The organism is Salinisphaera sp. LB1, assembly GCF_003177035.1.
In the GTDB taxonomy this organism is placed as follows: domain Bacteria; phylum Pseudomonadota; class Gammaproteobacteria; order Nevskiales; family Salinisphaeraceae; genus Salinisphaera.
This window is the reverse complement of sequence record NZ_CP029488.1, coordinates 2870383-2985725: the sequence shown is the minus strand read 5'-3', so window position 1 is coordinate 2985725 and position 115343 is coordinate 2870383. Positions and strand designations below refer to the sequence as shown.

Annotated in this window: 103 protein-coding genes and 3 pseudogenes (2 of these 106 only partly in view); 57 read left to right on the top strand and 49 right to left on the bottom strand. The window is 63.9% G+C overall.

Annotation, left to right across the window (positions count from 1 at the left end; all coding sequences use genetic code 11):
- A protein-coding gene (mutL, locus tag SALB1_RS13380) for a DNA mismatch repair endonuclease MutL (protein ID WP_109994317.1) crosses the window boundary here: on the bottom strand, positions 1-1216 show its 5' portion. The gene continues 617 nt to the left of window position 1, outside the view; only the first 1216 of its 1833 coding nucleotides appear in the window; it begins with the start codon at positions 1214-1216; its stop codon lies beyond the left edge, outside the window.
- A 265-nt stretch (positions 1217-1481) separates the two neighbouring features.
- Here mutL and SALB1_RS13375 point away from each other — a divergent pair, with 265 nt between their 5' ends.
- Entirely contained in the window at positions 1482-1934 is a 453-nt protein-coding gene (locus tag SALB1_RS13375; protein WP_109994316.1) for a Fur family transcriptional regulator, read from the top strand.
- Positions 1935-2040: 106 nt separating this feature from the next.
- Positions 2041-4269: a catalase/peroxidase HPI gene (katG, locus tag SALB1_RS13370; RefSeq protein ID WP_109994315.1), complete on the top strand. Its 2229-nt coding sequence runs from the start codon at positions 2041-2043 to the stop codon at positions 4267-4269.
- Between the two features lie 338 nt (positions 4270-4607).
- Here katG and SALB1_RS13365 read toward each other — a convergent pair whose 3' ends face one another.
- From SALB1_RS13365 to pcnB, 10 genes are all read right to left on the bottom strand, one after another.
- Positions 4608-5711, bottom strand: coding sequence for a hypothetical protein (locus SALB1_RS13365; RefSeq protein WP_109994314.1), 1104 nt, complete (start codon positions 5709-5711; stop codon positions 4608-4610).
- A gap of 3 nt (positions 5712-5714) precedes the next feature.
- Positions 5715-7199 (bottom strand): N-acetylmuramoyl-L-alanine amidase, encoded by a 1485-nt coding sequence (locus SALB1_RS13360; protein ID WP_109994313.1) that lies wholly within the window; start codon positions 7197-7199, stop codon positions 5715-5717.
- Positions 7200-7331: 132 nt separating this feature from the next.
- Positions 7332-7808: a tRNA (adenosine(37)-N6)-threonylcarbamoyltransferase complex ATPase subunit type 1 TsaE gene (tsaE, locus tag SALB1_RS13355; protein ID WP_109994312.1), complete on the bottom strand. Its 477-nt coding sequence runs from the start codon at positions 7806-7808 to the stop codon at positions 7332-7334.
- The gene (locus tag SALB1_RS13350) at positions 7805-9331 is read right to left on the bottom strand and encodes an NAD(P)H-hydrate dehydratase (RefSeq protein ID WP_109994311.1); all 1527 of its coding nucleotides are present in this window, start codon (positions 9329-9331) and stop codon (positions 7805-7807) included. The genes tsaE and SALB1_RS13350 overlap by 4 nt, the downstream gene beginning before the upstream one ends.
- A gap of 19 nt (positions 9332-9350) precedes the next feature.
- On the bottom strand, positions 9351-10967 hold the full coding sequence (gene pgi, locus SALB1_RS13345) for a glucose-6-phosphate isomerase (protein ID WP_109994310.1): 1617 nt from the start codon (positions 10965-10967) through the stop codon (positions 9351-9353).
- Between the two features lie 123 nt (positions 10968-11090).
- Positions 11091-11921, bottom strand: a complete 831-nt coding sequence (gene panC, locus SALB1_RS13340; RefSeq protein WP_109994309.1) for a pantoate--beta-alanine ligase — start codon at positions 11919-11921, stop codon at positions 11091-11093.
- 21 nt (positions 11922-11942) lie between these two features.
- Complete coding sequence (gene panB, locus SALB1_RS13335; RefSeq protein WP_109994308.1) at positions 11943-12779, bottom strand: 3-methyl-2-oxobutanoate hydroxymethyltransferase; 837 nt, start codon at positions 12777-12779, stop codon at positions 11943-11945.
- Between the two features lie 23 nt (positions 12780-12802).
- Positions 12803-13447, bottom strand: a complete 645-nt coding sequence (locus SALB1_RS13330; RefSeq protein WP_199678808.1) for a deoxynucleoside kinase — start codon at positions 13445-13447, stop codon at positions 12803-12805.
- Positions 13429-13938, bottom strand: a complete 510-nt coding sequence (folK, locus tag SALB1_RS13325; protein WP_109994307.1) for a 2-amino-4-hydroxy-6-hydroxymethyldihydropteridine diphosphokinase — start codon at positions 13936-13938, stop codon at positions 13429-13431. The genes SALB1_RS13330 and folK overlap by 19 nt, the downstream gene beginning before the upstream one ends.
- Positions 13935-15155, bottom strand: a complete 1221-nt coding sequence (gene pcnB / locus SALB1_RS13320; RefSeq protein ID WP_255414564.1) for a polynucleotide adenylyltransferase PcnB — start codon at positions 15153-15155, stop codon at positions 13935-13937. Before pcnB ends, folK begins: the two co-directional genes overlap by 4 nt.
- Before the next feature lie 359 nt (positions 15156-15514).
- On the opposite strand from pcnB, the gene SALB1_RS13315 reads away from it, so the two are divergent.
- Positions 15515-17014: an amidase gene (locus tag SALB1_RS13315; RefSeq protein WP_109994305.1), complete on the top strand. Its 1500-nt coding sequence runs from the start codon at positions 15515-15517 to the stop codon at positions 17012-17014.
- 9 nt (positions 17015-17023) lie between these two features.
- On the opposite strand, the gene lptG is transcribed toward SALB1_RS13315, so the two are convergent.
- Positions 17024-18091, bottom strand: a complete 1068-nt coding sequence (gene lptG / locus SALB1_RS13310; protein WP_109994304.1) for an LPS export ABC transporter permease LptG — start codon at positions 18089-18091, stop codon at positions 17024-17026.
- Complete coding sequence (gene lptF, locus SALB1_RS13305; RefSeq protein ID WP_109994303.1) at positions 18088-19179, bottom strand: LPS export ABC transporter permease LptF; 1092 nt, start codon at positions 19177-19179, stop codon at positions 18088-18090. Before lptF ends, lptG begins: the two co-directional genes overlap by 4 nt.
- Before the next feature lie 199 nt (positions 19180-19378).
- Between lptF and SALB1_RS13300 the strand changes: the two genes are divergently transcribed.
- The 8 genes from SALB1_RS13300 to SALB1_RS13265 all read left to right on the top strand — a co-directional run bounded on the left by SALB1_RS13300 (position 19379) and on the right by SALB1_RS13265 (position 29558).
- Positions 19379-20884 carry a leucyl aminopeptidase gene (locus SALB1_RS13300; protein WP_109994302.1) on the top strand — a complete coding sequence of 502 codons (1506 nt, stop codon included), beginning with the start codon at positions 19379-19381 and terminating at the stop codon, positions 20882-20884.
- 19 nt (positions 20885-20903) lie between these two features.
- A complete protein-coding gene (locus SALB1_RS13295; RefSeq protein WP_109994301.1) occupies positions 20904-21338 on the top strand; it encodes a DNA polymerase III subunit chi in 435 nt (144 codons plus the stop codon).
- Positions 21339-21445: 107 nt separating this feature from the next.
- Positions 21446-24388, top strand: a complete 2943-nt coding sequence (locus SALB1_RS13290) for a valine--tRNA ligase (protein ID WP_109995439.1) — start codon at positions 21446-21448, stop codon at positions 24386-24388.
- A gap of 112 nt (positions 24389-24500) precedes the next feature.
- Positions 24501-24995, top strand: a complete 495-nt coding sequence (locus SALB1_RS13285; RefSeq protein WP_109994300.1) for an FxsA family protein — start codon at positions 24501-24503, stop codon at positions 24993-24995.
- 124 nt (positions 24996-25119) lie between these two features.
- On the top strand, positions 25120-26028 hold the full coding sequence (locus SALB1_RS13280; RefSeq protein WP_370453258.1) for an AAA family ATPase: 909 nt from the start codon (positions 25120-25122) through the stop codon (positions 26026-26028).
- Between the two features lie 4 nt (positions 26029-26032).
- Positions 26033-26989 (top strand): DUF58 domain-containing protein, encoded by a 957-nt coding sequence (locus SALB1_RS13275; protein WP_158590739.1) that lies wholly within the window; start codon positions 26033-26035, stop codon positions 26987-26989.
- Positions 26989-28983: a DUF3488 and transglutaminase-like domain-containing protein gene (locus SALB1_RS13270; RefSeq protein WP_109994297.1), complete on the top strand. Its 1995-nt coding sequence runs from the start codon at positions 26989-26991 to the stop codon at positions 28981-28983. The genes SALB1_RS13275 and SALB1_RS13270 overlap by 1 nt, the downstream gene beginning before the upstream one ends.
- 20 nt (positions 28984-29003) lie before the next feature.
- Positions 29004-29558 carry an NUDIX domain-containing protein gene (locus SALB1_RS13265; RefSeq protein WP_109994296.1) on the top strand — a complete coding sequence of 185 codons (555 nt, stop codon included), beginning with the start codon at positions 29004-29006 and terminating at the stop codon, positions 29556-29558.
- 125 nt (positions 29559-29683) lie between these two features.
- Here SALB1_RS13265 and SALB1_RS13260 read toward each other — a convergent pair whose 3' ends face one another.
- The 3 genes from SALB1_RS13260 to SALB1_RS13250 all read right to left on the bottom strand — a co-directional run bounded on the left by SALB1_RS13260 (position 29684) and on the right by SALB1_RS13250 (position 33020).
- A complete protein-coding gene (locus tag SALB1_RS13260) occupies positions 29684-30667 on the bottom strand; it encodes an NADPH:quinone oxidoreductase family protein (RefSeq protein WP_109994295.1) in 984 nt (327 codons plus the stop codon).
- Positions 30668-30740: 73 nt separating this feature from the next.
- A complete protein-coding gene (locus SALB1_RS13255; RefSeq protein WP_109994294.1) occupies positions 30741-31907 on the bottom strand; it encodes an acyl-CoA dehydrogenase in 1167 nt (388 codons plus the stop codon).
- Positions 31908-32117: 210 nt separating this feature from the next.
- On the bottom strand, positions 32118-33020 hold the full coding sequence (locus SALB1_RS13250) for a LysR family transcriptional regulator (protein WP_109994293.1): 903 nt from the start codon (positions 33018-33020) through the stop codon (positions 32118-32120).
- Between the two features lie 134 nt (positions 33021-33154).
- Here SALB1_RS13250 and SALB1_RS13245 point away from each other — a divergent pair, with 134 nt between their 5' ends.
- Positions 33155-33496, top strand: coding sequence for a hypothetical protein (locus SALB1_RS13245; RefSeq protein WP_109994292.1), 342 nt, complete (start codon positions 33155-33157; stop codon positions 33494-33496).
- A gap of 291 nt (positions 33497-33787) precedes the next feature.
- Complete coding sequence (locus SALB1_RS13240; protein ID WP_109994291.1) at positions 33788-34378, top strand: acetate uptake transporter family protein; 591 nt, start codon at positions 33788-33790, stop codon at positions 34376-34378.
- Between the two features lie 186 nt (positions 34379-34564).
- Here SALB1_RS13240 and SALB1_RS13235 read toward each other — a convergent pair whose 3' ends face one another.
- The 9 genes from SALB1_RS13235 to SALB1_RS13195 all read right to left on the bottom strand — a co-directional run bounded on the left by SALB1_RS13235 (position 34565) and on the right by SALB1_RS13195 (position 45825).
- A complete protein-coding gene (locus SALB1_RS13235) occupies positions 34565-35728 on the bottom strand; it encodes an acyl-CoA dehydrogenase family protein (protein ID WP_109994290.1) in 1164 nt (387 codons plus the stop codon).
- Positions 35729-35748: 20 nt separating this feature from the next.
- Positions 35749-36930 (bottom strand): acyl-CoA dehydrogenase family protein, encoded by a 1182-nt coding sequence (locus SALB1_RS13230; RefSeq protein ID WP_109994289.1) that lies wholly within the window; start codon positions 36928-36930, stop codon positions 35749-35751.
- A gap of 22 nt (positions 36931-36952) precedes the next feature.
- Positions 36953-39040: a 3-hydroxyacyl-CoA dehydrogenase NAD-binding domain-containing protein gene (locus SALB1_RS13225; RefSeq protein ID WP_109994288.1), complete on the bottom strand. Its 2088-nt coding sequence runs from the start codon at positions 39038-39040 to the stop codon at positions 36953-36955.
- A 49-nt stretch (positions 39041-39089) separates the two neighbouring features.
- Complete coding sequence (locus SALB1_RS13220) at positions 39090-40745, bottom strand: long-chain-fatty-acid--CoA ligase (RefSeq protein WP_109995438.1); 1656 nt, start codon at positions 40743-40745, stop codon at positions 39090-39092.
- A 201-nt stretch (positions 40746-40946) separates the two neighbouring features.
- Positions 40947-41735: a 5'/3'-nucleotidase SurE gene (gene surE / locus SALB1_RS13215; RefSeq protein ID WP_109994287.1), complete on the bottom strand. Its 789-nt coding sequence runs from the start codon at positions 41733-41735 to the stop codon at positions 40947-40949.
- Between the two features lie 40 nt (positions 41736-41775).
- Complete coding sequence (locus SALB1_RS13210; RefSeq protein WP_109994286.1) at positions 41776-42858, bottom strand: phosphotransferase family protein; 1083 nt, start codon at positions 42856-42858, stop codon at positions 41776-41778.
- Between the two features lie 17 nt (positions 42859-42875).
- Positions 42876-43643 (bottom strand): SDR family NAD(P)-dependent oxidoreductase, encoded by a 768-nt coding sequence (locus SALB1_RS13205; protein WP_109994285.1) that lies wholly within the window; start codon positions 43641-43643, stop codon positions 42876-42878.
- A 30-nt stretch (positions 43644-43673) separates the two neighbouring features.
- Positions 43674-44888 (bottom strand): acyl-CoA dehydrogenase family protein, encoded by a 1215-nt coding sequence (locus tag SALB1_RS13200; RefSeq protein WP_109994284.1) that lies wholly within the window; start codon positions 44886-44888, stop codon positions 43674-43676.
- A 151-nt stretch (positions 44889-45039) separates the two neighbouring features.
- The gene (locus tag SALB1_RS13195) at positions 45040-45825 is read right to left on the bottom strand and encodes an IclR family transcriptional regulator (RefSeq protein ID WP_255414399.1); all 786 of its coding nucleotides are present in this window, start codon (positions 45823-45825) and stop codon (positions 45040-45042) included.
- A 560-nt stretch (positions 45826-46385) separates the two neighbouring features.
- Between SALB1_RS13195 and SALB1_RS13190 the strand changes: the two genes are divergently transcribed.
- The 7 genes from SALB1_RS13190 (at position 46386) to SALB1_RS13160 (ending at position 53827) form a co-directional block, all read left to right on the top strand.
- Positions 46386-48161 carry a DUF1302 domain-containing protein gene (locus tag SALB1_RS13190; RefSeq protein ID WP_109994282.1) on the top strand — a complete coding sequence of 592 codons (1776 nt, stop codon included), beginning with the start codon at positions 46386-46388 and terminating at the stop codon, positions 48159-48161.
- Positions 48162-48192: 31 nt separating this feature from the next.
- On the top strand, positions 48193-48858 hold the full coding sequence (locus SALB1_RS13185) for a hypothetical protein (RefSeq protein ID WP_199678804.1): 666 nt from the start codon (positions 48193-48195) through the stop codon (positions 48856-48858).
- A 91-nt stretch (positions 48859-48949) separates the two neighbouring features.
- Positions 48950-49738: an SDR family NAD(P)-dependent oxidoreductase gene (locus SALB1_RS13180; RefSeq protein WP_109995436.1), complete on the top strand. Its 789-nt coding sequence runs from the start codon at positions 48950-48952 to the stop codon at positions 49736-49738.
- 88 nt (positions 49739-49826) lie between these two features.
- Positions 49827-51449 (top strand): electron transfer flavoprotein-ubiquinone oxidoreductase, encoded by a 1623-nt coding sequence (locus SALB1_RS13175; RefSeq protein ID WP_199678803.1) that lies wholly within the window; start codon positions 49827-49829, stop codon positions 51447-51449.
- 16 nt (positions 51450-51465) lie between these two features.
- Entirely contained in the window at positions 51466-52212 is a 747-nt protein-coding gene (locus tag SALB1_RS13170; RefSeq protein ID WP_109994281.1) for an electron transfer flavoprotein subunit beta/FixA family protein, read from the top strand.
- Complete coding sequence (locus SALB1_RS13165) at positions 52209-53159, top strand: electron transfer flavoprotein subunit alpha/FixB family protein (protein WP_109994280.1); 951 nt, start codon at positions 52209-52211, stop codon at positions 53157-53159. The genes SALB1_RS13170 and SALB1_RS13165 overlap by 4 nt, the downstream gene beginning before the upstream one ends.
- A 209-nt stretch (positions 53160-53368) precedes the next feature.
- Complete coding sequence (locus SALB1_RS13160; protein ID WP_109994279.1) at positions 53369-53827, top strand: MaoC family dehydratase; 459 nt, start codon at positions 53369-53371, stop codon at positions 53825-53827.
- A gap of 250 nt (positions 53828-54077) precedes the next feature.
- Here SALB1_RS13160 and SALB1_RS13155 read toward each other — a convergent pair whose 3' ends face one another.
- Positions 54078-55034: a nitronate monooxygenase family protein gene (locus tag SALB1_RS13155; protein WP_109994278.1), complete on the bottom strand. Its 957-nt coding sequence runs from the start codon at positions 55032-55034 to the stop codon at positions 54078-54080.
- Positions 55035-55197: 163 nt separating this feature from the next.
- Between SALB1_RS13155 and SALB1_RS13150 the strand changes: the two genes are divergently transcribed.
- The gene (locus SALB1_RS13150; protein WP_109994277.1) at positions 55198-56400 is read left to right on the top strand and encodes an acetyl-CoA C-acyltransferase; all 1203 of its coding nucleotides are present in this window, start codon (positions 55198-55200) and stop codon (positions 56398-56400) included.
- An 87-nt stretch (positions 56401-56487) separates the two neighbouring features.
- On the opposite strand, the gene SALB1_RS13145 is transcribed toward SALB1_RS13150, so the two are convergent.
- The 8 genes from SALB1_RS13145 to ilvN form a co-directional block, all read right to left on the bottom strand.
- Entirely contained in the window at positions 56488-57762 is a 1275-nt protein-coding gene (locus SALB1_RS13145) for an MFS transporter (RefSeq protein WP_109994276.1), read from the bottom strand.
- Positions 57759-58229: a ribosomal protein S18-alanine N-acetyltransferase gene (gene rimI / locus SALB1_RS13140; protein WP_109994275.1), complete on the bottom strand. Its 471-nt coding sequence runs from the start codon at positions 58227-58229 to the stop codon at positions 57759-57761. The genes SALB1_RS13145 and rimI overlap by 4 nt, the downstream gene beginning before the upstream one ends.
- Positions 58226-59068 (bottom strand): uracil-DNA glycosylase, encoded by an 843-nt coding sequence (locus tag SALB1_RS13135; protein ID WP_199678802.1) that lies wholly within the window; start codon positions 59066-59068, stop codon positions 58226-58228. The genes rimI and SALB1_RS13135 overlap by 4 nt, the downstream gene beginning before the upstream one ends.
- Positions 59069-59125: 57 nt before the next feature.
- Positions 59126-60736, bottom strand: a complete 1611-nt coding sequence (locus tag SALB1_RS13130) for a hypothetical protein (protein WP_109994274.1) — start codon at positions 60734-60736, stop codon at positions 59126-59128.
- Between the two features lie 140 nt (positions 60737-60876).
- A complete protein-coding gene (gene pssA / locus SALB1_RS13125; protein ID WP_109994273.1) occupies positions 60877-61656 on the bottom strand; it encodes a CDP-diacylglycerol--serine O-phosphatidyltransferase in 780 nt (259 codons plus the stop codon).
- 57 nt (positions 61657-61713) lie between these two features.
- Positions 61714-62391 carry a hypothetical protein gene (locus tag SALB1_RS13120; RefSeq protein ID WP_109994272.1) on the bottom strand — a complete coding sequence of 226 codons (678 nt, stop codon included), beginning with the start codon at positions 62389-62391 and terminating at the stop codon, positions 61714-61716.
- Positions 62392-62433: 42 nt separating this feature from the next.
- Positions 62434-63450, bottom strand: coding sequence for a ketol-acid reductoisomerase (ilvC, locus tag SALB1_RS13115; protein ID WP_109994271.1), 1017 nt, complete (start codon positions 63448-63450; stop codon positions 62434-62436).
- A gap of 96 nt (positions 63451-63546) precedes the next feature.
- Positions 63547-64068, bottom strand: coding sequence for an acetolactate synthase small subunit (gene ilvN, locus SALB1_RS13110; protein WP_109995433.1), 522 nt, complete (start codon positions 64066-64068; stop codon positions 63547-63549).
- 146 nt (positions 64069-64214) lie between these two features.
- Here ilvN and ilvB point away from each other — a divergent pair, with 146 nt between their 5' ends.
- Positions 64215-66059 carry a biosynthetic-type acetolactate synthase large subunit gene (ilvB, locus tag SALB1_RS13105; RefSeq protein ID WP_109994270.1) on the top strand — a complete coding sequence of 615 codons (1845 nt, stop codon included), beginning with the start codon at positions 64215-64217 and terminating at the stop codon, positions 66057-66059.
- A gap of 313 nt (positions 66060-66372) precedes the next feature.
- Here the strand turns inward: ilvB and SALB1_RS13100 are convergent, their stop codons facing one another.
- Complete coding sequence (locus SALB1_RS13100) at positions 66373-67065, bottom strand: glutathione binding-like protein (RefSeq protein ID WP_109994269.1); 693 nt, start codon at positions 67063-67065, stop codon at positions 66373-66375.
- A 130-nt stretch (positions 67066-67195) separates the two neighbouring features.
- On the opposite strand from SALB1_RS13100, the gene SALB1_RS13095 reads away from it, so the two are divergent.
- Together SALB1_RS13095 and SALB1_RS13090 are read left to right on the top strand one after the other, a co-directional pair.
- Positions 67196-67834: an SDR family oxidoreductase gene (locus tag SALB1_RS13095; RefSeq protein ID WP_109994268.1), complete on the top strand. Its 639-nt coding sequence runs from the start codon at positions 67196-67198 to the stop codon at positions 67832-67834.
- Positions 67827-68510, top strand: coding sequence for a DNA-3-methyladenine glycosylase (locus tag SALB1_RS13090; RefSeq protein WP_255414398.1), 684 nt, complete (start codon positions 67827-67829; stop codon positions 68508-68510). The genes SALB1_RS13095 and SALB1_RS13090 overlap by 8 nt, the downstream gene beginning before the upstream one ends.
- Before the next feature lie 9 nt (positions 68511-68519).
- Here the strand turns inward: SALB1_RS13090 and SALB1_RS13085 are convergent, their stop codons facing one another.
- Positions 68520-70010: a trehalose-6-phosphate synthase gene (locus SALB1_RS13085; RefSeq protein WP_109994267.1), complete on the bottom strand. Its 1491-nt coding sequence runs from the start codon at positions 70008-70010 to the stop codon at positions 68520-68522.
- On the opposite strand from SALB1_RS13085, the gene otsB reads away from it, so the two are divergent.
- Positions 70009-70773 (top strand): trehalose-phosphatase, encoded by a 765-nt coding sequence (gene otsB / locus SALB1_RS13080; protein ID WP_109994266.1) that lies wholly within the window; start codon positions 70009-70011, stop codon positions 70771-70773. The genes SALB1_RS13085 and otsB overlap by 2 nt on opposite strands.
- Positions 70719-72536, top strand: coding sequence for a glycoside hydrolase family 15 protein (locus SALB1_RS13075; protein ID WP_109994265.1), 1818 nt, complete (start codon positions 70719-70721; stop codon positions 72534-72536). The genes otsB and SALB1_RS13075 overlap by 55 nt, the downstream gene beginning before the upstream one ends.
- Before the next feature lie 43 nt (positions 72537-72579).
- Here SALB1_RS13075 and SALB1_RS13070 read toward each other — a convergent pair whose 3' ends face one another.
- Positions 72580-73584, bottom strand: coding sequence for an NAD(P)H-quinone oxidoreductase (locus SALB1_RS13070; RefSeq protein WP_109994264.1), 1005 nt, complete (start codon positions 73582-73584; stop codon positions 72580-72582).
- A gap of 394 nt (positions 73585-73978) precedes the next feature.
- Between SALB1_RS13070 and SALB1_RS13065 the strand changes: the two genes are divergently transcribed.
- The 5 genes from SALB1_RS13065 to SALB1_RS13045 all read left to right on the top strand — a co-directional run bounded on the left by SALB1_RS13065 (position 73979) and on the right by SALB1_RS13045 (position 78363).
- Positions 73979-74440 carry an RT0821/Lpp0805 family surface protein gene (locus tag SALB1_RS13065; protein ID WP_109994263.1) on the top strand — a complete coding sequence of 154 codons (462 nt, stop codon included), beginning with the start codon at positions 73979-73981 and terminating at the stop codon, positions 74438-74440.
- Positions 74441-74516: 76 nt separating this feature from the next.
- Positions 74517-74945 carry a thioesterase family protein gene (locus tag SALB1_RS13060; protein ID WP_109994262.1) on the top strand — a complete coding sequence of 143 codons (429 nt, stop codon included), beginning with the start codon at positions 74517-74519 and terminating at the stop codon, positions 74943-74945.
- A gap of 675 nt (positions 74946-75620) precedes the next feature.
- On the top strand, positions 75621-76400 hold the full coding sequence (locus SALB1_RS13055; RefSeq protein ID WP_109994261.1) for a DUF1295 domain-containing protein: 780 nt from the start codon (positions 75621-75623) through the stop codon (positions 76398-76400).
- 41 nt (positions 76401-76441) lie between these two features.
- Complete coding sequence (locus tag SALB1_RS13050; RefSeq protein WP_199678800.1) at positions 76442-77503, top strand: cyclopropane-fatty-acyl-phospholipid synthase family protein; 1062 nt, start codon at positions 76442-76444, stop codon at positions 77501-77503.
- Positions 77504-77535: 32 nt separating this feature from the next.
- A complete protein-coding gene (locus SALB1_RS13045) occupies positions 77536-78363 on the top strand; it encodes a hypothetical protein (protein ID WP_109994260.1) in 828 nt (275 codons plus the stop codon).
- 81 nt (positions 78364-78444) lie between these two features.
- Here the strand turns inward: SALB1_RS13045 and SALB1_RS13040 are convergent, their stop codons facing one another.
- Positions 78445-79689, bottom strand: coding sequence for a pyridoxal phosphate-dependent aminotransferase (locus SALB1_RS13040; protein WP_109994259.1), 1245 nt, complete (start codon positions 79687-79689; stop codon positions 78445-78447).
- A gap of 187 nt (positions 79690-79876) precedes the next feature.
- Between SALB1_RS13040 and SALB1_RS13035 the strand changes: the two genes are divergently transcribed.
- The 23 genes and pseudogenes from SALB1_RS13035 (at position 79877) to SALB1_RS12945 (ending at position 98063) form a co-directional block, all read left to right on the top strand.
- Complete coding sequence (locus tag SALB1_RS13035; RefSeq protein ID WP_109994258.1) at positions 79877-80893, top strand: D-2-hydroxyacid dehydrogenase; 1017 nt, start codon at positions 79877-79879, stop codon at positions 80891-80893.
- Positions 80894-81005: 112 nt separating this feature from the next.
- Complete coding sequence (locus tag SALB1_RS13030) at positions 81006-82460, top strand: NAD-dependent succinate-semialdehyde dehydrogenase (protein ID WP_109994257.1); 1455 nt, start codon at positions 81006-81008, stop codon at positions 82458-82460.
- A gap of 974 nt (positions 82461-83434) precedes the next feature.
- Entirely contained in the window at positions 83435-84454 is a 1020-nt protein-coding gene (locus SALB1_RS13025) for a histone deacetylase family protein (RefSeq protein WP_109994256.1), read from the top strand.
- A gap of 209 nt (positions 84455-84663) precedes the next feature.
- Positions 84664-84891, top strand: coding sequence for a hypothetical protein (locus SALB1_RS13020; RefSeq protein ID WP_109994255.1), 228 nt, complete (start codon positions 84664-84666; stop codon positions 84889-84891).
- A gap of 83 nt (positions 84892-84974) precedes the next feature.
- Complete coding sequence (locus SALB1_RS18815; RefSeq protein ID WP_145961326.1) at positions 84975-85421, top strand: hypothetical protein; 447 nt, start codon at positions 84975-84977, stop codon at positions 85419-85421.
- A gap of 77 nt (positions 85422-85498) precedes the next feature.
- Positions 85499-86323 (top strand): hypothetical protein, encoded by an 825-nt coding sequence (locus SALB1_RS13015; RefSeq protein ID WP_109994254.1) that lies wholly within the window; start codon positions 85499-85501, stop codon positions 86321-86323.
- 86 nt (positions 86324-86409) lie between these two features.
- Entirely contained in the window at positions 86410-86982 is a 573-nt protein-coding gene (locus SALB1_RS18810; RefSeq protein ID WP_145961325.1) for a hypothetical protein, read from the top strand.
- Positions 86983-87021: 39 nt separating this feature from the next.
- Positions 87022-87600, top strand: a complete 579-nt coding sequence (locus tag SALB1_RS18805; protein WP_145961324.1) for a hypothetical protein — start codon at positions 87022-87024, stop codon at positions 87598-87600.
- 126 nt (positions 87601-87726) lie between these two features.
- Positions 87727-88203, top strand: a complete 477-nt coding sequence (locus tag SALB1_RS19975; protein ID WP_109994253.1) for an OsmC family protein — start codon at positions 87727-87729, stop codon at positions 88201-88203.
- 128 nt (positions 88204-88331) lie between these two features.
- A complete protein-coding gene (locus tag SALB1_RS13005; RefSeq protein WP_109994252.1) occupies positions 88332-88871 on the top strand; it encodes a DinB family protein in 540 nt (179 codons plus the stop codon).
- Positions 88872-89008: 137 nt separating this feature from the next.
- The gene (locus SALB1_RS13000) at positions 89009-89296 is read left to right on the top strand and encodes a type IV pilin protein (RefSeq protein WP_109995430.1); all 288 of its coding nucleotides are present in this window, start codon (positions 89009-89011) and stop codon (positions 89294-89296) included.
- A 206-nt stretch (positions 89297-89502) separates the two neighbouring features.
- Positions 89503-89973 (top strand): annotated as a pseudogene (locus tag SALB1_RS12995) (histone deacetylase family protein); the annotation flags it as partial.
- A 298-nt stretch (positions 89974-90271) separates the two neighbouring features.
- On the top strand, positions 90272-91297 hold the full coding sequence (locus SALB1_RS12990) for a J domain-containing protein (RefSeq protein ID WP_255414563.1): 1026 nt from the start codon (positions 90272-90274) through the stop codon (positions 91295-91297).
- A 7-nt stretch (positions 91298-91304) separates the two neighbouring features.
- The gene (locus tag SALB1_RS12985) at positions 91305-91712 is read left to right on the top strand and encodes a hypothetical protein (protein ID WP_109994251.1); all 408 of its coding nucleotides are present in this window, start codon (positions 91305-91307) and stop codon (positions 91710-91712) included.
- Positions 91713-91795: 83 nt separating this feature from the next.
- Positions 91796-92511, top strand: a pseudogene (locus SALB1_RS19970) (hypothetical protein).
- A gap of 108 nt (positions 92512-92619) precedes the next feature.
- The gene (locus tag SALB1_RS12975; protein ID WP_109994250.1) at positions 92620-92880 is read left to right on the top strand and encodes a hypothetical protein; all 261 of its coding nucleotides are present in this window, start codon (positions 92620-92622) and stop codon (positions 92878-92880) included.
- 106 nt (positions 92881-92986) lie between these two features.
- The gene (locus SALB1_RS12970) at positions 92987-93352 is read left to right on the top strand and encodes a cupin domain-containing protein (RefSeq protein ID WP_109994249.1); all 366 of its coding nucleotides are present in this window, start codon (positions 92987-92989) and stop codon (positions 93350-93352) included.
- 108 nt (positions 93353-93460) lie between these two features.
- Entirely contained in the window at positions 93461-93868 is a 408-nt protein-coding gene (locus SALB1_RS12965) for an ester cyclase (RefSeq protein ID WP_109995427.1), read from the top strand.
- Positions 93869-94044: 176 nt separating this feature from the next.
- Entirely contained in the window at positions 94045-94284 is a 240-nt protein-coding gene (locus SALB1_RS12960; RefSeq protein WP_109994248.1) for a type II toxin-antitoxin system Phd/YefM family antitoxin, read from the top strand.
- Positions 94284-94546 (top strand): annotated as a pseudogene (locus tag SALB1_RS19965) (Txe/YoeB family addiction module toxin). Before SALB1_RS12960 ends, SALB1_RS19965 begins: the two are co-directional and overlap by 1 nt.
- Before the next feature lie 71 nt (positions 94547-94617).
- Positions 94618-95091 (top strand): hypothetical protein, encoded by a 474-nt coding sequence (locus SALB1_RS18800; RefSeq protein ID WP_145961323.1) that lies wholly within the window; start codon positions 94618-94620, stop codon positions 95089-95091.
- 122 nt (positions 95092-95213) lie between these two features.
- The gene (locus SALB1_RS12950; protein ID WP_109994247.1) at positions 95214-96110 is read left to right on the top strand and encodes a PhzF family phenazine biosynthesis protein; all 897 of its coding nucleotides are present in this window, start codon (positions 95214-95216) and stop codon (positions 96108-96110) included.
- Between the two features lie 546 nt (positions 96111-96656).
- The gene (locus SALB1_RS12945) at positions 96657-98063 is read left to right on the top strand and encodes a sugar porter family MFS transporter (protein WP_109994246.1); all 1407 of its coding nucleotides are present in this window, start codon (positions 96657-96659) and stop codon (positions 98061-98063) included.
- Positions 98064-98255: 192 nt separating this feature from the next.
- Here SALB1_RS12945 and purU read toward each other — a convergent pair whose 3' ends face one another.
- The 3 genes from purU to ftsH form a co-directional block, all read right to left on the bottom strand.
- Positions 98256-99113 carry a formyltetrahydrofolate deformylase gene (purU, locus tag SALB1_RS12940; RefSeq protein WP_109994245.1) on the bottom strand — a complete coding sequence of 286 codons (858 nt, stop codon included), beginning with the start codon at positions 99111-99113 and terminating at the stop codon, positions 98256-98258.
- Positions 99114-99559: 446 nt separating this feature from the next.
- Positions 99560-100507, bottom strand: coding sequence for an IS481 family transposase (locus SALB1_RS12935; protein WP_109994244.1), 948 nt, complete (start codon positions 100505-100507; stop codon positions 99560-99562).
- A 307-nt stretch (positions 100508-100814) separates the two neighbouring features.
- Positions 100815-102758 (bottom strand): ATP-dependent zinc metalloprotease FtsH, encoded by a 1944-nt coding sequence (gene ftsH / locus SALB1_RS12930; protein ID WP_109994243.1) that lies wholly within the window; start codon positions 102756-102758, stop codon positions 100815-100817.
- 898 nt (positions 102759-103656) lie between these two features.
- Here ftsH and ahpC point away from each other — a divergent pair.
- Positions 103657-104220 carry an alkyl hydroperoxide reductase subunit C gene (gene ahpC / locus SALB1_RS12925; RefSeq protein WP_109994242.1) on the top strand — a complete coding sequence of 188 codons (564 nt, stop codon included), beginning with the start codon at positions 103657-103659 and terminating at the stop codon, positions 104218-104220.
- 83 nt (positions 104221-104303) lie between these two features.
- Positions 104304-105899, top strand: a complete 1596-nt coding sequence (ahpF, locus tag SALB1_RS12920) for an alkyl hydroperoxide reductase subunit F (RefSeq protein ID WP_109994241.1) — start codon at positions 104304-104306, stop codon at positions 105897-105899.
- Between the two features lie 158 nt (positions 105900-106057).
- Here ahpF and SALB1_RS12915 read toward each other — a convergent pair whose 3' ends face one another.
- The 7 genes from SALB1_RS12915 to SALB1_RS12885 form a co-directional block, all read right to left on the bottom strand.
- Positions 106058-107629, bottom strand: coding sequence for a sodium:proton antiporter (locus tag SALB1_RS12915; RefSeq protein ID WP_109994240.1), 1572 nt, complete (start codon positions 107627-107629; stop codon positions 106058-106060).
- Positions 107630-107694: 65 nt separating this feature from the next.
- Positions 107695-108549, bottom strand: coding sequence for a 23S rRNA (adenine(2030)-N(6))-methyltransferase RlmJ (locus tag SALB1_RS12910; protein ID WP_109994239.1), 855 nt, complete (start codon positions 108547-108549; stop codon positions 107695-107697).
- A 155-nt stretch (positions 108550-108704) separates the two neighbouring features.
- Entirely contained in the window at positions 108705-110291 is a 1587-nt protein-coding gene (locus tag SALB1_RS12905) for a gamma-glutamyltransferase family protein (RefSeq protein ID WP_109994238.1), read from the bottom strand.
- An 18-nt stretch (positions 110292-110309) separates the two neighbouring features.
- Positions 110310-111152 carry a sulfite exporter TauE/SafE family protein gene (locus SALB1_RS12900; protein WP_199678797.1) on the bottom strand — a complete coding sequence of 281 codons (843 nt, stop codon included), beginning with the start codon at positions 111150-111152 and terminating at the stop codon, positions 110310-110312.
- Positions 111153-111158: 6 nt separating this feature from the next.
- A complete protein-coding gene (locus SALB1_RS12895; protein ID WP_109994236.1) occupies positions 111159-112481 on the bottom strand; it encodes a TRAP transporter large permease subunit in 1323 nt (440 codons plus the stop codon).
- Entirely contained in the window at positions 112471-113013 is a 543-nt protein-coding gene (locus tag SALB1_RS12890; RefSeq protein ID WP_199678796.1) for a TRAP transporter small permease subunit, read from the bottom strand. Before SALB1_RS12890 ends, SALB1_RS12895 begins: the two co-directional genes overlap by 11 nt.
- Entirely contained in the window at positions 113013-114104 is a 1092-nt protein-coding gene (locus SALB1_RS12885; RefSeq protein WP_109994235.1) for a TRAP transporter substrate-binding protein, read from the bottom strand. The genes SALB1_RS12890 and SALB1_RS12885 overlap by 1 nt, the downstream gene beginning before the upstream one ends.
- A 361-nt stretch (positions 114105-114465) precedes the next feature.
- Here SALB1_RS12885 and SALB1_RS12880 point away from each other — a divergent pair, with 361 nt between their 5' ends.
- On the top strand, positions 114466-114912 hold the full coding sequence (locus SALB1_RS12880; RefSeq protein ID WP_109994234.1) for an Lrp/AsnC family transcriptional regulator: 447 nt from the start codon (positions 114466-114468) through the stop codon (positions 114910-114912).
- Positions 114913-115046: 134 nt separating this feature from the next.
- On the opposite strand, the gene SALB1_RS12875 is transcribed toward SALB1_RS12880, so the two are convergent.
- Positions 115047-115343 carry the 3' portion of a sensor histidine kinase gene (locus SALB1_RS12875; RefSeq protein WP_145961322.1) on the bottom strand. It continues 891 nt past the right edge of the window, so only the last 297 of its 1188 coding nucleotides appear in the window; the start codon falls outside the window, past its right edge; its stop codon occupies positions 115047-115049.

Sequence of the window (115343 nt, the reverse complement as noted above, 5' to 3'; positions counted from 1 at the left end):
CCGGCGTCTCGACGTCGCGCGCGGGCACATCGTGGTTACCGGGCGCGGCGGCTGGCGACGCCGGCTGCTGGAAGCGATAGCTGGCGGCTGTCTCGGCGAGGCCGGGCCGTGCCGGCTGTGCCCCGAAGTGCAATCCACGCGGGGTCATCGGTCGCTGCGGCGTCGATGACTCGACGGCGCCGGGCGCCGGCGCCAACTCGACGGTTCGCGCCTCGTGCGGACGCGCCTCCACCGCGGCCAGCGCCCGCGAGACACTGCGATGGATGAAATCGTGCACCAGCCGCGACTGGCGGAACCGCACCTCGGCCTTGGCCGGATGCGCGTTGACGTCGACCTGGCGCGGATCGAGCGTCAGATACAAGACATAGGCGGGATGGCGTTGATTGTGCAGCAGATCGCGGTAGGCCAATCGCACCGCATGGTTGAACACCTTGTCGCGGATCGGCCGGCCATTGACGAAGCTGTACTGGCGATCCGCCTGCCCGCGTGAGAAACCCGGCGTGGCGATCCAGCCGGTCAGGCGTAGGCCGGCCGCCGATTCGTCCACGGCCACGGCGTGATCATCGAATTCGCCGCCCAGAACATGCGCCACGCGTCGCTTGCGGGCATCGGCGTCGCCACAGGCACCCAGCGCCGCCGATTCCACGCCGCCGTGACGCAGGGTGAAAGCGACATCGAAGCGCGACAGGGCCAGTTGATTGAACGCCTGACGGATATGCTTGAACTCGGTCGGTGGCGCGCGCAGGAATTTCCGACGCGCCGGAATCCGGGCGAACAATTCGCGCACCTCCACGCGAGTGCCGGGCGCACCGGCCGCCGGGCGCGCCTGGGTGTCGATGTGCGGCGAAATGGCATAGGCGCGATCGGCGCCGGCGAGCCGCGAGGTCAGCGTCAGCTCTGCGACCGAGGCAATGCTGGCCAGCGCCTCGCCCCGGAAGCCGAGGCTGGCCACCGATTCCAGCGCATCGAGACTGTCGATCTTGCTGGTGGCGTGCCGGGCAACCGCGAGCGGCAGCTCATCGGCACTCACGCCGCAGCCGTCATCCTCGATCAGCATCCGGCGCAGCCCGCCCTCTTCCACGTCCACGGCGATACGGCTGGCGCCCGCGTCCAGACTGTTCTCGACCAGCTCCTTGATGATGGACGCCGGGCGTTCCACAACCTCGCCGGCGGCAATCTGGCTGATCAATCGATCGTCGAGCAGTTGAATAGGCATCACGCAGCCCGCGTCCAAACGCGCATGGGAACCGAAACGGTGCTCAGTGTCCTGTATGTCACCCTGGCTTGGCAAAGCGGGCCGCCGGTTCGCCGCGCATGGGCGGGCAGCGCTCGCCGTGAGCGCGAACGCCCCGGCCTTTTATTGCCGGCGTAGGCCGAAACCGCGACGTACGACGCCAGCGGCAACACGACGGCACGGCCGGCGCCATTGACTGATTCGTTTTCTTGACTCATTCCAGAAAATAACCAATAATCGAGTTGCCATGAGTCGATACCCAGACGCCATCACCGCTGAACTGCGCGAGCGCGGCCTGCGGGTCACCGCCCCGCGCCACGCCGTGCTTGACTGGCTGGTCAGCCATCCGCACGCCACCGTCGAGCAAGTACATCAAGGCGTTTCCGAACGCCTGGGCGCCATCTCGAAACAGGCCGTCTACGACGTGCTGTCGGCGTGCGTGACGGCCGATCTGGTTCGACAAATCAAACCGGCCGGCCACCCGGCCCGGTTCGAGCGGCGCACCGGGGACAATCACCATCACCTGGTATGCCGTGGCTGTGGGCGCGTCGCGGATACCGATTGTCATACCGGGGATGCCCCGTGTCTGACACCCTCGCACGACGAGGGTTTCGACGTGGATGAAGCCGAGATCGTGTTCTGGGGCCTGTGTTCCGAGTGCCAGTCTCGCAAGGATTCAGCGGCGGAGCCTATCGACTGACCGACCGGGAGCCCGGCGGTCTCCCGCGATTGTCACGCGACAATCGCGTACACAAAACGCCTGCCATGGTTTGCAGGATTATTGATCGAAAGCAGGAACGAAGCATATGAGCGAACAAGTCAAACTGGAAGGCAAATGCCCCTTCGGTGGCGACCGCATCGGCGGCGCCGTCGGCTCGGGCACGACGCTGGAAGACTGGTGGCCCAACCGGCTCCAAGTGGAACTGTTGCACCAGGACCCGCAGGAAGCCGATCCGCTGGATCCCGATTTCGACTACGCCGCGGCGTTCAGCAAACTCGACCTCAATCAGGTCAAGGCCGACATCAAGGCATTGCTGACCTCCTCGCAGCCGTGGTGGCCCTCCGACTATGGCAATTACGGCCCGCAGATGATCCGTATGGCCTGGCATGCGGCCGGCACCTATCGCATTGCCGACGGTCGGGGCGGCACCGCGCAGGCGATGCAGCGTTTCGCCCCGATCAACTCGTGGGAAGACAACGGCAACATCGATAAATCCCGTCGCCTGCTGTGGCCGATCAAGAAGAAATACGGCAAGTCCCTATCCTGGGGCGATCTGATGGTACTCACGGGCAACTGCGCCCTTGAGATCATGGGTTTCAAGACCTTCGGATTCGGCGGCGGCCGTATCGACGCCTGGGAGCCGGATCGCGCCACCTACTGGGGGCCGGAAACGGAAATGCTCGGTCGCGATCGCTGGGAAGGCCAGCCCGACGAAGAGCACTATGATCTCGAAAACCCGATGGGCAACTCCCAGTTCGGCCTGATCTACGTGAACCCGGAAGGTCCGGCCTCCAATAATGTCCCGGAACACTCCGCGCGCGAGATCCGCCAGACATTCGGCCGCATGGCCATGAACGACGAAGAAACCGTCGCCCTGATCGCCGGTGGCCATGCCTTCGGCAAGTCCCACGGTGCCGTCTCCCCGGAAAACGTCGGCCCCGCACCGGAAGCGGCGCCGATGGAAGCCCAGGGCCTGGGCTGGATGAACAAGGCCGGTACCGGCTTCGCCGAATACACCATGACCAACGGCATCGAGGGTTCCTGGACACCGCGGCCGACAAACTGGGACAACGACTACCTGACCAACCTGTTCAAATACGAATGGGAGCAGACCAAGGCACCGTCGGGCGCGACCCAGTGGAAACCCACCGACGACAGCGCGCCAAAAACGCCGGACGCCCACAAGTCGGGGGTCGAGCATCCGTTGATGATGATGACCTCGGACATCGCGCTGAAGGTGGATCCCTCATATCGCAAGATCTGCGAAAAATTCCTCGCAGACTTCGACTACTTCGCCGATGCTTTCGCGCGTGCCTGGTTCAAGCTGACCCACCGCGACATGGGCCCGAAGACCCGCTATCTGGGCCCGGAAGTGCCGGCGGAAGATCTGGTCTGGCAGGATCCGACCCCCGCCCGCGATCATGACCTGATCGACAGCAACGACATCGACCACCTGAAGACCCGGATTCTCGATTCCGGTCTGGCGGTCTCCGAGCTTGTCGGGGTGGCCTGGGGTTCGGCCTCGTCCCACCGCACCTCCGACAAGCGCGGCGGCGCCGATGGCGCCCGCATCCGTCTCGCGCCCATGAAGGACTGGGAAGTCAACAACCCGGCCGAGATCAAAAAGGTTGTGGAGAAGCTGGAAGGCATCAAGGCCGACTTCGACGGTGCACAGTCGGGCAACAAGCAGGTTTCCGTTGCCGATCTGATCGTGCTGGGCGGCTGTGCCGCGGTCGAGAAGGCGGCCAGGGACGCCGGGGTCGACGTCACCGTGCCGTTCACGCCGGGCCGTACCGATGCCACCGACGCGCAGACCGATGCGCAGAGCTTCGATTGGTTGCGCCCGGTCTCGGATGGCTTTCGCAACTTCCAGGACAGCAATGTCCGCTACAACGTGACGCCGGAGCGGATCTTTCTGGACCGCGCCGACCTGCTCGGCCTGAGCGCGCCGGAGTGGACCGTACTCACGGGCGGCCTGCGCGTACTGGACATCAACACCGGCGGTTCCAAGGACGGCGTGTTCACCGACCGTCCGGGCGTGCTGTCCAACGACTTCTTCACCAATCTGACCACGATGGACTACTACTGGCACAAGACTGACGAGGACGGCATGGCGTTCGAACTGCGTCGTCGTGACGACGACACGACGAAGTTCACCGCCACGCGCTGCGACCTGGTCTTTGGCGCCAACAGCCAGCTGCGCCAGATCTCGGAAGTCTATGCGTCCGACGACGGTCACGAAAAAATGGTGCGTGACTTCGTCAAGGCGTGGCACAAGGTGATGATGCTCGATCGCTTCGACGTCGCTGCCTGAGCCATGGCGGCCGATTCGATTCCGGCGGACCGGTTTCGAATCGGTCGGCTTGCCCACGGCGCTTCGCGCGAAGCGCCGACAACCCAGGCCGATCGCTACTGACGCCAACCGCGTTTAGCACGACCGATGCGGTCCCGCGGCGTCCCGGGGCTTCGTACAAGACCCCGACCCATCCGGCTTCCGCCCGAGCGGCGGAGCCGGATTCTTGATTGCGCGTGCCAGCCGCGCGCCGACGCCCCGTTTTCCTGCCGCCACATCCGTGCGACCGGCGTGTCGTGCATGCGGGCGCCGCCCACCGGGCCGGTTGCCGCATACCCGCCGATTCGCGAAGTTTTGCCCTACCGGCGCGTCGCGTCCGGGTCCCGATCTTCGGCCACGGCGAGCGCCGGGTCGATGCCGTGGCGGTGCCGCCATCGATCCCATGCCCGCAGCCAGAACGTGCCCGAGACAACGCCCGGGACCGGCCCGAGATCGGGCGCCACGGGGCGCGATGGCGTGGCATAACGCGTCACGCCCCGGCCCCTCGCCGGCCCACGGAGCGCGGATAAAACAACTCGGGCCTGCCGGGCACCATCCCAGCCCGGCAATACACGGCGCCCATCGAGCGACGCCGCCGCGCCCGTGATCTGCACCGACGCCGCGTGCGGACTCGCCAGCCGACGGTCGACCCGCAGGCCGGGACCGTATGTCGGCAGGTTCATCGCCAGCACCAGTGGATCGGGCTCGGCCGGCCCGGCACAGATGACGTGATCGGCACGGAATCGCCGGCCATCGCGGCATTCAACACAGCACGCGGCCAAGCCGCTGGCAGTCGCGCCCGGGATCACATCGACACCGACCCAGGCCAGGCGGCGCAACGCCGCCCGCGTGGTCCGGCTGTAGTCTCGCCCCGGCCACAACAGTGTCACCGAGGCCACGCGGCAATCGCCGGCCGTTGCCGCCACGCCGCCGGCAACCTCCAACGCCGACCGCGACCCGCCCGCGATCACGATCGAAGTACGCGTCCCGGCGTCCAGCGCGGCCCGAAGCGCAATCAGCTGCATGGCCGAATGCCCGGACGAGATGCGGGGACAACCGGGCCGCTCATGCGAGGCCCAGGCCGGCAGTCGGCGCGTCCCCGTGTTCAGGCTGAGACGGTGGTAACGCATCATCCGCCCGTCCGCCAGCCACAGCCGGCCATGGGTCGGTTGGCAACCGATCGCCCGGCTCGTGATGACCTGTGTCGCCGAAGGCGGCGACCAGCGCAGCCGATGCGGCGACACGGCTCCCGCGAGCATGGCCGCAGTGGCCCCGCCATATCGGCCGTCGTGCGGCGCGACCACGGTCACGCCAAACGTCTCGCCCGAGCCCCGGAGGTGGCTCAGCAGATGCCGGTGGGTTTCGCCGAGACCGACCAGAACGAGATCGTGTATGGCACCAGGCGGGCTTCGCTCGGGCCGCACCGCTCAGCTTCTGCTGGCCAGTTGCTGCGCTTGCGGCGGCGGAATCTTCAGCGTCTGCCCAGCCTGCAGCCTGTTGCTGTTCATGTCGTTGTAGCGACGCAGCGCCGGCACGCTGACCCCGTATGTCTGCGCGATCTGCGAAAGCGTGTCGCCGCGTTTAACACGATGCTGCTGGTCGGCGGCGATGTAGGTCGACGGCCGGTAGCTCGCGAAATACCCCTTGATGCCGCGCAGCATGGCCGCGGCCAGTCCGTTCTGATAGCCCGCACGCGCCAGCCGGTGTTCGGTCGCGCGATTGGAGATGAAGTTGGTCTCGACCAGAATCGACGGAATATCGGGTGATTTCAGGACCATGAAGCCGGCCTGCTGCACCCGGCTCTTGTGCAGCGAGCCGAGATCATCGAGCTGGGCCAGCACACGCTGACCGGCATCCATGCTGGCCTCGATGCTCTGGCTTTGCGACAGATCCAGCACGAACGACGCCAGACTGGAGTTCTTGTCCTTGAGGCTGACGCCGCCGACCATATCGGCACTGTTTTCACGCCGCGCCAGCCAACGCGCATGCTCGCTCGTGGCGCCGTGCGGCGAAAGCGCATAGACCGAGGCACCGGTCGCCCCGCCGCCCGCGGGCGAGGCGTCGCAGTGGATCGAGATAAAGAAATCGGCCTTGTCCCGGCGCGCGATCACCATACGCTGACGCAGGCCGACGTAGTAATCGCCACGGCGGGTGAGTACCGCCCGCATGTGCGGTTGATCGTCGACCATGCGCTTGAGCCGCCGCGCGATCGCCAGCGTGACATTCTTCTCCAGCAGCCCGTCCGGACCGTGGGCGCCGGGGTCCTTGCCGCCGTGCCCGGGATCGATCGCGACCACGATATCGCGAGCCCGCGCGCCCTCGGGAAGCGCGCGCGAGCCGTCACCGGAGGCAGCCTGACCGGCGTTTGAATCCGCCCGCGCCGACGACGACGCCTGGGCCATGGCCGCAGCCGATTTGTCGGCGGTTGTCTGGCTGTCATCGCCGGCCGCCAGCTCGCCGCTCGCAGCCGCGCCATCGCCATTGCCATCTGCCAGCAGCGACGCCGGCGTGCCGTTGCTCGGATAGAGATCGAGCACCAGTCGATAACGCCGCCCGTTCGAGGGCGACAGCATGAAACTCCGGGCCTGCACCCGGGCCGACAGGTCGAGCACGACCCGCACCCCCGTGCCCTTGTGCACGCCGGTGCGGATCTCGTCGATCAGGCCGCTGCCCCGCGCCTGGCCGGCGACAGACCCCGTACTGCGCGTATGCGGAAGATCGATCACCAACCGCAGCGGATGATCGACCATGAAGATGTTGGGCGCGGTATCGGCAGACAGATCGAACACGACCCGCGTTTTGTTCGACGTCGCCGACATGCGGGCGTCGCGCAACTGCGCGACCTGCGCCGCCGCCGGCAACGCCAGCACGAGCAAACCGAAAAAAAACAGCCGTTGCACGCTACGGATCATGTGTCACCCCGTCTCCCCTACAGGGTTCGCGAGAGAACCGTCTTCCAGAGATTATCGAGCGCGATCACCCGCGGCAACTTTTTTGGCAGCAAAAACAGCACCTAGCGCGCGGATTCTGGCTATCCACTTGAATTATGTGCGCGATCTGAATTCGTATAGTGTCGCCACGACTCGCCGACCCGCGGCTGAATGGGCCTGAAGATGCGCGGATCGGCCCTCGCCGCGGTATTCGAGCGTGATGTCGATATCCGGTGCCGGCAGGAACCCGGCGCCGCGATCCGCCCACTCCACCAATACCAGGTCGGCCTCGATACAGATGTCGCGAATGCCGAGAAATTCCAACTCTTCCGGGTCGCCCAGGCGATACAGGTCCAGATGATGCAGCCGCCGCCCGGGCAGATCGTAGGGCTCGATCAACGTATAGCTCGGCGATACCACCGGCCCGGTGTGGCCGAGCGCCTGGATGGTCGCGCGTGCGAGCGCAGTCTTGCCGGCACCCAGTTCTCCCGCCAGCGTGACCACCGCGCCCTGGGCGTGTACCGCGAGCGCCTGCGCCAGCTGCCGGCCCAGGCGATCGGTGTCGGCCGGCGTGGGCAGGGCGACGTTCACGGGCGCTGCGGATTGGCCTGGCGTCGTATGCAGGGCAATAGATCGGTCGGCAACAGACCGCGCTCGCCGTCGCCAACGGCGGCCTCGTCGCCCGCCAGCGCGTGGACATAAACACCGAACACAGCGGCCTCGGCCAGCGTCATGCCCTGGGCCGCGAAACCGGCGATCACGCCGGTGAGCAAATCGCCCATGCCGCCTACGGCCATGCCGGGATTACCCTGGGTACACAGCCAGAGCTCATCGGGGGTGGCGATGAGCGTACCCGCGCCCTTGAGCGCCACCACCGCGCGGTAACGCTCGGCCAGACGCCGCGCCGCCTGGACCCGGTCGGCGACCACATCGGCCGTCGACCAGCCCAGCAGGCGGGCCGCTTCGCCCGGGTGCGGCGTAAGAATCCAGTGTTCGCGTTCGACAGGGGCGGCTGCCAGGCGATTGAGCGCATCGGCATCGACCACCAGCGGCCGATCCGAGTCGAGCGCGCGCCGCCACAGCGCATCGCCCCAGTCACCGCGCCCCAGGCCCGGCCCGATCGCGATCAGCGACGCCGCCGCGATCAGCGCATCCAGACGCGAAACTGCGTCGGCCGTACCCGGATCGTCGGGCAGGCCCTGGCACATCAACTCCGGGCGCGCCTGGCTCATCGCGCCCGCGTGATCGTGATGACAGGCCACGCTGACCAGCCCGGCCCCGGCCCGCAGCGCCGACTCGGCCGACATGCGGATCGCCCCGCCCATGCCACGCCCGCCGCCGACGCACAGCACATGGCCATTGTCGCCCTTGTGCGCGCCGCGCGGCCGCGCCGGCAACACATGCCGCAGATCGCGATGCGTGATGCGCCGGGCCACATGCGGCTGGCCCTCGTAGAGCGCATCCGGCGCGCCAAGATCGTCGAAGGCCAGCTCACCGCAGTGCGCCGCGCCGTCACCGGTCAGCAGGCCCAGCTTGAGGCCGATGAATGTGACCGTGGTGTCGGCCACCACCGCCCGCCCCCAGGTGCGCCCGGTGCCGGCATCCACGCCCGAGGCGATATCGATGGCCAGCACCCCGACGCCCCGGCCCGACGCTTCGTTGATGCGATCAATGGCCTGGGCCATGGGCCCGGTGACCTCGCGGTTCAAGCCGGTGCCGAACAGGGCATCGACCATCAGGTCGGCCTGAATCGGCTCATCGACGAAATCGCGGATCTCGCCGCCGGCCTCGCGATAGGTCTCGAACGCGCGGGCCGCATCGCCACGGGCCTTCGCCAGATCCAGCGGTGCGACCAGCGTCACCCGCCACCCGGCCGCCATCGCCTGGCACGCAACCAACGCGCCGTCACCGCCGTTGTTGCCCGGCCCACAGAACACGACCAGCCGCCCCGGCATGGGCCAGTTCTGGGCCAGTTCGTTGTAGGCCGCGCGCGCGGCGCGCTCCATCAGGGCAAACCCGTCCACCCCGAATTCGTTGATGAAGCGCGTATCCAGGGCTCTGAGCTGGTCGGCGTCATAGACCAGGTTCGGCAGATAATCGCTGGTTTCGGTCATACGGAATCCGGGTCGGGGATCAGCGGTTCCAGGCGCGGCGCACGCGGGCCACGAGTGCTGCGGTCGAGCCATCGTGCGCGGCGGCGCGCGGCTGTTCCCCCAGTTCGTCGACGATCTGCCCGGCCATGGTCTTGCCGAGCTCCACGCCCCACTGATCGAAGCTGTTGACGTTCCAGATGATGCCCTGCACGAACACCTTGTGTTCGTAGGCGGCGATCAGGGCCCCGAGGTGATGCGCGTCGAGCGCATCGAGCACCAGCATGTTGCTGGGCCGGTTGCCGTCGAACCGGCGCGCCGCCAGCCGGTGTTCGAGCGCGTCGCCCGTCAGCCCCTGGGCTTCGAGCTCGGCCCGCAGTGCATCGCTGTCGCGACCGCACATCAGGGCTTCGGCCTGGGCGATACAGTTGGCCACCCGTTCGCGCTCCCGCGCATCGCCAGCCGCCTCAGGCGACGACAGCGGCAGCACGAAGTCCAGGTCCACCGCCGGATCGCCTTGATGCAGCATCTGGAAATAAGCGTGTTGCGCATTGGTGCCCACGCTGCCCCAGATGGTCGGCACGGTGGAAACCGTGGCCGGCTTGCCTTCGCGCGTCACCGACTTGCCGTTGGATTCCATCTCCAGCTGCTGGAGAAACGCCGGCAGCGAGGCCAGACGCTGGGCATAGGGCACCACGCAGTGGCTCTTCAAGCCCAGGAAATTGTTGTTCCAGATACCGGCCAGCGCCAGCATCGCGGGCAGATTGTCCGCCAGCGGTGCAGTACGGAAGTGCTCGTCCATGGCATGGGCGCCGGCCAGCAGTGCTTCGAACTGCTCAGGGCCGGCCGCAAGCAGGATCGACAGGCCGACCGCGGACCATAGCGAGTAGCGACCGCCGACCCAGTCCCAGAAACCGAACATGCGCTCGATGCCGAACTCGGACACGGCCTCGGCGTTGGTGGACACGGCCACGAAATGCTTGGCGATATCGCCCTCGCCCGCGCCGGCATCGACCAGCCACTGACGCGCCACACGCGCATTGGCCAGTGTTTCGGCGGTGCCGAAGGATTTGGATGTCACGATCACCAGCGTGGTGGCCGGGTTGAGGCCGGCCAGCGTGTCGTCGAGATCGGCCGGGTCGACGTTGGCCACGAAATGCGGCCGTGGCCCATCGCCTTCATACAGCGCTTCACAGATCAGGCGCGGGCCCAGATCGGAGCCGCCGATGCCGATGTTGAGCACATCGGTGATCGGCTGGCCGGAGAAGCCGGTCCAGCGGCCGCTGCGGACCTCATCCGCGAACCCGGCCATGGCGCGACGGACATCGTGAACCGCGTCATCCATCGGCGCATCGTCGGGCGCGCGCAACGCGACGTGCCAGGCGGCCCTGTTCTCGCTGGTGTTGATGGCCCGCCCGGCGAACATGTCCTCGCGCGCCTGCGGCACGCCCTGCGCCTCGGCGAGTTCGAGCAGGGCCGCGCGCACGTCGTCGTCCATGCGCTGTTTGGAGTAATCCAGCGTCACACCGGCCGCGGCCACGCTATAGCGCGAAGCGCGCGCCGCGTCGGCCGCGAACAGATCCAGCATCTGCTGGCTCGCATTCTTCGCCGCCAGGGCGACGAGGTTCTTCCAACCGGGTTGGTCGAGGGGGTCGGACATCGATTCCAGCCTTTGCGCCGTTCGGCGCGCGTCAGACGATACGAAAAGGGGCAACGACATGCGTGCCAATCATCGAGACTAGCTAAAAACGTCCGCCTCAGCCAGGGCGGGCCGGCTGCCGGATCAGACCGATACGCCCATGTTGTCGATCAGGCGTGTCCGCCCGAGATGCCCGGCGGCGAGTACGCGAAAATCCGTCGTATCGGGCTCGGGCGGACCGAGATCGGCGGCACGGATCTCGAAGTAATCGGGCTCGAAGCCGCCATCGACGAGCTGGGCCCAGCCACGGGCTTCCAGCGCGCGGAAATCGCGCTGCCCGGCGGCCAGTCGCTCGGCGACGTCCGTGATCGCCGCCGACAGGGTCAGGGCCTGGCGACGCTGGGTGTTGTCCAGATAATGGTTGCGCGAGGAGTACGCCAGCCCGTCATCGTCACGCACGGTCGGCACGCCCTCGACCGCCACGTCCATGCACAGATCGGCGACCATGCGCTTGATCACGGCAAGCTGCTGGTAGTCCTTTTCGCCGAAGAAGGCCGCATCGGGATGCACGATATTGAACAGCTTGTTCACCACCGTGGCCACGCCGCGGAAGTGCCCAGGCCGGCTGCGCCCGCACAGGATCTCGGTGATGCCCGAGACCTCCACCGTCGTGGCACTGTCGCCGTCCGGATACATTTCGTCGACGCCGGGCACGAACACGGCGTCGGCGCCGGCATGGACGAGCGCCGCGCGATCGGCATCGAAGGTGCGCGGATAGCTCGCCAGATCCTCGTTCGGCCCGAATTGCAGCGGATTGACGAAGATGCTCGCGATCACCCGGTCGCAGCGCGCGCGCGCCGCGGCCACCAGGGCCAGATGGCCGGCGTGGAGGTTGCCCATGGTCGGTACCAGGCCGACCGTCTCGGAGCCGGCACGCCACTGGCGCACCGCATCGATGGTATTGAGGACTTGCATGGACGATCCCATCCCGGGAACCTATTTGAAACCGTGTTCCGGCGCCGGGTAGCGGCAGTCCTTGACCGCGGCGACATAGTCGGCGGTGGCGGTATCCAGGCCATCCGCATCCTGCATGAAGTTCTTCACGAAACGCGGCTTCTTGCCCGGCGACAGCCCGAGGATGTCGTAGATCACCAGGATCTGGCCGTCGGTATCCGGCCCGGCGCCGATACCGATGACCGGCACCCCCGCCTCGGCCGTGATCCGCGCGGCCAGCGACGACGGCACGCACTCCAGCAGCAACAGATCGGCACCGGCCTGTTCCAGGCGTTTGGCATCGCGGCACATGGCCGCGGCCGCAGCCTCGTCGCGCCCCTGGACCTTGAACCCGCCCAGCTTGTGCACCAACTGCGGGCGCAGGCCGAGATGCGCACACACCGGCACGCCGTAGGTGGCCAGATGCTCGATGGTGTCGGCGATCTCGGCGCCGCCCTCGATCTTGACCATCTTGGCGTCGCCCTCGGCCATCAGCCGGTGGGCGCCGGCCAGCGCGGCGTGCTTGGTGGCATAGGACAGAAACGGCAGATCGGTCATCAGGAAGGCCCGTTCCAGGCCGGCCGCGGTGATGCGGCTGTGATAGACCATGTCGTCCATCGACACGCCGACCGTAGTCGTCGCGCCCTGGATCACCATGCCGAGGCTGTCGCCGACCAACACCACGTCGACGCCCGAGCGATCCTCGAGTGCGGCGAAACTGGCGTCATAGGCCGTCAGGCAGGCGATTTTCTCGCCCTCGGCCTTCATCGTTGCCAGATCGCCGAGCGTCAACGGTTTGCGGATCTGCTGCTGCAGATGCGGATAAGGACTGGTATTCATGGCGCGGACTATAGCATCGGCACCTATGCCTGCGGCAGGGATTGCACCGTCATGGGGCGTTCCAGCGCGGCGAGCACGGCCCGGTAATCGGCGTCGTTGCCGACCAGATCCATGGCCTCGGCATCCACGCGAACCAGGGGCGTGGCGTCGTAGGTCGCGAAATGCGCGCGATACGCCGATACCACACGGGCAAGGTAATCCCGTTCCAGATTCGCTTCCGCCGGCCGCCCCCGCCTGGCGATGCGCGCCATGAGCGTGTCGAGCGGCGCATCCAGATAGATCACACAGTCCGGCCGCGGCGCCTGCCAGGCCAGCCGGGCGTAAATATCCTCGTACAACGCCAGTTCCGGGCCGGACAACGTCAACCGGGCGAACAACGGATCCTTGTCGAACATGAAGTCGGCGACGCAGCCGCCGCCGAACAAGTCCGACTGGCGCAGCGAATCGACCTGGCGGGCGCGCTGCAGCAAAAAGAACAACTGGGCCGGCAAGGCATGTGCCGCCGGATTGTCATAGAAATCGCCGAGAAACGGGTTGTCGTCCGGGGCCTCGTCGAGCAGTCCGGCGTCCAGATCCGCCGCCAGCCGGCCGGCCAGCGTCGACTTGCCGACACCGATGGGGCCTTCGATGGCGATATAGCGCCCGGCTTTCATCGCGTTGTTGGCCACGGTTGCACATCGTCGCAGGGCACGTCCCGCAGGCAATCTATGACGCGGCCATGCGCACCGAGCACGAGCGCCGGCGCGATCTCGGCCAGCGGCACCAGTACAAAGGCGCGCTGGTGGGCGCGCGGATGCGGCAGGATCAGATCCGCGGCGTCGAGCCGGCGCTCGTCGTAGGCGAGGATATCCAGGTCGAGCGTGCGCGGGCCCCAGCGCACATCGCGCACTCGATCGTGTGCGGCCTCGATCGCCTGCAGCGCCTGCAACAAGGCGCGCGGCGCCAGAGCCGTGGCCAGCGCGGCGGCGGCATTGCAGAACATGGGTTGACCGGCCGGGCCGCCCACCGGTGCGGTGCGATAGAACGACGACACCGCAAGCACCGCCACGCCCGGGGTCGCGCCCAGCGCGTCGAGCGCGCGCTCAAGCTGGCCCGCCGGATCATCCAGATTACTGCCGAGGCCGATCCAGGCGACATGCCGGCCGGCCGGCCGAGTCACGACGAATCGGCCGCCGCGGACTTGCGCGGGCGACCGCCGCGACGCTTGCGTCGGCGCGCCCCGGCGCCCGACGCCGGCTTGGGCGTGGATGGATCGTCCTGCATCACGGTCCACCATTCGGCCAGTTCCGGCTCGACTTCGCCGACCTCGGCCCGTAGCAGCAGAAAATCGTAGGCCGCACGAAACCGCGGATGCGGGATCAGGCGCTCGGGATGGCGCCCGCGAATCTTGTGAAAGCGCGGCTGCAGCTGCCAGATCTCGCGCATGGGGATGGAAAACCGCTTGGGAATCGCCACGCGCTGGATCTGTCGCGAGACCACCTGCGACTGGGCGCTCGCCAGCGCCGGCGCCGGCGGCATGCCCTCTCGCTCGAGATTGGCCGCGGCTTCACGCACGGCCGGCCAGAGCAGCGCGGCGAAGATAAACGCCGGCGTGACCGGCTTGCCCGCTTCGATGCGCGCCGCCGTGTTGGCAATCGCTTTTTCGATCAACGCCTCGCTGGCCGCGCCCGCCGGCGATTCGATCACCGCCATGGTGTCGGCGAACAGCGGGCGCAGCAGATCATAGTGACGCAGCATGCGATAGACCTTGGGGCCCGACGGATGCATGAGCAGCTTGAGCACTTCGTCGAACATGCGCGCCGACGGCACGTCGGACAGCAACTCGATCATGTCGGCCGGCGGCTCGGCCGCCGGGTCGAGCGCCAGATCCAGCTTGGCCGCGATGCGTACCGCGCGAATCATGCGTACCGGATCTTCACGGTAGCGCACACGCGCCTCGCCGATCAGCCGCAGGCGGCGTGCCTCGATGTCGGCCAGGCCATCCACGTAGTCGTAGATGCAATAGTCGGCGATATCCAGATACAGGCCGTTGACGGCGAAATCGCGCCGGCGCGCATCCTCGGCGATCGAGCCGAACACATTGTCGCGCAGCACCCGCCCGGCGTCGTCGAGTTCGCGCGCATCCTCGGTGTCGGCATTGGCCGGATCGGCACGGAAGGTGGAAACCTCGACGATCTCGCGCCCGAAGCGCACATGACAGATCTGGAAACGGCGCCCGATCAGTCGCGCCTTGCGGCCGAACACCTCGACCACCGCCTCCGGCTCCGCATCCGTGGAGACGTCGAAATCCTTGGGTGCCACACCCAGCAGGAGGTCGCGTACCGCGCCGCCCACAAGGCAGGCGCGGTAGCCCGCCGCGTGCAGTCCGTCGAGCACGGACAACGCCGCCTCGCTGATGTCGCCACGCGTGATGCCGTGCTCGTCCGGCTCGACCTTTCTTACTTCGTTAATGAATCTGCCCCAGTGCGCTCAATGGTTCATTCGATGCGTTCAGGATCCGGCGTGTCATGGTAGACCGCGCCAACGACCGCATGCCCGCCGGACCAGACGTGGCGAGCCTAACGCAATGAGTTTACATGAGCGAGCTGCAACGCTGAATTGTGCGCCCGCCTCGGCTGCGCGCGACAGCCGCGCGCGACGCCCCCGTGCCAAGTATCGGCCGGGGCGGTAACGTATGCCGCAGCACACGGCGCGGCGCTTTTGCGGGCGCCATTCGACTCCTGCAGGGACTGCCCATGGATCATCGCGACTATGTCCGCCACGACGCAACCGCTCTCGCCGACTTGATCGCGCGCGGCGAGGTGTCTGCCACCGAGGTCGTTTCGGCCGCGCGCCACCGCCTGGAGGCCGTCGACCCCACACTCAACTGTGTGGTTCGCCGTATGGACGAGATCGCCGACCAGCGCGCGCTGGCCACGGTATCCGGCCCGTTTGCGCAGGTACCTTTCCTGATCAAGGACCTGTTCCAGAACTATGCCGGCATACCCACCACCTATGGCAACGCGGCACTCAAGCGCGTCGGCTACAAGCCGCCGGTGCATGCCGAGGTCGTGCGACGATTCATCGCCGCGGGGGTCAATATCCTCGGCAAGACCAACACCCCGGAGTTCGGCGCCAAGGGCATCACCGAACCCGAAGCTAACGGGCCGACGCGCAATCCCTGGAATCCCGACCATACGCCCGGCGGTTCCTCGGGTGGGTCGGCCGCCGCGGTCGCAGCCGGCGTGGTGCCGATGGCCGGCGCCAACGACGGCGGCGGCTCGATTCGAATACCGGCCGCCTGCTGTGGTTTGTTCGGCCTCAAGCCTGGCCGGGCCCGCGTGCCGGGCGGCCCCGACCATACCGACATGATGCACGGCGCCGCCGTGGATCATGTGATCAGCCGCTCCGTGCGCGACAGCGCGGCCATGCTCGACGCCATCGCCGGCTACGAACCGGGGGCGATCGTGCGGATCGAAGGCCCGCCGATGCCCTATCGGCAGGCCATCGAGCGCGACCCCGGGCGATTGCGGATCGGCGTGATGGACAGCTCGCCACTGGGCCACCCGCTGCATCCCGAAGTCGACACGGCCCTGACCCGGACCATCCAATGCCTGACCGATCTGGGCCACGACGTCGAGCCGGCCGCCCCCGAGCTTGACGGCGCCCGGCTGTGCCAGGATTTTCTATCCATGTGGTTCGTGCAGATGGCGCGCGTGGTGGACGAGGTGCGCGCGTTGACCGGGGCCCGCGCCAGTGAATTCGAACTCGACACACGCGCGATGGCCCATCTCGGCCGCAGCCTGTCAGCGGTCGAGTACAGCCGGCTGCACGGTCGCTGGCTGGGCTACCGCCAGGCGCTGGCCGCCTTTCATGCCGATTACGACCTGCTGCTCACGCCCACCCTGGCCAGCCCGCCGGTGGCGATCGGCGAACTGGCCACGCCGGGCTGGCAACACGCCGCCCTCAGACCCCTGCTGCACATGCCCAGCGCCCGGGCGTTGCTGGCCTCGGGTATCGTCGACCGGATGGCGCACGAGAACCTGCGCCATGTACCGTTTACCCAGCTCGCCAACCTGACCGGCACGCCCGCCATGTCCGTGCCGCTGCATGTCAGCGACGCCGGCCTGCCGATCGGCAGCCAGTTCGTCGGCCCGCCCGGCGGCGAGATGCTGCTGTTCCAGCTCGCCGCCCAGATCGAGCGGGCCGCGCCCTGGTTCGACCGGCTGCCCCGGATCGCCGGCATCGACCCCTGATCGGCGACATCAGTTCAGCCGGTGCATCCAGTACCCGGTGCCCCCGGCCAGCAGGACAGTCGGCAGACTGGCCGCGATCCAGGGCGGAATCCCATAGACCGGCCCGGTCGAAGCCACGATCTCGTTGACCAGAAAGAACAACAGGCCGGTCAGGCCGCCCATGAACAGCCGCTGCCCGGCACTGGCGCTGCGCAGCGAGCCAAAGGCGAACGGCAAGGCGAAAATCACCAGCACCCAGACGGTGAACGGCGTGACGATGTTGCGCCAGAGCGCGAGTTTGTAGTCGTCCGCGTTGATATCATTGGCGTCGAGGTAGTTGATGTACTGCCACAAGCCGTAGGACGACAATTCGTCCGGCTGGGTGACCGCAAGCTCGAGCGTCTCCGGCTTGATCGCGATCGGCAGCGACATCTGCGGCGGGGATTCGGTCCGGCTGTGCCGCAACGCCAGATGCGTGATCCGCGGCTGATCGATGATCAGGTTCTGTCCGTCGACATGGGCCCGATCGGCCGCGACCGCCAGTTGCAGCTGGCCGTCGCCGTTCAAACGATAGACATCGAGCCCCTGGATGCGTCCGCCCGGCAACACCGAGTCGATGCGCAGGACATAGCCGCTGCTGCGCAGCCACAAGCCGTTGTCGACCGAGCGCCCCGCTTCGCCGTGGCGGGCCTTGTCGCGCAGCATGGTCGCATTCTGCACTCCGATCGGCGCCGCCAGCTCGCCGAGCACGACCGTGATCACGGCCAGGATGAAACCGGCGATCCCCACCGATACCGCCAGCCGCTTCATCGACACACCGGCGCTACGAATCACCACCAGCTCGCTGCCGGCCGCCAACGCCCCCAGCGCCAGCAGCGCGCCGAGCAGCGAGACCACCGGCATTACGAAGGCAAGCCGCTCGGGCAACATCAGCACGCACCAGACCAGGATCTTGGCCAATCCCCAGCTGCCCTGCCCGATGTTGTCCACTTCGCCGATGAACAGCATCAGCGACAGCAGCGCGGCGATCACCGCCACCACCATGCCGGTTGCAGCCAGGATGGTGCGCGCGATGTAGCGATCGATGATCCGGATCATGCCGCGCCCCCGACGCGCCGCCGTGGCCAGCCGCTTTCACGCGCAATCAGGGTCATGGCGATGGCGAACACCACACCATGCACCCACCATTCGCCGATGACGGGCGGCAGCAGGCCGCTCTCGATCGCCTGACCGGACAACCGTACGAGATTGAGATAAATCACGAAGAACAGAATGCCCACGATCACGCGCCCGTAACGCCCTGCCCGCGGCGGCACCCGGCCGATGGGCAACGCGATCAGCGCCAGGATGAAAATCGACAATGGCACGGAAATCCGCGTCTGCCACTTGGAAATCGCCTTGCCCCGGTCGCTCTGCATCAGGGCGAGTGTGGACTTGGCGTCATAGTCGTTGTCCTTGAGCGCGCGCGCCGGCGACAGGCGGATGCCGTGCTTGTCGAAATGAATGATGCGATAGTCCGCATCGCCCGGCACCCCTTCGTAGCGCCACCCGTCGGAGAGCACCAGGGTGACCGCGTGCTGGTCATTGACGCTCTGCCGCGCCGTGCTGGCCGTTACGATCGTCTGGCGATCGCGCCCCTCGTGTTTCGACAGTACGCGCACGAACACGTGGTGCAGCCGGCCCTGGGCGTCGCGGCTCTCGGCGTAGAACGACACCCGGCCGCCGTCGAAGCTGGCAAAACGCCCCGGCGTAACCGACTGCACCGCGTTGGCCGCGGTCTGCGCGCCCAGTCGATTGATCTCGCGCTGCGCATGCGGCGCGACGATAATCGACATCGTGCCCGCAAACAGGGCAATCAGTGTGGCGACCGTTATAAACGGACGGTAGATCACCGCAAGGCCCACGCCGCCAGCCATGAGCGCGGCCATCTCGTTATCTCGGCACAACCGGCCGACTACGAGCATGATGGCCAGCAGGACCGAAATAGGCATCACGATATCGAGGTTGCTCACCACGCTGAGCGCGGCCAGCGTGGCGACCGTGTCCACCGGCACCTGGCCGGCCGCGGCATCGCCGATGTAGCGCGACAACCCGATCCCGAGGGTCAGGAATACGAGCACCGCGCTAATGACGAGCCAGGTTCTGGCGGTCTCCCCGAACAGGTACCTGAAAATCACACTAGGCATGAATGGCCAAACTCGGACGACAGAGGGAATGTTTCATTTGGCAGCGATGAGCACGTCGGGGATGATTTTTTCGAAAATTTATGTAGACTTCCCGCTTTCGAATCATTTGGTCGGGCCCTAAGCGCTTCATTTGCAGGTTCACGGAACGGTTGAGGCGCACCACCACAACTCAGGATTATCGGCTTTGCAGGAGCAACGCATGGAATATCTCGTAAAAAGCGGCAGCCCCGAAAAACAGCGGGTCGGCTGTGTAATCGTCGGTATCTTCGACCGCCGCAAGCCTTCCACGCAAGCCGAGGCTCTGGACGTGGCAAGCGGCGGGCTCATCGCCTCCGTCATGCGGCGCGGCGACATGGACGGCAAGCTTGGGCAGACCACGCTGCTGCACGGTATGGAGGATCTGTTCTGCGATCGTATCCTGCTGGTGGGATGCGGCAAGGAACGCGATTTCAATGCGCGCGCCTACCAGAAGGCCTGCGCAGCCGCCGCCGCCGAACTCGACACCATGGGCGGTGTCGATGCGGCCTTTTACCTCACCGAACTCAACGTGCGCGGTCGCGACGACTTCGGCTGGAGCGTCAAGCAGGCCCTGCTCACCGTCGAGGACGCGTTCTATCGCTTCGAGGCCTGCAAGGGCCCCAGCTTCGAGAAGCACACCCGCAAGCTTTCGCGCCTGGTGTTCCAGGTACCGCGCCGCTCCGATCTGCCGGCGGCCGAGCGCGGCGTGAACGAAGGCGTGGCCACGGCCAACGGCGTGAAAATGGCCAAGGATCTGGCCAATATGCCGGGCAACATCTGCACGCCGACCTATCTCGCCGAACAGGCCACTGCGCTGTCCGAGCGCAGCCACGGCGTTAAAACGCAGGTGCTCGAGGAAGCCGACATGGAAGCGCTCGGCATGGGCGCGCTGCTGGGTGTGTCGCGTGGCTCGAGCCAGCCGGCCAAGTTCATCGTCATGGAGTACATGAACGGCGCCAAGAGCGACAAGCCGACGGTGCTGGTCGGCAAGGGCGTGACCTTCGATGCCGGCGGCATCAGCCTCAAGCCGGGCGCGGCCATGGACGAGATGAAGTACGACATGGGCGGCGCGGCGAGCGTGTTCGGGGCGATGGAGGCCGCCGTCGAGCTGGAGCTGCCGATCAATCTGGTGGGCGTGATCGCCGCCACCGAGAACCTGCCGGACGGCAACGCCTACAAGCCGGGCGACATCCTGACCAGCATGTCCGGGCAGACCATCGAGATCCTCAACACCGACGCCGAGGGCCGTCTGGCGCTGGCCGACGCGCTGACCTATGTCGAGCGCAATTACGACGCCGACGCCGTGGTGGACATGGCCACGCTGACCGGCGCAGCGGTGATCGCGCTGGGCCATCACGCCTCGGCGCTGTACGGCAACAACAGCCCGCTACGCCGCGCCCTGCGTGATGCCGGCGAAACGGTCGGCGATCGCGCCTGGCCCATGCCGCTGTGGGAGGATTACCAGTCGGATCTGGATTCCAACTTCGCCGACATGGCCAACGTCGGCGGCCGCGCCGGCGGCTCGATCACCGCAGCGAGCTTCCTGCATCGCTTTGCACGCAAGCTGCGCTGGGCGCATCTGGACATCGCCGGCACGGCCTGGAAATCGGGCAAGGAAAAAGGCGCGACCGGCCGCCCGGTGGGCCTGCTCACGCAGTACCTGATCGACCGCGCACAACAGGGCTGACGGAACGCGGACACACCTGATGACCGAAGTCTTCTTCTACATTCTGGAAGACGGCGCCGCGGATGCCGCGGCGCAATTCGCCTGCCGGCTCACCGAGAAGGCACACAGCGAAGGCCATCGGGTGTTCATCCACGTCGCGGACGCCGAACAGGCGAACGCGCTCGATGAGCTGCTCTGGCGATTCCGCCAGGGCAGTTTCGTCCCGCATGTCACGGCCGAAGCGCTGGAAGCGGACGATGATCTCACGCCGGTGGTCATCGGCACCGGCGAACCTCCCGTCGGCTTCGACGATATGCTGATCAACGTCGGCGGCGAGGTCGGCGGCTTCTTTTCGCGTTTCGCCCGCCACAACGAAGTCGTTGGCCCCGAGGCGATGGCCGCTGCACGCCGGCAATACCGTTTTTTCAAGGATCGTGGCTACCCGTTGACCACGCACAAGATCGCGGCCCGTTGAGCGCGCCACGCGTTGCCCGCGCGCGGTCTTGGAACACGTCGCCCGCGCCCGCAAACTGGGCGGTCAAGCCGCCGCACGAATCGATAAAGAGATCTTCCATGGCCGAGATGGACAAGACCTTCGACCCCCACGCGATCGAAGCCCGCTGGTATCCCGTGTGGGAGGAGCGCGGTTATTTCGCGCCCGACATGAACGCATCCGGCGAACCATTCTGCGTCATGCTGCCGCCGCCCAACGTCACCGGGCGACTGCACATGGGCCATGCCCTGGACGATACCCTCCAGGATGCCTTGACCCGCTATCACCGCATGCGGGGCGTACCCACACTGTGGCAGCCAGGCACCGACCACGCAGGCATCGCCACCCAGATGCTGGTCGAGCGCCAGGTCGAGGCCGAGGGCAGCTCGCGCCATGCCATGGGTCGCGAGGCCTTCGTCGACCGTATCTGGCAGTGGAAGGCCGAATCCGGCGGCCACATCACGACCCAGATGCGGCGCCTGGGCGCCTCGGTCGACTGGTCGCGCGAGCGCTTCACCATGGACGAGGGCCTGTCCGAAGCAGTGCGCAAGGTCTTCATCGATCTGTACGACAAGGGCCTGATCTATCGCGGCCAGCGGCTGGTCAACTGGGACCCGGTGCTGCACACGGCGATCTCCGACCTCGAGGTCGAGAACGTCGAGGTCGACGGCCACATGTGGCATTTCAAGTATCCGCTGGAAGGCGGCGCCACCTACGAATATGTCGAGACCGACGCCGAGGGCCACGAGACCTTCCGCGAAACGCGCGACTACATCTCGATTGCCACCACCCGCCCGGAAACCATGCTCGGCGACGGCGCGATCGCCGTGCATCCGGACGACAAGCGCTACGCGCCGATCGTGGGCCTGCGCTGCGAGATTCCAGTCGGGCCGAAGGCCCAGCGCCGCCTGATCCCGATCATCACCGACGACTATCCGGACCCGGACTTCGGCTCCGGCGCGGTCAAGATCACCGGCGCCCACGACTTCAACGACTATGAAGTCGCCAAGCGCAACCAGATCCCGATGTATCGGCTGATGGACGAATCGGCCGCCCTGCGGGCGGACGGCGCGCCCTACGCCGACGCCGCCGCCCAGGCCGCCGGGATCGTGGCTTCGGGCGAGGCGCCGGACGCGATGACGATCGACGCCATCAATCTGGTGCCCGACGAATATCGCGGCCTGAATCGTTTCGAAGCGCGCCGCCGGATCGTCGAAGCCATCGATGCCGAAGACTTGATGATCGCCGCCGAGGACAAGAAGATCATGCAGCCCTACGGCGATCGTTCGGGCGACGTGATCGAGCCGATGCTCACCAACCAGTGGTTCGTCGACGCCAAAACGCTAGCCAGGCCGGCGATCGAGGCCGTCGAGGACGGGCGCATCCGCTTCATCCCCGACAACTGGTCCAAGACCTACTTCGAGTGGATGCGCAACATCCAGGACTGGTGCATCTCGCGCCAGCTCTGGTGGGGCCATCGCATTCCGGCCTGGTACGACGAGGCCGGCAATGTCTACGTCGGCGCGAGTGAAGCCGATGTGCGCAACAAGCACGGCCTCGCCGAGGACGTGGCGCTCAGCCAGGACGAGGACGTGCTCGACACCTGGTTCTCGTCCGCCCTGTGGCCGTTCTCCACGCTCGGCTGGCCGGAGCAGACCGACGCACTTGCCACCTTCTACCCGACCAACGTCCTGGTCACCGGCTTCGACATCATCTTCTTCTGGGTCGCCCGGATGATCATGATGGGCCTGGAGTTCATGGACGACGTCCCCTTCCGCGAGGTCTACATCCACGGCCTGGTGCGCGATTCGGAGGGTGCGAAGATGTCCAAGTCCAAGGGCAACGTGCTCGATCCGATCGACCTGATCGACGGCATCGACCTGGAATCGCTGGTCGCCAAGCGCACCTCGGGCATGATGCAGCCGGCCAAGGCCGCGAAAGTAGCCCAAGCCACGCGCGCCGAATATCCGAACGGCATCGCCGCCTACGGCACCGATGCCCTGCGCTTCACCTTCGCGGCACTGGCCTCCTACGGCCGCGACATCCGCTTCGATCTCGGCCGCGTCGAGGGTTATCGCAACTTCTGCAACAAGCTCTGGAACGCCGCGCGCTTCGCGCTCATGCAGGTGCCCGACGACTTCGTCCCGGCCGACGACGAAAACATCGAGTTGTCGATGGCCGACCGCTGGATCGTGTCGCGCCTGCAGCGGCTCGAAGCCGACATGGCCACACATTTCGACAGCTATCGCTTCGATCTGGCGGCCAATGCCATCCACGATTTCATCTGGCACCACTTCTGCGACTGGTATCTGGAGCTGATCAAGCCGGTGCTGTCGGGCGATGCGTCGGATGCCGCCAAGGCCGGCACCCGCCGTACGCTGGTGCGTACGCTGGAAACCACGCTGCGCCTGCTGCACCCGTTGATGCCGTTCATCACCGAGGAGATCTGGCAACGCGTGGCGCCGCTCGCGCGCGGCCGCGCGCTCGCCGCCGCGGGGGAAAGCATTTCCGTGCAGCCCTACCCGGCCGCCGATGACTCGCGCATCGACGCCAACGCCGAGGCCGACATCGAATGGCTGAAGAAAGTCATCAACGGCCTGCGCACGATCCGCGGCGAAATGGATATCGCGCCGCGCCAGAAGATTCCGCTAATGGTCGCCAACGCCAGTGCGACCGATCGCGAGCGCCTCGCCGCGCACCGTGCTGCCATCGATTTCCTGGCTGGCGTGGCATCGATCGACGAACGGCCCGCCGCGGAGATTCCCGAATCCGCCGTGGCACTGGTCGGCGACATGCAGCTGCGCGTGCCGCTGGCCGGGCTGATCGACACCGAGGCCGAACTGGCCCGGCTCGACAAGCGCCTGGCCAAGCTGGAAAAGGACCTGAACGGCGTTCGTGGCCGCCTGGCCAGCGACTCGTTCGTTGCCAAGGCGCCGGCCGAGGTGGTGGACAAGACGCGCGCCCAGGCTGAGGAACTCGAGCGCGAACACGTCGAACTCACCGAGCAGCGCGGGCGCATCGCCGCACTGTAGGCGCGCGCCCGGGCGCGCCGACGGCTTGCCTGCGCGACATCCGGCACCACATCACAATCAATGAGGAGAGCGCCGGCCCCGACGTCGGCCGGCGTGCCGAACGAGGTTGACCATGGCCGCACGACTGTTACTGCTGTTCATCATCGCGCCGATCGTCGAGTTGTATCTGCTGGTCAAGATCGGCGGCATCATCGGCGTGATTCCAACCATTGCCCTGGTGCTGCTGACCGCCCTCATCGGCAGCCAGCTGGTACGGCGGCAGGGACTGGGCGTGATGAACCGTATCCGCGCGGCCCAGGCGCGCGGCGAGGCCCCGGCCCTGCCGATGCTCGACGGCGCGGCCCTGCTTCTGGCCGGTTTCTTCCTGCTCACGCCCGGCTTCATATCGGACGCGCTCGGTTTTCTGCTGCTCATTCCGCAACTGCGCATGCGATTGGCGAAAAACCTGCTATCACGCTTCGTGATTCTCACCCCGGGCGGCGGCGGATTTGGCCGCGGCCCGTTCGGCGGCGGTGCCGACGACGGCACGATCGAAGGCGAATACCAGCGCAAGTCCGGTCGCGCGGACGGCGCGCGCCACGACAACCGGCTCGACCGCGACGACTGATCCGCCAGCGCACCTGGATGTCTTTCGGGCGCGGCTTCGATAGTCTGGTGAGCCAGTCACCATCTCCGATGCAAGCATGTCGTCCCGACCGCCCCTACAGCCGGATGCAACGGAGCGCGCGGCCATCGCCGGCGCCCTCGATCGTGCGCGCCGCGCCATCGGCCAGCGGCTGTACGACAAGGATCATGCGATTCGACTGGCACTCGCCTGTCTGCTGGCCGATGGCCACCTGCTGATCGAGGATATTCCGGGCGTGGGCAAGACCACGCTGGCACACGGACTGGCGGATGCGCTGGGCCTGGCATTCTCGCGCATCCAGTTCGTCTCCGATCTGCTGCCGAGCGATATTCTCGGCGTATCGGTGTTCGACCGGAACGAGGCCGAATTCGTGTTCCGGCCCGGCCCGATCTTCGCGGAACTGGTGCTGGCCGATGAGATCAACCGCGCCAGCCCGCGCACCCAGAGCGCATTGCTGGAAGCCATGGCCGAACGCCAGGTCACCATCGAAGGCATGACCCACCGGCTCGAGGCGCCCTTCAACGTGCTGGCCACCCAGAACCCGGCGGATCACAGTGGCACATTCAACCTGCCGGATTCGCAGCTCGATCGTTTTCTCATGCGGATCGATCTCGGCTACCCCTCGCGGATGGCCGAGCGCCGGCTGCTCGCGGGCGGCGTGTCCCGGGCCGACGCCTCGCATGACCGGCTGGCGCCGGTCGCTGGACCGGGCGACCTGATCGCCTGGCAGCGCGCGGCCGCGGCCACCATCGTGCGCGATCCGCTGCTCGATTACCTGCAGGCCCTGATCGAGCACAGCCGTAGCGCGAGTGCATGCGAGCGCGGGCTGTCGCCGCGCGGCGGGCTCGCGCTGCGGCGCGCGGCCCAGGCCTGGGCGTTGATCGATGGCCGCGACCATGTGCTGCCCGAAGACGTCCAAGCCGTGCTGCCGGCGGTGGTCGATCATCGCCTCACCTTGCGCGAGCGCGACGCCGGCAAACCCTCCGCGTATCTGCTGGCCCGCGTCGACGTATAACGCCTTGGCGCTCGGCATACCGCTTACCCACCGTATCGACGCCGCCATCCGCCGGCGTGCGCCGAGCGGACCGCCGCCGCTGCGCATTCCCGCGCGTCGCGTCTACATCCTGCCCAGCGCGACCGGTGCCCTGTTCGGCGTGCTGCTGGTCGTCATGCTCGTCGGAGCGACCAACTACGGCAACAATCTCGCCTTTACCCTGACCTTCTGGCTGGCCGCCGCCGCGCTGGTTTCCATGCATCGTGCGCATCGCAATCTCGCCGGGGTGGAGTTGACCGACGTCCGGGCGGCGCCGGTATTCGCCGGCGAAACCGCGTGCTTCGACATCGAACTGGCAAGCCATGCCCGGCCGGTGCGCCGGGGTCTGTACGTCGCCGGCGGCGCCACCGGCATCGGCCGCGCGCTCGCGGTCGATCGCGAACGGGCGGGGCACGCGTCCATCGAAGTACCGACACACGGCCGCGGCCGGCTAAGCTGCCCGCGCCTGACCCTCAGCAGCCGCTACCCGATGGGCCTGTTTCGTTGCTGGAGCCATGCCGCGCCCAGCGCGCGGGTGCTGGTCTACCCCGCGCCCATCGACCGGCTCGGGTCGGCCTCCATGGCACAGGCCGGCGATGACGGGCACGCCGAGCCGGTCCGAGCCGGCGAGGCCCTGTTCGCCGGCCACCGTCGTTTCCAGACCGGCGATTCCCGGCGTCGTATCGACTGGAAAGCCAGCGCGCGTACCGACGATCTGATCATCACCGAGCACCACGACAGCCGCGCGCCCAGCCATTGGTTCGACTATGCCACGCTCGATGCGCTGGCCCCCGAGGCCCGCCTGTCGCAGCTCGCCTACTGGGTGGTCGAGGCCGATCGACACGGCGCCGTCTATGGCTTGCGCCTGCCACGGCAAACGCTCGGCCCGGCCACGGGACCGGCCCACCGGCGAGACTGTCTCGAAGCACTGGCCCTGTTCTGATGGCGGCTACCGGAACCACCCACACGGCCCGGCTCGTCAGCCGCGGCGAGCGACTCGCGCTGACCGCGCTGGTGGCTGTCATTTGCGGCCCGCACATTCTGCATCTGCCGTTCTGGGTGAGCTTCGCCGCCGCCGCGCTGCTGGCCTGGAACGTGCTCCGGACCCTGCTCGGGCAGGCCACGCCACACGGTCTGCTCCGCGCGCTGCTCACCATTGCCGGGGTGAGCGCGGTCTTTCTTGGCTTCGGCCACATCAACGGACAGACCGCGGGCGTGGCGCTGCTCGTGCTCATGCTGGCGCTCAAGCTCAGCGAAACCCAGCGCTATCGCGATGTGGTGATCGTGCTGGCGCTGTGCTGCTTCGTACTGGTGACCCAGTTCCTGTTCTCTCAGTCGCTCGGCATGGCGCTGTACCTGATCGGCGGCAGTTGGCTGATCGTGGCCGCTTTCGTACACCTCCACGCCGGAGACGACGCCCCGCCCTCGGCATCGGCCGCGGAATCGGCCCGCCTGCTGGCGTTGGCGATTCCGGTGGCAGCGGCATTGTTCGTGCTGTTTCCCCGGCTGCCCGGCCCCCTCTGGGGCCTGCCCGCCGATAACGGCAACACCGCGCGAACAGGTCTGTCGGACACGATGTCGCCGGGCGCTATCGCCGATCTGGCCCGCTCGGGCGCGGTCGCGTTTCGTGTGCGCTTCGACGGCCCCGCGCCGCCACCGGCACTCCGCTACTGGCGCGGGCCGGTGCTCTGGGATTACGACCACGGCACCTGGCATACGGGCCCGGGCGTCGCCCGCGATATCGCGCCGGCCAGTGTGCACGCCGACGGACCGACCATCCGCACCGACATCACCCTTGCGCCCAGTCACAAGCGCTGGCTGATCGCGCTCGACATGCCGCTGGCTGTCGACACCGCGCATCGACGCACGGCCGGCGGCAACTGGGTCGCGCCCCGGCCCATCGACCAGCGCGTCCGCTACATAGCGCGCTCGGCCACGCAATACACCCTGGACGCCAAGCTGACGCCGGCCGCCCGACAACGCGCGCTCGCACTGCCGGCCACGGGCAATCCGCGCGCCCGCGCGCTGGCCCACCGCTGGGCGCAGCAGGACCCGGGCGCCCGCGCGGTGGTGCATAGCGCGCTCGATTTCCTACGGCGCGGCGGTTTCAGCTATACCCTCAATCCGCCGCGGACCTCGCGCGACAACAGCGTCGACGATTTCCTGTTCACCACCCGCGCCGGCTTCTGCGAGCACTTTGCGGGCGCTTTCACGTTCCTGATGCGCGCCGCCGGCGTGCCGGCCCGCGTGGTCACCGGCTACCAGGGCGCCGAACACGCCAGCCTCGGCGATTACTGGATCGTGCGCGATTCGGACGCCCATGCCTGGAGCGAAGTCTGGCTCGCCGGCGCCGGCTGGGTACGTGTGGACCCGACCGCGGCGGCGGCACCGAAGCGTATCGTGGACGGCATCAACGCGGCGATCGCCGACACCGGCGATCTGCCGTACATGGCCGGCGGCCACGGCCGCGATGCCTGGTATCGCGCGCGCATGCTCTGGGACGCGGTCGACGCGGGCTGGAACCGCTGGTTTCTCGCCTACGGTCCGGATCTCCAGCAACGCCTATTCGCGGCCCTCGGCATCGCAGGCTTCGGCACCGCGATCGCCATCCTGACCGGGCTCGTGGTCGGGCTGCTGATGCTGGTGTCGCTTTGGCTCGCCTGGCGCATGCGGGTCGCCCGCGAGCCTGATCCGGCGGTGCGCGCCTGGCAGGGAGTATGCCGCCGGCTCGCCCGCCGCGGCATCGCCCGCCGCACCGGCGAGACACCCGCCCATTACGCCGAGCGCGTCGCGGCCCGACATCCGGCGCTCGCCCGTGCGATCACGGATCTCGCCGCGCGCTATTCGCGGTTACGCTATGCTTCGACGCCCGGCCCTGCCGAGCGTCGCGATTTCATTCGCCGCGCCCGCCGGTTTCATCCTCCGCGGCGCGGCTGAATTAGGCCCTAGGAGAAACCATGGATCCACGCCGCTATTGCCCCGTCTGCGCCACGCCGCTGGTCGTGCGCGAGATCGCCGACATGGATCGTCTGGCCTGCCCGGCCGACGACTGCGGTTATATCTTCTGGGACAACCCGATCCCGGTGGTTGCGGGCGTGGTCGAACACGAAGGCCACCTGGTGTTCGCGCGCAACGCAAAATGGCCGCAGGGCATGTACGGCCTGGTCACCGGCTTTCTGGAACCGCGTGAAGACCCGGCCGAAGGCGTGGTGCGCGAAGTCGCCGAGGAACTGGGCATCGAGGCCGAGATCACCGAATTCATCGGCGCCTATGGCTTCGCCCGCAAGAACCAGTTGTTGTTGGCCTATCATCTGGTCGGCCGCGGCGAGATCGCGCTCAACGAGGAACTGGCGGAGTGGTTCCACGTGCCCAAGCACGAAGCCGAATACTGGCCCGGCGGCACCGGCCTGGCCGTGCGCGACTGGCTGCGTGCCCAGGGCTACGACCCACAACCGCGCGAATTGCCGCCCCAGGTCGAAGCCTGGCTGAAGGCACCGCCGGATATGGATTGATCTAGGCCCCCCAAGGCTCTCCGGCCCAACCCGGCGCGCCCGACCCGAACCCGCGCGTCTTGCGGGTTGCATCCCAGTGAACCCGGCCGCGGCCCCACTCAGCGGGACCGCTTGGCGGGTGAAGCTCAGTCGGTGACGGTGGTAATGACCAGCTTGCCGGAAACCTGGCGGTTGGCGAGCGCGGCGATCGCCTCGCCGCCGCGAGCCAGCGGATACACGCCGCCGATATGGGGGCGCAGGCGGCCTTCGCGGATCCACTCGAAAACCGTCTCGAGCTGTTTGGCGTTGGCCTCCGGCTCACGCTGCACGAAGCTTCCCCAGAACACGCCGATGATCGAAGCGCCCTTGAGCAGGGCCAGATTCAAGGGCGGCTTGGGAATATCGCCGCTGGCGAAGCCGATCACGAGCAACCGCCCACGCCAGGCCGTGCCGCGCAGCGCGGCTTCCGTCGCGGCGCCGCCCACCGGATCATAGACCACGTCCACGCCGGCCCCGCCGGTCAGATCCTTGAGTGCCTGTTTCAGGTCGGTGCTTGCGTAATTGATCGTCTCGTCCGCGCCATGTTCGCGGCATATGGCGAGCCTGGCCTCGCTCGACGCGGCCGCGATCACATTCGCGCCCAGCGCCTTGCCGATCTCGATCGCGGCCAGCCCGACTCCGCCCGAGGCGCCCAGCACCAACAGGCTTTCGCCCGCGACGAGCCCGGCCCGGTCGGCCAGGGCATGGTAACTCGTGCCATAGGTCATCACGCAGGCCGAGGCGGTCACGTAATCCAGCCCCGCCGGCTTGGGCATGACCTGATCGGCCCCGGCCACCACCTGTTCCGCAAATGCGCCGTATCCCGTGAATGCAATCACATCGTCGCCGGGCCGCACCCGGGTCACGTTCTCGCCGACGGCCGCGACGGTGCCGGCCAGCTCACCGCCCGGCGAAAACGGCAGCTCGGGCTTGAGTTGATACTTGTCCTGGATGATCAGACTGTCCGGGAAATTGACCGCGGCGGCGCGCATGTCGATGAGAACCTGGTCCGGCCCAACGGGCGGCGTGTCGACCTCTTCGAGCACCAGCGTCTCGGGCGGCCCGAACTGTTTGCAGCGCAATGCCTTCATGGCGATATCCCTTGATTGATGAGGGGCAGCGACGCGGGCCCGCGACGGCATGCCGGTGTGATCGGCGCCCGGCTCATTTGAAAGCCTGCAACCCGGTCTGGGCCTTGCCCAGGATCAAGGCATGAATATCGTGGGTGCCTTCGTAGGTGTTGACCGCTTCGAGATTCATGACATGCCGGATGACGTGGTATTCATCGGCAATCCCGTTGCCACCGTGCATGTCGCGGGCCTGGCGGGCGATCTCGAGTGCCTTGCCGCAGTTGTTGCGTTTGAGCATGGAGACCATTTCCGGCGCCCATTGGCCCGCATCCATCAATCGGCCGAGCCGCAGTACAGCATGCAGACCCAGGGTGATCTCCGTGCTCATGTCCGCCAGTTTTTTCTGGATCAGTTGTGTGGCCGCCAACGGCCGGCCGAACTGCCGGCGTTCGAGCGTGTAATCACGGGCCGCGTGCCAGCAGAATTCGGCCGCGCCCATGGTGCCCCAGGCAATGCCGTAGCGGGCCTTGTTCAAACAGGAGAACGGGCCCTTCAGTCCGGTCACGTCCAGGCGGTTCGCCTCGGGCACGAAACAGTCATCGAGCATGATCTGGCCGGTGGCCGACGCACGCAGCGAGAATTTGCCGTCGATGTGCGGTGTCGTCATGCCGCCGAAGTCGCGCTCGACGACGAAGCCGTTGATTTGCCCGTCGAGACTGGCCCAGATGATCGCGACATCGGCGATCGGCGAATTGGTGATCCAGGTCTTGGCGCCATTCAGAACATAGCCGCCCTCGACCCGCGACGCGCGCGTGCTCATCGAGCCGGGATCGGAGCCGTGGTCGGGCTCGGTCAGCCCGAAACAGCCGACCCATTCACCACTGGCCAGCCTGGGCAGATACCGGTTGCGGAGCGTCTCGCTGCCGAATGCATGGATGGGATGCATGACCAGCGACGATTGCACGCTCATCGCCGACCGATAACCCGAGTCGACCCGTTCGACCTCCCGCGCGAGCAGGCCGTAGCAGACATGGCTCAACCCCGCGCCCCCGTACGCCTCGGGAATGGTTGAGCCGAGCATGCCGAGCGACCCCATTTCAGTCATGATCTCGCGGTGGAAGATCTCATGCCGATTCGCCTCCAGCACGCGCGGCATCAGGCTGTTCTGGCAATAATCATGAACCGCATCGCGGATCATGCGCTCGTCCTCGCTCAGCTGCCCTTCCAGCAGCAGGGGGTCGGACCAGGCAAAGTCCTGCATCGTCGTCTTCCTTTGTCGATCGCATGGGCATCCGGGCCACTCACGCCGTGGCCGGTGGCACGCATGCACCACCGCCGCGCGAAACTCCGGACGCCCGAAAACATTCAGTCGCCAATACTAAAACGAAATTGCATTTCGCATTAATGCGGCTTATGTATGAGTTCGTCTCGAGGACCGCTTGCGGCCGCGTCCGATCGCACCCACCGAGGGCTAACGCCCGAAGCGCGCGAGCACGAAATCGATGAAGCTGCGCAGTTTGGGCGAAAGGCGCCGGTCACGCCGATACAGCAGATGCAGCGGCCGTTCGGGCGAACGGTATTCGGGCAGCACGTTCACCAGATCGCCGCGTTCAATGTCATCGGCAACGGCACGTTCCGGCAGGAATGTGATGCCCATACCGGACAAGGCCGCCCGGCGCAGCGCCGCGGCGCTGTTGACGTAGACCCGCCCGGTGACGGTGACATCCACCGCGCCCGCCGGGCCGGCCAGATTCAGCACATAAGAGGAAAGATCCGCGTGAATCTGGCGCGCGTAGGTATAGAGCAGGCAGTCGTAATCGACCAGTTCGGACGGTTCGGCCGGCTGCCCGTGGGCTGCAATATAGCCCGGCGCGGCGCAGAGTAGCGATTGGAACGGGGACAGCGGCCGGGCCACGAGATCCTCGTTGGCCAGTTCGCCGATCCGGATGGCGGCTTCGAACTGGTCGTAGACGAGGTCGAAAAGCCGATCGTCGACCACCAGATCGATCGTGACTTGCGGGTATTGCGCGGTGTAATCCGTCAACGCGGGCATGAGCCAATCCGCACCGAAAGCATGAGGCGCAGTAATCCGCAACTTGCCGCGCGGCGTGGCCTGGGATTGCTGCGCCAGCATGTCGGTGTCTTCGACCAACTCGAGGATATCGACACAGCGCCGGTAATAGAGGCGACCGAACTCGGTCAGACTCTGACGGCGCGTGGTCCGGTTGAGCAATGTCATCCCCGTCCGTTCTTCCAGCGCACGGAGGTGATTACCCACCATGGCCGGCGATAGCCCGCTGCTGTTCGCCGCTGCCACAAGGCTGCCCTCGTCGACAATACGGACGAACGTCGTCATGGCGTTGAGCAGATTCATTCAACAATAAAACTAAATAAACAAATGAATATCTAGCGGTTTATTCACTCGACGTAAGTCAATAGAGTATGCATCAACAGCTAGCTTCGGCGATAGCAAACACGCATCGCCATTTATTGACGAGAGTATCGAGCATGAACACACTGGCCCAGAAAACCCGTACCGGCGCAGCCATCCTCCTCGGCTTCGGCCTGGTTCTCGGCACTATTTCGGCTCAGGCCGCCAACCCCTCAACGGCGACCGACAGCCAGTCGAACCCGCAACGCACGACGCAGCAAAAGGCTGGAACCTTCGAGATCAAAAACGCCTTCGCGTTCCAGCAGCCGGCTGGGATCGGTGCGCTTTCCGACAATTTCAGCGACACGCCTGACAACAACGGGGCGTCAGAGCACACAATCCAGCGTTTCAAGAGAGAGCGCTCAAACAGCCCGGCTGTGCTCAAGTATCAATCGCCCTATATGTCCGCCCCCTACTGAACGGCTAGAGCCGAACGACCGCCCCTATGCTCATCGGGTAACGGGCCGTATCTCGGCCCGTTTTACCAGCCGGCATGCGTCTTCAGGGAGAATCGCCAAACCAGATCAGGAGCGGGGTTAAGTCGGAGGCGCGCCTTTAGATATTGAGTGCTGCCTTATCCCGGGTTTCAAACCCATTCGTCACCACGCGTATTACGGAACGCTGTTCCATAATACAAAATGATGATAGCGAACATCGAATCCGGGGCGTGAGTATCGAACGGCACGATACACAATAATGAAGGCTGTCTAATGAGCACTGCCCCGACTCGACAAACCGCCGATCCAGCGCCGCTTGGCCTGTTCGCCACGGCCCTGCCCGCCTGGTTGCTGGGCATGATCAACGCCGGCTGGTACCCGCCGGATAACATCGGATTACTGATCGCGGTGGTATTTGCCTTCGGGGGTGGCGCCCAGGTCATTGCCGGTTGCCTGGAGTTCGTTGGCGGCAATACGCTGGGCTTTACCGGATTCACCGCCTTCGGTGCCTTCTGGTGGTCACTGGCGCTTTATTTGTTGTTCTTTCATAAAGGCGTCGCACCGGCATTCGCCGGCTGGTATTTCCTGTTGTTCGGCACCGTTTCCCTCGCTTTATGGCTCGGGGCGCTCAAGGAATCGCGTGCGCTACAGTTCTTCTTTCTGAATATCACGGTCAGCTTCGTGCTGGCCGCGTTCGGGCACTGGTTCGACTCCGAAATCTGTATCGTGCTGGGCGGTTACGCGACGTTGATGCTCGCCGTAGTGTCCATCTATCTGGCCTTTGCCGCCATCGTGAACGGCGCCAACGACCGCATCGTGTTGCCGGTTGGCGCGGCGCAGTCGCCACCGACCGGCGGCTTGTGATCGACTCGCCGCAGCGATGTCATCCCGGCGGTGCCGTTCGGCATGAAAACAGCGCCTCGGCGCCGCCGCACATATCCCCGAAACGGAGGGCGCGCCGTGCCCTCGGCGGCACAAAAACGGGCTGAACCCCGCCAGTAGCCTGCCGGCTTACAGTCGCCGCCGGCAGGCCCATGATCAAATCGCCAATTACGCCGCGTTCGCCAGCGCATTGTCGCCATCGACAAGCGCGCGGCGGAACGCGGCCATGTGCCAACGATGATCGCCCAGCCAATGGTCGATCATGACGATGCGCTTGGCATAGTGGGCAATGGCCGATTCCTCCATCATGCCCATGCCGCCGAACAGCTGTATGGCCTCTTCGGCGACCTGGCGGCCGGCCCGTCCGACCATCACCTTGGCGGCCGCGATGCGTTGCCGGCGTTCGTCCGGCGCGGACTCCAGCGAACAGGCCGCCCAGAACGTCAGGGCGCGGACTTTTTCCAGCGCAATCCGCATGTCGACCATGCGATGCTGGAGTGCCTGGAAGCTGCCGATCGGCACACCGAACTGCTTGCGCTGCTTGAGATATTCCAGCGTCAGTTCACAGGCCCGGTCCATGGCGCCCGTGGCCTCGGCGCAGAGATAAATCACCCCGCGTTCGAGCGCCGCGTCCAGAGCGGCCCCCGCCTGCCGGGCTTCGCCCAGCAGCGCATCGCCCCCCACGCGGACGTTTGCCAGCGTGATATCCGCGGCCCGGTGGCCATCGATCGTGGGATAACCACGACGGGCCACCCCTTGCGCGCTGGCATCGACCAGAAAAGCGCTCAGCCCGTCGCGATCGCCCGGTTCACCGCTACTGCGGGCGATCACGATCAGGCGATCGGCGCTATCGCCATGGGCCACCACGGCCTTGCTGCCATCCAGCACATAGCCGTCGCCATCGGCGCGCGCCGTGGTGGCGATCCAGTGCGGATCGTAGCCGCCATCGGGCTCATGACAGGCCAGCGCGTAGCGCATTTCACCGCTGATGATCGACTCGGCGAGTTCGGCCTTGTGTACGCCGTCGGCGAGCGCATCGATCAGGTGGCCACAGAGCACCACGGACGCGAGATACGGCTCAACCACCAACGCCCGGCCGAAGCCCTCGGCGACCACCATCAACTCGGCGCCGCCGCCGTCGAAACCCCCGGCGTCCTCCGACAGGGGCACGCCCAGCAGGCCGAGTTCAGCGAACTGCTGCCACATCTGCGTCGAATAGCCGGCGCTCGAGGCACGCGCGGCTTCGCGCGTGTCGAAATCGTACTGCTCGGCGACCAGGCGGTCGACCATGTCCTTGAGCATGCGCTGCTCATCGCTGTATGAAAAATCCATGACGGATCTGCCTCGTGTGTCTAGAGACCGAGAATGGCCTTGGAAATGATGTTCTTCTGGATCTCGTTGGAGCCGCCGAAGATCGAAAGCTTGCGCAGGTTGAAATAGGTCGGTGCCGCCACACCGGCGAAATCGGGGCCTACGGGGGCGTCGTCTTCATCGATGAACGGCAGCGCATAGGGGCCGACCGCTTCACGATAGAGATCCGAAATCTTCTGGCGCACTTCCGTGCCCATGATCTTGAGAAACGAGCTTTCGGCGCCTGGCACGCCACCGGCCTCGGCCGCGGCGACCACGCGCAGGTTGGTCATCTCGACCGCCATCAATTCGATCTCGATCTCGGCCAGTCGGTCGGCGAACGCAGGCTGTTCAATCAGGCGCTGCCCGCGAATCCGGTACTCATGGGCGATGGTCTTCAAATGCGCCAGCGCGGCCTTGGATATGCCGACGCCGGCGATGCCGGTGCGCTCGAAGGTCAGCAGGTACTTGGCGTAGGTCCAGCCCTTGTTTTCTTCGCCGACCCGGTTTTCCACTGGCACTTCGACGTTGTCGAAAAAGACTTCGTTGACCTCGTGCTCGCCGTCCAGCGTGATCAGCGGGCGCACGGTCACGCCCGGGCTGTTCATGTCGATCAGCAGGAAGGAAATGCCCTCCTGCTTCTTCGCCGCCTGGGGATCCGTGCGCACGAGGCAAAAGATCATGTTCGCATGCTGGCCGAGCGTGGTCCAGGTCTTCTGGCCGTTGACGATGTAGTGATCGCCCTGACGCTCGGCCCGCATCTTCAAACTGGCCAGATCCGAGCCGGCCCCGGGCTCGGAATAGCCCTGGGCCCACCAGTCGTCCATGGTGAGCATGCGCGGCAGGTAGTAATCCTTCTGCGCCTGGCTGCCGAACTTGATGATGACGGGGGCCACCATATTGATGCCGAACGGCAGCAGGCGCGGCGCCCCGGCCGCGGCGCTCTCTTCCTCGAAGATATGCTTCTGGATCGGCGACCAGCCCGGACCGCCGTATTCGGTCGGCCAGTGCATCGCCAGCCAGCCTTTCTCGCCCAGCACGCGATGCCAGTGCACGGTTTCATCGCGGCTCAAGCGTCGATAGTTGTTGACCTTTTCGGCGATCGTGGCCGGAAGATTTTCCGCCAGAAAGCCGCGCACCTCGTCGCGAAAGGCGCGCTCGGCGTCGTTGTATTCAATATCCATGGGGTGTCGTTACCGAAAGAGCTTAGAGGTCGGCGAAGCCCTTGCCTTCGCCAGCGAGTTTTTCGAGTAGGGGCGCGATCTGCCAGTCCGGATCGCCGCTGTCCTCGTGGAATGCCTTGATGCGTTCACGGACGTGTTCGAGCCCGAGCCGATCGGCCCAGAACATCGGCCCGCCGCGGTAGGAAGGAAAGCCGTAGCCGTAGATCCAGACGATGTCGATATCCAGCGGCCGCGCGGCGATACCTTCTTCGAGGATCTTCGCGCCTTCGTTGATCATCACGTAAAGACAGCGCTCGCGAATTTCCTCGTCGCTGACTTCGCGCGGCGTAATGCCCTGTTCGGCACGATATTTTTCGATCTCGGCTGCCGTGGCTTCCGACGGCTCCGGCGTACGGCCGCCATCGGAGTAGTCGAAGACACCGCCTCCGGTCTTCTGGCCGAAGCGGCCGGCCTCGGCCAGCGCATCCATCCAGTTGCGCGCCGGGGCGTTGGCGGGATCGGTTTCCCGCAGGCCTTCGCGAATGCGCCAGCCCACGTCCAGCCCGGCCAGATCGGCCATCGCAAACGGCCCCATGGGCAAGCCGAAATCGTAAAGCACGCGGTCGACCTGGGACGGCGTGGCCCCCTCATTGACCAGCGCCACCGCCTGGGCCTGGCGCTTGTGCAGCATGCGATTGCCGACAAACCCGTAACACACGCCGACCGCGACCCCGACCTTGCCGATACGTCGCGCCAGCGCCATCACCGTCGCCAGCGCGTCGTCCGCGGTCTGCTTGCCGCGCACCACCTCCAGCAGCTTCATGACATTGGCCGGCGAGAAGAAATGCATGCCGAGCACGTCGGACGGCCGGGACGTCGCCCCGGCAATTTCGTCCACGTCCAGCGTCGAGGTGTTCGTTGCCAGAATCGCCCCGGGCTTCGCCACCCGATCGAGCTCGCCGAACACGGTCTTCTTGACGTCCATGTTCTCGAACACGGCTTCGATGATCAGATCGGCCTCGGCCAGATCCCCATAGTCCAGCGTGGTCGACAACCGGCCCATGTTGGCTTCGACCTGTTCGGCATCCAGCCGGCCTTTTCGGGCGCTGGCCTCATAGTTCCGGCGCATGGTCGCCACGCCGCGATCCAGCGCGTCCTGCTTGTTTTCCAGCAGCGTCACCGGGATCCCGGCGGACAGGAAATTCATGGCGATGCCGCCGCCCATCGTGCCCGCCCCAAGCACCGCGACGCGCTTGATCTCGCGTTGCGGCGTATCCTTTGCCAGCCCCGGCACCCGGGCCACCTCGCGTTCAGCGAAGAAGACATGGCGCAGGGCCGCCGACTGCGGCGAATCGAGTAATTCGGCAAACAGCTCGCGTTCGCGCGCCATGCCGGCGGCGAAATCCATCTCGGTGGCCGCCTTGACCGCCTTGATGCAGTGAAACGGCGCCAGGTGGCCGCGTTTTTTGCGCGCGATGGTGGCCTCGAACTCGGCGAAGACAGCGGCTTCTTCTGTCGCAACGGAAAGCTCGCTGACCGGGCGGCGCGGCGCGTCCTCAGCGATCAGTCTCTGGGCGTAGGCGATGGCTTCGGTCTTGAGATCGCCGCTCACTACCACGTCGACGACCCCCATCTCCGCCAGCCGCGCGGCCTTGATCGGCTTGCCCTCGACGATTGCTTCCAGTGCCGCCTTCGCGCCGATCAGGCGCGGCAGGCGCTGCGTGCCGCCGGCGCCGGGCAGCAGGCCGAGGTTAACCTCCGGCAGCCCCATTTTCGCCGAATCCAACGCCAGTCGATAATCGCAACCGAGCGTGATCTCCATGCCGCCGCCGAGGGCCGTGCCATGAACGGCAGCAATCACTCGTTTATCGCTGGCCTCGATTGCATCGATGACCTCGGGCAGCGCCGGCGGCTTCGGTGTCTGGCCGAACTCGCGGATATCGGCGCCCGCCGGAAAGGTGCGGCCATCGCCCATGATCACCAGCGCCTTGGCGGATTCGTCGGCCAGGCCCTCGTTCAAGGCCTCGAGCAGGCCCTGGCGAACCGCGTGGCCCAGGGCGTTGACCGGCGGGTTGTCGACCACGATCAGGCCGACGCCCGCCTCGCATCGATAGGAAACGACATCGCTCATGAATACTCCTTGCGCTGCAAAACCCTCGCCGGGCGAAGCAAATATCCGGTTATGCGTCTTCCCATTCGGCCTCCTGCAGGCGACGCCACATGACCTTGCCGGTCTGGGAGCGAGGCAGTTCGAGACAGATCTCGACCGCCCGCGGCACTTTGTAAGCCGCCATGTTGTCGCGACACCAGGCCAGAATGTCGGCCTCGGTCGCGGTCGCGCCGTCGACCAGCACGACGCAGGCCTTGACCGATTCACCACGACGGGCGTCGGGTGTGGCGATCACGCAGGCTTCGCGGATCTCCGGGTGGCCGTACATCAACGCCTCGACCTCGGCCGGCCAGACCTTGTAGCCCGAGGCGTTGATCATCCGTTTGACGCGGTCGACCATGAAGAAATAGCCGTCCTCGTCATAGCGGCCGATATCGCCGGTCCGGAGGAATCGCTTGCCGTCGATCTCGATGAAGGCCGCAGCCGTGGCCTCCGGCCGATTCCAGTAGCCGACGCACACCTGCGGCCCATGCAACACGATTTCCCCGCTCTCGCCGATCGACACCTCGGCCTGCGTTTCCAGGTCGATGATCCGCGCATCGACACTGAACACCGGAATGCCCAGACACTGGGCTTTCGGCGCCCCGAGCGGATTGATGTGAGTCGCCGCCATGGTCTCGCTGAGACCGTAGCCTTCGATGTAATCCAGCCCGGTCAGGTCGCGCAGTTTGCCGGCCACCGCGGCCGGCATGGCCGCTCCGCCGCCGCCGATGTATGTCAGGCTCGACAAATCGAAGGACTCGATCTCGGGATCGGCCAGCAGGTCCACCGCCATGGTCACGATGTTGGTCCAGCGATCGACCCGGTGGCGTTCGATAAGTCGGGCCGCCGTGCGTCGGTCCCAGCGCGTCATGATGACCAGGGTCGCGCCGGCATAGATGGGCGCATTCATGCTGTTCTGCATGCCGGTGACATGAAAGAACGGCAGCGTGGCGAGATTGACGCCCTCGGAAGTGCCGTAACTCCACACCACGCTGTGCACCGCCGTGGCCATCACCGAGGTGTGGGTATGCATGCAGCCCTTGGGCTGGCCCGTGGTGCCGGAACTGTAGGGCAATACCGCGAGATCGTCGGGGCCGACTTCAAGCGCCGGCGGCGCGTGGCCGGCGGCCATGGCATCGCGCCAGGCGGTCACCCCCGCTGCCCGCGGTGTTTCGAACGGTGCCGAGACCTCCGCCGGCAGTTCGAAATCGCAAGCCGCCGGCGCGTACTCGCTGTAGGCCGTCACCACGATCTCGTCCAGCAGCCCGGATTCGACCAGCGGCGTGACCTCGGCCAGACGCTCCTGGCCGCAGAGGCACAGGCGGGCTTCGGTATCGCGGGCGTAGTGTTCGATTTCGCCGGTGCGATTCATCGGATTGACCGGTACCACCACCGCATTGGCGCGCAGAATCGCATAGAAGGCGACGACGTACTGCGGCGCGTTCTGCATATAGAGCAGTACCCGGTCGCCGCGGGCCACGCCCTGCGCTGTCAGATAGCCGGCCAGCGCAAGCGCCTCGCGCTCGAGCGCGGCATACGTCATCGCGGCGCCGTAATAAAGGATCGCGTCACGCTCCGGATAGCGCTGCGCGGAAATCGCGAGATTGGCGAACACGCTGGTCTGGGGCAGGGCCAGACGGTGCGGCAGGTAGGCGGGCCATACGGCATGGTGCCGATCGAACATTGCGTGCATCTCCTCGTCGTCCAACAGACCCGGCCACGCGTTCTGAAGCGCATGTTTTATCCGGATGGATCCGACTCTGTCACCGGCCGCCGGTGGCGTCAATGTATTTTGAAACGACATTCCATTTTTTAATTCCAATGTCGTACGCCGGCGCAATGCAGTCCGTGGCCCGGCGCGCCATGACGATCAGCCGCTCATCGCTCAGCGGCGAATATCGATATCCGGATCGTCCGCCGTCCGCGCGAGCAACGCTTCGTTGCAGCGCGTGCCGTGCAGCGGCGTGGCCGAGACATGGTGCTCGCGCAAGGCCGCGACATCGCCGCGCGGGTCGTCGACCGCAGCTGCGTTGCTGTGGAAACCCAGCCACTGGCCAGCGTGCGGATCGTTGGCGGTGACTGGCGTCAGCTTCGGGGCACGAATCGCACCCCGGCTCTGACGAGTGAAACGCAGGCCGCGTATGGAATCCAGCGGCTGCATGGGGAAGTTGACACTCCAGCAGCAGCTGCCGTCGCGGGCCCGCCGGGCCAGCAACGGGTCGATGACCCGTCGGGCATAAGCCCGGGCCACGCTGAAATCCGGCGCGGCGCCGGCATGATAGGCCTGGCTGAGCGCGATGGCGTCGATGCCGAGATGGTTGGCAGCCAGCACCGCGCCCACGGTGCCGGAATACATCACCGAATCGGACAGATTGGCGCCCCAGTTCACCCCCGACAGCACCAGATCGGGGGCCCGATCTGCACACAGCGCAGCCAGCGCATACATCACGCAGTCGGCCGGGGTACCGGAAACCGCATAGCGACGCGCCTCGCGACGTAGCGCTCGCAGTGGCTGGTGCATGGAAATGCCCTGGCCTACACCGGACTGGTCGGTCTGCGGCGCGACCACCCATACCTCGTCGGCCAGCATGGTGGCCAGCTGTTCGGCCACCGCCAAGCCCGGCGCATCGATGCCATCGTCATTGGTGACCAGGATGCGCTGAAAGCGCGTCATGCCGACTCTCGATTCAAAAACGGGCCGAGCGAAATGCCGGTCAATCGTGGCTTCGCGCGATTTCCCAGCCGCGCTCGGCCAGCCGGCCGGCCTGGCGCCCGACTTCCAGTGCATTGGCGTTGCTGGCATTGCCCTGAACCGCGCGCGCATAGACCCCCTGCAGGATGGCGGCGATCCGGAACAGCGAAAAAGCGATGAACACGGGCCAGTCATCGATCCGCGCGAGATTGCGACGCGCGCGGTAGCGCGCGAGCAGCTCGGCCTCATCCGGGATGCCGTGTTCGGCCAGGTCGAGGCCCACCAGACCGGGCAGACCGGCCTGGCCCGGCGGCAGGTAGTACGGCAGACAGGCATAGGCCAGATCGGCCAGGGGATGCCCGAGCGTGGCGAGCTCCCAGTCGAGCACCGCACGCACCCGCGACAAATCGGGCGCCAGCAGCAGGTTGCCGATGCGGAAATCGCCATGGGCGATGGTCGGCGGGCTATCCGGCGGCAGGTGTTCGGCGAGCCAGTCGCCGAGCGCGATCATGGCCGGATCGGGTTCATCGGTGGACTTTTCGTACTGCTTGCGCCAAAGGGCAACCTGGCGCTCGACATAGCCCTCGGGCTTGCCGAAATCGGACAACCCGACTGCCGCCACATCGACGGAATGCAGGGCCGCCAGGGTATCAATCATGCGGTGATACACCCCGGCCCGCTGATCGCGCGCGATATCGGTCAGGGTGGGCTGGTTGTTGAACACCCGGCCCTCGACATAATCCATCACGTAGAACGGTGTGCCGATCACCGAGGCGTCATCGCAGTAGCTGCGCATGGCCGGCACCGGCACGTCGGGTACGTTCGCCAGGGCATCCATCACCCGGTATTCCCGGTCCACGCGATGCGCCGAGGGCAGAATCCTGCCCGGCGGCTGCTTGCGCAGCACATAGCGCGCGCCGTGTTCGCCTGCCCCGATCTGCAACAGGAACGTCGGATTCGACTGGCCACCCTGGAACTGCTTCACCGACAGCGCCCCGGTGAGCAGCCCTTCGCGCTCGAGATAGCGTTCGAGTGCGTCGGTATCGAATCGATGGGCGCTTCGGATATCAACCAGCGCCGGTTCGCCTGCCGCCTGTTCGCTCATAGCGTGTTCCCGTCTGTTTAACCCGAGATCGTCTCGCCGCCGTCGGCGACCAGCGTCTGCCCGGTGACGTAATCGCCGGCCGCGCTCGCCAGGAATACCGCCACCCCGGCGATATCATCGGGCTCACCGATCCGGCGCACCGGCGTGCGCTGTTCGGCCTGGGCCAGCCGCTCCGGATCCTCGATCAGCGCTTTCGCGAAATCGGTACGCACCAGCCCCGGCGCGATCGCGTTGACACGAATGTTTTGCGGCCCCCATTCGACCGCGAGGTTGCGTACCAGCGCCGCCTCGGCCGCCTTCGAAACCCCGTACGTCCCGATCACGTTGTTACCGCGCAGGGCGGCGATCGAGGACAGCACGATCACCCGCCCGCGCCCGCGTTCGGCCATGCCCGGCAGCACCATGTTGCACAACCAGAACGTCGAGCGGACGTTGGTGTTCATGATCTTGTCCCAGGCCTCGTCGGTCATGTCGCCGGTCGGGCCGTACACCGGGTTGGTGGCGGCGTTGCATACCAGCACGTCGATACCGCCGTAGGTCGTGATCGTGGTATCGACCAGATGCTGCAGCTGGCTCTTGTCGCCGACATGACAGGCAATGGCGATGGCGTCGAAGCCGGCGTTGCGCAGTTCTTCGGCCACGGCGTCGCAGGCCTCGGCCTTGCGGCTGGAGATCACGACCTTCGCCCCGTGCGCCGCCATCTGCCAGGCGATCGCCTTGCCGATGCCCCGGCTGGAACCGGTAATCACCGCGACCTGGCCGGTCAAATCAAACAGTTGCTCCATATCCCGCTCCTGTAAGCCGTGTTCGCCGGCTCAGCCGGCATCGGCGCTCTGGCGCCGCAGTTCGAGTTTGGCGATGGCATCCAGATGCACCTCATCCGGCCCATCGGCCAGCCGCAGCGTGCGAATGTGTGCCCAGGCGCGCGCGAGGAAGCTGTCCTGCGACACACCGAGCGCGCCGTGGGCCTGGATCGCCCGGTCGAGCACCCGCAGTGCCATCTCGGGCGCCACCACCTTGATCATCGCGATCTCCTGGCGGGCGGCCTTGTTGCCGACCGCGTCCATGCGTTCGGCGGCTTGCAGCGTCAGCAACCGCGCCTGGTCGATCTCGACCCGGGAACGCGCGATCTGTTTACGGATCGAGTCGAAATCCGCCAGCTTGCGGCCGAAAGCTTCGCGCTCGGCGACCCGCGCGCACATCGCTTCCAGCGCCCGTTCGGCCATGCCGATGGTGCGCATGCAGTGGTGTATGCGCCCCGGACCCAGCCGGCCCTGGGCGATCTCGAACCCGCGCCCCTCGCCGAGAATGATGTTCCCCGCCGGCACCCGCACGTTGTCGTAATGGATATCGGCATGGCCTTCGGGCGCGTCGTCGTACCCGAACACATGCAGTGCACGCTCGATCTTCACACCCGGCGTATCCAGCGGCACGAGAATCATGGATTGCTGCTTGTGGCGCTCGGCCTCGGGGTCGGTCTTGCCCATCACGATGGCGATCGCGCAATCGCGCGACATGGCCCCGGACGACCACCACTTGCGACCGTTGATCACGTATTCATCGCCGTCGCGCACGATCGACGTGCCGATATTGGTGGCATCGGAGGAGGCGACCTCTGGCTCGGTCATGGAAAAGCAGGACCGGATCTCGCCTTCGAGCAACGGCGTCAGCCAGCGCTGCTGCTGCTCGGGGCTGCCGTAACGCGCCAGTACTTCCATGTTGCCGGTGTCCGGCGCGTTGCAATTGAACACACTCGGCGCGATCGGGCTGCGCCCCATGATCTCGCACAGATGGGCGTAGTCGTGGTTGGACAGGCCGGCGCCGTGCTCACTATCGGGCAGGAACAGATTCCACAACCCCTGCTCGCGTGCCCGGGCCTTGAGCTGGCCATGAATCGGCGGCTCCGACCAACGATCCGCCGCCTGTGCGTGCTGGGCGGCATAGACCGCTTCGTTCGGATACACATGCTCGGCCATGAACGTTCGCAGCCGGGATCGCAGCGCCTCGGCGCGATCGGAAAGCGCTCCCATCGACTTCTCCTCCGTCGAATCCTCCCGACTGGCCGATTCGGCCGTCAGGCGTGTTGTGCTTATCTGCAAAGTGACACAGCGCCAGAGAGGCCGTCAACAAAGCAAAACGGCATTCCACTTGTGTCGACATGCGCGCCCGAAGCGGGCGGCGTCAACCGCGATCGTCGCCGCCTTCGATCAGCTCGCGCACCTGCGCCACCATGGCGCGCAGCCGGGGGCCGAGGTTCTCGGTCAGAATCTGATAACTCAAACGCAGCGACGAGCCGCTGCAGTTGAATGCCACCACGCGGCGCCCGTTTTCCAGCAACAGGGGCACGCCCACCCCACTGACATCACGGGTCCATTCGCTTTCGGCAACGCAGAATCCGTATTGTTCGTACTCGCGATCGGCACGATCGAGGGCACGCTCGATATGCGGCCACGCGCTCGGATCGTCGCGCTGGATGAGCTCGCAATAGGTCCGGCGCTGATCCGCCGGCAGGGCCGCGAGAAAAGCCCGGCCGATCGCGGTATAGGCCATGGGCACGCGAGAACCGGTGCCCATGCGCATGATCAACGGGCCCGGACCCTGACAGGTCTGGGTGTAGGTCATCTGGGTGCACTCAGCCACGCCCAGGGCAATGAAGCAGTCGGTGGCATCCGCCAGCTCCTGCATGAACGGCCGCGCGATGTTGCTAACGCCCTCGCTGGCCAGATAGCGATACCCCAGCCCCAGCACACGCGGGCCGAGTCGATAGCGTTCCAGATGCGGCACGTAAATCAGATAACCCAGCTGGGTCAGCGTCGCCGTCAGGCGCGAGACGGTTGGTCGCGGGATGCCGGTACGCGCAGCCAGCTCGGCGTTGCCCAGATACTCCGCCGCGTCGCCGTAACAACGCATCAATTCAAGTCCGCGCGCGAGCGCGGTCACGAAATTGGGATCCTTTTTCCCATCCACTGAATCCGTCCCTGTTCTTGTTCGGCGCATCGGTGCTGCCCTGGTCGTTGTCATGTTTTCGAACCCTCGAGTTCGCCCCTTTCCGGCCCGTGTAACGCGAGCGCAGATTCAATCGCCGGCCCCTTGGACGCCCCCGGCCGGGATTCGACATCCGTCGCAGACGATCGGCCCGCGAGCGGCTGTTGCGGCAGACGTGACGATACGTCCATCGCCCGCGCACCGCCAACGCAAGCCAATCCGCCACAAGGGTTCCGGCCGCCCCGGCGCGTTCAACAACACATCCGAAGATCGCTCGCGCCGCGCTGCGTCGGTCGACCGAGGCGGTCGGCGCCGCTTGACGACATCAGCGGCACAGTTTAGACCCAATCCGAATTGCAAAACGAAATTCCAAAAAAACAGCGCAGGTGATTTTCACCATGCCCGAGCGATACCTGGCACCGAGCAACTGCTTGAACAGCCCTTGCTCGCCCGACGCCGAAATCGCTGGCGCGGCATTTTAAAAGAACCGGCATGCCATTCGGAGGATGCCGGGACAAAAACGAAAAGAGGAGAGCACGACCATGAACAGTGGTTTTCGCAAAAGGGGGCTGTATGCAGCCGGGTTGTTGTCATTCGCCGGCCCCGCCCTCGCCGGCGGCAATGTCGATCTCGGGCATGGCGTGTCCGCTGACTGGAACCTCAAGGCGATTGCCGGCAGCGCCATCCGGACCCAATCGCCCAGCAACGACATCCTGTTCGCGGGCAACAGGGCCGGCGGGCGCTCGGATGATGCCGTCTCGGACGATGGCGATCTCAATTACAAGAAAGGCGATTTCGTGAAGGGTAGCGCCCAGCTCTACGGCAGCGTCAAACTGAGCCATGGCAACTACGGGGTATTCGTCAGCGGCCAGGCCTGGGAAGACTACCTCGAGGACAACAAGTCGGTGGCGCACGGCAACGTGCCCAACGGCTATGTGCCGAATACACCGCTGAGCGACGACGGTTTCAACAGACGCGCCAAGTTCAATGGCGCCACCTTCCAGCAAGCCTACGCCTTCGGTAAATTCGATGTCCGGGGACACGACGTCAGCTTCAAGCTCGGCAAGCAGTTGCTGCTGTGGGGCCGCAGCCTGTTTACCCGCGGCTCGTTCGGTTCGCTGAATGCCATCGACCTGCCGGCCTTTCATCGACCGGGTTCGGGCTACCAGCAGTACCTGATCCCGGCCGGCATGCTCAGCGCCGACCTGGGCTTGACGCAGCATCTGGACATGAAAGCGTTCTACCAGTTCAGCTGGCAGCATTCGGTCACCGACGGCTGTGGCACGTTTTACGCCACCTACGACAATGTCGCGCCCGGATGCTATGCCACGTTCTCCAATCAGGTGGTGGTACCGAACCGCTACGCGCTCGATCACGGCCTGTATTTCCGCCGTGGCCCGGATAACAAGGCCAGCAACGGCGGACAGTACGGCTTCAAGCTCCAGTACTCGTTCGCGCAGCAGAACGCGCATATCGGTGCGTATTTTTTCAATTACAACGCCCGCCTGCCGTATTACTCGCTGCACAAGAACGCCGACCCCCGACCGACCCCTTCCGCGCCGGCGGTCTTCAATTCCGTGACCTTTCACTATGATTACCCGAACGACATTCGAGTGTTTGGCCTGACAGCCGACAAGACCTTCCAGAACATCGGCAACCTGGCGCTCAATCTGAGCTATGTCGACAACATGCCGCTGCAGATCAACACCCCGGACCTGACCACCCAATCAGCCACATCCGCCACATCCGCCACATCCGCCACCGGCTCACCGGCCAACCCCAACATTCCGGCCGGCACCCAGGCTTATGTGGATTCAATCGGTCTCGGCCAGAACGTCCAGGGCTACAAACGCTACGGTGTGGAGCGTGCCGAGCTGACCTTCACCACCATCATTCCCGATCTGCTCGGCGCCGATAAAACGGTGGCCTCGGCCGAGACGGCGTTCGAAACGATTCCCAACCTGCCCAGCCACCACGACATACGCTTCGGCCGGCACACGAATTTCGGAATCGGCGCACCCGGTGCCGGCGGCTACGTGACCGATTTCAGCTGGGGCTATCAGATTTCGCTTGAGTCCACCTACAACAATGTCATTGGCGCGCTTGCGCTCAAGCCCAGCTTGACCCTGCGCCAGGGCGTGGACGGCTTTTCCAGCGATAATTCATTCCAAGAGCATCAACGCACGATCACCGTCGGGCTGGGCCTGCAATACCACCATCTCGGCGGCGACCTGTCGTATACCAACTACAACACCACGAAATACAGCACGGTCCAGGACCGCGATTATTTCGCCTTCAGCGCCAATTATTCCTTCTAGCGCCGCAAGCGACCTACCCGAGGACAGCTCAATGAACAAGATCAAGATGGCTTTGGCGCTGGGCGGGATGGCCCTGCTGGTGGCCTGTGCAAACTCGCCCTATCGGCATACGCGTGTGGTCGATGTCCGGCCAAACATGGAAGCAATCGCCAAACCGCCTTACCGCGCGCCCGTGGTCGGCGTGCTGGTGGATTCGCCAAGCCGGAGCACACTGGAGAACGCCGTGGTCGACGCGCTGCGCGCCCGTGGCGTGAAAGCCCGTGCTGCCATGCCGATTTATGGCAACAAGGGGATCAAGGGCAAATCCCGCGCCTATGTTGCGCAGCGCCTGCGCGAACATGGTTTCGACAGCGCCATCGGCATTCATCTGGTGCACAAGAAAATCCAGAACGTGCGCGTGCCCTCACCCCCGTCCGCACCCGCGCCGGTCGAAGCCGGCCTCAGCATGCGCGCCGCGCCGCTAGGGCCCGATTTCTCGCTCAACGAAACGACCTACGTGGCGCGAATCAATTTCTGGGATATCAAGCAACGGGCCATTGTCTGGTCGGCCACCTCCGTCACCTACAATCCGCATGGCCTCAAGGCAGGCGCCAAACAGTTCGCGAACGTCGTGGCTCGGCAACTGATCCAGGCCGGCCTGTTCAATGCCTCGGCTTCGGCGTCAGGCGCCGGGCAATCCAACTCGCCCAATCAATAAAAATGGAATTCCATTCCATTTTTATTGACCCGCGTTCGATCGACGGTAGAATCGTGTCATGCATCCCGTAAGTGCCAGTACCCGTCACACCATGAACCGATTCGATCAGCGTATCGCCATGATCACCGGCGCCGCGAGCGGTATCGGTCGCGCATGTGCGCGCCGGCTGGCAGCTGAAGGGGCAAGCGTGATTGCGCTCGATCGTAACGAATCCGCTCTCGCCGACTTGAGCGCCGACCTGCCCGGCGACGATGGACACGTTCTGCGCGCCGTCGACATCCGCGATGATCGGGCCGTGGCTGCTTGTATCGACGACATTGTGGCCCGTTACGGGCGGATTGATGTGCTATGCAATAACGCCGGTATAGCGGGCACCGATCATTCGCCGATCTACGACAACGATCACCAGAACTGGCGCGACATCGTTGACGTGAACCTTCTCGGCAGCGCGCACGTGCTGCAGACGGTGGCCGGCGCGATGCGGGCCGCCGGACGCGGGGCAATCGTCAATACCGCGTCGGTGGCCGGCCTGCGCTCGGGTGCTGGCGGCAATGCGTACAGCGCCACCAAGGCCGGCGTGATCAGCCTGACCCAGACCGCCGCCTGCGACCTCGGCGAATACGGCATTCGTGTGAACGCGGTGTGCCCCGGCCTGATCGAAACGGGCATAACGCGACCGGTATTCGAATACGCGGCGGCGCACGGCAAGACCCACAAACTGGGTGCCCGCTGCGAACTGCGTCGCTACGGTCATCCCGAGGAAGTAGCGGCGGTGATCGCGTTTCTGGCCAGCGACGATGCCAGCTTCGTCACCGGCCAGGCACTGGCGGTCGACGGCGGCAACACCGCTTCGTTGAACATGCCGGGCATGAAGTTCTGATGGCGGCCGCGAGCCGCTGTATCACCCCGTCCCGTGTATTTGCTGCCAGCACACGGTCCTGTTTCCTACAGCCGACCACGAACCGCCTATGACCGAACAGACCGAACGCGACGTAATGGCCTACGACGTGCTCGTCGTCGGCGCCGGCCCGGCCGGGCTGGCCGCGGCCATGCGCATCAAGCAGCAATCACCGGAAACCGACGTCTGCGTGCTCGAAAAAGCCTCGGAAGTCGGCGCCCACAATCTCGCCGGCGCGGTGATCGAGACCGGCCCGCTCGACGAGCTGGTGCCGGACTGGCGCGACGATCCGCCCGCGATCTGTGTCGATGCGGTTGAGGATGAGTTCTGGCGGCTCACCCGCGACGGCGCGAAACGGCTGCCCACACCACCGCAGCAGAACAACACCGGCAATGTGATTGTCTCCATCGCCAACCTGATGAGTTGGCTGGCGCCCGAGGCCGAAGCGCTGGGCGTGGAGATCTACCCCGGTTTTCCCGCCGCCGAAGCGCTGTTCGATGACGACGGCGCGGTCAAGGGCGTGCGCACGCCGGACATGGGCCTTAATCGCGCCGGCCAGCCCAAGGACAGTTTCACCCCGGGCATCGAGATCCACGCCCCCGTCACGCTGTTCGCCGAGGGGTGTCGCGGCAGTTGCAGCAAACAGCTCATCCGGCATTTCGAGCTCGACCGGCACAGCGATCCGCAGACCTACGGCATCGGCTTGAAGGAGCTCTGGCAAGTGCCCGAAGGCCAGTGTAAGCCGGGCCTGGTGCAGCATACGATCGGCTGGCCGCTGGACAACGACACCTACGGCGGCAGCTTTGTCTATCATCTCGACGACAACCGCATCGCCATCGGTTTTGTCGTGGGCCTGGACTATGCCGACCCGCGGCTGCGCCCGTTCGAGGCCTTCCAGCAACTCAAGCATCATCCCAGGATCAAGCCCATGCTCGAGGGCGGCGAGATCGTGTCGGCCGGCGCCCGGGCGTTGGTCGAGGGCGGCTGGCAGTCACTGCCGAAGATGGAGATGCCCGGTGCGATGCTGCTCGGCGATGCGGCGGGTACGCTGAATGTGCCCAAGATCAAGGGCATCCATACCGCGATGCGCTCAGGCATGATCGCGGCTGATCATGTTGCTGCGCACGGCACGGCCGAGGGCTTTGATGCTGCGCTGCGGGCCTCCGAGGTCGGTACCGAACTGAAACGGGTCCGCAACATCCGGCCCGGCTTCAACAAGGGCCAATGGACCGGGCTGCTCAATGCGGTCTGGGAGACGGCGACCCGAGGCGCCTCGCCCTGGACGTTATCCAACCATGCCGACTGGCAAGCCACGCAACGACTCGATCAACTCGATACCCCGCCGCCGGAAGACGCACAGAATTACGTCGCACGCGACCTGGCCCCGCGCGATCGCCTGGCCTCGGTCTACCACGCCCAGACCGAGCATGACGAGGATCAACCGGTCCACCTGCAGGTGCTAGACCCGAGCATCTGTACCGACCGCTGTACCCAGGAATACGGCAACCCCTGCACGCGTTTCTGCCCGGCCAACGTCTACGAGATGGTGGAAAACGAAGCCGGTGAGCCGGAACTCAAGATCAACGCCGCCAACTGCGTGCACTGCAAGACCTGCGATATCAAGGATCCCTACCAGATCATCAACTGGGTCGTGCCCGAGGGCGGCTCGGGGCCGAATTACTATAACCTCTGACCCGCAAAGGATAGCCATGAAAGTACTCGTCAGCGTCAAGCGCGCGATCGACTACAACGTCCGCATCCAGATCAAGTCCGACGGCTCGGGCGTGGTCACCGACGGCGTCAAGCACAGCATGAACCCGTTCGATGAAATCGCCCTCGAGCAGGCCATCCGCTGGAAGGAAGCCGGCACGGCAGACGAAGTCGTGGCCGTGACCATCGGCCCGGATCCGGCGGCGGAACAACTGCGCACGGCCCTGGCCTTCGGCTGCGATCGCGTCATTCACGTCAAGACGGACGAGGTGGTCCAGCCACTCACCGCCGCCCGCGTATTCAAGGCGATCGCCGAGAACGAGCGTCCACAGGTCTTTCTGATGGGTAAGCAGGCGATCGACGACGATGCCAATCAAACCGGCCAGATGACGTCCGCGCTGCTCGGCTGGCCCCAGGCCACGTTCGCCTCGGTGATCGAGTTGGCCGACGACCACGCGCGAGTCACCCGCGAGATCGATGCCGGACTCGAAACCCTGGAAGTGGACCTGCCGGCGGTGATCACGGCCGATCTGCGCCTCAACGAGCCGCGCTATCTCAAGCTGCCCAACATTATGAAGGCCAAGAAGAAACCGATCGAGGCCAGCAGCCTGGCCGAGCTCGGCGTGGCGCCCGCCGCAATGCTGGAAACCCGCAAGACCGCGCCGCCGCCGCAGCGCGAGGCCGGTGTACGCGTCGAATCCGTCGACGAACTGGTCGCCAAACTCAAGGAGAAGAACCTGCTATGAGCCACAGGATTCTGATCATCGCCGACCATCTGGACGGCCGCCTCAACGAATCAACCGCACGCACGGTGGCCTGCGCACGGCAGATCACAGACCGCGAGATCGATGTGCTGGTGCTGGCCGACGACGGCGCCGGCATCGCCGGCGAGGCCGCGCAGATCGACGGTGTTTCAACGGTGCGCCATGCCGATCACCCCGCCAACGCGCACCCCACCGCCGCGGTATTCGCGCCACAGATCGTGGCGGCGGCCGAACAAGGCCAGTACAGCCATGTGCTCGGCCCGAACACCACCTTTGGCAAGGACCTGATGCCGCGGGTGGCCGCCCTGCTCGGCGTGCCCATGGTCACCGACATCATGGCCGTGCACGGGCCGCACGAGTTCGACCGGCCGATCTATGCCGGCAACGCAGTGACCACGGTCGCCGCGCCGGCCGATCAGGTGTTGGTCGCCTCGGTCCGCTGTGCGTCCTATCCCGCCGCGAGCACGGACAACCAGGCCGCCGTCGAGCCGATTACGCTGGAGGTCGAGCTGCCCGGCCACACGCGTTTCATCAGTCTGGAACAGCAGGCCTCAGACCGACCCGACCTGCAGACGGCATCCAAAGTGGTATCCGGCGGGCGCGGCGTCGGCAGCGAGGACAACTTCCGGCTCATCTACGATTTCGCCGACAAGATCGGCGCCGCCGTCGGCGCCTCGCGCGCGGCGGTGGACGCGGGCTTCGTGCCCAACGACATGCAGGTCGGCCAGACCGGCAAGATCATCTCGCCCGACCTTTACATGTGTTTCGGCATCTCGGGTGCCATCCAGCATCTGGCCGGCATCAAGGACGCCGGCACGATCGTGGCGATCAACAAGGACGAAGAGGCGCCGATCTTCGAGATCGCCGACATCGGCCTGGTCGGCGATCTGTTCGAAATCATTCCGGAACTCGAGAGAGCTGTTGGATAACAGCCACCAAGCGTGCTTCTCGCGCGACGGGCTAGCGCATTTTTTCTCTTTTCTTAAGGCATTTATCCGCAGATCAACGCAGATTCACGCAGATGCAAGACGAGTCTAGTTTCCCGTGTCGATTCGCATCATCGGTGGATAGGTATTGGCCCATTGTGACTCATCAAAAGAGAAAAACGCTCTAGCGTTGCGTTTGCTTGGGATCGCTCATGCAAGTCTTTGACGATATTGCGGCGTTACAGGCTCGTGTCGGAACCGAACTCGGCACGAGCGACTGGTTGACGGTGGATCAGTCGCGTATCGATCGCTTCGCCGATGCCACTGACGATCATCAATGGATCCATGTCGACGTCGAGCGCGCGACGCGCGAGTCACCCTTCGGCGGGCCGGTCGCCCACGGTTTTCTGACGCTGGCCTTGCTGCCGCGCCTGGTCGGCGAAGTCTTCACCGTGCGCGGTGTCGGCACGCGTGTGAATTACGGGCTGAACACCCTGCGTTTCATCAACCCAGTGCCGGCCGGCGCGCGGATACGGGCACGGGTTCGGCTGAGTGACGTGATCGCGCGCGGCCCCGGTGCGTTCCGTGTCGGCTGTCATGTGACCGTCGAGATCGAAAACCACGACAGGCCGGCCTGTATCGCCGAGACCCTGACCCTGTACATCGTCTGACTTGACGATGTACACAGTTCAGTCAAAGACGCCATTGCTTGCGCACCTGAAATCAGCAGTGCCGTGATCTTCCTTGTTATTTGCGCTCATTCGCGTGCATTTGCGGACAAAATGCGCTTGCTTATTCAGCCAGTCGAGCGTGATACATAACCAAGTCGTCTGATGTCCACCGGCCGGACTCGAGTTGGCCCTGTTGCCCGAGCGAGCGGTATCCGCGGGCACGTTCATCCGCGCCCGCGGCGTCGGCGGCTCATCGCGCGCCGAGCCGCCGACGGGCCGCGTTGTATTCCGCGACCAGTTGTTCGACCACGTCGGCCGCCGGCTCGATGGCGTCGATATTGCCGACGCCCTGGCCCGCGCCCCAGATATCCTTCCAGGCCTTCTTGCGGTCGCTGCCGAAGCTCATGGCCTGCTTGTCCGATGTCGGCAGATCATGCGGGTCGAATCCGGCGTTCTCGATCGAGCCACGCAGATAGTTGCCGTGCACCCCGGTGAACAGATTGCTGTAGACGATATCCTTTGCGCTCGATGTGGTGACCATGGTCTTGTACTCGGCCGCCGCGTTGGCTTCATCGGTGGCGATGAAACGCGTCCCCATGTACGCGAAGTCCGCACCCAGCGCCTCGGCGGCCAGGATATGCGCGCCGCGCGTGATCGCACCGGACAGGACCAGCGGGCCATCCCAGAACCGACGGATTTCCGAAACCAGGGCGAACGGACTCAGCGTACCGGCATGCCCGCCCGCGCCGGCGCAGACCACGATCAGGCCATCCACGCCCGCTTCGATTGCCTTCTCGGCATGGCGCACGTTGATCACATCGTGGAAAACGTGCCCGCCATAATCGTGGGCGGCCTCGACCGCGGCATGCGGGGCGCGCAGGCTCGTGATCAACAACGGCACGCGGAAATCCGCACAGGCGCGAAGATCCCGTTCCAGCCGGTCGTTGGAGGCATGCACGATCTGGTTGACCGCGAACGGCGCGATCCGGGCCAGCGGACGCGCCGCACGCTCGGCGTCCAGGGCATTCGTGATGCGCTCGAGCCAGACCGGCAGCTGCTCGGCCGGCCGGGCATTGAGCGCCGGAAAGGCGCCGATGATGCCCGCGGTACACTGGGCGATGACCAGCTCCGGGTTCGACACGATGAACATCGGCGACCCGATGACCGGCAGCCGCATATCGGCGCGAAGTCGTTCACTCAGTGACATGCGCAAGCCCCGTTAAGCGCTTCACGCAGATCTTGACGCTGACCCATACCCTCAACATACTGCTTGACCATATTTTGGAACGTCGTTTCAATTTAGTTAAGCGGTCACCATTTGGCAATGGCGCCGCCCACGCGCCATTGCCCCGCAGCCATCGAGGATTTTCATGCGCCAAGCTGTCATCGTTTCCACGGCACGCACGCCGATCGGCAAAGCCTATCGCGGCGCTTTCAACAACACCCAGGGTCAGGCCCTGGGCAGCCACGCCATCGAACATGCCATCAAACGCGCCGCCCTCGAAGCCGACGCCGTGGATGACGTGATTCTTGGCGTCGCACAACAACAGGGTTCAACCGGCGGCAATGTCGCCCGCCAGTGCGCGTTAAGGGCGGGTCTGCCCACCGGCGTACCGGGCATGACGATCGACCGGCAATGCGCATCCGGGCTCATGGGTATTGCAACCGCGGCCAAGCAGATCGTGCACGACCGGATGAACGTGGTCGTCGGCGGCGGGCTGGAATCGATCTCCCTAGTACAGAACGAACACAACAATCAATATCGGGCCCGCGATCCCTGGCTGGAGGCGAATCAGCCGGATATCTACATGAGCATGCTCGAAACCGCCGAGATCGTGGCCGACCGCTACGGCGTATCGCGCGAGGCGCAGGACGAATACGCGTATCAGTCGCAGATGCGCACGGCCGCGGCACAACAGGCGGGCCGCTTCGACGACGAAATCGTCCCCCTGAGCACGGTCAAGACCACCGTCGACAAGGCGACCGGCGCGACCGGCTCGGAAGCGGTCACGTTGCGTCAGGACGAGGGCAATCGACCCAACACCACCCGCGAAGGTCTGGCCCAGCTCAAACCCGTCTTCGAGAATGGCCAGCAGGTCGGCAAAGGACGATTCATCACCGCCGGCAATGCATCGCAACTGTCCGACGGTGCCTCGGCCAGCGTGCTCATGGAAGCCGGCGAAGCCGAGCGACGCGGGCTGGAACCGCTGGGCGCCTACGTCGGCATGGCAGTGGCCGGCTGCGCCCCCGACGAAATGGGCATCGGCCCGATCTATGCCGTACCCAAACTGCTGAACCGCTTCGGCTTGGCCATCGACGACATCGGCCTTTGGGAGCTCAACGAGGCCTTTGCCAGCCAGTGCTTGTACTGCCGCGATCATCTCGGCATCGACCCCGACATCTACAACGTCGACGGCGGTTCCATATCCATCGGCCATCCCTACGGCATGTCCGGCGCCCGCATGGTCGGCCATGCGCTGATCGAAGGCCGGCGCCGCGGCGTCAAGCACGTGGTGGTCACCATGTGCGTCGGCGGCGGCATCGGTGCCGCGGGGCTGTTCGAGGTTTTCTAACGCCGCGGCCGACAGCGCGTCGGCTTGTCGCGGCGCGACCGGCTCAAGCTGGCGTTGGTGATCGAGAGCGTAAGCGAATATATCCGCTTACGCCCCGGCCGAGGGATGGGCGCGACGCGCGTCCACCCGCGTGAGAAGCCAGCCGCCGGCGATGAACAGAACCACCACCGACAGGATCGACAGTCGCGCGCTGCCGCTCAGGGCGGCGACCACGCCGACCAGCAGCGGCCCGATCACGGCAGCGAACTTGCCGAGCATGTTGTAGATGCCGAAGTACTCGCCGGCCTTGCCCTCGGGAATCAGCCGGGCGTAGTAGGAGCGCGACAATGATTGCACGCCGCCCTGCACCAGCCCGATGGCAACCGCCATGGCATAGAACTGCCAGACGTCGTGCAGGAAATAGGCCCAGGCCGAGATCCCGGCATAGACACAGAGCCCAAGATAGATCGCCTTCTTGGTCTCCCAGATCGAAGCCAGCCAGCCGAAGGCGATCGCCGCCGGAAAACCGATGAACTGCACCAACAGCAGCGCCATGATCAAACTTTCCTGACCGAAGCCCAGGCTCAAGCCGAAATCGACCGCCATGCGCACGATGGTATTCACGCCGTCGATGTAGAGCCAATAGGCCAGCAGGAACAGCCAGATCTCGTGCTGCGCTAGGATATCCCGTGCCGTACCCCGCAACTCGCGGAGGCCGTCGCGCACGGCCTGCACGGCCGACACGCGGGCGCCATCCGTACGTTCGCGGGAGAACAGGAACAACGGCAGTGAGAACAGTGCCCACCAGACGGCAACGCTCAAAAAGGACCAGCGCACAGCATCCGCACGGCCGGCCAGGCCGAAGGCATGCGGCCAGATCGTCATGGCGACATTGAGCGCCAGCAGCAGCCCACCGCCGAGATAGCCCAGGCCATAGCCGAGCGCCGAGGTGCGATCGTAGTCGCCCGGCGCGGCCACATCCACGATCAGGCTGTCGTAGAACACCATGGCCATGAAGAATCCGATCGAGGCCAGCACGAACAGCGCCATCGCGGTCAGCCATTGGCCGTGGCCGACCCAGAACAGCCCGGCGGTGGCGGCCACCGAAAGACCTGTCGACAGCGCCAGCCCGGCTTTCTTGCGATGCCCGCGGTCGGCGATCGCCCCACCGACAGGCGCCAGAAACAACACCAGGAAACTCGCCAGTGCGCTGCCCACGCCCAACTGTAGCGTGCTGGTTTCGGCCGGATAGTCGGCGCTCCAGAATGTCTTGAAGAAAACCGGGAAAAAACCGGCTACGACGGTCGTCGCGAACGCAGAATTGGCCCAGTCGTAGAAAGCCCAGCCGAACCGGCCGCGCCAGGTGAAACGCGTATCGCTCAAATCGTGATCACCTTTGACAAGACCAACGCATCCTCGCGGCCATGCCTGTGCGGATAATAGTTGGGCCGGCGGCCACGCGTTTCGAAGCCGTAGCGGGCATAGAGCCGGCGCGCGGCCCGGTTGGAGGGCCGTACCTCAAGAAACAGCTCATTGGCATTTTCCGCCGCCGCCCGGGCAATCACCACATCCAGCAGGCGACCGGCCGCGCCGTGGCCGCGCGCGCTTTCGGCCACGCACAGATTGAGCAGGTGCGCCTCGCCCACTGCGATCGAGGCCAGCGCGTATCCCGCCACACTTCGCCCGGCGCGATCCACCACCCAGGCGCGATAGCCCACGCGCAGGCAATCGTGAAAAATGCGCTCGCTCCAGGGATGGCTGTACGAGGAACGTTCGATTTCCAGCACCGCGGCCACGTCCTGCGACCGCATGCGCCGGACCTGCCAGAGATCGTCGGGCGCGGCGCTCATCGCTCGAACGACCGGATATGGCGGGCGATCATTTTCAGATCTGCCCAGGCCTTGCTCTTCTGCTGCGGACTGCGCAACAGAAAAGCGGGGTGATAGGTCACCAGCACATCGAGATCGCGCCGCGGGTAACGGTGCAACCGGCCACGCAGCTTGCCGAGCGGGGTCTGGCAAGCGAGCAGCGTCTGCGCGGCGACCCGGCCGACCGCCACCACCAGGCGCGGCGCCATCAGATCGATCTGGCGTTCCAGGATCGGCCAGTCGGCCGCGACTTCATCCGGCGTCGGGTCGCGATTGTCCGGCGGGCGGAACTTGCAGATGTTGGTGATGTAGACGTTGGTGGCGCGCGAGCAATCGATCGCCGCCAGCATGCGGTCGAGCAGCTTGCCGGCGCGGCCGACGAACGGCACGCCCTGGGCGTCCTCGCTCGCGCCCGGGGCCTCGCCCACGATCAAAACCTCCGCATCGCGTGCACCGATGCCGAATACCGGGCGGCTCGCGCCGCGGTGGTCCTGGCGGGCCAGATAGGCCTCCAACCCGTCCCAGTCGAGCCCGGCCGGGCCGGTGTCGGCATCCGGCGTCGGCGCCGGGGCGGCGTCGGCCTCCGGTTCGCGCGCCAAGCTCGCCGGCGCCGGCGCGGCCACTTCCCGCTCGGGCGCAGCGACCGTCTGTTCATCACCGGCGGCAACCACGGCCGCCGCCTCGTTCGAGCCGGTCATCCCGGGCTCGAGCGCCTTGCCGGGGCGCGCCCGGGCACCGCCCAGCGGCCCGTCGGCGCGATACTGCCAGTCGGCCAGACCGAGGGCGCGGAGATAATCGTCGCGACGTGCATCCGATGTCATGCGTCAGAGCCTAAACGGTTTGTCGGTTTTTGCCAGCCTCGGCGGCATGCGCCCGGATCAATGCCCGGCCCGGCAGCCCCGGCTCCCGCGATCGCCGAGCTCGATCACCATGACCGACGTCTGCGGCGTGCCCGGTGACTGCAACAACAATCGCGCCCCGGCAAAGCGGCCAAGCACGGCATCGGTCGCCTGCGGGCGCACCAGCGCCAGCGGCGCGGACGTCCCGTCGCGCGCCGCGGCCCAACGACACAGCGCGAACACATCGCGGGCCACGAACACCGGGCGGCCCAGCTCCGCACGCCACAACGGTGCGCCGACGGGCGCGAGCACGGCAATCGGGCGCGCCTGCAGCGGCGCCATAGCCTCGGCCAACTGTCGGTCGTAGCCGCGCTGGGCGAACAACTGCTGGGGTGCGGCCAGCCACAGCGCGCCGGCCGCAATCACCGCGGCAAGCGCCAGCGATGCCGCGCCGGCCGGCGCGACCCGGGTTCCGCGCCAGGCCAACGCCAACGCGAGGAGTGCGGCCGACGCCATCAGGATGGCCACACCCCGACTCGCCCATGCCAGCGCCGCCTGGGTCGACGGCTCGGCCCGGCCGAGTATCAGCAACGCGCCAGCCGCGGCGACGCCGGCCAGCACATAAAATCCGGCCGCCAGCAACGCGCGGCCGCGCGCCTCGGTCGACATCAGCGGGGTCGTCCACCAGAGCAGCGTCAGTGGTGCGAGCGCGGTCACCGCCAGTGGCGGCGTGCGCGGCGCGCAAGACAGCACGATGGCGCCGATCGCCAGAATCGACAATAGCTGCCCCGCCATGCCCGCCGGCCGGCGCAGGGTTTCGGCGAGGGCGATCAGACTCGGCACGATGACGGCCGCGGCAATGATCCCGACGGGCACGGGCAGCGCGCTGCGCTCGATCGCGAGGTCGAGCTTGCGATACAGCACCAGCCAGTGCGCGCCCGCGGGCAGATCAAGCACGCCCACGAGCGTCAGGCCGGCGATGATCAAGCCCGCCAGCACGGTCAGCCGCCCACTGGCGAACAGCCGCCACTCGCCGTGCGCGAGTCCGGCGTGCAGCCACACACCGAGCCCGACCGCGATCGCGTACACGCCAGCGCCGTTGTAGATGAGCACAACCAGGGCAAGCAGCAAGCCCAGCAACGCGCCCGCCCGGGGACGCACCGCCGGCCGACGCGCCACCGCATACAGGACGGCGACCGCGGCGGCGTCGACGAGCAGACCCGGCGACCCCACCACGGCGGCCCAGAGCGCGGGCGAGGCAACAAACAACAGCGCCGCAAACACGCCCGCCGATCGCGTTTCCGCCACCCGCACGACAATGGCTGCAACCAGCGCCGCCGCGAGCACATCGGGCAGGCGCAGCGCGAACAGCGCGCCCACCGCCGGGGCGGATTTCAGCACCACCGCGGCCGCGAGCAGGCAAACCAGCGGCCGATCCGGCGTGGCCGCCGCGCGCGCGATGAGATGACGGAACGGTTCGCCCCAGCCCATGCCGGGCGTCGCCGCATCCTTCAGCCAGCCGAGGCTCGGAGCCTCCGCCGCCCCGAGAGGCAACACCAGCGCCACCAGCAACGCCGCCGCCAGAGCGACGACCGCGCCGCCCCAGACCAGCGCCTGCCGCCGCCCGGGCTGTTCAGCTACCGGATTCATGCGGCACGCCGGTCCGTGGCAGAGGGCGCGCCATCGATATATCGACAGATCAGGCTCATGGGCCCCCCGCATCGGGTCGATCGCTATCAGCGTTGGATCGCGCATGCCGCGCGAAGTTGCACCCCCGGCCGTGCGAGAATCTAGGAGGGTCCGCTGCGACCGGAACGCAGTCGACGGCGACGCCGCAGGGCCATGATCGGTCCGGACAACGCGTACGCCAGAAAGCCCAGGAACAGCACGCGCGGCGGATCGAGCATGATCAGTACGAACGCAATCACCACGAACAGGATGTAGCGAAACGGCACGCGGTCGCCGATATTGAAATCCTTGAAACTGTTGTAGCGCACGTTGGAGACCATCAGCACCCCGGCGCCCACGGTGAACAGGAACACCGGGATCACCAGATCGCCGCCGGGGATGCCGAAGTCGGCCCCGACCCAGACGAACCCCACCAAAAGCCCCGCCGCCGCCGGGCTCGGCAGGCCGAGAAAGACTTTCTTCTCCAGCGCGCCGCCACGGGTGATATTGAACCGCGCCAGACGCAAGGCCGCCGCGGCGGCATAGAAAAATGCGGCCAGCCAGCCCAGCTTGCCGGCGACATTGCTGTAGGCGGCCAGCGTGTGGAGGCTGTACATGTAGGCCAGCAGCCCGGAGGCGAGCCCGAACGACACCAGATCGGCGAGACTGTCGTACTGGATGCCGAAATCGGACTCGGCGTTGGTCAGCCGGGCCACGCGTCCATCCAGCATATCGGTGAGCATGGCCACGAATATGGCAATGCCCGCCACCGAAAACCGATCCTGCGTGGCCGCGATGATGGAGTAGAATCCGGCAAACAGCGTGCCGGTCGTAAACAGGTTCGGCAGCAGATAGATGCCGCGCTTGCGGCGACTGCGGGGTTCGCTGGGGGATTCAGACATAGGCGCTAGTCTAGCGTATCGGCCGCTGGTCTCGCTCGGCCGAAATGGGCAAATCGATCAGGCGGCGCCGTCCAGCCGGGTCCGATCGGCATCGTCCCGGGCCCGACAGCTCCCGTTCTTCTTGTGCACGAGCTTGGCCAGTACGCAGGCCCCGGCACGCACATGATCGCCGAGCTCAACCTCCATGCGGCAATTCACGGGCAGGAACAATTCCACCCGCTGTGCCAGCCGACGCTTGCCGCAGCAGCGCCCCTGGCCCACGCGCTCACCATAGCTGTTCCGGCACGGGCGTTCGCCCAGCAGGCTGCCGCGCCGGATCGCCATGACCAGTTCATCGCCCTCGTCGGTGCGGATCATCGAGGCCACGCCGCCGAGCCGCTCCACGGTTTCACCCGCCAGCTCCAGCACCGTGCCCTCCACCGGCGAACGCAGCAGATAGGCGCCGAACGGATTCACCCGAATGGCCACCTTGACCGCCTCGCGATCAAGATAGGGGTCGTAGCATTCGCGCCGGTGAATGACGGTGCCATCCACCGGCGCAACCACCGACAGCGGTTCCGCCGGCGCATGCCGCGGCGAATCGCGGAAGAACAGCACGCACACCGCCATGAGCACCAACACGGGCAGTGCCGCCCACACGTCGATGGTCGCATTGACGATCAGAAACACGACCGCCAGCACGAACAGCGCAGCCCAGCCTTCCGGGACTATCTGAAACAGCGTCTTGCGCTGCATACCGATCGCTCGCTTGAACTCGCGTTCGGGGCGGACACGTAATCAGTTACGCGTCTTGTCGACGATCTTGTCCTTGGCGATCCAAGGCATCATGCCGCGCAGCTTCTCGCCCACCTGCTCCAGCTCCGAGGCCGCGGCATTGCGCCGGCCGGCCTTGAGCATGGGGCTGCCGGCCTGGTGCTCGGCCATGAACTCGCGCGCGAAGCTACCGTTCTGGATCTCGGTGAGCATCTTGCGCATCTCGGCACGGGTTTCGTCGGTGATCAGACGCGGGCCGCGCGAGATATCGCCGTATTCGGCAGTGTTGGAGATTGAGTAGCGCATGTTGGCAATACCGCCCTCGTAGATCAGGTCCACGATCAGCTTGACCTCGTGCAGGCACTCGAAATACGCCATCTCCGGCTCATAGCCGGCCTCGGTCAGCGTTTCGAAGCCCGCCTGGATCAACGATACCAAACCACCGCAGAGCACGGACTGCTCGCCGAACAGGTCGGTTTCGGTCTCGGCCTGGAAGGTGGTCTCGATCACGCCGGCACGGCCGCCGCCGTTGGCCACGGAATAAGCCAGCGCCACATCCTTGGCCTGGCCGGACGCATCCTGATAGACCGCGATCAGGCTCGGCACGCCGCCGCCGTTTTCGTAGGTCGTACGCACCAGATGGCCCGGGCCTTTCGGCGCGATCATGATCACGTCTAGATCGGCACGCGGCTCGATCAGCTGGTAATGAATGTTGAAGCCGTGCGCGAAACCGAGGGTCGCACCCTGCTTGATGTTCGGCTCGATCAGCTCGTTGTACAGAGACAGCTGGTGTTCATCCGGCGTGAGGATCATCACCACATCGGCCGAGGCGGTAGCCTCTTCGATGCTGGCCACGGCCAGGCCGGCGTCGGCAGCCTTCTTGGCCGAGGACGAACCCTCGCGCAGGCCGACCACGACGTCCACGCCCGAATCCTTGAGATTGTTGGCGTGGGCATGGCCCTGCGAACCATAACCGATGATCGCGACCTTCTTGCCCTGAATCAGGGACAGGTCGCCATCCTTGTCGTAATACACGGTCATGCTCACGGTTTTTCTCCTGCTGATGATGTCGGCCCGGCAGGCGAGAGGTGCCAGCCGGTTGATTACAAATTCGCGGTGTCGTTGCCGCCCGGCGTATCAGGACGCCGCGGCTTGTTCGTCTTCGGCGTGATAACTCAGCCCGCCGGTGCCCGGGGTCATGGTGACCGCGCCACTGCGCGCCAGCTCGACCAGCATGCCGGCGTCCTCCAGTACTGCCACGAACCGGTTGAGTTCGTCGCCGCTGCCCAGAAATCGCAGCAGCGTACGGCCTTCCTCGTCGCTGATCACGCGCACATCGAACCCGGCAGCCATGGTCTCGACCGGCGCCGCGGACGCGCCGCGCTGGATCTTGATCAACGCCAACTCGTATTCCAAATGCTCATCGCCGGTCATGTCCAGCACATCGATTACATCGACCAGCTTGAGCAGCTGACGGTTGATCTGCTCGACAACGTTTTCCGTGCCCCAGGTCACCAGCGTCAGGCGCGACATGGTCGGATCCTCGGTGGGGCCGACGTTGAGCGTCTCGATATTGAAGCCGCGCTGCGAGAACAGCCCGGCCACGCGTACGAGTGCCCCAGCCTCGTTGGCCATGAGGACGGATATCACATGTCGCATCGTGATCACCTCGCACGCACTGATTGGCAAAGCGCGCAAAATACGCCGATCCCCAGGGTGAAGCAAATCGATTGACGCAATCGCGCGGGAAAAGCAACGCTTTCGGTTACAATCGTGTTTTTTCCACGTCGTTCGGAAAAACTGCCATGACTGAACTGCACACCGCTCCCGAAACCCGTCCGCATCATCCGCTGACCGGTCGTGTCATGACCGGCGCCGAGGTGCTCGTGCAGGTCCTGGCCGACGAAGGGGTGGATACGGTATTCGGCTACTCCGGCGGCGCCATTCTGCCGACCTACGATGCCATCTTCCGCTTCAATGAAGAACATCACGACCTGATGCCGCTGATCGTGCCGGCCAACGAACAGGGCGCGGGCTTCATGGCCGCGGGTTATGCGCGCGCCTCGGGCAAGGTTGGCGTGGCGCTGGTGACCTCCGGGCCGGGCGCGACCAACGCGGTCACGCCGGTGCGCGACTCGATGGCCGATTCCGTGCCCATGGTGCTCATCTGCGGCCAGGTCGCACGCGCGGCCATCGGCACCGATGCCTTCCAGGAGGCGCCGGTGACCAACATCATGAGTTCGGCGGCCAAGCATGTGTTCATGGTCACCGATCCGGACAAGCTGGAAGCCACGGTGCGCACGGCGTTCGAGATCGCGCGCTCCGGCCGCCCGGGCCCGGTCGTGATCGATGTGCCCAAGGACGTGCAGAACGCCGATTGCCGCTTCGCCGGATCCGGCGTGCTGCCGGTGCCGGGCTATCGCCAGCGCATGCGCGATCTGCGCTCGAACAAGCTCTCCGACGAGAAATGCGCTGAGTTCTTCCGCCTGCTGGGCGCGTCCAAGCGCCCGCTGATCTACGCCGGCGGCGGCGTGATCAATTCCGACTCCGCCAACGAGCTGCGCGCCCTGGCCCAGGCCTATGGCATCCCCGTGGTCACCACGCTGATGGGTATCGGCGCCTTCGACACCACCGACGCCCTGTCGCTGCACATGCTGGGCATGCACGGCACCGCGTTCGCCAATTACGCGGTCGAGGACTGCGATTTCCTGATCGCGGTCGGCGCCCGCTTCGACGATCGCGTGGCGGGCCGGCCGGACGATTTCGCGCCCGAAGCCGAGGCGATTGCGCATTTCGATGCCGATGCCTCGGAGATCAACAAGGTCAAGCGGGTCGACTGGCATCACGTGGGCCTGTTCGCGCCCAGCCTGGCGCGCGTGCTGGCCTATGGTCGCGAGCACGGTTTTGCCAACGATCTGTCCGACTGGCATCAGCATATCGCCGCGCTCAAGCGCGACTATGCGATGAACTACGATCGCGACAGCACCCTGATCCAGCCTTATGCCGTGATCGAGGAGATCAACCGGCACACCGACGGTCGGGCCGTGATCGCCACCGGCGTGGGCCAGCACCAGATGTGGGCGGCGCAGTACTTCGATTTCCGCGAGCCGCGCCTGTGGCTGACCTCCGGCTCGATGGGCACCATGGGCTTCGGCCTGCCGGCGGCCATCGGTGCCGCCTGCGCGCGGCGCGACAAGCTAGTGATCGATATCGACGGCGACAGCTCGATCCGCATGAACATCGGCGAGCTGGAGACCGCGACCACCTACGACCTGCCGGTCAAGGTGGTGGTGCTCAACAACATCGGCGACGGCATGGTGAAACAGTGGCAGAAGCTGTTCTTCAAGGGCCGCCTGTCGGCTTCGGACAAGTCGCTGCACAAAAAGGACTTCATCAAGGCGGCCGAGGCCGACGGCTTCGAGTTCGCCCGGCGCGTGACCGACCCGGCCGAGTTGCCGGCCACCATCGCCGCCTTCCTCGACTTCAAGGGCCCGGCGTTCCTGGAAGTCATGGTCGATCCGGATGCCGGCGTCTACCCGATGGTCGGCCCCGGCAAGACCTACAAGCAGATGATCACCGGCGACTTCATCAACGATCGCTACAGCGACGACGCCGACGATACCGAAGTCGGACCATCCGAGATGTTCTGATCGGTTCGCCGCGCTGACGTGAAAAGACCGGCCTTGAAAGGCCGGTCTTTTTTTGACGTGCGCGTTCACGGCACGAAGGCCGGGCCAAAAAGCATTGTCCGCAGATCGACGCAGATTCACGCAGATCAGGAACGACGGATTCGAGCGGCGGGGCCTTCGTCGTCATGTCGCCGGGCTTTCGATTCTCAGCCGGCCAACAGGACGGCGTTTGATCTTACCCCTGCCCCGCAGCCGCCCGCTCGCTCAAAAACCATTTAATTTCATTTGCGTCAATCGGCGTTCATTTGCGGACGGATTCCGGTGAATACGCCGATCAGCGCTTTTCGTACTGCTTGTTGCCGAACATGTTCTCGTACGCTTCGTCGTCGGTCAGATCCGACTTGTGATCGGCCAGGACCTGCAGGCCGGCCTGCACGTTCTCGCGGTCGCCGATCATGTCAAACCAGCGCCGGACGTTCGGGTAGTCGTCGATGTTCACGCCCTGGGTTTCGGCGGATCGCAGCCACGGCCAGGTGGCGATATCGGCAATCGAGTAATCGTTGCCGGCCAGGAACCTGGTTTCGGCGAGTCGCCGATCCATCACGCCGTACAGCCGATTGGCCTCGTTCTCGTAGCGCTTGACCGCGTACTCGATCTTCTCCGGCGCGTACTTGTTGAAGTGATGCGCCTGGCCCAGCATCGGGCCGACGCTGCCCATCTGGAACATCAGCCACTGGATGGCATCGTAGCGCTTGACCGGGTCCTGCGGCAGCAGCCGGCCGGCCTTATCGGCCAGATACATCAGGATCGCACCGGATTCGAACAGCGCATACGGCTTGCCGTTCGGGCCGTCCTGATCGACGATCGCCGGGATCTTGTTGTTTGGGCTGATCTTTAGAAACGCGTCGGCGAACTGGTCGCCCTTGCCGATGTTGATCGGATGCGCGGTGTACGCCGCACCGATCTCCTCGAGCATGATATGAACCTTGTGCCCATTGGGCGTGGTCCAGGTGTACAGATCGATCATGGATGTCTTCCCTGGAGGACCGTAGCAATCCCCCTTGTAAAAAAGCGTCACATGCCAAAGGTTGTGAATATCGTCACGGATTCAAGCCGCCGCGCGATCGGCGGCTTGTCGACTCATTGAAGGAGCAACCATGCATGTATTGGTCGTAGGCGCCCACGGCAAGATCGGCCGTCGCTTCATCCATGCCGTCGACGGCAGCGGACACACCGCCCGCGCCATGATTCGCGACAGCGGCCAGATGGAGGAGATGAGGGCCGTCGGCGCCGCCGATGTCGTGGTGGCCGATCTCGAAGGCGATTGCAGCGCGGCGCTGTCCGGCTGCGATGCCGTGGTCTTCACCGCCGGTTCCGGCGGCCACACGCCGCCGGAGAAGACCGAGGACGTGGATCGTAACGGCGCCATCTCCATCATCGACCAGGCCGTATCGGCCGGCGTGAACCGATTCGTGATGGTGTCGTCGATGAACGCCGATACGCCGGAGAAAGGGTCGCAGAAGATGCAGCACTATTTCCGGGCCAAGGGGGCGGCCGACAATCATCTGCGCTCGACCGATCTGGAATACACCATCGTGCGCCCGGGCAAGCTCACCGAGGGCGACGGTACCGGCCATGTGGATATCGCCAAGGATCTCGGCCGCTACGGCGAGATTCCGCGCGATGATGTGGCGCGCGTATTGCTGATGACGCTGGATTCGCCCAACACCATCGGCCAGCACTTCGAAGTGCTGTCGGGCGATACACCCATCGACAAGGCCCTGCTCGGTGTCTAGCGCTACCCATCCCACGGCGTCGCGCGACACGCGGCTGGCCTTCGATGCGGACGCCGCCGTGGCGCATCTGACAGCCGCGGATCCGGTGCTCGGCGCGCTCATGCAGCGCGCCGGGCCATATCGGCCGAGCACGAATGCTGCGCCGGACGTGTTTCATTCGCTGGTGCGCGCGATCGTGTACCAGCAGCTTTCCGGCAAGGCCGCCGGCACCATCCACGCCCGCCTGCTCGCGGCGTTGAACAATGGCGATTCGCCGGGTGCGGCCGCGATCCAGGCGACCGACGACGCCACGCTGCGCGGCGCCGGGCTGTCGGCCAACAAGCTCGCCGGCCTGCGCGCCCTGGCCGCGGCCCAGCTTGCCGGCGAACTGCCGGACGAGACGCACATCGACGAATACGACGATGCCGAACTGATCCAGCGCTACGCCGCGATCCGCGGCATCGGCCGCTGGACGGTCGAGATGCTGTTGATGTTCCACCTCGGCCGGCCCGATGTGATGCCGATCCACGATCTGGGCGTGCGCAAGGGCTACGCCCTGACCTACGGGCTCGACGATCTGCCCAAACCGAAGGCGCTGGAAGCGGCCGGTGAAATCTGGCGGCCCTATCGCTCCGTCGCCTGCTGGTACATGTGGCGCGCCCTGGAAGCCGAAGGCGCCACGCCGCAGCCGCAATAGGGTCGCGTTCTACGCGGCCGCACCGGCCGCACGCAGGAATTCCTCGACCCAATCGAAGGCGTTGTGGGCGCGGATGATCTTGCGCATGGCCTGCATGCGCCGGCGCCGTTCTGCGACCGGCATTCGGCAGGCCGCGTGAATACACTCGGCAGTCGAAACCACGTCGTGCGGATTGACCAGCAGCGCATGCTCGCCGAGTTCGGCCGCCGCGCCGGCGAACTCGCTGAGGATAAGCACGCCGTTGCCGTCGCGCTTGGCCGCGCAGAACTCCTTGGCCACCAGGTTCATGCCGTCCTTGAGCGGGGTGACCAGCGCGATATCGGCGACCTGGTAATGCGCCATCAGCTCCGGCTGATCCATGCGATGGAAGATGTAATGGATCGGCACCCAGCCGGGCTCGGTGAACTCGCCGTTGACCTCGCCCACCCGCCGCTCGATCTCCTGCTTCTGCTCGATGTATTCCGGCACCTGCTGGCGCGACGGCACGACATGCTGCTGCAGTGTCACATGCGTGCGCAGCTCGGGATGGCGCCGCAGCAACTCGCGAAAGGCCTCGAACTTCTCCGGCAGGCCCTTGGTGTAATCCAGCCGGTCGACACCGATGACCACCGTTCGATCACCCCAGCTTTCGCGAAACCGCGCCGCGCAGGCGAGCGATTCCTCGCTGGCCGCCACCTTCTCGATATGCGCGTAGTCGATACTGATCGGCACCGTGCCGATCCGTAGCCGGCGCTGGTGCCGCGCGAGACCATCGTCGCCGATCTCGATATCGATGCCGGAAGCGCTGGCCTCGGTCTCGACGCGATCGAACATCGTCGTCAGCACATCCAGGAAATTGCTGCGGTCGGTCACCGTCTGCACGCCGATGAAGTCGTAGCTGAGCAGGCCGCGCACGATCTCGCGCCACCACGGCAGGTTGCAGAAGATATCGGCGGTCGGAAACGGGATGTGCTGAAAGAAACTGCTGCGGTTGTAGACGCCAAGCTCGCGCAGCGCCGCGGCAACGTTCACCAGATGGTAGTCGTGCACCCAGATGAAATCCCCGGCGTGCGCAACCTCGCTGATGCGGTGCGCGAACTCCCGATTCACACGCTGGTACACCTGCCAGTAGCCGGGGTCGAAGCGGCACGCGGTGAAGCGGTTGTGAAACAGGGGCCAGATGACTTCGTTGGAAAAGCCTTCGTAGAACCCGGCGATATCCTCGGCACTGAGGGCGACCGGCTCCAGCCGATAGTCGCCCTCGGCATGGCGCCGCTCATCCAGCACGCGGCGCAGGGTGTCAGTGGTTTCGTCGGCGATTCCGGGCCAGCCGACCCAGACCCCGCCGCGCCGGCGCATCACCGGGTCCAGCGCCGATACCAGGCCGCCGGCGGCCGGATGGGCGCGCCAGTCGTTGTCTTCGGTTCGTTCCAACGACACCGGCAGCCGATTCGATACCATAATCAGACGATCCCCTCCCACTTGGCTGACTGCGTTGGACTCGCTATCTTGGCTCGCCATGACGAATCTGCCCGCCCCAGACGAAAGCTGGGCCCTGTTCCTGGATGTCGACGGTACCGTAATTGATATAGCGGACCACCCGGACTCCGTTCAACCCTCGCACCGTCTCGGGGAAATACTCGGCCGCACCGCCGACGCGCTGGACGGCGCCCTGGCATTGATTTCCGGCCGACCGATCGCCGAGATCGACCGGCTCACCGAATGCGTGGCGCCGGCGGCTTCGGGCCTGCACGGGCTCGAACTGCGGACCCCCGCCGCCGGCTATGAAGGCCCGGAGGTCGACGTCGAAGACCTGCGCGCCGCGCGCGACCGGCTCCAGCGGCTCGCCGCCGAGCATCCCGCGCTCTATTTCGAGGACAAACAGGCTACGCTCGCCCTGCACTACCGCAACGCCGACGACGCGACACGCCAGGCGGCCGAGCGCGCCGTGCATGACATCGTGGCCGAGGCCGACGGCGCATTGTCCCTGCTGGCGGGCAAGGCCGTGTACGAGATCAAGCCGGCACGCGGCGATAAGGGCCGCGCGCTGCAACGCCTGATGAGCAACCCGCCCTTCGCCGGACGCTGCCCGGTGTATGTCGGCGACGATGTCACCGACGAAGCGGCTTTTGTGGCGGTGAATTCGCTCGGAGGCGTATCGGTACGGGTGGGCGAACCCAGCTCGAGTGCGGCACGGTATCGGCTGGACACCGTAGACGAGGTACTGGAATGGCTGGAGCAGATCGCCACCACGCTGAAGACCCCGAGCCCACGGCCGACCTGAATCTGGGCCTGATCGGCAACGGCCAGATCGCGGCCCTGGTGGATACGCAGGCTCGCATTGTCTGGGGCTGTTTCCCCGATTTCCAGGGCGACCCGTTGTTCAGCCGGTTGCTCGACGACCGGGAGCGCGGCTACTACGCGATCGGCATCGACGATTGCATTTCGATCGAACGCGAATATCTGCGCAATACGGCCATCCTGCAGACCACACTGCGCGATGCGCACGGCGGCGCGGTCCAACTGACCGACTTCGCTCCGCATTTCTGGCAGTACGGCCGCGAATTCCGGCCACTGATGATCGTGCGGCAGATCACGCACCTGGCCGGCACCCCACGCGTGCGGGTGCGCATGCGACCGGTCTGCAATTACGGCGCGGACGAGGTCCGCATCACCCGCGGCTCGAATCATCTGCGCTATGTCTCGGATGCCCGCGTGCTGCGACTGACGACCGACGTGCCGATCAGCTATGTACTCGAGGAGCGTGCCTTCGTGCCCAGCGGCACGTACACTCTGGTCGCCGCCTCGGACGAAACCCTGCTGGAATCACCAGCGGATGTCGGCCGGCGGTTCTTCGAACAGACCCGCGATCACTGGCGCAACTGGGTGCGCACGCTGTCGATCCCCTTCGACTGGCAGCAGGCCGTGATCCGCTCGGCGATCACGCTCAAACTATCGACCTATACCGAAACCGGCGCCGTGGTCGCGGCGATGACCACATCCATCCCCGAGGCCGCGCACAGCGAGCGCAACTGGGATTATCGCCACTGCTGGCTGCGCGATTCGTATTTCGTGATCCGGGCGCTCAACCGCCTCGGCGCCACTTCTATCATGGAGAATTATCTCCACTACATCATCAATCTGGTCGCCAACGCCGAGGACAACACCCTGCAGCCGGTGTATGGCATCAACGGCGAGGCCAAACTGACCGAGACCCGGGCCGGGCATCTGGCCGGTTATCGCGGCATGGGCCCGGTGCGCGTCGGCAACGATGCCTATCGCCAGGTTCAGCACGATGTCTACGGCAGCGTCATTCTGGCCATCACCCAGATCTTTTTCGATGAACGCCTGTCGCATCTCAAGGACGAGGCGCTGTTCCGGCATCTCGAGCCGCTCGGCGAAAAAGCACTGGCCAACTACCGCACGCCGGATGCCGGCATCTGGGAATACCGCGGTCGCGAGCGCATCCATACCCATTCGGCCCTGCTGTGCTGGGTCGCCTGCGACCGGCTCGCCCGGATCGCCCGCCACCTGGGGCTCGACGGCGACGCGCGACGCTGGCAGCGCGGCGCCGACGAAATCCATGCCGCGATCTGCGACAACGCCTGGAGCGCGACGCGCAACAGTTTCGTCGAATCGTTCGGCGGCGAGGATATCGATGCCGCCCTGCTGCTGATGAACGAGCTGTCGTTCCTGCCGGCGGACGATCCACGCTTCATCGGCACGGTCGAGGCCGTGGGCGAAACACTCAAGCGCGGCGATTATCTGTTCCGCTATGCGGCCGACGACGATTTCGGCACGCCGGAAAACGCCTTCAATATCTGTACCTTCTGGTACATCGAGGCGCTATCGGCGATCGGGCGTACGAACGAGGCCCAGCAACTGTTCCACAACATGCTCGAACATCGCAGCGATCTCGGCATGCTGTCCGAGGACATCGACCCGCAAACCGGCGAACTGTGGGGCAACTATCCGCAGACCTACAGCATGGTCGGCATCATCAACGCCGCGCTGCATCTGTCGCGGCGCTGGGAGGAAGTGCTCTGAGTGACCCCGGGCCGGGCGCCCCTCGACGCCCGGCCGCGCCGCCTCAGCCGCCGCGCACCAGCACCAGCTTGCCAAGGTGGCTGCCGGCTTCCATCGCCGCGTGGGCCTCGTTGGCCTGCGTGAAATCCAGGGTCTGATCCACCAGGGGACGCAGCCGGCCGGCCTCGAACAACGGACGCAGCCGGTCGTCGAACAGGCGGGCCATCGCGATGCGGCGCTCCAGCGGCAGGCTGCGCATGGTCATCGCCACCAGCGACAGCCGACGCATGAGCAGCGTGGCCATGTTCAACTCGGTCTTGGCGCCGCCCATGATGCCGATCTGAACCTGGCGCCCTTCGTCACGCAGCGCGGCCAGATTATCCTTGAGCACCGCCGCGCCCACGAAGTCGAGCACCACATGCGCGCCGCCAACCTGGTTCTGCACCCGTTCGGCCACGCCGTTCTCGCCGTCCACCGCGCCGAGGTCGCAGGCCGGGCCGAGCCCGAGCGACTTGAAGCGCGCCGACAGCTCATCGAGCCGTTCCTGGGTCCGGCTGGTGGCGATCGAGCGGCTGCCCAGGGCCGCGATCAACTGCAACGCGGCCACGCCGACGCCGGAGGTGGCCCCACGCACCAACGCCCATTGGCCGGGCGCCAGCGCACCTTCGAGAAACAAGCCGCGGTAGGCCGTAAGAAACGCCTCGGGAACCGCGGCCGCCGAGGCATGATCGTAGTGCGCGGGCGGCGTCATGGTCTCGCGCTCGTGCACCACGACCTGTTCTGCGTAAGCGCCGCCGCCAATCAGTCCCATGACCGGATCACCCGTCTTGCGCGTGGTCACGCGCTTGCCAACGGCGGCCACCTCACCCGCGTATTCCAGCCCCGGCCGAAGCGGATCGAACCCCGGGGGCGGCGGGTAGGCCCCCCGACGCTGCATGATGTCGGCACGGTTGATACCGATGGCTCGGATATCGACCAGTACCTCGTCCGGCCCGGGCTTGGGTGACTTGATATCCGCCAGGACCAGCTTCCGCGACGCGTCCTTGTCGTCGATCAACCATGCGCGCATAGCGTTATTGCCTCGATGGATCAGTGAACGGGCCGGCCCCGCGACAACCTGCCTGCAATGCCGCCGAGCCGGATGAGCACAATACACATCCCGTGCCGCGCGGTGAACGGCTTGTTGCCCCCACCCACCGCAACCCGCGGATAGATCGGGCCGGTTACCGCAGGCACACGGCCGCAGCGAGGCATCGTTCCAAGGGCGCCCTCCGGAGCGCAAGCGATGGTTCCACAAAGGCAAGCGTGTGTTGCCGTTGCCCGACCCGCCGCGCGCGCCAAACGACAATCGACCGCAACGCCGGCTGAATGCTGACTGCGGAGATCGCCCCGCTACCGCCCGACGATTACGTTAAACTGCCGATCGACATTTTTTGCAGAAAAAGCCCGCTAGGGAGAATCACATGTACAAGACCATCACCCTGTTCAGCGCACTTGTTCTGGCCGTCTCCATGATCGGCGGCTGCGCCAACTGGAAAAACTCCGACACCGGCACGCTGCTTGGCGGCGCGGCGGGCGGCGCCCTGGGCTCGCAGATCGGCAGTGGCACCGGAACCACCATCGCCACAGTGGTTGGCACGCTCGCCGGCGCGGCGCTCGGCAACAAGGTCGGCCAGCACTTCGACCAGAAGGATCGCCGGCAATTCGGCACCGCCCTCGAATCGAATCAGACCGGCAAGACCACGAGCTGGAACGATCCGAACAGCAACGAAAGCTACTCGGTGACGCCGACCCGCACCTATAAGCAGGGCAACCAGCCCTGCCGCGACTTCACCATGAACGCCACCATCAATGGCCAGCCGAAGAAGGTCACCGGCACCGCCTGCCGCCAACCGAATGGCACGTGGAAGGTCGTGAACTCGTAACGGCGGCGGTCACCGTCGTATGATTCGAAAGCCGGGCCGAACGCCCGGCTTTTTTTATGTCCGAGGAGAATGCTGCATGCCCGAACGCCCCGCGCGCGATGCCTATGCGTGGTTCTGCGACATACCCACGCGCTGGATGGACAACGACATCTACGGCCACGTCAACAACGTCACGTATTACTCGTATTTCGATACCGCCGCCAATCGTTACCTGATCGAAGCCGGCGGCCTGGATATCCACACCGATCCCGTAGTCGGCTTCGTCGTCTCGTCGAACTGTCGCTACCACGCGCCGATCGCCTTCCCCGACGCGCTGCAGGTGGGGTTGCGTGTCGACCGGCTCGGCCATCGCTCGGCCACCTACGGGCTGGCCATCTTCGCCGCCGGCGCCGAAACCGCCAGCGCTGACGGCGAATTCGTGCATGTATTCGTCGACCGGGCCAGTGGCCGCTCGACCGCCGTGCCCGACAAGCTCGCTCGTGCGCTCGGCAAGCTCTGTCGGTAAGACAGCTCTGCGGGGCCACGCTGTTCATTCGAACCACGGGGCAACACAGACGCTGGTTTCGCACAGCAGCGCAAACCAAACTCGCCCCGCCCCGTGGATCAAACCGTGGACTGACGCCTCGATGATCCTCGCTGGGAAAACTCGCCAGTTACGTAGGTGGATTAGGTGCTTGCACCGTAATCCGGCAGCCGAGCCTCGGAACTCGCCGATTGAGCGTCGGATTACGCGCTGCGCGCTAATCAGACCTACCGCCAAGGCATTTTTTAAATTCGGTACGCGGAATAAGGGTTCGCCCTCAAACGAAAGGAAGCAAAGGAAAGAAAGGACACCCTAGCTTGCGCCCAAGGGAACCGAATACAGACATGACATACCAAAACCTGAGAGGCGGCGGGCCGGTATTCCGCCCCGTTACACGGCGGCGGAGACGCGCAGCTGCGACGGGTGTCCGGCGCACGGCGCCGGTGCGGCAAGCTGTCTGAGGGCGGTCAAAACCTTCGGAGTTTTTGCGGCATCCCGTCGACGCGAGCACCGGAGTGAACCGGCGTAGCCGGCGCCGATGCGGGGGAGTACACCGCCGCGCTGGGATCGCTGGGCGGCGCCGGATTGAATCCTCCGGCCGCCGTCGGCCGTATAGCCACCTGTTAAGCTTGTTCACTCACCGATACAAGGACGCCCATGTCCGCCCTCGCCGTCTTCGGTACCGGTCTGCTGACCGCCGTCGCACTGCTCGTCATCGTCTGGCTCATTCAGTTGTTCACCCGCAACGCCGGCCTGGTGGACGTGGTCTGGTCGGCCACGCTCGGCGTGATCGCGCTGGAATACGCACTGGCCGGCGACGCGCCGGTCGCCGCCCGCCTGCTCATGGCCGTGCTCGCCATCACCTGGTCGTTCCGGCTGGCCGGTTATCTCGCGGCTCGCATGAAAGGGCAGCCGGAGGATTCGCGCTATACCGCGGCACGCGAATCCTGGGGCACCCGGGCCGATCTCTACATGCTCGGGTTTTTCCTGCTGCAGGCCGTGATCGCGGCCGTGTTGTCGATTCCCCTGCTCGTCATCGCCTACATGGACGCTGGCCCGTCGGTTGTCACCGGCGCGCTGGCCGTCATCGTGTGGTTCGTGTCGGTGGTTGGCGAAGGCACGGCCGACGCCCAGCTCAAGGCCTTCAAGAGCAAGCCCGAAAACCGGGGCAAGGTCTGCCGCGAGGGCCTGTGGTACTACTCGCGTCACCCGAATTATTTCTTCGAATCCCTGCACTGGGTGAGCTATGTGGTACTGGCGATCGGCGCCGGCTGGTGGTGGGCGACGTGGATCGGGCCGGTGCTGATGGCGGTCCTGCTGCTCAAGATCTCGGGCATCCCGACGGTCGAGGGCCGGGATGCATCACAAAAGCGTGAAGGCCACGATGAGTACCTGCGCACCACGAACGCGTTCATCCCCTGGCCGCCCAGGCAATAGAATCCACCCGCCAACACGCCAAGCGACAAGGAGCCGAGCGATTGGATAGTCTGCCCATTGAGGCCTGCGAACGCGGGCTCGTCCCGGATTTCATCGCCCGCGCCGGCATGCGCCGCCTGATCGGCCAGCGACTGGCGACACCGGAAGCGAAGAACGCCGACAAGCGCCACGCGGCCATGCGCGCTTTTCTGGAGCGCGCGAACTCGGGGCCGATCGCCCAGCACACCGCCGACGCGAATGCCCAGCACTACGAACTGCCGCCTGCGTTTTTCGAACAGGTGCTGGGCACGCATCTGAAATACAGCGGTTGCCTGTTCGAGCCCGGTATCGACGATCTCGATACGGCCGAACACGCCATGCTGGCGCTGACCGCCGACCGGGCGCGAGTGCGCGATGGTCATCGCATCCTCGATCTCGGCTGTGGCTGGGGCTCGTTCTCGCTCTGGGCGGCGCGGCGTTTTCCCCATGCCAGCGTTCGCGCGGTGTCCAACTCGAACACCCAGCGCGAATGGATCGCGGCGCGCGCCGCCGAGCGCGGGCTCGACAATCTCGTGGTCGAAACCTGCGACATCAATCACTTCGACCCGGGCGAACAGGTGTTCGACCGGATCGTGTCGATCGAGATGTTCGAACACATGCGCAACTACCGCGCGCTGTTCGCCCGCTGTGCGCGCTGGCTGGACGATCACGGCCGCCTGTTCGTGCATGTCTTCGCGCACAAGCATCTGGCCTATCGTTTCACCGACGACTCGGCCAGCGACTGGATGGCGCGTTACTTCTTCACGGGCGGCGTCATGCCGAGCGAGCACCTGTTCGCCCATTTCCAGCAGGACTTGCTGTTGCGCGACAGCTGGTGGTTGTCCGGCGCGCATTATCGCGATACCGCCAATGCCTGGTTGGCCCGCATGGATGCCAACCGCGATTCGATCATGGCCGTGATGCGCGAAACCTATGGCGACGCCGATGCCGAACGCTGGTTCAACCGCTGGCGCATGTTCTTCATGGCCGTGGCGGAATTGTTCGGTTATCGCGGTGGCAACGAATGGGGCGTTGGTCATTATCTGTTCACGCCGCGTCGGGCGCTGGACGACGTGCGTACGTAAGCGATGCGCGGATAACAACCAAGGAGCGCCCCATGCGCCGATCGCTTTATCTGACTTCGAGCGCCTTGCTGGCCGCCACCATGACCTGGGCGATGGCAGCGCCGGCGCTGGCGCAACCCGACGCAAGCAAGGTCAACGACAACGGCCTGACCTGCTTCAACGGCTACGCCTACACCCGCAAGGGCGGCGACTACCGTTACACCGAGCACCATGAAGTCAGACGCAGCCACGGCCGGATCACGACATGGAACGTGACCTATATCGGCATGCACGGTCAGGTCATCGCCAGGAAACACATGGATTTCTCGGCCAACCCGACCGTGCCCACCTATCGCATGGTGATGCCAAAATCCGGCTACGCGGAAGGCATCCGGCACCACAATGGCCGCTGGACGATGTTCAAGCGCGAAACAGCCGATGCAAAGACCCAGACCAAGGCGTTCACCATCGACGAACCGATGGCCGCCGATTCCGGATTCAATCCGCTGGTGAAGCAGCACTTCGACGACCTGAACAGCGGCCAGACGTTCACCTTCAAGTTCGTGGTCGCCGGGCGCCAGTCGGTGCTCGACCTCAAGGCCTACAAGACCGGCAACACCACCTTCGAGGGACGGCCGGCGGTTAACTTCAAGGTCGAGTTGAACATGTTCCTGATCGGCAATTTCGTGCCCTCGCTCAAGCTGACCTACGATCCCAGGACCGAGCGCCTGCTGGAATACCGCGGCATCGGCAATATGCACAACGACCAGGGCAAGGTTTATCCGGTGCGCGTGAGCTACGACAGGCAGATGCCGGCGGTGGCAAAGGCGCACGGCGCGCCGGCCGCGCGTTGCGGGTCGACGGCCGCCAGCGCCTCCTGAGTCGTCAGCCGGGCGCCCAAGAAAAAAAAGCCGCCCGGAGAAACCGGACGGCTTTTTCGTAACACGCGATGGCGGGCCGCGTCAGCCGTAGCGCGCGAACTCCGGCTGGCGTTCCAGCCAGGGTCGCATGCGCGCGAACGCTTCCTCGATCTTGTCCATGGAAGTGGAGTAGGAAATGCGCAGCAGATTGGACGAGCCTTCGCCGAAGGCATCGCCCGGAATCACGCAGACGCCGGTTTCCTCCAGCATGCGCATCGCGAGCTTGCCCGCATCCACACCGGCCGGCAGCGACGGCGCGATATAGAACGCGCCCTGTGGCCAGTAGCCGGTCAGGCCGGGCATGTCGCTCACCAGATCGACCACGCGGTCGCGACGACGCGCGTATTCGGTGACCATTTCCGTAATGCAGGACTGGTCGCCGTAGAGCGCGGCCACACCCGCCCACTGTGCCGGCGTACTCGCCACCGTGGTCGTGAACATGTGATAACGGCGCAGCGTGCGAATGGTGTTCTGGTCGGCCACGATCCAGCCCACGCGCAGCCCGGGCATGGCGTAGGTCTTGGAGAAACTCGAGACCACGGCCACGCCGTCGAGATCGATCGCGCAGGACAGCACACTCGGGTAGTCGATATCGTCGAGAATGAGGTTGTCGTACACCTCGTCCGAGAGGATCTCCACGCCGCGGTAGGCCGCTTCCTGGCACAACCACTCGATGGTCTCGCGCGGATAGACCGTGCCGGTCGGGTTCGACGGCGAATTGAGGATGATGGCGTGCGTGTTCGGCCCGATCATGTCGATGATCCGCTGGGGATCGATCTGATGGCCTTCGCTGGCCTTGGTCGGCACCGTGCGCACCTGGCCGCCGTTCATGCGGATCAGCGGTGCGTACAGCAAAAACGTCGGGTCGGCGATGATGAACTCGCGCCCGGGCGCCGCCATGGCGGTGATCATCAGATAGATGCCTTCCGTCGCCCCCGTGGTGACCAGGAAGTTGTCCTCGTCGAGCGTGCTGCGGTACTTGGCGTTGTAGTACTCCTTCAACGCCGTGAGCAGCTCCGGCAGGCCCGCATCCATGGTGTAACCGGTCTGGCCGTTCTGCAGCGCATGGATATGCGCGTCGATGATGTGCTGCGGGGTCGGAAAGTCCGGCTGGCCGATCGACAAATGCACCACGTCGTCCAGCTCCGCGGCCCGGTTGACCATGCGCCGGATGCCCGAAATCGGGATCGCGTGCATGGCCGGATTCCAGACCATCCGATCGCGGACATAACGCTTGCCGGGTTCCGGCGGCAGAACCTGCTCGCTGGATTCCAGATTCACAGCCATGACAACCTCTTGGTGGCGACTACCAGGGACATTCCCGGGGGATATCGATTCGAGCGTAGGCACCCCCACAGCCCCGGTCAAGCGGTGTTTTCGCCGCGAGCGACAACCCGTGTTGACGCCTACTCCGGGCGCTGGGTACCGTGGCTCGATTATTCACCGAATCCGCGTCGCTCGCGGCGATCACAACATGGCAGACAACCGGGCGGAATCGAGCCGCGGCGCGCGTGATCACGCCGCCCTGCGCATCACGGTATTGAGCGACGCGCCCGACGGCCCGCCCGGCGTCGAGCGCCTGCGCGAACACGCGGACGTGGCCCTCGCGCACGATGAGGCCAGCCTGCGTGCCGCCCTGCCCGGCAGCCGTATTCTGGTGGTCACCGATTTCCGTACCGACGCGCTCGAAGCCGCCTGGGATGCCGCCGACTGCCTGGAATGGATCCACGCCACCAGCGCCGGCGTCGACCAGCTCATGTTCGATGCGCTGGTGGCGTCCGAAATCCCGGTCACCAATGCCCAGGGCATCTTCGATCGCAACATCGCCGAATACGTGCTCACCCAGATTCTGATGTTCGCCAAGGACAGTGCGAACAACCTGCGCTACCAACAGCAGCACCGCTGGGTGCATCGCGATACCGAAACCATCGAGAAAAAACGCGTGCTGGTGGTCGGCGCCGGCTCGATCGGCCACAGCATCGGTCGCCTCTGCCGGGCCGCCGGCATGCAAGTGTCCGGTGTGGCACGGCGCGCGAAGGACGGCAACGAGGTGTTCGACCAGATCCACGCCCAGGACGATCTCGATGCCCTGCTGCCCGATGCCGATTATGTCGTGGTCGCCGCGCCGTTGACCGAATCCACCGAAGGCCTGTTCGATGCGCCGCGCTTCGCCGCGATGGCGCATCATGCGCGTTTCATCAACATCGGCCGGGGCCCGATCGTGGTCACCGAAGACCTGGTCGCCGCACTCGTGGCTGGCGAAATCGCCGGCGCCGCGCTCGACGTATTCGAGACCGAACCCCTGCCCGCCGACCATCCGCTGTGGGATATGGACAACGTCCTCATTTCCGCGCACATGGCGGGTGATTTCATCGGCTGGCGCGACGCGCTGATGGATCAGTTCCTGGACAATCTCGAGCGCTGGCGTGCGGGCGAGTCGCTGTTCAATCAGGTGAGTAAGCGCCATGGTTACGCCCCGGGCCGCAGTTGACGCGCGCCGACGACTGAAAACGATTGAAAACGGGCCGTGCGTCCCCGATCTTCGAGGCACGAAAGAATGCGGCGGGCTGATCGCCGACCCCTGACCAAGCAAAGGACTGCAAATGATCGAATCGTATCTGCTCAAACATGTCGCGGGTTACATCGACGGCCAGTGGGTCGAGGCCGACTCGAAAAAAACCGCCGAGGTGCTCAACCCAGCCAACGGCAAACGTCTTGCCGACGTGCCGTACATGGCTGCCGAAGAAACCAAGCGCGCCATCGCCGCGGCCAAGGACGCCCTGCCGAACGTGCCGGACGTGGCCACGCGCCGCGAATGGCTCGAGGACATGCGCGACGCGCTGATCGCCGAAAAGGAAGAAATCGGCCGCATTCTGTGCCTGGAGCATGGCAAGCCGTGGAAGGAAGCCCAGGGCGAAGTCGAATACGCCGCCAGCTTCTTCGACTACCACGCCGGCATGATGGAAGAGGCCCTGGCGCCGGAAGTCCTGCCCGAAAAAGCCAAGAACTGCACCTGGACGGTCCACAAGCGCTCAATCGGCGTGGCCGGGCTGATCACGCCCTGGAACTTCCCGATCGGCATGATCGCCAAGAAGATCGCCCCGGCGATCGCGGCAGGCTGCCCGACAGTGACCAAGCCGGCCACCGAAACCCCGCTGACCATGATCGCCATGTTCCAGCTTATGCACGAACGGCTCGACCTGCCCCGCGGCATGGTCAACCTGGTGATGGGCAGCTCCAAGGACATCGGCGGCGAACTGATGAGCTCGCCCGACGTGCCCATGATCTCGTTCACCGGCTCCACTGGCGTCGGCCAGTTGCTGATTGAACAGTCCAAGGACTGGGTCAAGAAACTGGGGCTGGAACTCGGCGGCAACGCGCCGTTCATCGTGCTCGACGACGCCGACCTGGAATCGGCGGCCGATCACCTCATCGCCAACAAGTTCCGCGGCGGCGGCCAGACCTGCGTGTGCGCCAACCGCATCTACGTGCAATCGTCGGTCTACGACGAGTTCTCCAAGATGGTCATCGACCGCGTCAAGGCGCTCAAGGTCGGCGACGGCATGGACGAAGACGTGGACGTCGGCCCGCTGATCAACGCCGCCGGCTTCGACAAGGTCAAGGATCACGTCCAAGACGCGCTGGCCAAGGGCGCCAAGCTGGAAGTGGGCAAGAACCCGGACGAACTGGACTCCGACAAGAGCCTGTTCTACTCGCCGACGGTAATCACCCAGGTCACGCACGACATGAAGTGCTGCACCGACGAAACCTTCGGCCCGCTGGTTCCGCTGATCAAATTCGACACCGACGAAGAAGCACTCAAGCTCGGCAACCAGACCGAGTTCGGCCTGGCCTCCTACGTCTTCGGCAAGGACGAAAAGCGCGCCCACAAGATCATCGCCAACCTGCACTTCGGCCACTGCGGCCACAACACCGGCACCGGCCCGGCGGCGCACGCGCCGTTCGGCGGCATGCTGCAGTCGGGCGTCGGCCGTGAAGGCGGTCACGATGGCCTGATGGAGTACGTGGAGCTGCAGACGGTGCCCAGCGCCGACTGATCGCTGCGACGCTCTTCGCGTTCAAGCGTATCGAGAGGCGGCCTTCGGGCCGCCTTTTTTGTGTCTGTTTTCGGGATTGTCTGGTTGGGTTTACTACGCTCGATTGGAAAAAGCGTTGTGATTCCCCGGAGGCTGCGCCTCTAAGGCGTACTGCATCAGCTATTCCGAATGCATCCGGCTTGGGGTTTCGCACTGATGTACGACTCCCTTTCGTTTGCTTGTCCAAACGAAAGTAACCAAAGGAAAAGACACCCGCCTCGGCGCCGGCTGCGCCGGTGCACTCCGATGCTCGCGACGACAGGATGCGGCCAGAACTCGCGTCGCTTTGGCGACGCTCAAACAGGCTGGCCGCACCGGCGCAGTGCGCCGGACACCCGTCGCCGCTGCGCGTCTCCGTCGTCTCAGACGGGAAACAATACAGACACCCACACCCAGACCTCGCGCGCCGTGTCTGTATTCGGGTGCCCTTGGGCGCAGCGCCGAGCAGTGGAGGCCGAAAGCGAAAAAGACGGCCGGATGTTTGAGTCGCACGCAGCGCGGCGAGTTTCCGGCCGTCCGCTTTCGGCCGGAGCCGCGCAGGGCACCGATGCGAAGCATCGGCGCAAGACAGGGTGTCCTTTCCTTTGGTTACTTTCGTTTGGACAAGCAAACGAAAGTGACTCGCGCTGCAGCGCGAAACCAAACTCTCCCCCACCCCGCGACCTGAACCAAAACGCCCCACCGAGCCGCCCCGCCGATAACCAAGCCAGGGCTACAGCACACCAACAGCGCGAACCCGAATCCTAAGCCCGTCATCAAGGCAACATCCGAACCGTCGAAACGCCCACGACTCAGTGTTTCGCCACGCAATTAAACCGCGGGCCCAACCACCCCATTGCAGCCCCAAACACCCAAAGCGTATGTTGCCGACAGACGCTTCATTCAGCGGCCAACCGAGCACGGCCGCCCATCCACCTCGGCAACGGACCAGCCCAGTGAAAGCCTACTTCGACGAAACCCAGAACCAGCACCACCCCAAGAGCTACCTCACCCGCGGCGCCATGCGCTCGCCGCAGGAAGTGCCGGCGCGTATTCCGCCCCTGCTGGCCGCGCTGAAAGGCCTGGACGTCGAGCTCGACACACCGCGCGACCACGGCATGAACCCGATCTCGGCCGTGCACGACATGGGCTATCTGCGCTATCTGGAATCCGCCCACCGCCGCTGGCCGGAAGACTGGGGCGAGGAAGTGATGTCCAACATCTACGTGCGCGAAGGCAATCCGATGAAAGGCATCCTCGCCGAAACCGCCTTCTATATCGCCGACGGCAGCTCGCCCATCGGGCCGAATACCTGGAAAGCCGCCTACACCAGCGCCCAGTGCGCCCTATCCGCCGCCGACGATATCGCCGCCGGCCAGAAAGCCGCCTACGCCGTCTGCCGCCCGCCGGGCCACCACGCCCGCCCGGACGCCGCCGGCGGCTTCTGCTTCCTCAACAACGCCGCCATCGCCGCCAATTACCTGCGCGAAACCTACGACAAGGTCGCCGTGCTCGATCCCGACATGCACCACGGCCAGGGCGTGCAGGAAATCTTCTGGGAACGCGGCGACGTGCTCTACGTCTCCATCCACGGCGATCCCACCAACTTCTATCCCGTCGTCAGCGGCTACGAAGAAGAACGCGGCGCCGGCCGCGGCTACGGCTTCAACCTCAACCTGCCCATGCCGCACGGTTCCAGCGAGAGCTTCTTCTTCGAAAAATTCGACCAAGCCCTCACCGCCATCCGCCTGTTCGAGGCCGACGTCATCGTCGTGGCCCTGGGCTTCGATACCTACTACGAAGACCCGCAGGCCAAGGTGTCCGTCACCTCCGAAGGCTTCCAGAAGATGGGCAAACTACTGGCCGAAACCGGCAAGCCCATCTGCGTGATTCAGGAAGGTGGTTACGACGTCGATCACCTCGAGATCAACGCCACGCACTTCTTCAGCGGTCTGCTGACTGACTCGTTACGTTGAACCAATGCAATGCGTTCGAAGTGGCTCAAACCGAGAATCGGGCGTTTTCGTAGTTGTATGAACGCTCGGGCGACATAGCATGACGAATTGTACACAAGCTACTGATTTTACGCGCCGGCATGTCCTGATATGCGAAGTGCGGGATAAGCGCTATCCCTACTTTCGGCCGTATACTTGGCGTTGGATAAATCTGAAAAAGAGAGAAGTACATGGAACGATACGCAGATATCGATAACGACTCGGGTGTCGTTGGCTATGAAATTGGCGCTGATTTCATTAGAGTGCAATTTTCCGACGGCGCTATCTACCTTTATACCGCGACTAGCACTGGTCTAAGCGATGTTGAAACAATGAAGCAATTAGCTCGGGCCGGAGAAGGCCTTAATTCCTTCATTAAACGCAACGTGGGCAGAAGATACGCGAGGAAAGAGCGTTGATACCCAACAAATCGCTGCAGTTGACCGCCCAAAGCGCTGGCGCGCTTCGGGCGGCAACTGAGCTTCGGCGTTAGGTCAATTACATGAGCTTAATCGCAGTTCTCGGGATAATTGGGTCGGTGGCGTCGATTATTGGCGTAGCCCTGCCTCTGCAGACACGAAACCAGCGACTACTCCACGGAATTTATGGAGCGGCGATCACGGTACTTGCCGGCCTCACTATTTGGTATTGGCAGCAGACCCAACGAGTGCATGACGTTGAGCGTGCCGCGTCCACCCTTGTGGGAAATAGAAGAAGCTATTCCGAAGTAGGTTTTGCTCAAGCGGCGCTGGCGTTTCTTGAAAAGAATAGAGACCTTTACCCAGACACGTACGATCGAGCTAAGAAACTTTGCCAGCTGCACAACTGCCTCGGCGCAACGTATGGTGGCAATGGAAACTCGATTGATAACTCATATAACCAGATTGATGCCGCGTCCGGCTTGGAGGGTATCCTAAGAGGCATAGGTACGCTTGAAGGTGGAACCTAACGAATCGCTGCAGTTGATCGCCACTGCGTGGCGACAACTGAGCTTGGGCCTTATGTCTCTCAGCAAAAGTGACGCCGATGAATGCTGAAGCGCACATAGAGTTTACTTGTCCATGTGGAGCACAAGTTGTACTGGTCTCGCCAGTGCCGCCTCCTAATCTCATGGCAGAGCGCCATTCTGACAGTACACAAGAACAGTGGGATTCGGCCTTCTGCGATGCTTGCACTAAAGACTTCGATGTTTGCGTACGTAACACCTATTTTGATGTTGATGTCGAGATAGAAGGGGCAGTCCAGGTAACCTTCGACGTAGCACAATATCCAGACGACAATGAAATATCAGAAATCATCGCATCGACTGACCAGTGTGATGACTTTGAATTGGAGATGAGGCAAATCGTCCTTCTAGCAGAACTGTCCGCGCCCGATTCTGCCCATCGGACGTTATTTAATCTTCTGCATGTCCAAGCGGTGACGCTAATCGAAACCTACCTATCGTCAGTACTGATTCATGAAGTGATGAACTCGGACGCCAACTTGCGTCGTTTAGTCGAAACCGATCCTGAGCTCTCTAAAATGAAATTCTCGCTGGCTGATATTTTCACTCAATATGACAAGCTACGCTTTACCGTTGCGAAGCACCTAAGTGCGATCATTTACCACAACATTGCGAAGGTAAACAATTTATACGCTAACGTATTGGGCATTGAGTTTGGCGATCATAAATGGCTCTACCAGGCGGTTAGCAAGCGTCACGACTGCGTCCATCGGAACGGCTATACGACGCAAAAGGACAAAATCAACACTAGCAAAGAGGAGGTTTTGGAGCTGGCGAAGTTGGCCGGAGCATTCATCGCAAACATTGACCAACAGGTTTCTTATGCTCGGTATGAGCGAACATAACGAATCGCTGCAGTTGACCGTCCAAAGCGCTGCCGCGCTTCGGCCGGCAACTGAGCTTCGGCGTTCGGTAGACTGCGTGCCAACACATGGACAGATCGGTTATAGAGTTTTTTAAGCCCAGCGCTTACTTGGAGTATGAAATTCTCCGTCCTCTGTCATTTATTCGCAGTAATTGGGAACTCCAAATAGATCCGGAAACAGGTCGTTACCTAGATGAGCCGGATAGTTTTGCGTGGCCTCTAAACCATTTGGTTGACCGATTAGCGACCATAAGCCCGCCCCTCGTGTACCACGACATAGAAGATGTTCTGGCTGAACATGTCCAAAAAAATTCGAATTGGAATATCCGAAAGAAGGGCGGTAGCTGGCTTAGCGAAGCGGGCAGCCGTTTAACGCCTTCCGATTACCTGGCGGCGCTTGAGCAAGGTGGCTTCGCAGCTGACGGTAGAAGGACACTGTTGTTGGCGGCGTCGGGCCGAATCTATACCGCTATGCGTTATGGCCATGAACACTTTGATGACATGGAGCGGGGTCACCGGGTCATTCTTGGTGGAGTGCTTGCCACAATTCTGTATCACTGGGAAATCTACGAAGGCAGCGTTCGGACAAATGAGACCGAACAAGTTGCTGCAGGCGACCGCCTTACAGGCGGCGCCTGAGCATCGGCGTTATGTAGCTAGAGTTTAGGCGAGGGCGTGATGGCAGATACGATTGAGCCGGCCTACGAGGCGTTTTACATCCACGGAATGTTGTTCAACGCTCAGTCGGCTTTTCTTTCGATTGTGCGAAGTTCTCACGCTTTCGAAAATATTCCAAACGATTCGTTCGAGAATGGTGTTGACCGAGATATCACTCGGGGCATCTTAAACGATATGCAGAACATTATTGTTCATGCCGCGGCGCTTTCGCGCTACTTCTGGCCGGTTCGAAGCGGTCACCAAGATCGCGGCGCCCAATTACGTCAAGCTTTGGCAATTGATGAAAGTAATCCGACGTACTCTCGAGATCTCAGAAACTCAATTGAACACTTCGATGAGAGGTTAGATCGTTATTTAAGTAATGGCATTGTTGGTGTCGTGATCCCTGAATATGTAGGACCGAAACCTATCGAAGACGGCGTGCCTGGCCACTTGTTTCGAGCGTTTTTTACAGATACGGGTGAATTCAGACTTCTCAATGAAGATCACAATATGACGCCAATTACGACAGAAATAATTCGAATTAGGGACGCGCTAGTTGAGGCTGATGAGAATGGCAGCCGTCTTCCAAACACGTAACGAAGCTCTGCAGTTGACCGCCCGAAGCGCTGCCGCGCTGCGGGTTCCCTCCGCAGGCCTCGCCTGCTCCGGCGGCAACTAAGCTTCGGCGTTCGGCGAATCACTTGATCTGCAGGAGGTATATCGATGCCGAGGAAAGGTGAGCATGATTATTCCGCTACCGTTGTCTGGACCGGGGATTTGGGCGAAGGTACAAAGAACTATCGCGCCTTCTCGCGCGACCATGAAATAAGATGCGGTGACAAACCGATAATAGGTGGATCGGCGGACCCCGCGTTTCTTGGGAATTCGTCGCGCTATAACCCGGAGGAGCTCTTGCTAGGCTCGCTATCGGCGTGCCATATGCTTTGGTATCTACATCTGTGCGCAGACGCCGGAATTACGGTGTCGAATTACATAGACAACGCCGAAGGTCGAATGGTTGAGACCGAAAACGGCAGTGGTCATTTCGAAAAAGTCACGCTCAAGCCAATCGTTAACATCGGCGGAGGAGACGATAGCGAGCTAGCAAGGTCCCTACATAAAAAAGCACATTCATTCTGCTTTATTGCCAATTCGGTAAATTTTGAGGTTAGGTGTGAGCCCGAGATTCGCTGCGGCTAATTGGTGGCCTAACAGATCGCTGCAGTTGACCGTCCAAAGCGCTGCCGCGCTGTGGGTTCCCTCCGCAGGCTTCGCCTGCTCCGGCGGCAACTGAGCTTCGGCGTTGGACGCTATAAGAAGGTTTAGTTATGTACGAAGGGGATCATTACCAGTTAATGGCACAATACAATCGTTGGATGAACGAAAAGCTCTATGCTGTATGTGCCGAGATACCCGACACTGATCGGAAAAGGGACTTAGGTGCGTTCTTCAAATCCATCCACGGAACCTTGAACCACCTGCTTTACGGTGATAAAGCTTGGTTGGCGAGGTTTAGCGGTCAGCAAATAGACGTAACTATTGGTAAAGAGCTGTTTGCCGATTACGAACAACTAAGAAGCGTCAGAGAGGAAACGGACCAAGAAATACTGACTTGGTCGAAAAGCCTTCAACCTGAATGGCTGAGAGAGCCTTTCGAGTACGTTAGTCAAGTTGATGGAAAAGCAAGAATATTACCCGCTTGGATATTGGTTACTCATTTTTTCAACCATCAGACACATCATAGAGGTCAAATAACCGCGCTAATCAAGCAATTAGGCTTTGAACCGGGTATCACCGATATCCCATGGCTGCCCGAGCTGAACGCGGTAGTTTCGAAACAACCCGGGCCAGACTACGGTTTCGACTGACATCCGGGATGGAGCGCAGTCGGCTTGCGCCGGCTTTCGCTGCCGCCCCACGGCCGTAGGGACGAGACCCAACCGATCGTTTTTTATTATATTATCCAACACGTTGTCATCCATCTCCGGCAGAAATCGTTTTAATGATGAACAAACATTCAGTTGGGTCAAAAAACAGAAATCTCGGCTTTACCTTGATCGAGCTCATGATTGTGCTGGTCATTGCGGCGATCCTCGCTGTAGTCGCCTACAAGTTCTATGTGTCCTATGTTGGCAGCGCCCAAAATTCGCACGCCAAGGCCACAATGCTGGAAACCACGCAACCGATGCCGCCTCATTATGTCGCTCACAGCAAATACCGAGGGCAGCCATCGGTATTGCTGCTTGGCGTTCGCACCCGTAGTTCGAGCACGGTTGCTGACCAATCAGCTTGAGCTTTCGTAACGGCGGCCGCCAGAGCGATAAGCGCATCACTGCCGAGCCCCGTAGCGTATGTCGGACACACGCTGTGCAACGGCGCATTGTCAACCCTCAAGGTCAGACCACAGTTTTCCCGACGACTGCCCGGACGGCGCTTCAACCGTAGGCTGCTTGCTGTTATTGCGTACCGACAGACCACAATAATCGCGAAACCTCCGATAAGGTCGCCGTGCTCGATCCCGACATGCACCACGGCCAGGGCGTGCAGGAAACCTTCCGGGAGCGAGACGATGTGCTCTATGTCTCGATCAACGGCAACCCGACCCACTTCTATTCCGTGGTCAGGGGCTACGAAGAAGAACGCGGCGCCGTCTGCAGCTGCGGCTTCAACCTCAACTTGTCCGTGTCCCACGGTTCAGGCGAGCGCTTCTTCTTCGAAAAATTCGACCAAGCCCTGACCGCCATCCGGCTGTTCGAAGCCGACGCGATCGTCCTCGCCCTCGGCTTCGACACCTACTACGAAGACCCGCAAGCCAAGGTATCGGTGACTTCCGAGGGCTTCCAAAAGATGGGCGCGCTGCTGGCGGCGACCGGCAAACCAATTTATGTGATCCAGGAAGGCGGATACGACGTCGACCATCTGCAGGTCAACGCAACGCGTTTCTTTACCGGGCTGCTGAAGGGCCGATAAACCCGCCGCGTCGTTCGCGCCGGGGCCACCGTCAGGACGCGGCGTTCCAGCCCGCCCCGGCTGTCCGGCCATAACGGCTGAACCGCCCGCATCATCGCGAGCGCCACGCCGCGCTCGCGGATTTCCGGGCGGGCGGGCAACCGCCGGAATCCCGGCTCCAACCCCGGCGGGTACGGTCCGACAGCGGCTTGCGCCGCCATTTCGGCATGGAAGGCAGGTACCACTTACACTCCCATTGGGGGTGTCTTAAACTGACTGTTGTTGTCGTGGCAGCCAGGGCGGGACTGCCGTGAGGCTGATGGAGTCATCAAACCGGGCCCGCCGCCCCAACAAGCCTGGGGAATATCAAGATTCGGAAACCAAAAAAACGATGCGCCGTTCACGCTTTTCCGCTTTCGAGCTCATGCTGCTGCGAACGCATCGCCAGCGGGATACGGCGTCGCTGCTGTTGCTGGCATGGGTGTTCGTCAACAAGCGCATCGCGCTGGAAGAGGACCGACGCTATCTGGAAGGGCTGGCCGGCAGCTACCGGCATGCGGACGACCTCGACACGTTGCTGGCGATCGCCACGAATGGCGACTCCGCCGCCATCCAGCTCGCCGCCGAAGTGTTGCGCGCCGAAGGCCACGATACGCCGTTGCAACCCCTGCTGCGCCAGGCGATCGGCCTCGCCACCAGCGCCGGCGAGCTCAGCCCGCGCAACCATCATATTCTGCGTTTTCTGGCCGACCTGTCGGCGGCCACATCCGCGGTCTTGGCGCAAATCTTCCAGGACGTCACAGGCAGCGCCCTGACATCACCGGGTGACCCCAGCTGCGCGGCATATTGGCAAACCGATGACGCCGAAGCCACCGCGGCGCGGCGGCCGGCCTGGCAGAACTGGCGGCGGCGCCGCCGCCGTCAGGTCGTCCGCGCCCGGCGACGTTGGCGGGCGCACCGCCGGGACCGTGAACAAACCAAGGCGCGCGCCCGTCAGGCACAGGCAGAGGCGCGTCAGGAGCAGGCGCGGCAGCATCAGGCCCACCAGGAACAGGCCCGGCGCGAGGAGCACTCGCATCAACGGCAGGAGGAGCAGCACCGCCAGCAACAGCGCGACAAAGCCAGCGCGGCCGCCCGGCCCAACCACCGCATCCGCCTGGCCCTGAAAGTCCTTGAGCTGGACGAGACGGCCTCGCCGCCGGAGATCAAGCGCGCCTATCGCCGCCTGGCGCAACGCCACCATCCGGACCGCTTCCACGGCCAGGGCGAGCTGCGCATGGCGATCGCCTCGCGGCGCTTTGTGCGCATCAAGGATGCCTACGAATATCTGATGAGGCCGGTCTGACCCCACTATGCGCGATCTCTACCGTCGTCTGGGCATTCCGGCAAACGCGACCCGACGGGCCATCGCCCGCAGCACTGCGCGCTGCGACAACCGCGCGCTCCAGACCGACGCCCGGCGCGTCCTTGACGATCCGGCACGACGCCGGCAATACGACGACCTTCACCGCCTGCTCGGCGAACTCGGCCGCCTGCGGGCCAACCTCGGAATGACCCACACCCCGCACTGGCAGGGCGACGTGGCTAACGATTTCTCGGTGCCCGCGGAGCGCGCGCCCGCGCGACTGAAACGGCTCGACGCCAAGCTGGCTGCCCTCCTGCGCCGGCATCAACGGCGCCGGCAACGAACACTCGCCAGGGCGCTCGCCATCGCCCTGGCTCTGGCCGCCGCCTACGCCGCCGGCCGGCTGCTCGGCTGAGGGAAACGGCCGCAGGCATTGCCTGCTCCGGCGGCAACTGAGCTTCGGCGTTGAGCAAACAGAAGCTACGAGGGAATAGAGTAATGCCGAAAACTGGATTGATCGGAGATTTCGACGAATCGGTTCCAGCGCATCGCGCAATACCAATCGCTTTGGACCTCATCTCCCGGCATCGGCCTGAACCCGTTGAAGTCGAGTGGGTTCCCCACCGATACGATTAACTCCGGTAGTGTCCTGGCGCCGTTCGAAGGGCTATGGTGTGTTCCCGCGAGTCCATATCGGCGCATGGACGGTGCAATGCGTGCCAGTCGCTTTGCAAGGGAACACAAGCGCGCATTTCTTGGCACCTGGTGGCGGGTTTCAACATGGAGTTCTCGAATACGCTCGTAACGTGCTGGGTTGGAATGACGCTGAGCACGTCGAGACGGCGCCGGACTCAAGTTTTCCGGTCATCGCGCCGCTCCATTGTGCGCGGGTCGAAACCACTGATACTGTGTATTTCGTTGAAGGTACGCGTCTTCATCGAGCGTACAACGCAGATCAAAGTAACCAAGGCTATCGTTGTAGCTATGGGTTGAATCCAGACTTCAGAGCGACGCTTGCTAGCGGCCCACTCCGTGTGAGCGCGATCGATTCAGACGACGAGGTACCCGGATTGGAATTGGATAATCACCCGTTCTTCGTTATGACGCTTTTTCAACCAGAACGTGCCGCCTTAAAAGGGAAAGTTCCGCCAATTGCCGCCTCTTTCGTATCGGCCGCCGAGGCTGCCGCATCATATCGCCCAACCGGGCGCTAAAGTTGACCGCCCAAAGCGCTGACGCACGTCAGGCGCTGTCCGCAGCCTGCGGCTATCAGGCGGCGACTGAGCTTGGGCTCTGGGTGTCAAACAGAAATTGGTGTTTACATGAATGACGAAGATCCTGAAATTGCACGGCAGGCGATAGTTGATGCTGTCGAAAATCAGATTGAATCCAATGACCCGCCTGAGACGGCCCAAACTTTGGAGCGGTTGAAAAAAGAGGGTTATCCTCGTGAAGAGGCTTTGAAGTTGATCGGCTCCGTTCTCGCAGCCGAAATGTTTTCTATCATGAAGGAAGGCCGTGAATACAACCACGACGAATATATTAAAGCTTTAGAGGCGTTGCCGAAGCTGCCGTGGGACTAGCAGATCGCTTGGTGCGACCCAACGGGTCGCCGCGTTGACCGCCCAAAGCGTTGCCGTGCTTCGGGCGACAACTGCGCTTTGGCGTTAACTCTAAAGAGAAAACCCGATGAGTCGCACCGCAATTAATTTCGCCGAGAAGCTATCCCTGTTTCAAGAACAGTGGACGCCAAAAGTAATCGCCGAGATGAACGATTATCAGTTCAAGATCGTAAAAATCGAAGGCGACTTCGTTTGGCATGAACACGAGGATACGGATGAGACGTTCATTGTCTTAGAAGGCGACCTTCGAATCGACTTCCGAGACGGTCCCGTGCACGTATCTCGGGGCGAAATGTATGTTGTCCCGAAAGGAGTCGAACACAAGCCATATGCGGAGAAAGAGGCCAAAATTCTTCTTATCGAGCCGCGAGGTGTCCTGAACACGGGTGATGACGTCGGTGAGCGAACGGCCGAGAACGATGTCTGGATCTAGGCTAGCTCACAGATCGCTGCAGTGGACCGGCCAGAGCGGCGGCACGCGTCGGGCTTCCTCCGTGACCGGCGGCCGGTGCGGCGACAACCGAGCTTTGGCGTAATGCCCATGTCCAGCACACACCAGGTTCGAAGGTTCTACGAAGTGTTGTGGGATGCGCATGATAAATCTGCGATCCCCTCCGTGCTTCATGAGTCATTTACGTTCCGTGGCTCGCTTGGCCAGGAAAAGAAAGGCCACGATGGCTTCGCGCAATACGTCGACGGGGTCCACGAAGCGCTGGGCGATTATCGCTGCATCATTCAACAACTTGTTTCCGAAGACAACAAGGTCTTCGCGAAAATGCTGTTTACCGGCATACATAAAGGCGATTTCATGGGCTTTTCGCCGACCGGCAAGCGAGTTGAATGGCACGGCTGTGCGCTGTTTACATTCACTGGCCCTCTAATCAGTGATGTTTGGGTTCTCGGCGACCTCAAGAATCTGGAACTGAAATTGGAGCGGAATGCAATATAACGGCGCTCTGTCGCGAACTGCCTAAAGCGAAAGCGCTGCCGCACTTTGCGTTTCCTCCACGAGCCAGGTGCCCTGCTCCGCCAGGACTGATCTTCGGCGCCATGCAAAGCGTTCGCCTTGACGTACGTACCCGAAGGCATACAGTCGATGCAAGCCGAACACGCAAGAAGTGTTTCATGACCAGAATCACGGCAACTGAAACGCGTAGCAACCCTTATCTGTCGATAGATGAAACTGTCGAGTCCCACGAACCGATCGTCATCCTGGGCAAGCGCAACAGTGCCGTTTTGGTATCAGAAGATGACGGGTCGGCCATTCAGGAAACGCTTTACCTGCTCTCCGTGCCCGGTATGCGCGAGTCTATTCGTGAGGGGATGAATACCCCCGTGGATGAATGCGATACGGAGCTCGACTAGTGACATGGCAGCTCGTTTACACCAAGCAAGCACAGAAGGACGCAAGGAAACCTGCCTCAGCGGCCTCAGGCCAAACGCCCACGAACTATTTGCCCTGACCGCAGAAGCCCCCTACCGTAAGCCGCCTCCGTTCGAAAAGCTCATTGGCGATCTCGCTGGGGCCTATTCACACAGCATCAACATTCAGCATCGCCTGGTATGCCAAGTGCTCGAAGACGAGCGAGTGGTCAAAGCGCTCCGGCTCTGGAGCCACCACGAGTAAATCCATGGCCCGCCACGGTTGCCGGGTGATTTTTACACCGTGTCACGTTCGGCGAAACGGAGTTTGTCTCGATGAGTACGTTTGAGCCCTACGTAAAACGGCCGGTTAGATTCATTCGGCAGCTCGACGCTTATGATTGGCGTTTGAAGGTCTATGGGCTTTCGGCCGTATCGAATCACGTATCTGATGGGCTCGTCGATACGGCGATCCGAGCCATTCCCGGCTATCTTCCAAGCCCGGCTGTAAACCGACATCGCTATGGGGTCGGTTTTTTAATTATCCACCGTGGTACCTTGCGTAATTGGTTTCTCTTGGACTGGTGGGAGCACGGGGACATTCTTTTTCACAAGTTGTTTTCTTCGCCATTGGATGAGCCGAAATCAATCTCTGCTGAGCAAGAAATGCCAGCTGTAGCTTGTGTTCACGAACTCCGCGTCATTAATTTTGAGAGCAAGGCCTGGATCAAGGCGCTTCTTCGAGAAAACCCGGAGCCGAGTTTAGCCGAGTATATGAGTTACCGATTTGATAATGACGCTGCAACCTAGCGAATCCCGGCAGCTCCCCCCAAGCGCTGTCGCGCTTCGAGCCTCCTCCGCAGCTTCGGCTGGTGGGGCGACAACAGCGCTCCGGCGTTAAGCAAAACGCTTCATTTACTGCGGCGCCTTGGATGAACAACATTCCGTATCGTCACGTCGATGTCTTTGCACCTCGGCCGCTATCCGGCAACGGCCTGGCAGTCTTTCCCCAAGCCGGCGGGCTGAGCGCTGTGCTCATGCTTCGTCTTACTCAGGAGCTTCGCCAATTCGAGTCGATCTTCCTAACGCCCACAGCCGAGCAGGACGTATTTAACGCACGCGTGTTTACCGTCGACGAAGAGCTTCCGTTCGCTGGCCACCCCATTCTCGGCGCTGGCGCTGTTTTGCATGAAGCGCAAGCGCCCAATCATGACGCGGCAGCCTTCTTTCTTATCTTGCCCGCGGGGCGGGTCCGTATCGACTCCAGGCGCACAGGACAAGGGGCTTATCGCGTTGCGATGGAGCAAGGCCACCCTACTTTCGACCGAACACTAAGCGCGGGCGAAGAAGTTCCGATTCTTGATGCCCTGACTTTGGAGCCAAAGCATCGTGACCCCGATCTGCCGCTGGAAGTAGTATCGACTGGACTCGCTTACCTCATTGTGCCTGTGACGCCGGAGGGGCTTGCCCGCGCTCAGATCCGTTCGGCGGACTTCGAAAATTTACTCGCTGAAATCGGGGCGAAATTTGTCTATGTCTTCGACGCAGAGAAGCGCGAAGGTCGGACCTGGGACAACGCAGGCACAGTAGAGGATATCGCCACCGGTAGCGCAGCGGGCCCAGCTGGCGCGTACTTGATTCGGCACGGCGCCGCCGAGGCTGGGGACGTGCTCTTACTGCAGCAAGGACGATTCTTGGATCGTCCCAGCGAAATGCGGGTTGAAGTGACGCACTCGTTGAGTTCACCTTCGCCGGTGATTGTGGCCGGCGACGTGCAAATGGTCGGGACAGGGGTGATCGACGCAACCTTCAGCGACATGGATGCATAACGATCCGCTACCACACTGATTACTGACGAACTTCCACAATCCGCTATCGACCGACGGCATAGCCAACACGAGAAATAGGCCGGCCGGACGAAGCGGAGGCGGGCCGCTGGCTCGCGGTCATCTTTGTCGAAACACCCGTCTGCTTGCCGACGCTACCGGCTCGCGGTGCTGCTCGTCTTGCGAGCTGAACGGACGGGAAAGCCCGCTGGCTCATAACGCCGATCACCAGCCTCCTTTGGCCACTTCGCGGCGTGTCGGCGGACAGGCGCGCCGCTACATCATCGGGTTCCGTTCTCCGCGCAGGCCTGCGGGCACTGTTCCGCCCGATCCGATAACGATGATCGGCTTCTCAGCACTTCCCCGCTTCACGCGAAGGACTCCGGTTTCGGATGGCTGCCGCCAGGTCTGCGCGTTACGCGACAGCGCGGATCGATCAGCTAATCGTTGCATATTACAACTAAAGTTTAATGTTGACCATACGCATAACAGGATCAACATTTTAGCTAGATCACGCTTTTCAGCGGCTTTTGAGCAAGGATATTCGCTATGGCTTCCGAAGCTGACGACGCGTCGCTGCTCGACTCTACGCAGCAACGCTCGACCATTTACATCATTGCCACGATTGCAGCACTCGCTGGGCTTTTGTTCGGCATGGACATCGGCATCATTTCCGGCGCATTGCCGTGGATCAAGAAAACGTTCCATATCGGCGATGTAACGCAGGAGTTCATTGTCAGCTCGATGATGCTGGGTGCGGCATCGGGCGCGACCGCCAGCGGTTGGCTGTCCCGGAAATTCGGCCGCAAGGTTACTCTGACGGTCAGCGGCACGGTCTACATTCTGGGCGCAATCGGCTGTGCGCTTGCCGTTTCACCGGCGATGCTGATTGCCACGCGGGTCGTCCTGGGCCTGGCGGTGGGCATCTCTTCATACATCGCTCCGGTGTATCTTTCGGAAATCGCCCCGGAACGCATCCGTGGCACACTCATCTCCTTCTATCAGTTGATGATCATGGGCGGCATTTTTGTGGCCTACCTGGTGGACGCGGGGTTCAACTATCCCGGCGGCTGGCGTTGGATGCTCGGCGTTATCGCCATACCCGCGGCCATCATGGTGCTGGGCATGTACATCCTGCCGCGTAGCCCGCGCTGGCTCGCCAACAACCAGCGGCGCGACAAGGCCCGCAATGTGCTGATGCGCTTGCGTCAGGACGAGGAAACCGTCGACGCCGAAATGGCGCGTATTCAGCAAAGCACCGAACGCAATAATGAGGGCTGGCAACTGTTCCGCGAGGACAGGAATTTTCGCCGCTCTGTCGGCCTCGGCATGTTGTTGCAGTTCATGCAGCAGTTCACCGGCGCCAATGTGATCCTGTATTACGCGCCGCATATCTTGAAGATGGCGGGCTATAGCAGTTCAAACGAACAAATGTGGGGCACCGTACTCATCGGCCTGGTCATGACTTTGGCTACCCTGATCGCGATCACCTTCGTTGATCGCGTGGGGCGTAAACCGCTGCTGTATATTGGCTTTACGGTCATGGGCGCCTGCATGGCCCTGCTTGGGGTGCTGTACGCGATCGGCCTGCAGAGTCACCCGCTGCTGCAATACGGTGCTCTGGGCTTTCTGGCCATCTTCGTGATCAGCTACGCCATGTCGGCGGCGCCCATGGTCTGGATTCTGTGTTCGGAGATTCAGCCGCTGAAAGGCCGAGACTTCGGCGTGGCCTGCTCTACAGTTACCAACTGGCTGTCCAATTTCGTGATTGGCGTCACATTTCTGAGCCTGCTGAACGTGCTGGGCAATGCCAATACGTTCTGGTTGTATGCCGCGCTCAACTTCCTGTTCATCCTGTTCACGCTGTTGCTGATACCGGAAACCAAGGGCGTCTCACTGGAACAGATCGAAAACAACCTGTTCGACGGAAACCGCCTGCGGGCGCTCGGGGAATGAAGACGGACGACCCGGCACCGCGGGCGGCTGAAAGCACCGCCTTGCAGGTACCGGCTCGCAGGCTCAGTTTCGCTCATACGCTGTCGCGAGTGTAAAAGCGTCGTCTCGGCCGCGTTACATGAATCCGGGAGCTGTCGCCGGCGCGAGGTCGCGACCGCAATAGAGCGATAAGCCGCTGGTTTGCGCCGGGCTCTAAAGCACGATGGTGCGGTTGCCGCTGATCATGACCCGATCTTCCAGGTGGTGCCGCAGGCCGCGGGCGAGCACCGCTTTCTCGATATCCTTGCCGTAACGAATCAGATCGCGCACGGAGTCGGTATGGTCGACGCGGGTGACATCCTGATCGATGATCGGCCCCTCATCCAGGCTGGCGGTGACGTAATGGCAGGTGGCGCCGACCTGTTTCACACCGCGCCGGTACGCCTGCAGATACGGGGCAGCGCCGACGAAGCTGGGTAGAAAGCTGTGGTGGATGTTCAGCACCCGCCCGCGCAGCCGCTCACAGAGCGCGGTGGGCAGGATCTGCATGAAGCGCGCGAGAACCATCACTTCGCCTTCGGCCTCTTCGAACAATCGCTCGATTTCGGCGAAACCGGCAGCCTTGTCGGACTTGTCGATCGCCACATGGTGGAAGGGAATGCCGTGCCATTCGGTCAGCCCGCGCGCATCCTCGTGATTGGAAATCACACAGGGGATGTCGATGTCCAGTTCGCCCGACTGCCAGCGCTCCAGCAAATCGTAGAGACAATGCATCTGCCGCGATACCAGGATCACCACACGCTTTCTGACCGCGCTATCACTGATCTGCCAGTCCATGTCCATTTCCCGCGCGAGCGGTGCGAAGCGCTGCTGCAGAGCGTCCAGCTGGAACGGCAGCGAATCGGCACGCACTTCGACTCGCATGAAAAAACGACCGGACTCCTCATCGGAATGCTGGCTCGAGCGCAGAATCCAGCCGCCATGCTCGGCAATGAAGGTGGCGACACGCGCGACAATGCCGGTGCTATCCGGACAGGAAAAACGCAAGGTATAAAAACGGCTGCGGCTCATAAGACGTTACGCTCAGAACGGTATGGCTTTAAAAACAAAAGGTCGTAATCATGCGCCGGGATGGGCTGGCGTTTCGGATGCGTCGGTTGCAGCCGCCGCGGCAGGCGGCAACGCCACTTATCGCGTCGGCTCTGCCGGGATGGGAAGCCGGCGCGATAGCGCGGGGCGAAGCGCGCGAACTTACCCACGCAATCCGTGCCAGCCAGCTGTCGTAGCCATGGCCCGGAACGATAGTCACATAATGGGATGGAACATGCTCGGCGGTCGCACATCCGAAAGTCGGTGGCGGCAGGATAATGCGCCACGACTTCCGCAGCCAGAGCGCTGAACGCGGGGCCCCACACGACCCAGAGTGCATACCGCCGGACTGCCATGTTCTCGTTAGGGTCGGCCTGTCCGACCCCGCGCCATTGGATCCTGAATCCACTGGGCTTCGGAACTCATCACTAGGTGTGTAAAGCCACCAGGTTGTTCAGGCCGAGGGTGCTGATGGGTGTGTGGTAGTCGAGACTGGCATGGGGGCGATGCCAGTTATAGTCATGCAGCCAGTGGGGCAGATGGGCGGCACGCTGATCGGCGTTGTCATAGGCGCGAGCATAGGCCCATTCATGCAGCGCGGTCTGGATCAGCCGCTCGGCTTTGCCGTTGGTGCGCGGCCGGTAGGGCCGTGTCCTCTTGTGTTTGAGCCCGAGTCGCCGACAGGCCTTGGCGAAGACAGCCGACTTGTAACAGCCGCCGTTATCGGTCAGCACGCGGTCGAATCGTACGCCCAGGTGCCGGTAATAGCGCAAAGCGGCTATCAGGGCGCGAACGGCACTCGGTCCCGTTTCATCCGGCCAGATTGTCGCGTGACTGACGCGGCTGTGATCGTCGATGGCCACGTGGACATGGTCCCAGCCTGCGCCGCGTGAACGTCCGGCTTGTCGATTGCCGGTCACGCGGTGACCGGGGCGCTCGAAGCGGCCGAGCTTCTTGATATCGAGATGCAGCAGATCGCCGGGTGCCTCGCGGGTATAGCGCTTGACCGGCGGCGCGGGATCCAGCGCGGACAGTCGGTTCAGGTCGGCTCGCTGAAGCACGCGTGCGATCGTGGTCACGGGCACGCCCAGTTCGCGACTGATCGCGCGATAGATACGCCGCTCACGCCGCAAGGCCACGATCCGCTGCCGGGTTGCCTCGGATAGCCGATGGGGGCAACGAGCCGGTCGCGAACTGCGTTCATACAAGCCGGACTGACCGTGCTCGCGATATCGGGCCAGCCACTTGTAAGCGGTCCGCGCGCTCACGCCCATGGCCTGCGCCGCTTCGACCGGGCGCTGACCATGTTGAAGGATTCGACGGACCAACAGGTCTCGACCATGAACGGTCAAACGCGCATTCTTGTGGGTGTTCATCCGGGTCACTCCTGAAGCTTGAAGGATTCGACACCCATCAGTTTCAGGGCGGTCGGCTCGGATGAACAACCTACTGAAAGATCACATCTAGGTACGAAACTCAGCCGAACGGTTCTGTATTGCGCCCGTAACGCAGTAACGGAGACGCGTAGTGACAGCGGGTAACCGGCGTAGCCGATGCTTTGTGGGGCGCTCTTATTTCGGTTACCTCAGGACGAACACGAAAAGCAACTCGAAAATCCGCGTTAAAATTTATTTATCAGAGGCTTGCCAAGAGCAACGATAAGACCGTCCGCAACGAACGTGTTCAGGTCTCGGCTGACTCGGCCGGCTCGCTTTCGAGCAACCGGCGAATGGCATCGATCTCCAGTGTTTCCTGCGCCAGCAACTCCTCCGCCAGGCTGTCGAGCTTGTCCCGATTGTTCTGCAGCAGGTTGTACACTTGGCCCGAGATGCTGACGATCAGCTTGCGCATTTCAACATCAATCTGATGGGCGGTGTATTCGCTGAAGTCCCGTGGCCCGGGCATATCGTGGCCGAGAAACGGATGCGGCTCTCGCTGGCGATGTGAGACCGGACCGATCGATTCGTTCATGCCCCAATTCGCAACCATGCGTCTTGCCACTTGACTGACCTGCGCCAGATCCTGCTCCGCGCCGGTGGTGACTTCACCGAAAACCAGTCGTTCGGTCATGTGGCCGCCGAGCATCACGCCGATTCGATCGCAGAGGTCATGCTCCGACATGTTATAGCGATCTTCCCCGGGCGTTTGCTCCGTGGCACCCAACGCCCTGCCGCGCGGAATGATCGTGACCTTGTCCAACGGGTCCGCCCTGGGGAGCAGATACGCCATCAGCGCGTGACCCGACTCATGATAGGCCACGACGCGTTTTTCCTCATCGCTCAAGCCCACATCGCTTTCCGCCCCGAAAATCAGTCGATCGCGAGCGCTGTTGAGCATCGCCATGTCGATTTCCTCGCGCCGCTCGCGGCCGGCGAGCAGAGCGGCTTCGTTGAGCAGATTCTCGATGTCCGCCCCCGAAAAACCTGCGGTCCGGTCGGCCATAACAGCGAGGTCGACATCATCCGCCAGCGGCTTATCCTGCGCATGGACTCGCAGAATCGACTCGCGCGCCTTGCGCGAAGGCTTTTCCATGGTCACTTTGCGGTCGAAGCGACCGGGACGCATCAATGCGGGATCCAGCACATCGGGGCGATTGGTCGCCGCCAACACAACCACGGCGTCGTTATCATTGAAACCGCCCATCTCGGAGAGTATCTGGTTCAGGGTCTGTTCGCGCTCGTCGTTGCCGCCGCCCATACCGCTGCCGCGCGAGCGGCCGATCGAATCCAGTTCGTCGATGAAGATCAGGGACGGCGCTTCGGCCTTGGCGTTCTTGAACATGTCCCGCACACGGGCCGCGCCGACGCCGACAAACATCTCGATGAACTCCGAGCCGCTGATGCTGTAGAAAGGCACGTCGGCTTCGCCGGCGATGGCTTTGGCCAGCAGGGTCTTGCCCGTGCCTGGCGGCCCCATCATCAGGACACCGCGGGGGATACTGGCACCGAGTTTCCGGTAGCGCTGCGGCTCTTTCAGATAGTCGATGACTTCGCCCAGATCCCGCTTGGCATTATCGGCCCCGGCGACGTCCTCCATCTTGACGCCAGTACTGCGTTCGCGAAAACGCCGGGCCTTGGAGCGGCCCATGCCGAACATTCCCTGTGAACCGCCCATGCGCCGTTGCATGCGGTAAGAAAAATAGAATACGACGCCGAGAATCAGCACCCAGGGCAACAAGCTGATCAACAGCCTCTCCCACCAGGGATGCTGCGCTGTTTCGGCGGAAATCTGCACGTTATGCTGCTGCAACAGGTTGAGCAGTTTTTCGCCACCGAAGGGCGGCCTTGTGGTGGTGAACTTCTGACCCTGTTTTTTACCACGCGGATTCTGTTGTTCCGGTTTGGACGCCTTATTCTGCTTCGTTGTGCCGGCCCCCGACCCGGAGGACTGCTTCTGCGCTTTCAGCCGCCCCGATATATCGAGACCGCGAACAGTTACCGAGTTCACCCGATCATGACGCACAGCCTGTTCGAACTGGCTGAAAGTGAGGTGCTTGATGTGCCGTTGATGAACCGAATGGCCCCAGAAGAACGCGGCCACCATCGCCAACGCAATCCATATCAGAACTTGCCAACTCAGCCCCCGCGGCATATTCGGCTTATTGGGTTGTCGAGCGGATGTAGCCATCGGACCTCTATTCAACGACGGTATGCGGACATCTCGTTATATCTTAATCAACATAATGTGGTGACGAACCAGTGATTTCACTGAGTACCGGCGAGATCGGCACGACGCTGGCCAGGCGACCGGACCGGTCGCCGTCTTGATATGGGTCGCGTCGAAGCCCAAAAATTCCGCCGGGCAAGGTGCTAGCGGTGCAGTGGCGAGCCACGACCAGGGCGAGCAACGCGTTATGGCCGACGCGTAAAAATTTTCTTGATTACATAAAAACCCGACTTAAGGACTTACGCTGCGATTGCCTGCGCACTTGAAGCCGCAGCGTCTTGATCTTGCTTTTTATTTGCGTTCATTCGCGTGCATTTTCGGACCACCCGCTCTTGCTTATTCAGGCAGCTGCATTTCGCCCATAAGCAAGAAGATTTTCAGGAGGCCACCCCCTCGGGACTCCGGCCTCAGCAAATGACAATCGGCCGCAATCCAGCGTTGCCACTCGCCCGTTCTATTGGTTCAAATCATCGTCGGCCGCGGACATCGCGGTTCTCCGATGGTCGGCGCAGCAATCGCGCACACCGGGCCGATCGCAGGCTTTCAAGCGATCCATCCACGGCAGAACGCACACGCCCTGCTAAAACATAACCTTTTGATATGAAGGCATGATTCAAGCTTTGGATGTTGACGCACGTGATGGCGCCCGCCCCAAACTGTGGCCGTCGCTCGCGCGTGTCGCCGCTGGTCGGCGGAGCGCGATGCGCAGGCGCCCCTTTTTCGGACGCCCTGCATCTTATTGCGCACTGGATTATAGTTTGTTTCTATTTATTTCATTTTTACAATAGATTTAAACTTACGTCGAACCTGCGGCAGAATACGACTTCCGTTTTAGTCCTTTCGCATTACAGGAGTGGATATGTCGCTGATCAATACGTTCGTCAAACCCTTCAAGGCCACCGCTTATCACAACGGTGAGTTCGTCGAGGTCACTGAGGAGACGTTGAAAGGGCATTGGTCGGTGCTGTGCTTCTACCCCGCCGACTTCACGTTCGTGTGCCCGACCGAACTTGAGGACCTGGCCGATCTTTACGAGGAGTTTTCCTCGCGCGGCGTGGAGGTCTACGGCATCTCCTGCGATACCCACTTCGCGCACAAGGCCTGGCACGACACCTCGGATGCCATCAGCAAGGTGCAATACCCACTGATCGGCGACCCGACGGGCACCCTCGCCCGCAACTTCGAGGTGATGGTCGAGGATCAAGGCGTGGCCCTGCGCGGCACCTTCCTGATCAACCCCGAGGGCCAGATCAAGCTGTTCGAGGTCAACGACGAAGGCATTGGCCGCGACGCCAACGAGATGCTGCGCAAGGTGCGCGCCGCGCAGTACGTGGCCGCCCACCCGGACGAGGTCTGCCCGGCCAAGTGGAAGGAAGGCGAAGAAACGCTGAACCCATCGCTGGATCTGGTCGGCAAGATCTGATCCGTCGATAGCGAACCCTTTCCGGTTCCCCGCGACCGGCCCGGCGTGGCCGGTCGCTTTCGCAGTAATGGAGCGACCCTTTCATGCTGGATGACAACATCAAGCAACAGTTGACCGCGCACTTCGACAAGATCGCGCACGACATCGAAATCGTGGCATCGGTCGATGACGGTAAGGGCTCGGCCGACATGTTGTCGATGCTTGAGGAGCTCGCGGCTCTGTCGCCGAAGATCGCCCTGCACGAATCGCGCGATGACAACGAGCGCAAACCCTCGTTCAACGTCCGTCGCGCCGGCAGCGACATGCACATCCGCTTTGCCGGCATTCCCACCGGCCACGAATTTACCTCGCTGGTGCTGGCCCTGCTCCAGGCCGGCGGTCATCCGGTCAAGGCGAGCGATTCGGTGATCGCCCAGATCGAGAATCTCGACGGCGAGTTCCACTTCGAGACATATATCTCGCTGTCGTGCCAGATCTGCCCGGATGTGGTGCAGGCCATCAACGTGATGGCGGTCCTGAATCCCAATGTGCACGCCACCATGATCGATGGCGCCCATTTCCAGGATGAGGTCGAGTCCCGCGAGGTGATGGCGGTGCCCACGATCTTCCTGAACGGCGAGCCGTTCCACTCCGGCCGTATCAGTCTGGAAGAGATCGTCAACCGCATCGATGACAGCGCTGCCGAGCGAGATGCCGCCGAAATCGATGCCAAGGACGCCTTCGATGTGCTCGTGGTCGGCGGTGGGCCGGCCGGCGCCTCGGCCGCGGTCTATGCCGCACGCAAGGGCATTCGGACCGGCGTGGTGGCCGACCGTTTCGGCGGTCAGGTGCTCGATACCGCGGGGATCGAGAATTTCATCTCCGTGCCCGAAACCGAAGGGCCGAAACTCGCGACCCAGCTGGAACAGCATGTGCTGTCCTACGACGTGGACATCATGAAGCCGCAGACCGCGGCCGAACTCGTGCCGGGCGAACTGTTTGAAGTGAAGCTCGATTCCGGCGCCACCCTGCGCTCGCGTTCGGTGATTCTTTCAACCGGCGCGCGCTGGCGGCAGATGCAGGTGCCGGGCGAAGCCGAATACCGCAACCGCGGCGTGGCCTACTGCCCGCATTGCGACGGCCCGCTGTACAAGGGCAAGCATGTGGCGGTGATCGGCGGGGGCAACTCCGGCGTCGAGGCGGCGATTGATCTGTCCGGTCTCGTCAAGCACGTCACACTCATCGAGTTCGAAGACGAACTGCGGGCAGATGCGGTGCTGCAGCGCAAGCTGCACAGCCTGTCCAACGTCTCGATCCTCACCCACGCTCAGACCACCGAAGTGGTCGGCGACGGCAAGAAGGTCACCGGTCTGAAGTATCTGGACCGCGGCACCGACGAGCGGCACGAGATCGCGCTGGAAGGCGTGTTCGTCCAGATCGGCCTGATCCCGAACACCGATTGGCTCGAGGGCGTGGTCGATATGACCGATCGCGGCGAGATCATCACCGACGAACACGGCCAGACCTCGGTGCCCGGCGTGTTTGCTGCGGGCGATGTGACGACCGTGCCCTACAAGCAGATCGTCATCGCCATGGGCGAAGGCGCCACGGCTTCACTGGGCGCCTTCGACTATCTCATCCGCCATTCGGCGCCGGCCGAACAAGCCGAAACCGACCAACGCCAATCCCGGGTGGCCTGATCCGCAGGCAGACGCCCCGGCCCAGCGGCCCGCGATGACGCGGGCCGTTTTCATGGCCGGCACGTCAACGCGATAGCGGGCCCATCCGGCGTCGGACGGGTCATCCCGGGCCCGTGGTCATTACTGTTCGTGTCTCTGCCGCTACAGGCCGCGGCCAGTCAGCTGGCCGGCTCGCTGACGTGGCCGTTGTCGCAGGCCAGCAGGCGGGCATCGACATCGGCGAGCAACTGATTGTAGGCCTCCTCGCCCACCAGATCGCGGTCTCGTGCCTCGCGCAGGCGTTGGCGCTCGAATAACAGCAACCGCCGCCGGACACCGACGGTCTCCTGACGCAACAGATGTTCGCGGTCGAGTTCGGCCTGGGTCATCTGCGCTCCGGCTTCGCTGGCGCGCTGCTCGTATTCGGCTTTCACGGCATCCAGCGCCTCCGGTTCGAGGAGTCGGCCGTGCTGCAAGCCGCTGATCTCGGCAAGCACCTCGTCGGCCAGGTGGCGGCGCGCGCGTGCGAGTTCGTAGTCGCGGAGCGCGCCGTGACCGCTGACCACGCCGAGCCGGCGCGTGAGCGGGGTCATCGTCAGGCCCTGCACGAGGATCGAGACCAGCACCACGCCGAAGACCATATTGACGATGAGATTGCGTAGCGGCAGCGTGTCCGGAAGGCTCAGGACCAACACCATCGACAACGCGCCGCGCAGCCCGCCCCAGGTGAGCACCAGCGTCCAGGCCCGCGGGATACGCGCCCGGGTCATCGCCAGCACGCCGGATATACCGAAAATCACCAGACCGCGGGCCAGTGTGACCGCGAGATAGGCCACTACGATGATCGGCCAGATCTCCAGAAGCGTCCGCAGATGGATCGCGAACCCCATGAACAGAAAGATGAGTGAGTTCAGCGCGAACCCGAGGTAATCCCAGAACGTGCGGACCGCGATATAGGTCGTGGGCGACATGCCCCGGCGCGCACCGTAGTTGCCGCAGACCAGGCCGGCCGCCACGGTGCTGATCACGCCCGATACCCCGAGTTGATCGGCGGCCAGGAAGGAGCCGTACGCGGCGACGGTCATCAACATGACTTCCACCATCGCGGCGTCCACATAGCGAACCACCTGCGACGCCGCCAGACCGATAGCCAACCCCACGACGACGCCGCCACCGACTTCGCGCGCGAAGTCGACCACCAGGGCGCCGCCGGAGGGAACCTGCCCCATCAGCACCGCGAGTATCAGCGAGAAAAAGACGATGGACGTGCCGTCGTTGAGCAGGCTTTCGCCTTCCACCAGCAACGTCAGCCGGGCCGGCGCGCCCAGTTCACGGAACAGGGCCACCACGGAGATGGGATCGGTGGCCGCGATTGCGGCCCCGAAAAGCAGCGCCAGCGCCCATCCCACATGGGGCAGATACGACGTCAGCGCGCCGGCGAAAACAAGTAGCGCCGCGGTCAGGGCAATGGCCAGCAGCACCCCGGGAATCGCCAGCGCGAGAACCGCCAGGCGATCGCGCCAAAGATTTTCGAAATGGATATGGAACGCGGCCTCGAACACCAGGCCCGGCAGAAAGATCAGGAACAGCATCTCCCGCGTGAGCGCGGGCGCGTTGAACAGATGCAAGGCCCCCAGCAGCAGGCCGACAGGCACCAGCGCGACGGTGTACGGGATATTCAGACGCCGCGCCGCAATCGCAACCCCGGACGCGATCAGAAACATCAACAAAACGACGGACTCGGTGCGCATCCCGGTTCGAATCCCCGCTAACTTGAACTACCGGCGCCTCGACGCATGACGGGCGTTGCCATAGGTCATGTCCCCTGTCCGGTCAGCCAGGCACTGCGATGGCTGGCGCCCTCGCCGAGCAGTTTCGCCACCGTCTTGAACGTATCGTCCAGGCGTTGATCGAGCTGCCACGGCGGATTGAGCAGAACGAGCCCGCTGCCATGCATGCCGTATTCAGCGGCCGGAGTGCCAAGCCGCAGCTCGCTTTGCCAGAGCTTGGGAATGCCGGATTGGCGCAGACTCGCCAACAGGCGTTCGTGGCGCCGGGCGCCCAGTAACGGATACCAGATAACGACCACCGCGTGGCGCGCCTTGCGCACGATATGGCGCAGCGCCTTGGCGACGTCCTGGTATTCGTTCTTGAGCTCGTAGCTGGGATCGATCAGCACGCACAGGCGCGGCGTGTTCACCGGCAGCATTTTGCGCAGCCCTTCGAGCCCGTCGGCATGCAGACGCTGCTGGCGCTTGCCCGCAGACAGCGCTTCGGCCTCGAGCGCCTGGTGCTCGGCCGGGTGCAATTCGAACAGGGAGAGCTGATCCTGTTTTCGCTGCAGGTCGGCAAACCACCAGGGCGAGCCCGGATAGCGACGCAATACGGCCCCACCCTGCAACGTCGCGAGCCGCCCGATCCAGTCGCCGAGCGGAGAATCCACGGCAATAGCATCGCGCTGCGCCCACAGGCGGGCCACGCCGTTGCGATATTCGCCGTTTTTCTGCATGGCCTTGTCGGCCAATGGATACAGCCCCCGGCCGGCGTGGGTGTCGACCAGCGTGATGGCCGACTCCTTGCGCTGCAGCGACCGGAGCAACGTGTACAGGGCCAGGTGCTTGTGTACGTCGGCGAAATTGCCGGCGTGATAGGCGTGTTGGTAAGAGAGCATGAGAACGCGTTACGAAGCAGACCGCACAGCTTAGGTCTTGTTGCCGTTTCATACGAGGCCCGCGTTGGCACAGCGACCGCCTGGCAGGCCACTCTCCCCGGCTCGGACAGGCCACAAAGCCTGTCCCCCATCCGGATCGCCGGGAAGATCACGGGTCAGGCGCCCGCAGCGATCCCGTCGCTCCTTGGATCGGCGCCGCCCTCGAACCAGCCGTCCGGGCGGTGGATCACGGCGCCCGCGTGGCCCATGGTGTCGCTGAAGGCATCCGCCAGGATCTCGGTATCGTGGCCGGCGGCTCGCAGTTGTTCAACCAGATCGGCGCTGAAGCGCGATTCGAGTTTGAGCGTCGTACTGTTTTCGCCCCAGGTGCGGCCCAGCAACCAGCGCGGTGCGCTGATGGCCTGCTGGATGGGCTCACCGAAACGCGCGTAGCGCGTGAAGACGGCCGCCTGGGTCTGGGGCTGGCCTTCGCCGCCCATGGTGCCGTAGACCATGGTACGTCCATCGGCGAACCGGGCGAGCGCCGGGTTGAGTGTATGGAACGGGCGACGGCCCGGCGCCAGCGCCTGGCGCCCCTTCGCATCGAGACTGAAGCTTATACCGCGATTCTGCCAGAGCACGCCGGTGGACGGCGAGACGACGCCGGAGCCGAATTCCCAGTAGATGCTTTGAATGAAGCTCACGGCGCAGCCGTCGCCGTCGATGCAGCCCAGCCAGACGGTATCGCCGGGGGCGTCCGGTTGCGGCCAAGGCAACGCCTGGGCCGGATCGATCTGTGCGGCGAGCGTGTCGAGATGAGTATCGGTCAGCCAGGTCGACGGGTCCCGGGTCATCCAGGCCGGATCGGTGACTTCGCGATCGCGGACGAGAAACGCTTGCTTGGTGGCTTCGATCAGCCCGTGCAAGTGGGCGAAGCCCTCGCCCTCGGCCACGCCCAGACGGTCGAACAGGCCGAGAATCATCAGCGAGGCCAGACCTTGCGTCGGCGGCGGCAGGTTGTACACATCGGCATCGTGCAGGGCGACCGCGAGCGGCGCGACCTCGCGGGCGGCAAAGTCAGCCAAATCGCGGCGGCGCAACGGGCTGCCGGCGGCTTCGAGGTCGGCGGCCATGGCATCGGCGAGTGCGCCGCGGTAGAAGTCGTCCAGGCCGGCGCGCGCGAGCTGGTCGAGTGTATCGGCAAGCCGGCTCTGCTTGAGGACAGTACCGACGTCCGGCGGACGGCCGTCGATGAATAGATGCTCGGCAAAGCCGGGCACGCCCACCAGTTCGTCGTGCTTGGCAGCGCCGAGCGCGGCCTGGCTTCGAGTGACGGCGATGCCGTGGCGGGCATGTTCGGCCGCGTCGGCCAACAACCGCGACAAGGGCAGTCGCCCGCCCCATTCCTGGCTGATGGCCTGAGCACGCGTCCAGCCGCCCACGGTGCCGGCGACAGTGAGCGCGGCCAAAGGCCCGCGCGAGGGAATGGTGTCGTGACCGGCATAGAAGGCGCTATCAGCCTGGGCCACGGCGGGTCCGCAGGCGTCGATGGCGCGCGGCGCCTCGCCGGGGCGCGAGATCAGCCAGAAGCCGTCGCCGCCGATGGAATTCATATGCGGATAAACGACGGCGATGGCGGCGGCGCTGGCGATCATCGCCTCGATGGCATTACCGCCTTCGCGCAAGACATCGCGTCCGGCCTGCGCCGCCAGATGATGGGGCGCGACCACCATGCCGCGGCGACTGCGAAGCGTTTCTCGCATAATTTATTTCCTTCTGTTTCAACCGCCGAATAGATCAACAAACATACGCAACGATGTGAGCAGGAGGAATAGCGCAAACACCTGACGCAGTCGCAATGGGTTCACACTATGCGCCAACCGCGCGCCGACCGGGGCCATGAGCACCGTGACGGGCACGATCAGCGCAAAGCCGATCAGATTGACGTAGCCCAGGCTGCCCGGCGGCAGGTGGGGCGCACCGAGCCCGCTGATGACCATGCCCAGCGCGCCCGGCACGCTGATGATCAACCCGATGGCGGCGGCGGTCCCCACCGCCCGGCGCATGGGGACATCGAACAAACTCAGCAGCGGCACACTCAAGGTTCCGCCGCCGATACCCATCAGGCTGGAAAACCCACCGATCACGGCGCCGAGCGCCAACCGCGCCGGCTTGCCGGGCAAGCCCTCGGCCAACGCGGCGCTGGAGACGCGCAACGCCATGTTCACAGCCACGATTAACGCCACCACGGCGAACACGCCGGTGAGCACCGCGCCGCTGACCCACCCCGCCAGAGCGGTGCCCGCGAGTACGCCGGCCACCACGCCGGGCGCCAGCGAGCGGAGCAGACCGGGGTCGAGGCTGCCGCGCTGATAATGCGCGCGCGCCGACACGATCGAGGTGGGAATGATGGTCGCCAGCGAGGTGGCCACAGCCACGTGCATGCGGACGCCGCTATCGATGCCGAGCCATGCGAACAGGTTGTAGAGCACCGGCACGATAACGATACCGCCGCCGACACCGAGCAGCCCGGCCATCAGGCCAGCCACCAGGCCGGTCGCGAGCAGCGCACCGGCCAATGCGGCCAGCCAGAGCAGGCCATGGATGTCCATTGCGTGAATCATGATCGACTACCAACCAATGGCGTGCGGCAGCCAGATCGCGATCGCCGGAAACACGCACAGCGCGATCACGGCCACGACCTGAATGCCGATAAAGGGCATCACGCCCCGATAGATATCCCGCGTGGTGATTTCCGGCGGCGCCACACCACGCAGATAAAACAGCGACCAGCCGAACGGCGGCGTAAGAAAAGAAGTTTGCAGGATCATGGCAACGAGAATGCACAGCCAGGCCAGATTCACCCCGGACTGGGTGAAATACGGCAGGAACAAGGGCAACACGATGTAAGAGATCTCGATCCAATCGAGAAAGAAGCCCAGCACGAAAATCAGGACACCCATGAACGCAATGCCGCCCCATACGCCGCCAGGCAGCAACGCGAACAGCTGATCGACCAACACATCGCCGCCCAACCCGCGGAAGGCCAGGCTGAACACCTGGGCCGCGATCAGCACGAACAGCGTCATACCGGTGATCTTGAACGTCGACAACACGGTCTCGCGCATGACCTGGTAGCTCAGCCGGCCTGAGCACAGCACGAGCACGATGGAGCCGAGCGCCCCCATCGAGGCCGCCTCGGTCGGCGCGGCCACGCCCCCGATGATCGACCCGAGCACCAGGATAATCAGCGCCACTGGCGGCAATACCACCTTGACGAGATCGATCGCCAGACGGCCGGCACTCATCCCGGCCCGCTCGTCGGCATCGATCGGCGGCATGCGCTGCGGTTGCCATATCGCCACAACGGTGAGGTACACCAGATACAGCCCCGCGAGCATCAGGCTCGGGATCAACGCGCCCGCGAACAGCGTACCCACCGAGACACCGGAGATGTCGGACAGGATGATCAGCACCAGGCTCGGCGGGATGATCTGGCCGAGCGTGCCCGACGCGCAAATCGTGCCGCAGGTGATGCCCTTGTCGTAGCCGCGCGCGAGCAGCGTGGGCAGGCTGATCAAACCGACGGTGACCACCGTGGCGGCCACGATGCCGGTTGAGGCCCCCATCACGACACCGAACACGATGATGGCCAGCGCCATGCCCCCCGGCCGGCTGCCCGACAGATGACCGATGACTTCGAGCATGCGTTCGGCGAGCCGTGACTTTTCCAGCATCACGCCCATGAACACGAACAGCGGAATCGCTAGCAGCGTGTAATTGGTGACCACGCCGTAGATGCGCAGGGGCAGCAGATTGAACAGCGACTCCCCTGCGCCCGCGACACCGAACACAAGGCCTGCCGCGGTCAGCGCAAAAGGCACGGGGATGCCGACCAGCAGCAGCGCGAACAGCGCACCGACCATGACCAGGGCCAGATATTCAACGCCCATGCATGGCCTGCTGCCGTGGTATGAGCGCACGAATCCCGAGCGCCATGCCTTCCAGCGCGATCAGCACAAAACCCAGCGGGACGAATGCCTTGAGCAGAAAACGGTCGGGCAACCCGCCGGGCGTGGCCGAGCCCTCGCCCATTTGATAAGCCATGGTGACGAATCTCATTGAGACATAAGCGATGAACACCGAGGTCGGTATGATGATCAGGAAACACACCAGGATATTGATCCGGCGGCGGGTCGGCTCGGAAAAGCTCTGGTAGAAGATGTCGACCCGGACGTGCTCATCCTGCTGCAAGGTGAACGGTGCGCTGAGCATGGCGACCACCGCGAGCAGATGCCATTCGAGCTGCTGCTCGGCAACTGAACCGACGTGCCAGATATAACGGGCCAGCACATCGCTGGCCACCAGCAGCACCAACACCAGCGTAAGCCAGGCACAGATGCGCCCCATCCAGTGGATGCCTCCGTCGATCCCGTCGGCCAGGCGGCCCAGCGATTGCGAAAAGAATTGGATCGACATATGCATCACAGATTCTTGTCGAGCACCATCTTTTCGCTGATATCGAACCAGGCGTCGGCTTTCTTCTTGAAGTCGAAGTACGACTTGTTGACCTTCGCGACCTGCGGATCCTTCTTGACGTAGTCGCTGAGGATGTCGTTGCTGGCCGTGCGCAGCTGTTCGAGCACACCGTCCGGCAGATGCTTGACCTTCACGCCGTCCTTGTCGACGAGATCGCGCAGCGCATCCGGATTGTTGGCGTTGCACCAGGCGAAGCTGATCTCATTGCAGGCCGCCGCACAGTTTTCGACCACGGCCTGCAGATCGGGCGGCAGACTTTCCCAGGCCTGCTTGCCGATAAGCAGCTCGGTCACGGTGCCCGGCTCGTGCCAGCCCGGGGTGTAGTAGTATTGGGCCGCGTTCTGCAGTCCGAGCTGTCGGTCGAGATAAGGGCCAACGAATTCCGCGGCATCGATCACGCCACGATTGAGAGCCGGGAAGATGGAACTACCGGGCAGCAGCTTGACGCTGACGCCCAGCTGCTCGTAGACCTTGGCGGCCAGTCCGGGTATACGCATCCGCAGGCCCTTGAAGCTGTCCACGTTCTCGATCGGCTTCTTGAACCAGCCGGTCATCTGCATGCCGGTATTACCGCACGGTAATGCCTTCAGCCCGAAGTCCGAATAGATCTCGTCCCAGAGCTCGATGCCGCCGCCGTTATACAGCCAGGCATTGACGCCGAGCGTGCCCATGCCGAACGGCACGGCCGCAAAATACTGGGCCGCAAATACTTTTCCGGACCAGAAATACGAATTGCCCCAGTTCATGTGCACAGTGCCGGAACGCACGGCGTCGAATCCGCCGAAAGCCGGCACCAGCGACTTGGCGGCATAGAAATCGATTTTGAGACGCCCGTTGGATGCGGCTTCCACGCGTTTGCAAAAGTCTGTCGCACTGCCCGAGCCGGTGCTGTAGAAGGGCGCCCCCGGACCGTACGCGCTGGTCATCCGCCAGTGGAATGTCTTTTTTTCGGCCGCACTGGCGATCATCGGGGCGGATGCCGCCCCGGCCAGCGCACCAGCTCCAGTCTTCAGAAAATCACGCCGCTTGATGGTCATCGCTTATCTCCGTTGTCCCGATTGCAATGTCAAAAAAGGAATCGCTGCCCACCAGGCGCTAGGAGCAAGGTACGTGCCAGACCGGATCAATAACGTAACTATATGTTTGTTTTGATTAACATAAGAATTACCGGTTCGGATTCAGACAGCCCTCCGGCCACCGGAATGCACCCGGTTGGTGCCGTGTCGCCGGAACGCGAAATGACAATCGGAGCCGATTGACGGCCGCCGCTCACGTTTGTGCGGCACTGATTACCGGATGGCAGGAAAACTGCATGACGATGGGGCGTGTGCTTTATCGTTTGTCAAAAACGCATCGAAAAAGCGCCCGCCCCCTTTCAGTGCGACTTCGAGGTGACCCATGGACGATCTGGACCGACGCATTCTCGGCCTGTTGATCGAGGACGGCCGTCTTTCCTTTGCCGAGATCGGCCGGCGACTGGCGATCTCGCGTGCGCACGCGCGCGATCGCACCGCCAGCCTTCAGGCGCGCGGCGTGATCGAGCAGTTCACAGCGGTGGTGAATCCGGAAAAGGTCGGGGTGGGAATCTCGGCATTCCTGGACGCGAAAGTAGCGCCCACGCTGGTCGAGACGTTATGCGCCGAGTTGGCGACGCTTTCGGAGGTAGTCAGTCTGTACTTGATGAGCGACATGCGCAGCCTGCACATTCACACGCTCACCCACACCGAAGCGGATCTCGACGCCTTCGTGCGCGAGCACTTCTTCGCCCGTGAGGGGGTGCTGTCGATCGACTGCACGATGCTGCTACGGCGCATCAAGAACCGGCGCGGCGGACCGCGTATCTAGGGCCTGTTACCGTTTCATACCGCACCACCACGGCATGGAAAGCCCGATCATGTCGGCTTGTGCCGTACTCAAGGCAACGCCGCATACGGATGTGATCGCAGCGCTACCCGCCCTACCCGGGCGGCGTTTGCGTATCAGCCGTCGCCTTCGTCCACGGCTCGCAAGGCCTGCTCGGGAACCCGGACCGTGACGGTCGTGCCATCGTTGGTGTAGGTCCGCAATTCAGCATCGATGCGCTCGCCGAGCAGGGCGATCAATTCATGCCCGTTGCCCTGCGCGGTCGCCTTCGGTGGCATGCCCCGGCCGTTGTCGGCCACGGTGATGGTGAGATAGTCCCTTTCGCGCCGGAGCTTGACCCGCACGGTTCCCGACTGCCCTTGCGGAAAGGCATGCTTGGCGCTGTTGGCAATCAGCTCATTGACGATCAGGGC

Coding starts and splice junctions, on each gene's coding strand:
- rimI (WP_109994275.1), bottom strand. CDS start 58,229: ATGAGCGCCGCGCCCGACGATCTCTGGCAGGTCCGGCGCATGCGGTCG.
- SALB1_RS13235 (WP_109994290.1), bottom strand. CDS start 35,728: ATGGATTTTTCATACAGCGATGAGCAGCGCATGCTCAAGGACATGGTC.
- ilvC (WP_109994271.1), bottom strand. CDS start 63,450: ATGACCGTGTATTACGACAAGGATGGCGACCTGTCCCTGATTCAGGGC.
- SALB1_RS18800 (WP_145961323.1), top strand. CDS start 94,618: ATGAGTACGTTTGAGCCCTACGTAAAACGGCCGGTTAGATTCATTCGG.
- SALB1_RS12915 (WP_109994240.1), bottom strand. CDS start 107,629: ATGCGCACCGAGTCCGTCGTTTTGTTGATGTTTCTGATCGCGTCCGGG.
- SALB1_RS13070 (WP_109994264.1), bottom strand. CDS start 73,584: ATGCGCGCATGGTTGATCGACGACAAGGACGCGTCGCGGAAGCTGGTC.
- SALB1_RS12895 (WP_109994236.1), bottom strand. CDS start 112,481: ATGGGCGTTGAATATCTGGCCCTGGTCATGGTCGGTGCGCTGTTCGCG.
- purU (WP_109994245.1), bottom strand. CDS start 99,113: ATGAGCCGCAGCCGTTTTTATACCTTGCGTTTTTCCTGTCCGGATAGC.
- SALB1_RS13200 (WP_109994284.1), bottom strand. CDS start 44,888: ATGGGAGCGCTTTCCGATCGCGCCGAGGCGCTGCGATCCCGGCTGCGA.
- SALB1_RS13315 (WP_109994305.1), top strand. CDS start 15,515: ATGGATCATCGCGACTATGTCCGCCACGACGCAACCGCTCTCGCCGAC.
- SALB1_RS13100 (WP_109994269.1), bottom strand. CDS start 67,065: ATGATCGATCTGTACACCTGGACCACGCCCAATGGGCACAAGGTTCAT.
- lptG (WP_109994304.1), bottom strand. CDS start 18,091: ATGATCCGGATCATCGATCGCTACATCGCGCGCACCATCCTGGCTGCA.
- otsB (WP_109994266.1), top strand. CDS start 70,009: ATGACGAATCTGCCCGCCCCAGACGAAAGCTGGGCCCTGTTCCTGGAT.
- SALB1_RS13255 (WP_109994294.1), bottom strand. CDS start 31,907: ATGCAGGACTTTGCCTGGTCCGACCCCCTGCTGCTGGAAGGGCAGCTG.
- SALB1_RS13085 (WP_109994267.1), bottom strand. CDS start 70,010: ATGGCGAGCCAAGATAGCGAGTCCAACGCAGTCAGCCAAGTGGGAGGG.
- SALB1_RS13150 (WP_109994277.1), top strand. CDS start 55,198: ATGCGCCAAGCTGTCATCGTTTCCACGGCACGCACGCCGATCGGCAAA.
- SALB1_RS12885 (WP_109994235.1), bottom strand. CDS start 114,104: ATGACCATCAAGCGGCGTGATTTTCTGAAGACTGGAGCTGGTGCGCTG.
- SALB1_RS13005 (WP_109994252.1), top strand. CDS start 88,332: ATGTACGAAGGGGATCATTACCAGTTAATGGCACAATACAATCGTTGG.
- SALB1_RS13170 (WP_109994281.1), top strand. CDS start 51,466: ATGAAAGTACTCGTCAGCGTCAAGCGCGCGATCGACTACAACGTCCGC.
- SALB1_RS13205 (WP_109994285.1), bottom strand. CDS start 43,643: ATGGAGCAACTGTTTGATTTGACCGGCCAGGTCGCGGTGATTACCGGT.
- panC (WP_109994309.1), bottom strand. CDS start 11,921: ATGCAAGTCCTCAATACCATCGATGCGGTGCGCCAGTGGCGTGCCGGC.
- SALB1_RS13245 (WP_109994292.1), top strand. CDS start 33,155: ATGAACACACTGGCCCAGAAAACCCGTACCGGCGCAGCCATCCTCCTC.
- SALB1_RS12970 (WP_109994249.1), top strand. CDS start 92,987: ATGAGTCGCACCGCAATTAATTTCGCCGAGAAGCTATCCCTGTTTCAA.
- SALB1_RS13155 (WP_109994278.1), bottom strand. CDS start 55,034: ATGTCACTGAGTGAACGACTTCGCGCCGATATGCGGCTGCCGGTCATC.
- SALB1_RS13270 (WP_109994297.1), top strand. CDS start 26,989: ATGGCGGCTACCGGAACCACCCACACGGCCCGGCTCGTCAGCCGCGGC.
- SALB1_RS13160 (WP_109994279.1), top strand. CDS start 53,369: ATGCAAGTCTTTGACGATATTGCGGCGTTACAGGCTCGTGTCGGAACC.
- SALB1_RS12985 (WP_109994251.1), top strand. CDS start 91,305: ATGCGCGATCTCTACCGTCGTCTGGGCATTCCGGCAAACGCGACCCGA.
- SALB1_RS13350 (WP_109994311.1), bottom strand. CDS start 9,331: ATGACCGAAACCAGCGATTATCTGCCGAACCTGGTCTATGACGCCGAC.
- SALB1_RS13130 (WP_109994274.1), bottom strand. CDS start 60,736: ATGAATCCGGTAGCTGAACAGCCCGGGCGGCGGCAGGCGCTGGTCTGG.
- SALB1_RS13210 (WP_109994286.1), bottom strand. CDS start 42,858: ATGAGCGAACAGGCGGCAGGCGAACCGGCGCTGGTTGATATCCGAAGC.
- pssA (WP_109994273.1), bottom strand. CDS start 61,656: ATGTCTGAATCCCCCAGCGAACCCCGCAGTCGCCGCAAGCGCGGCATC.
- SALB1_RS13190 (WP_109994282.1), top strand. CDS start 46,386: ATGAACAGTGGTTTTCGCAAAAGGGGGCTGTATGCAGCCGGGTTGTTG.
- SALB1_RS13180 (WP_109995436.1), top strand. CDS start 48,950: ATGAACCGATTCGATCAGCGTATCGCCATGATCACCGGCGCCGCGAGC.
- SALB1_RS19975 (WP_109994253.1), top strand. CDS start 87,727: ATGCCGAGGAAAGGTGAGCATGATTATTCCGCTACCGTTGTCTGGACC.
- SALB1_RS13360 (WP_109994313.1), bottom strand. CDS start 7,199: ATGATCCGTAGCGTGCAACGGCTGTTTTTTTTCGGTTTGCTCGTGCTG.
- ahpF (WP_109994241.1), top strand. CDS start 104,304: ATGCTGGATGACAACATCAAGCAACAGTTGACCGCGCACTTCGACAAG.
- SALB1_RS13075 (WP_109994265.1), top strand. CDS start 70,719: ATGGCTGGAGCAGATCGCCACCACGCTGAAGACCCCGAGCCCACGGCC.
- pgi (WP_109994310.1), bottom strand. CDS start 10,967: ATGTCCGACCCCCTCGACCAACCCGGTTGGAAGAACCTCGTCGCCCTG.
- SALB1_RS18810 (WP_145961325.1), top strand. CDS start 86,410: ATGGACAGATCGGTTATAGAGTTTTTTAAGCCCAGCGCTTACTTGGAG.
- SALB1_RS13175 (WP_199678803.1), top strand. CDS start 49,827: ATGACCGAACAGACCGAACGCGACGTAATGGCCTACGACGTGCTCGTC.
- SALB1_RS13030 (WP_109994257.1), top strand. CDS start 81,006: ATGATCGAATCGTATCTGCTCAAACATGTCGCGGGTTACATCGACGGC.
- SALB1_RS18815 (WP_145961326.1), top strand. CDS start 84,975: ATGAGCTTAATCGCAGTTCTCGGGATAATTGGGTCGGTGGCGTCGATT.
- panB (WP_109994308.1), bottom strand. CDS start 12,779: ATGAATACCAGTCCTTATCCGCATCTGCAGCAGCAGATCCGCAAACCG.
- SALB1_RS13295 (WP_109994301.1), top strand. CDS start 20,904: ATGACCGAAGTCTTCTTCTACATTCTGGAAGACGGCGCCGCGGATGCC.
- SALB1_RS13020 (WP_109994255.1), top strand. CDS start 84,664: ATGGAACGATACGCAGATATCGATAACGACTCGGGTGTCGTTGGCTAT.
- SALB1_RS13040 (WP_109994259.1), bottom strand. CDS start 79,689: ATGGCTGTGAATCTGGAATCCAGCGAGCAGGTTCTGCCGCCGGAACCC.
- SALB1_RS13260 (WP_109994295.1), bottom strand. CDS start 30,667: ATGAAGGCATTGCGCTGCAAACAGTTCGGGCCGCCCGAGACGCTGGTG.
- SALB1_RS18805 (WP_145961324.1), top strand. CDS start 87,022: ATGGCAGATACGATTGAGCCGGCCTACGAGGCGTTTTACATCCACGGA.
- SALB1_RS13375 (WP_109994316.1), top strand. CDS start 1,482: ATGAGTCGATACCCAGACGCCATCACCGCTGAACTGCGCGAGCGCGGC.
- SALB1_RS13015 (WP_109994254.1), top strand. CDS start 85,499: ATGAATGCTGAAGCGCACATAGAGTTTACTTGTCCATGTGGAGCACAA.
- SALB1_RS13055 (WP_109994261.1), top strand. CDS start 75,621: ATGTCCGCCCTCGCCGTCTTCGGTACCGGTCTGCTGACCGCCGTCGCA.
- SALB1_RS12910 (WP_109994239.1), bottom strand. CDS start 108,549: ATGCTCTCTTACCAACACGCCTATCACGCCGGCAATTTCGCCGACGTA.
- SALB1_RS13045 (WP_109994260.1), top strand. CDS start 77,536: ATGCGCCGATCGCTTTATCTGACTTCGAGCGCCTTGCTGGCCGCCACC.
- SALB1_RS12990 (WP_255414563.1), top strand. CDS start 90,272: ATGGAGTCATCAAACCGGGCCCGCCGCCCCAACAAGCCTGGGGAATAT.
- SALB1_RS12950 (WP_109994247.1), top strand. CDS start 95,214: ATGAACAACATTCCGTATCGTCACGTCGATGTCTTTGCACCTCGGCCG.
- SALB1_RS13250 (WP_109994293.1), bottom strand. CDS start 33,020: ATGAATCTGCTCAACGCCATGACGACGTTCGTCCGTATTGTCGACGAG.
- SALB1_RS12880 (WP_109994234.1), top strand. CDS start 114,466: ATGGACGATCTGGACCGACGCATTCTCGGCCTGTTGATCGAGGACGGC.
- SALB1_RS12960 (WP_109994248.1), top strand. CDS start 94,045: ATGACCAGAATCACGGCAACTGAAACGCGTAGCAACCCTTATCTGTCG.
- SALB1_RS13185 (WP_199678804.1), top strand. CDS start 48,193: ATGAACAAGATCAAGATGGCTTTGGCGCTGGGCGGGATGGCCCTGCTG.
- SALB1_RS12905 (WP_109994238.1), bottom strand. CDS start 110,291: ATGCGAGAAACGCTTCGCAGTCGCCGCGGCATGGTGGTCGCGCCCCAT.
- surE (WP_109994287.1), bottom strand. CDS start 41,735: ATGACGCGCTTTCAGCGCATCCTGGTCACCAATGACGATGGCATCGAT.
- ahpC (WP_109994242.1), top strand. CDS start 103,657: ATGTCGCTGATCAATACGTTCGTCAAACCCTTCAAGGCCACCGCTTAT.
- SALB1_RS13000 (WP_109995430.1), top strand. CDS start 89,009: ATGAACAAACATTCAGTTGGGTCAAAAAACAGAAATCTCGGCTTTACC.
- SALB1_RS13035 (WP_109994258.1), top strand. CDS start 79,877: ATGGCAGACAACCGGGCGGAATCGAGCCGCGGCGCGCGTGATCACGCC.
- SALB1_RS13060 (WP_109994262.1), top strand. CDS start 74,517: ATGCCCGAACGCCCCGCGCGCGATGCCTATGCGTGGTTCTGCGACATA.
- SALB1_RS12945 (WP_109994246.1), top strand. CDS start 96,657: ATGGCTTCCGAAGCTGACGACGCGTCGCTGCTCGACTCTACGCAGCAA.
- ilvN (WP_109995433.1), bottom strand. CDS start 64,068: ATGCGACATGTGATATCCGTCCTCATGGCCAACGAGGCTGGGGCACTC.
- SALB1_RS12890 (WP_199678796.1), bottom strand. CDS start 113,013: ATGCATATGTCGATCCAATTCTTTTCGCAATCGCTGGGCCGCCTGGCC.
- SALB1_RS12935 (WP_109994244.1), bottom strand. CDS start 100,507: ATGAACACCCACAAGAATGCGCGTTTGACCGTTCATGGTCGAGACCTG.
- SALB1_RS13285 (WP_109994300.1), top strand. CDS start 24,501: ATGGCCGCACGACTGTTACTGCTGTTCATCATCGCGCCGATCGTCGAG.
- ilvB (WP_109994270.1), top strand. CDS start 64,215: ATGACTGAACTGCACACCGCTCCCGAAACCCGTCCGCATCATCCGCTG.
- SALB1_RS13240 (WP_109994291.1), top strand. CDS start 33,788: ATGAGCACTGCCCCGACTCGACAAACCGCCGATCCAGCGCCGCTTGGC.
- SALB1_RS13095 (WP_109994268.1), top strand. CDS start 67,196: ATGCATGTATTGGTCGTAGGCGCCCACGGCAAGATCGGCCGTCGCTTC.
- SALB1_RS13225 (WP_109994288.1), bottom strand. CDS start 39,040: ATGAGCGATGTCGTTTCCTATCGATGCGAGGCGGGCGTCGGCCTGATC.
- SALB1_RS13065 (WP_109994263.1), top strand. CDS start 73,979: ATGTACAAGACCATCACCCTGTTCAGCGCACTTGTTCTGGCCGTCTCC.
- SALB1_RS12900 (WP_199678797.1), bottom strand. CDS start 111,152: ATGATTCACGCAATGGACATCCATGGCCTGCTCTGGCTGGCCGCATTG.
- SALB1_RS13220 (WP_109995438.1), bottom strand. CDS start 40,745: ATGTTCGATCGGCACCATGCCGTATGGCCCGCCTACCTGCCGCACCGT.
- lptF (WP_109994303.1), bottom strand. CDS start 19,179: ATGCCTAGTGTGATTTTCAGGTACCTGTTCGGGGAGACCGCCAGAACC.
- SALB1_RS13265 (WP_109994296.1), top strand. CDS start 29,004: ATGGATCCACGCCGCTATTGCCCCGTCTGCGCCACGCCGCTGGTCGTG.
- SALB1_RS13290 (WP_109995439.1), top strand. CDS start 21,446: ATGGACAAGACCTTCGACCCCCACGCGATCGAAGCCCGCTGGTATCCC.
- katG (WP_109994315.1), top strand. CDS start 2,041: ATGAGCGAACAAGTCAAACTGGAAGGCAAATGCCCCTTCGGTGGCGAC.
- SALB1_RS13135 (WP_199678802.1), bottom strand. CDS start 59,068: ATGACATCGGATGCACGTCGCGACGATTATCTCCGCGCCCTCGGTCTG.
- SALB1_RS13300 (WP_109994302.1), top strand. CDS start 19,379: ATGGAATATCTCGTAAAAAGCGGCAGCCCCGAAAAACAGCGGGTCGGC.
- SALB1_RS13230 (WP_109994289.1), bottom strand. CDS start 36,930: ATGGATATTGAATACAACGACGCCGAGCGCGCCTTTCGCGACGAGGTG.
- SALB1_RS13165 (WP_109994280.1), top strand. CDS start 52,209: ATGAGCCACAGGATTCTGATCATCGCCGACCATCTGGACGGCCGCCTC.
- SALB1_RS12975 (WP_109994250.1), top strand. CDS start 92,620: ATGAATGACGAAGATCCTGAAATTGCACGGCAGGCGATAGTTGATGCT.
- SALB1_RS13120 (WP_109994272.1), bottom strand. CDS start 62,391: ATGCAGCGCAAGACGCTGTTTCAGATAGTCCCGGAAGGCTGGGCTGCG.
- SALB1_RS12965 (WP_109995427.1), top strand. CDS start 93,461: ATGTCCAGCACACACCAGGTTCGAAGGTTCTACGAAGTGTTGTGGGAT.
- ftsH (WP_109994243.1), bottom strand. CDS start 102,758: ATGGCTACATCCGCTCGACAACCCAATAAGCCGAATATGCCGCGGGGG.